120 protein-coding genes and 1 riboswitch (2 of these 121 cut by a window edge) are annotated in these 115,343 nt (G+C 47.7%); of the genes, 106 read left to right on the top strand and 14 right to left on the bottom strand.

What is annotated here, in order from left to right; all coding sequences use genetic code 11:
• The 7 genes from DFR62_RS09375 to DFR62_RS09345 all read left to right on the top strand — a co-directional run.
• Nucleotides 1–81, top strand: the end of a protein-coding gene (locus DFR62_RS09375) for a pyruvate, water dikinase regulatory protein (RefSeq protein ID WP_121300015.1). It extends 729 nt beyond the left edge of the window; 81 of the gene's 810 nt are visible here — the last part of the coding sequence; its start codon lies off the left edge, out of view; it ends in the stop codon at nucleotides 79–81.
• Nucleotides 82–305: 224 nt separating this feature from the next.
• Nucleotides 306–2,111: a DNA primase gene (gene dnaG, locus DFR62_RS09370; protein ID WP_121300013.1), complete on the top strand. Its 1,806-nt coding sequence runs from the start codon at nucleotides 306–308 to the stop codon at nucleotides 2,109–2,111.
• A 33-nt stretch (nucleotides 2,112–2,144) separates the two neighbouring features.
• Nucleotides 2,145–3,299 carry an RNA polymerase sigma factor RpoD gene (rpoD, locus tag DFR62_RS09365; protein WP_058380923.1) on the top strand — a complete coding sequence of 385 codons (1,155 nt, stop codon included), beginning with the start codon at nucleotides 2,145–2,147 and terminating at the stop codon, nucleotides 3,297–3,299.
• A gap of 211 nt (nucleotides 3,300–3,510) precedes the next feature.
• Nucleotides 3,511–4,650, top strand: a complete 1,140-nt coding sequence (locus DFR62_RS09360) for an acyl-CoA dehydrogenase (protein ID WP_121300011.1) — start codon at nucleotides 3,511–3,513, stop codon at nucleotides 4,648–4,650.
• A 193-nt stretch (nucleotides 4,651–4,843) separates the two neighbouring features.
• A complete protein-coding gene (cccA, locus tag DFR62_RS09355; protein ID WP_121300009.1) occupies nucleotides 4,844–5,233 on the top strand; it encodes a cytochrome c550 in 390 nt (129 codons plus the stop codon).
• Nucleotides 5,234–5,292: 59 nt separating this feature from the next.
• Nucleotides 5,293–6,006: a tRNA (adenine(22)-N(1))-methyltransferase gene (locus DFR62_RS09350; protein ID WP_121300007.1), complete on the top strand. Its 714-nt coding sequence runs from the start codon at nucleotides 5,293–5,295 to the stop codon at nucleotides 6,004–6,006.
• The gene (locus DFR62_RS09345; RefSeq protein WP_121300005.1) at nucleotides 5,993–7,105 is read left to right on the top strand and encodes a Nif3-like dinuclear metal center hexameric protein; all 1,113 of its coding nucleotides are present in this window, start codon (nucleotides 5,993–5,995) and stop codon (nucleotides 7,103–7,105) included. The genes DFR62_RS09350 and DFR62_RS09345 overlap by 14 nt, the downstream gene beginning before the upstream one ends.
• Nucleotides 7,106–7,150: 45 nt before the next feature.
• Here DFR62_RS09345 and DFR62_RS09340 read toward each other — a convergent pair whose 3' ends face one another.
• Complete coding sequence (locus DFR62_RS09340; protein ID WP_058380918.1) at nucleotides 7,151–8,131, bottom strand: 4-hydroxy-3-methylbut-2-enyl diphosphate reductase; 981 nt, start codon at nucleotides 8,129–8,131, stop codon at nucleotides 7,151–7,153.
• A 131-nt stretch (nucleotides 8,132–8,262) separates the two neighbouring features.
• Between DFR62_RS09340 and DFR62_RS09335 the strand changes: the two genes are divergently transcribed.
• The 5 genes from DFR62_RS09335 to DFR62_RS09315 all read left to right on the top strand — a co-directional run bounded on the left by DFR62_RS09335 (nucleotide 8,263) and on the right by DFR62_RS09315 (nucleotide 12,754).
• Nucleotides 8,263–9,558 carry a DEAD/DEAH box helicase gene (locus DFR62_RS09335; protein WP_121300003.1) on the top strand — a complete coding sequence of 432 codons (1,296 nt, stop codon included), beginning with the start codon at nucleotides 8,263–8,265 and terminating at the stop codon, nucleotides 9,556–9,558.
• A gap of 12 nt (nucleotides 9,559–9,570) precedes the next feature.
• Entirely contained in the window at nucleotides 9,571–10,473 is a 903-nt protein-coding gene (locus tag DFR62_RS09330; RefSeq protein WP_121300001.1) for a deoxyribonuclease IV, read from the top strand.
• A 253-nt stretch (nucleotides 10,474–10,726) separates the two neighbouring features.
• Nucleotides 10,727–11,500, top strand: coding sequence for a metal ABC transporter ATP-binding protein (locus tag DFR62_RS09325; RefSeq protein WP_121299999.1), 774 nt, complete (start codon nucleotides 10,727–10,729; stop codon nucleotides 11,498–11,500).
• Nucleotides 11,493–12,347, top strand: coding sequence for a metal ABC transporter permease (locus DFR62_RS09320; protein WP_058380914.1), 855 nt, complete (start codon nucleotides 11,493–11,495; stop codon nucleotides 12,345–12,347). Before DFR62_RS09325 ends, DFR62_RS09320 begins: the two co-directional genes overlap by 8 nt.
• Nucleotides 12,344–12,754, top strand: a complete 411-nt coding sequence (locus DFR62_RS09315; protein WP_121299997.1) for a Fur family transcriptional regulator — start codon at nucleotides 12,344–12,346, stop codon at nucleotides 12,752–12,754. Before DFR62_RS09320 ends, DFR62_RS09315 begins: the two co-directional genes overlap by 4 nt.
• Before the next feature lie 378 nt (nucleotides 12,755–13,132).
• Here DFR62_RS09315 and DFR62_RS09310 read toward each other — a convergent pair whose 3' ends face one another.
• The 3 genes from DFR62_RS09310 to DFR62_RS09300 all read right to left on the bottom strand — a co-directional run bounded on the left by DFR62_RS09310 (nucleotide 13,133) and on the right by DFR62_RS09300 (nucleotide 15,552).
• Nucleotides 13,133–13,720 (bottom strand): hypothetical protein, encoded by a 588-nt coding sequence (locus tag DFR62_RS09310; protein ID WP_121299995.1) that lies wholly within the window; start codon nucleotides 13,718–13,720, stop codon nucleotides 13,133–13,135.
• Nucleotides 13,721–13,732: 12 nt separating this feature from the next.
• The gene (ispG, locus tag DFR62_RS09305; protein ID WP_175578515.1) at nucleotides 13,733–14,851 is read right to left on the bottom strand and encodes a flavodoxin-dependent (E)-4-hydroxy-3-methylbut-2-enyl-diphosphate synthase; all 1,119 of its coding nucleotides are present in this window, start codon (nucleotides 14,849–14,851) and stop codon (nucleotides 13,733–13,735) included.
• 191 nt (nucleotides 14,852–15,042) lie between these two features.
• Nucleotides 15,043–15,552: a DUF1189 family protein gene (locus tag DFR62_RS09300; RefSeq protein WP_121299991.1), complete on the bottom strand. Its 510-nt coding sequence runs from the start codon at nucleotides 15,550–15,552 to the stop codon at nucleotides 15,043–15,045.
• A gap of 170 nt (nucleotides 15,553–15,722) precedes the next feature.
• Between DFR62_RS09300 and DFR62_RS09295 the strand changes: the two genes are divergently transcribed.
• The 13 genes from DFR62_RS09295 to DFR62_RS09235 all read left to right on the top strand — a co-directional run bounded on the left by DFR62_RS09295 (nucleotide 15,723) and on the right by DFR62_RS09235 (nucleotide 28,799).
• Nucleotides 15,723–17,354, top strand: a complete 1,632-nt coding sequence (locus DFR62_RS09295; RefSeq protein WP_121299989.1) for a Na/Pi cotransporter family protein — start codon at nucleotides 15,723–15,725, stop codon at nucleotides 17,352–17,354.
• 85 nt (nucleotides 17,355–17,439) lie between these two features.
• Nucleotides 17,440–17,922, top strand: a complete 483-nt coding sequence (locus DFR62_RS09290) for a DUF456 domain-containing protein (protein ID WP_121299987.1) — start codon at nucleotides 17,440–17,442, stop codon at nucleotides 17,920–17,922.
• A 117-nt stretch (nucleotides 17,923–18,039) separates the two neighbouring features.
• On the top strand, nucleotides 18,040–18,648 hold the full coding sequence (sodA, locus tag DFR62_RS09285; RefSeq protein ID WP_058380907.1) for a superoxide dismutase SodA: 609 nt from the start codon (nucleotides 18,040–18,042) through the stop codon (nucleotides 18,646–18,648).
• A gap of 112 nt (nucleotides 18,649–18,760) precedes the next feature.
• The gene (locus DFR62_RS09280) at nucleotides 18,761–20,929 is read left to right on the top strand and encodes a peptidoglycan D,D-transpeptidase FtsI family protein (protein WP_121299985.1); all 2,169 of its coding nucleotides are present in this window, start codon (nucleotides 18,761–18,763) and stop codon (nucleotides 20,927–20,929) included.
• A 192-nt stretch (nucleotides 20,930–21,121) separates the two neighbouring features.
• Complete coding sequence (locus tag DFR62_RS09275) at nucleotides 21,122–22,078, top strand: PstS family phosphate ABC transporter substrate-binding protein (RefSeq protein ID WP_121299983.1); 957 nt, start codon at nucleotides 21,122–21,124, stop codon at nucleotides 22,076–22,078.
• A 71-nt stretch (nucleotides 22,079–22,149) separates the two neighbouring features.
• Entirely contained in the window at nucleotides 22,150–23,076 is a 927-nt protein-coding gene (pstC, locus tag DFR62_RS09270) for a phosphate ABC transporter permease subunit PstC (RefSeq protein WP_121299981.1), read from the top strand.
• Nucleotide 23,077: 1 nt separating this feature from the next.
• Nucleotides 23,078–23,956 carry a phosphate ABC transporter permease PstA gene (gene pstA / locus DFR62_RS09265; protein ID WP_121299979.1) on the top strand — a complete coding sequence of 293 codons (879 nt, stop codon included), beginning with the start codon at nucleotides 23,078–23,080 and terminating at the stop codon, nucleotides 23,954–23,956.
• A 26-nt stretch (nucleotides 23,957–23,982) separates the two neighbouring features.
• Nucleotides 23,983–24,804 (top strand): phosphate ABC transporter ATP-binding protein PstB, encoded by an 822-nt coding sequence (gene pstB / locus DFR62_RS09260; RefSeq protein WP_121299978.1) that lies wholly within the window; start codon nucleotides 23,983–23,985, stop codon nucleotides 24,802–24,804.
• A gap of 71 nt (nucleotides 24,805–24,875) precedes the next feature.
• Complete coding sequence (gene phoU / locus DFR62_RS09255) at nucleotides 24,876–25,535, top strand: phosphate signaling complex protein PhoU (RefSeq protein ID WP_121299976.1); 660 nt, start codon at nucleotides 24,876–24,878, stop codon at nucleotides 25,533–25,535.
• A 160-nt stretch (nucleotides 25,536–25,695) separates the two neighbouring features.
• Nucleotides 25,696–25,845, top strand: a complete 150-nt coding sequence (gene rpmG / locus DFR62_RS09250; RefSeq protein WP_082799233.1) for a 50S ribosomal protein L33 — start codon at nucleotides 25,696–25,698, stop codon at nucleotides 25,843–25,845.
• 115 nt (nucleotides 25,846–25,960) lie between these two features.
• Complete coding sequence (locus tag DFR62_RS09245; protein ID WP_121299974.1) at nucleotides 25,961–26,536, top strand: 5-formyltetrahydrofolate cyclo-ligase; 576 nt, start codon at nucleotides 25,961–25,963, stop codon at nucleotides 26,534–26,536.
• Nucleotides 26,533–26,739, top strand: coding sequence for a YqgQ family protein (locus DFR62_RS09240; RefSeq protein WP_101190241.1), 207 nt, complete (start codon nucleotides 26,533–26,535; stop codon nucleotides 26,737–26,739). Before DFR62_RS09245 ends, DFR62_RS09240 begins: the two co-directional genes overlap by 4 nt.
• A gap of 155 nt (nucleotides 26,740–26,894) precedes the next feature.
• Nucleotides 26,895–28,799 (top strand): LTA synthase family protein, encoded by a 1,905-nt coding sequence (locus tag DFR62_RS09235; protein WP_121299972.1) that lies wholly within the window; start codon nucleotides 26,895–26,897, stop codon nucleotides 28,797–28,799.
• A 96-nt stretch (nucleotides 28,800–28,895) separates the two neighbouring features.
• On the opposite strand, the gene DFR62_RS09230 is transcribed toward DFR62_RS09235, so the two are convergent.
• The gene (locus DFR62_RS09230; RefSeq protein WP_068869055.1) at nucleotides 28,896–29,078 is read right to left on the bottom strand and encodes a DUF2759 domain-containing protein; all 183 of its coding nucleotides are present in this window, start codon (nucleotides 29,076–29,078) and stop codon (nucleotides 28,896–28,898) included.
• Nucleotides 29,079–29,231: 153 nt separating this feature from the next.
• Between DFR62_RS09230 and DFR62_RS09225 the strand changes: the two genes are divergently transcribed.
• A complete protein-coding gene (locus DFR62_RS09225) occupies nucleotides 29,232–29,867 on the top strand; it encodes an MBL fold metallo-hydrolase (RefSeq protein WP_121299970.1) in 636 nt (211 codons plus the stop codon).
• A 57-nt stretch (nucleotides 29,868–29,924) separates the two neighbouring features.
• Here the strand turns inward: DFR62_RS09225 and DFR62_RS09220 are convergent, their stop codons facing one another.
• Nucleotides 29,925–30,167 (bottom strand): DUF2626 domain-containing protein, encoded by a 243-nt coding sequence (locus DFR62_RS09220; protein ID WP_058380895.1) that lies wholly within the window; start codon nucleotides 30,165–30,167, stop codon nucleotides 29,925–29,927.
• Nucleotides 30,168–30,453: 286 nt separating this feature from the next.
• Between DFR62_RS09220 and comGA the strand changes: the two genes are divergently transcribed.
• The 10 genes from comGA (at nucleotide 30,454) to gcvPB (ending at nucleotide 39,020) form a co-directional block, all read left to right on the top strand.
• Nucleotides 30,454–31,479, top strand: a complete 1,026-nt coding sequence (gene comGA, locus DFR62_RS09215; RefSeq protein ID WP_121299968.1) for a competence type IV pilus ATPase ComGA — start codon at nucleotides 30,454–30,456, stop codon at nucleotides 31,477–31,479.
• The gene (gene comGB / locus DFR62_RS09210) at nucleotides 31,451–32,494 is read left to right on the top strand and encodes a competence type IV pilus assembly protein ComGB (protein WP_121299966.1); all 1,044 of its coding nucleotides are present in this window, start codon (nucleotides 31,451–31,453) and stop codon (nucleotides 32,492–32,494) included. Before comGA ends, comGB begins: the two co-directional genes overlap by 29 nt.
• 11 nt (nucleotides 32,495–32,505) lie before the next feature.
• On the top strand, nucleotides 32,506–32,823 hold the full coding sequence (comGC, locus tag DFR62_RS09205) for a competence type IV pilus major pilin ComGC (protein ID WP_058380892.1): 318 nt from the start codon (nucleotides 32,506–32,508) through the stop codon (nucleotides 32,821–32,823).
• On the top strand, nucleotides 32,808–33,251 hold the full coding sequence (gene comGD, locus DFR62_RS09200; protein WP_341867766.1) for a competence type IV pilus minor pilin ComGD: 444 nt from the start codon (nucleotides 32,808–32,810) through the stop codon (nucleotides 33,249–33,251). The genes comGC and comGD overlap by 16 nt, the downstream gene beginning before the upstream one ends.
• Nucleotides 33,252–33,264: 13 nt before the next feature.
• Nucleotides 33,265–33,537, top strand: a complete 273-nt coding sequence (locus tag DFR62_RS09195; protein WP_237150717.1) for a hypothetical protein — start codon at nucleotides 33,265–33,267, stop codon at nucleotides 33,535–33,537.
• The gene (locus DFR62_RS09190) at nucleotides 33,525–33,965 is read left to right on the top strand and encodes a ComGF family competence protein (protein ID WP_121299964.1); all 441 of its coding nucleotides are present in this window, start codon (nucleotides 33,525–33,527) and stop codon (nucleotides 33,963–33,965) included. The genes DFR62_RS09195 and DFR62_RS09190 overlap by 13 nt, the downstream gene beginning before the upstream one ends.
• Nucleotides 33,966–34,165: 200 nt before the next feature.
• On the top strand, nucleotides 34,166–34,690 hold the full coding sequence (locus tag DFR62_RS09180) for a shikimate kinase (protein ID WP_121299961.1): 525 nt from the start codon (nucleotides 34,166–34,168) through the stop codon (nucleotides 34,688–34,690).
• A 130-nt stretch (nucleotides 34,691–34,820) separates the two neighbouring features.
• A riboswitch (glycine riboswitch) is annotated at nucleotides 34,821–34,911 on the top strand.
• A gap of 148 nt (nucleotides 34,912–35,059) precedes the next feature.
• Nucleotides 35,060–36,160: a glycine cleavage system aminomethyltransferase GcvT gene (gene gcvT / locus DFR62_RS09175; protein WP_121299959.1), complete on the top strand. Its 1,101-nt coding sequence runs from the start codon at nucleotides 35,060–35,062 to the stop codon at nucleotides 36,158–36,160.
• A gap of 27 nt (nucleotides 36,161–36,187) precedes the next feature.
• Nucleotides 36,188–37,555, top strand: a complete 1,368-nt coding sequence (gcvPA, locus tag DFR62_RS09170) for an aminomethyl-transferring glycine dehydrogenase subunit GcvPA (protein WP_121299957.1) — start codon at nucleotides 36,188–36,190, stop codon at nucleotides 37,553–37,555.
• On the top strand, nucleotides 37,548–39,020 hold the full coding sequence (gene gcvPB / locus DFR62_RS09165) for an aminomethyl-transferring glycine dehydrogenase subunit GcvPB (protein WP_121299955.1): 1,473 nt from the start codon (nucleotides 37,548–37,550) through the stop codon (nucleotides 39,018–39,020). Before gcvPA ends, gcvPB begins: the two co-directional genes overlap by 8 nt.
• A 41-nt stretch (nucleotides 39,021–39,061) precedes the next feature.
• Here the strand turns inward: gcvPB and DFR62_RS09160 are convergent, their stop codons facing one another.
• On the bottom strand, nucleotides 39,062–39,442 hold the full coding sequence (locus tag DFR62_RS09160) for a rhodanese-like domain-containing protein (RefSeq protein ID WP_058380884.1): 381 nt from the start codon (nucleotides 39,440–39,442) through the stop codon (nucleotides 39,062–39,064).
• A gap of 388 nt (nucleotides 39,443–39,830) precedes the next feature.
• Here DFR62_RS09160 and DFR62_RS09155 point away from each other — a divergent pair, with 388 nt between their 5' ends.
• From DFR62_RS09155 to DFR62_RS09070, 18 genes are all read left to right on the top strand, one after another.
• Nucleotides 39,831–42,389 carry a vitamin B12-dependent ribonucleotide reductase gene (locus tag DFR62_RS09155; protein ID WP_121299953.1) on the top strand — a complete coding sequence of 853 codons (2,559 nt, stop codon included), beginning with the start codon at nucleotides 39,831–39,833 and terminating at the stop codon, nucleotides 42,387–42,389.
• A 163-nt stretch (nucleotides 42,390–42,552) separates the two neighbouring features.
• Nucleotides 42,553–42,993, top strand: a complete 441-nt coding sequence (gene aroQ, locus DFR62_RS09150) for a type II 3-dehydroquinate dehydratase (RefSeq protein ID WP_121299951.1) — start codon at nucleotides 42,553–42,555, stop codon at nucleotides 42,991–42,993.
• 5 nt (nucleotides 42,994–42,998) lie between these two features.
• Nucleotides 42,999–44,057, top strand: coding sequence for a M24 family metallopeptidase (locus tag DFR62_RS09145; protein WP_121299949.1), 1,059 nt, complete (start codon nucleotides 42,999–43,001; stop codon nucleotides 44,055–44,057).
• A 20-nt stretch (nucleotides 44,058–44,077) separates the two neighbouring features.
• Entirely contained in the window at nucleotides 44,078–44,638 is a 561-nt protein-coding gene (gene efp / locus DFR62_RS09140; RefSeq protein WP_121299947.1) for an elongation factor P, read from the top strand.
• Nucleotides 44,639–44,764: 126 nt separating this feature from the next.
• Entirely contained in the window at nucleotides 44,765–45,277 is a 513-nt protein-coding gene (gene accB / locus DFR62_RS09135; protein ID WP_121299945.1) for an acetyl-CoA carboxylase biotin carboxyl carrier protein, read from the top strand.
• A 12-nt stretch (nucleotides 45,278–45,289) separates the two neighbouring features.
• On the top strand, nucleotides 45,290–46,642 hold the full coding sequence (gene accC / locus DFR62_RS09130) for an acetyl-CoA carboxylase biotin carboxylase subunit (protein ID WP_058380878.1): 1,353 nt from the start codon (nucleotides 45,290–45,292) through the stop codon (nucleotides 46,640–46,642).
• A 14-nt stretch (nucleotides 46,643–46,656) separates the two neighbouring features.
• Nucleotides 46,657–47,052 (top strand): Asp23/Gls24 family envelope stress response protein, encoded by a 396-nt coding sequence (locus tag DFR62_RS09125; protein ID WP_058380877.1) that lies wholly within the window; start codon nucleotides 46,657–46,659, stop codon nucleotides 47,050–47,052.
• Nucleotides 47,053–47,217: 165 nt separating this feature from the next.
• Nucleotides 47,218–47,607 carry a transcription antitermination factor NusB gene (gene nusB, locus DFR62_RS09120; protein WP_121300285.1) on the top strand — a complete coding sequence of 130 codons (390 nt, stop codon included), beginning with the start codon at nucleotides 47,218–47,220 and terminating at the stop codon, nucleotides 47,605–47,607.
• A gap of 17 nt (nucleotides 47,608–47,624) precedes the next feature.
• The gene (folD, locus tag DFR62_RS09115; protein ID WP_121299943.1) at nucleotides 47,625–48,500 is read left to right on the top strand and encodes a bifunctional methylenetetrahydrofolate dehydrogenase/methenyltetrahydrofolate cyclohydrolase FolD; all 876 of its coding nucleotides are present in this window, start codon (nucleotides 47,625–47,627) and stop codon (nucleotides 48,498–48,500) included.
• Between the two features lie 72 nt (nucleotides 48,501–48,572).
• Nucleotides 48,573–49,925: an exodeoxyribonuclease VII large subunit gene (xseA, locus tag DFR62_RS09110; protein WP_121299941.1), complete on the top strand. Its 1,353-nt coding sequence runs from the start codon at nucleotides 48,573–48,575 to the stop codon at nucleotides 49,923–49,925.
• Nucleotides 49,926–50,162, top strand: coding sequence for an exodeoxyribonuclease VII small subunit (gene xseB, locus DFR62_RS09105; RefSeq protein WP_058380874.1), 237 nt, complete (start codon nucleotides 49,926–49,928; stop codon nucleotides 50,160–50,162).
• Nucleotides 50,159–51,037: a polyprenyl synthetase family protein gene (locus DFR62_RS09100; protein WP_121299939.1), complete on the top strand. Its 879-nt coding sequence runs from the start codon at nucleotides 50,159–50,161 to the stop codon at nucleotides 51,035–51,037. Before xseB ends, DFR62_RS09100 begins: the two co-directional genes overlap by 4 nt.
• A gap of 94 nt (nucleotides 51,038–51,131) precedes the next feature.
• A complete protein-coding gene (gene dxs / locus DFR62_RS09095; RefSeq protein ID WP_121299937.1) occupies nucleotides 51,132–53,042 on the top strand; it encodes a 1-deoxy-D-xylulose-5-phosphate synthase in 1,911 nt (636 codons plus the stop codon).
• Nucleotides 53,039–53,884, top strand: a complete 846-nt coding sequence (locus tag DFR62_RS09090; RefSeq protein ID WP_121299935.1) for a TlyA family RNA methyltransferase — start codon at nucleotides 53,039–53,041, stop codon at nucleotides 53,882–53,884. The genes dxs and DFR62_RS09090 overlap by 4 nt, the downstream gene beginning before the upstream one ends.
• 176 nt (nucleotides 53,885–54,060) lie before the next feature.
• Complete coding sequence (ahrC, locus tag DFR62_RS09085) at nucleotides 54,061–54,510, top strand: transcriptional regulator AhrC/ArgR (RefSeq protein WP_058380870.1); 450 nt, start codon at nucleotides 54,061–54,063, stop codon at nucleotides 54,508–54,510.
• Nucleotides 54,511–54,528: 18 nt separating this feature from the next.
• On the top strand, nucleotides 54,529–56,226 hold the full coding sequence (recN, locus tag DFR62_RS09080) for a DNA repair protein RecN (RefSeq protein WP_121299933.1): 1,698 nt from the start codon (nucleotides 54,529–54,531) through the stop codon (nucleotides 56,224–56,226).
• A gap of 33 nt (nucleotides 56,227–56,259) precedes the next feature.
• Nucleotides 56,260–57,009, top strand: a complete 750-nt coding sequence (gene spo0A, locus DFR62_RS09075; protein ID WP_121299931.1) for a sporulation transcription factor Spo0A — start codon at nucleotides 56,260–56,262, stop codon at nucleotides 57,007–57,009.
• Nucleotides 57,010–57,211: 202 nt separating this feature from the next.
• On the top strand, nucleotides 57,212–57,943 hold the full coding sequence (locus DFR62_RS09070) for a glycerophosphodiester phosphodiesterase (protein ID WP_121299929.1): 732 nt from the start codon (nucleotides 57,212–57,214) through the stop codon (nucleotides 57,941–57,943).
• A gap of 70 nt (nucleotides 57,944–58,013) precedes the next feature.
• On the opposite strand, the gene DFR62_RS09065 is transcribed toward DFR62_RS09070, so the two are convergent.
• Nucleotides 58,014–58,250 (bottom strand): DUF2627 domain-containing protein, encoded by a 237-nt coding sequence (locus DFR62_RS09065; RefSeq protein ID WP_101190263.1) that lies wholly within the window; start codon nucleotides 58,248–58,250, stop codon nucleotides 58,014–58,016.
• 128 nt (nucleotides 58,251–58,378) lie between these two features.
• Here DFR62_RS09065 and DFR62_RS09060 point away from each other — a divergent pair, with 128 nt between their 5' ends.
• The 13 genes from DFR62_RS09060 (at nucleotide 58,379) to DFR62_RS09000 (ending at nucleotide 75,500) form a co-directional block, all read left to right on the top strand.
• The gene (locus tag DFR62_RS09060) at nucleotides 58,379–60,421 is read left to right on the top strand and encodes a sigma-54 interaction domain-containing protein (RefSeq protein ID WP_121299928.1); all 2,043 of its coding nucleotides are present in this window, start codon (nucleotides 58,379–58,381) and stop codon (nucleotides 60,419–60,421) included.
• Between the two features lie 107 nt (nucleotides 60,422–60,528).
• Complete coding sequence (yqiS, locus tag DFR62_RS09055) at nucleotides 60,529–61,461, top strand: phosphate butyryltransferase (protein WP_277751597.1); 933 nt, start codon at nucleotides 60,529–60,531, stop codon at nucleotides 61,459–61,461.
• Nucleotides 61,462–61,555: 94 nt separating this feature from the next.
• Nucleotides 61,556–62,656 carry a Leu/Phe/Val dehydrogenase gene (locus DFR62_RS09050; protein WP_121299924.1) on the top strand — a complete coding sequence of 367 codons (1,101 nt, stop codon included), beginning with the start codon at nucleotides 61,556–61,558 and terminating at the stop codon, nucleotides 62,654–62,656.
• A gap of 28 nt (nucleotides 62,657–62,684) precedes the next feature.
• Nucleotides 62,685–63,770: a butyrate kinase gene (gene buk / locus DFR62_RS09045; RefSeq protein ID WP_121299922.1), complete on the top strand. Its 1,086-nt coding sequence runs from the start codon at nucleotides 62,685–62,687 to the stop codon at nucleotides 63,768–63,770.
• A gap of 22 nt (nucleotides 63,771–63,792) precedes the next feature.
• Nucleotides 63,793–65,220 (top strand): dihydrolipoyl dehydrogenase, encoded by a 1,428-nt coding sequence (gene lpdA, locus DFR62_RS09040; RefSeq protein WP_121299920.1) that lies wholly within the window; start codon nucleotides 63,793–63,795, stop codon nucleotides 65,218–65,220.
• A gap of 13 nt (nucleotides 65,221–65,233) precedes the next feature.
• Nucleotides 65,234–66,238, top strand: a complete 1,005-nt coding sequence (locus DFR62_RS09035; RefSeq protein ID WP_121299918.1) for a thiamine pyrophosphate-dependent dehydrogenase E1 component subunit alpha — start codon at nucleotides 65,234–65,236, stop codon at nucleotides 66,236–66,238.
• Nucleotides 66,238–67,221, top strand: coding sequence for an alpha-ketoacid dehydrogenase subunit beta (locus tag DFR62_RS09030; RefSeq protein WP_058380859.1), 984 nt, complete (start codon nucleotides 66,238–66,240; stop codon nucleotides 67,219–67,221). The genes DFR62_RS09035 and DFR62_RS09030 overlap by 1 nt, the downstream gene beginning before the upstream one ends.
• Before the next feature lie 359 nt (nucleotides 67,222–67,580).
• Nucleotides 67,581–68,927, top strand: a complete 1,347-nt coding sequence (locus DFR62_RS09025) for a dihydrolipoamide acetyltransferase family protein (protein ID WP_121299916.1) — start codon at nucleotides 67,581–67,583, stop codon at nucleotides 68,925–68,927.
• 99 nt (nucleotides 68,928–69,026) lie between these two features.
• Nucleotides 69,027–70,721, top strand: a complete 1,695-nt coding sequence (locus tag DFR62_RS09020; protein WP_121299914.1) for a methylmalonyl-CoA mutase family protein — start codon at nucleotides 69,027–69,029, stop codon at nucleotides 70,719–70,721.
• Nucleotides 70,722–72,869: a methylmalonyl-CoA mutase gene (scpA, locus tag DFR62_RS09015; RefSeq protein WP_121299913.1), complete on the top strand. Its 2,148-nt coding sequence runs from the start codon at nucleotides 70,722–70,724 to the stop codon at nucleotides 72,867–72,869.
• Complete coding sequence (gene meaB / locus DFR62_RS09010; RefSeq protein ID WP_121299911.1) at nucleotides 72,869–73,936, top strand: methylmalonyl Co-A mutase-associated GTPase MeaB; 1,068 nt, start codon at nucleotides 72,869–72,871, stop codon at nucleotides 73,934–73,936. The genes scpA and meaB overlap by 1 nt, the downstream gene beginning before the upstream one ends.
• 65 nt (nucleotides 73,937–74,001) lie before the next feature.
• On the top strand, nucleotides 74,002–74,442 hold the full coding sequence (locus DFR62_RS09005) for a BrxA/BrxB family bacilliredoxin (protein ID WP_058380854.1): 441 nt from the start codon (nucleotides 74,002–74,004) through the stop codon (nucleotides 74,440–74,442).
• A 65-nt stretch (nucleotides 74,443–74,507) separates the two neighbouring features.
• Entirely contained in the window at nucleotides 74,508–75,500 is a 993-nt protein-coding gene (locus DFR62_RS09000; protein WP_175578523.1) for an aromatic acid exporter family protein, read from the top strand.
• 111 nt (nucleotides 75,501–75,611) lie between these two features.
• Here DFR62_RS09000 and prli42 read toward each other — a convergent pair whose 3' ends face one another.
• On the bottom strand, nucleotides 75,612–75,707 hold the full coding sequence (gene prli42 / locus DFR62_RS17365) for a stressosome-associated protein Prli42 (protein WP_156889046.1): 96 nt from the start codon (nucleotides 75,705–75,707) through the stop codon (nucleotides 75,612–75,614).
• A gap of 165 nt (nucleotides 75,708–75,872) precedes the next feature.
• Here prli42 and mce point away from each other — a divergent pair, with 165 nt between their 5' ends.
• From mce to DFR62_RS08880, 24 genes are all read left to right on the top strand, one after another.
• Nucleotides 75,873–76,271 carry a methylmalonyl-CoA epimerase gene (gene mce, locus DFR62_RS08995; protein WP_121299909.1) on the top strand — a complete coding sequence of 133 codons (399 nt, stop codon included), beginning with the start codon at nucleotides 75,873–75,875 and terminating at the stop codon, nucleotides 76,269–76,271.
• A 15-nt stretch (nucleotides 76,272–76,286) separates the two neighbouring features.
• Complete coding sequence (locus tag DFR62_RS08990) at nucleotides 76,287–77,828, top strand: acyl-CoA carboxylase subunit beta (protein ID WP_121299907.1); 1,542 nt, start codon at nucleotides 76,287–76,289, stop codon at nucleotides 77,826–77,828.
• A 122-nt stretch (nucleotides 77,829–77,950) separates the two neighbouring features.
• Entirely contained in the window at nucleotides 77,951–79,069 is a 1,119-nt protein-coding gene (locus DFR62_RS08985; protein ID WP_121299905.1) for a M20/M25/M40 family metallo-hydrolase, read from the top strand.
• Between the two features lie 856 nt (nucleotides 79,070–79,925).
• Nucleotides 79,926–81,167: a DNA polymerase IV gene (locus DFR62_RS08980; protein ID WP_121299903.1), complete on the top strand. Its 1,242-nt coding sequence runs from the start codon at nucleotides 79,926–79,928 to the stop codon at nucleotides 81,165–81,167.
• Complete coding sequence (rnz, locus tag DFR62_RS08975) at nucleotides 81,167–82,120, top strand: ribonuclease Z (RefSeq protein WP_121299901.1); 954 nt, start codon at nucleotides 81,167–81,169, stop codon at nucleotides 82,118–82,120. Before DFR62_RS08980 ends, rnz begins: the two co-directional genes overlap by 1 nt.
• Nucleotides 82,121–82,207: 87 nt before the next feature.
• Nucleotides 82,208–82,915: a DNA alkylation repair protein gene (locus tag DFR62_RS08970; protein ID WP_121299899.1), complete on the top strand. Its 708-nt coding sequence runs from the start codon at nucleotides 82,208–82,210 to the stop codon at nucleotides 82,913–82,915.
• 90 nt (nucleotides 82,916–83,005) lie between these two features.
• Complete coding sequence (locus DFR62_RS08965) at nucleotides 83,006–83,227, top strand: hypothetical protein (RefSeq protein ID WP_058380847.1); 222 nt, start codon at nucleotides 83,006–83,008, stop codon at nucleotides 83,225–83,227.
• A gap of 276 nt (nucleotides 83,228–83,503) precedes the next feature.
• Nucleotides 83,504–83,827, top strand: coding sequence for a hypothetical protein (locus DFR62_RS08960; protein WP_121299897.1), 324 nt, complete (start codon nucleotides 83,504–83,506; stop codon nucleotides 83,825–83,827).
• A gap of 114 nt (nucleotides 83,828–83,941) precedes the next feature.
• The gene (locus DFR62_RS08955; protein WP_121299895.1) at nucleotides 83,942–84,406 is read left to right on the top strand and encodes a DUF2691 family protein; all 465 of its coding nucleotides are present in this window, start codon (nucleotides 83,942–83,944) and stop codon (nucleotides 84,404–84,406) included.
• 276 nt (nucleotides 84,407–84,682) lie between these two features.
• Nucleotides 84,683–85,258 (top strand): TetR family transcriptional regulator, encoded by a 576-nt coding sequence (locus DFR62_RS08950; protein WP_121299893.1) that lies wholly within the window; start codon nucleotides 84,683–84,685, stop codon nucleotides 85,256–85,258.
• Between the two features lie 39 nt (nucleotides 85,259–85,297).
• A complete protein-coding gene (locus DFR62_RS08945) occupies nucleotides 85,298–85,954 on the top strand; it encodes an NAD(P)H-binding protein (RefSeq protein WP_121299891.1) in 657 nt (218 codons plus the stop codon).
• A gap of 68 nt (nucleotides 85,955–86,022) precedes the next feature.
• The gene (locus DFR62_RS08940; RefSeq protein WP_121299889.1) at nucleotides 86,023–87,405 is read left to right on the top strand and encodes a M1 family metallopeptidase; all 1,383 of its coding nucleotides are present in this window, start codon (nucleotides 86,023–86,025) and stop codon (nucleotides 87,403–87,405) included.
• 136 nt (nucleotides 87,406–87,541) lie between these two features.
• Complete coding sequence (locus tag DFR62_RS08935; protein ID WP_121299887.1) at nucleotides 87,542–88,069, top strand: DUF421 domain-containing protein; 528 nt, start codon at nucleotides 87,542–87,544, stop codon at nucleotides 88,067–88,069.
• 115 nt (nucleotides 88,070–88,184) lie between these two features.
• Nucleotides 88,185–89,066 carry a LysR family transcriptional regulator gene (locus tag DFR62_RS08930; protein ID WP_135449481.1) on the top strand — a complete coding sequence of 294 codons (882 nt, stop codon included), beginning with the start codon at nucleotides 88,185–88,187 and terminating at the stop codon, nucleotides 89,064–89,066.
• A gap of 231 nt (nucleotides 89,067–89,297) precedes the next feature.
• Nucleotides 89,298–89,618 carry a hypothetical protein gene (locus DFR62_RS08925; RefSeq protein WP_121299884.1) on the top strand — a complete coding sequence of 107 codons (321 nt, stop codon included), beginning with the start codon at nucleotides 89,298–89,300 and terminating at the stop codon, nucleotides 89,616–89,618.
• A 62-nt stretch (nucleotides 89,619–89,680) separates the two neighbouring features.
• Complete coding sequence (locus DFR62_RS08920) at nucleotides 89,681–90,196, top strand: hypothetical protein (RefSeq protein ID WP_121299882.1); 516 nt, start codon at nucleotides 89,681–89,683, stop codon at nucleotides 90,194–90,196.
• A 309-nt stretch (nucleotides 90,197–90,505) separates the two neighbouring features.
• Complete coding sequence (locus DFR62_RS08915) at nucleotides 90,506–92,146, top strand: M4 family metallopeptidase (protein ID WP_121299880.1); 1,641 nt, start codon at nucleotides 90,506–90,508, stop codon at nucleotides 92,144–92,146.
• Nucleotides 92,147–92,402: 256 nt separating this feature from the next.
• Nucleotides 92,403–93,227, top strand: coding sequence for an undecaprenyl-diphosphate phosphatase (locus DFR62_RS08910; protein ID WP_121299878.1), 825 nt, complete (start codon nucleotides 92,403–92,405; stop codon nucleotides 93,225–93,227).
• 313 nt (nucleotides 93,228–93,540) lie between these two features.
• Complete coding sequence (locus DFR62_RS08905; protein ID WP_121299875.1) at nucleotides 93,541–94,365, top strand: MBL fold metallo-hydrolase; 825 nt, start codon at nucleotides 93,541–93,543, stop codon at nucleotides 94,363–94,365.
• Between the two features lie 72 nt (nucleotides 94,366–94,437).
• Entirely contained in the window at nucleotides 94,438–94,914 is a 477-nt protein-coding gene (locus DFR62_RS08900; RefSeq protein WP_121299873.1) for a hypothetical protein, read from the top strand.
• A gap of 87 nt (nucleotides 94,915–95,001) precedes the next feature.
• A complete protein-coding gene (locus DFR62_RS08895) occupies nucleotides 95,002–95,283 on the top strand; it encodes a hypothetical protein (RefSeq protein ID WP_135449320.1) in 282 nt (93 codons plus the stop codon).
• Nucleotides 95,284–96,117: 834 nt separating this feature from the next.
• Nucleotides 96,118–96,861 (top strand): hypothetical protein, encoded by a 744-nt coding sequence (locus DFR62_RS08890; RefSeq protein WP_121299870.1) that lies wholly within the window; start codon nucleotides 96,118–96,120, stop codon nucleotides 96,859–96,861.
• Between the two features lie 25 nt (nucleotides 96,862–96,886).
• Nucleotides 96,887–97,537, top strand: coding sequence for a hypothetical protein (locus DFR62_RS08885; protein ID WP_121299868.1), 651 nt, complete (start codon nucleotides 96,887–96,889; stop codon nucleotides 97,535–97,537).
• A 44-nt stretch (nucleotides 97,538–97,581) separates the two neighbouring features.
• A complete protein-coding gene (locus DFR62_RS08880; RefSeq protein WP_121299866.1) occupies nucleotides 97,582–98,130 on the top strand; it encodes a GNAT family N-acetyltransferase in 549 nt (182 codons plus the stop codon).
• A gap of 171 nt (nucleotides 98,131–98,301) precedes the next feature.
• Here the strand turns inward: DFR62_RS08880 and DFR62_RS08875 are convergent, their stop codons facing one another.
• Both DFR62_RS08875 and DFR62_RS08870 read right to left on the bottom strand, forming a co-directional pair.
• A complete protein-coding gene (locus DFR62_RS08875) occupies nucleotides 98,302–98,574 on the bottom strand; it encodes a hypothetical protein (protein ID WP_121299864.1) in 273 nt (90 codons plus the stop codon).
• A gap of 18 nt (nucleotides 98,575–98,592) precedes the next feature.
• Entirely contained in the window at nucleotides 98,593–99,237 is a 645-nt protein-coding gene (locus tag DFR62_RS08870) for a hypothetical protein (protein WP_121299863.1), read from the bottom strand.
• 153 nt (nucleotides 99,238–99,390) lie between these two features.
• On the opposite strand from DFR62_RS08870, the gene DFR62_RS08865 reads away from it, so the two are divergent.
• The 13 genes from DFR62_RS08865 to DFR62_RS08800 all read left to right on the top strand — a co-directional run bounded on the left by DFR62_RS08865 (nucleotide 99,391) and on the right by DFR62_RS08800 (nucleotide 110,679).
• The gene (locus DFR62_RS08865; protein ID WP_121299861.1) at nucleotides 99,391–99,831 is read left to right on the top strand and encodes a GNAT family N-acetyltransferase; all 441 of its coding nucleotides are present in this window, start codon (nucleotides 99,391–99,393) and stop codon (nucleotides 99,829–99,831) included.
• Between the two features lie 286 nt (nucleotides 99,832–100,117).
• On the top strand, nucleotides 100,118–100,705 hold the full coding sequence (locus DFR62_RS08860) for a GNAT family N-acetyltransferase (RefSeq protein WP_121299859.1): 588 nt from the start codon (nucleotides 100,118–100,120) through the stop codon (nucleotides 100,703–100,705).
• A gap of 58 nt (nucleotides 100,706–100,763) precedes the next feature.
• A complete protein-coding gene (locus DFR62_RS08855; RefSeq protein WP_121299857.1) occupies nucleotides 100,764–101,168 on the top strand; it encodes a hypothetical protein in 405 nt (134 codons plus the stop codon).
• Nucleotides 101,169–101,198: 30 nt separating this feature from the next.
• Complete coding sequence (locus tag DFR62_RS08850) at nucleotides 101,199–101,453, top strand: hypothetical protein (protein ID WP_121299855.1); 255 nt, start codon at nucleotides 101,199–101,201, stop codon at nucleotides 101,451–101,453.
• A gap of 580 nt (nucleotides 101,454–102,033) precedes the next feature.
• Nucleotides 102,034–102,444 (top strand): hypothetical protein, encoded by a 411-nt coding sequence (locus tag DFR62_RS08840; RefSeq protein ID WP_121299851.1) that lies wholly within the window; start codon nucleotides 102,034–102,036, stop codon nucleotides 102,442–102,444.
• Nucleotides 102,445–102,595: 151 nt separating this feature from the next.
• Entirely contained in the window at nucleotides 102,596–103,447 is an 852-nt protein-coding gene (locus tag DFR62_RS08835; protein ID WP_121299849.1) for an alpha/beta fold hydrolase, read from the top strand.
• Between the two features lie 35 nt (nucleotides 103,448–103,482).
• The gene (locus tag DFR62_RS08830) at nucleotides 103,483–104,028 is read left to right on the top strand and encodes an NUDIX hydrolase (RefSeq protein WP_121299847.1); all 546 of its coding nucleotides are present in this window, start codon (nucleotides 103,483–103,485) and stop codon (nucleotides 104,026–104,028) included.
• A gap of 252 nt (nucleotides 104,029–104,280) precedes the next feature.
• On the top strand, nucleotides 104,281–104,643 hold the full coding sequence (locus tag DFR62_RS08825; protein ID WP_121299845.1) for a hypothetical protein: 363 nt from the start codon (nucleotides 104,281–104,283) through the stop codon (nucleotides 104,641–104,643).
• A 33-nt stretch (nucleotides 104,644–104,676) separates the two neighbouring features.
• The gene (locus DFR62_RS08820; RefSeq protein ID WP_121299843.1) at nucleotides 104,677–105,180 is read left to right on the top strand and encodes a site-2 protease family protein; all 504 of its coding nucleotides are present in this window, start codon (nucleotides 104,677–104,679) and stop codon (nucleotides 105,178–105,180) included.
• Nucleotides 105,181–105,550: 370 nt separating this feature from the next.
• Complete coding sequence (gene merR, locus DFR62_RS08815) at nucleotides 105,551–105,952, top strand: Hg(II)-responsive transcriptional regulator (RefSeq protein ID WP_121299841.1); 402 nt, start codon at nucleotides 105,551–105,553, stop codon at nucleotides 105,950–105,952.
• Nucleotides 105,953–105,955: 3 nt separating this feature from the next.
• Nucleotides 105,956–107,596 carry a mercury(II) reductase gene (gene merA / locus DFR62_RS08810; RefSeq protein WP_121299839.1) on the top strand — a complete coding sequence of 547 codons (1,641 nt, stop codon included), beginning with the start codon at nucleotides 105,956–105,958 and terminating at the stop codon, nucleotides 107,594–107,596.
• 128 nt (nucleotides 107,597–107,724) lie between these two features.
• Nucleotides 107,725–109,074 carry a dihydrolipoyl dehydrogenase family protein gene (locus DFR62_RS08805; RefSeq protein ID WP_121299837.1) on the top strand — a complete coding sequence of 450 codons (1,350 nt, stop codon included), beginning with the start codon at nucleotides 107,725–107,727 and terminating at the stop codon, nucleotides 109,072–109,074.
• A 756-nt stretch (nucleotides 109,075–109,830) separates the two neighbouring features.
• Nucleotides 109,831–110,679: a cation diffusion facilitator family transporter gene (locus DFR62_RS08800; RefSeq protein WP_121299835.1), complete on the top strand. Its 849-nt coding sequence runs from the start codon at nucleotides 109,831–109,833 to the stop codon at nucleotides 110,677–110,679.
• A gap of 169 nt (nucleotides 110,680–110,848) precedes the next feature.
• Here the strand turns inward: DFR62_RS08800 and DFR62_RS08795 are convergent, their stop codons facing one another.
• The 3 genes from DFR62_RS08795 to DFR62_RS08785 all read right to left on the bottom strand — a co-directional run bounded on the left by DFR62_RS08795 (nucleotide 110,849) and on the right by DFR62_RS08785 (nucleotide 114,320).
• Complete coding sequence (locus DFR62_RS08795; protein ID WP_121299833.1) at nucleotides 110,849–113,269, bottom strand: heavy metal translocating P-type ATPase; 2,421 nt, start codon at nucleotides 113,267–113,269, stop codon at nucleotides 110,849–110,851.
• Nucleotides 113,262–113,627, bottom strand: coding sequence for an ArsR/SmtB family transcription factor (locus DFR62_RS08790; protein WP_121299831.1), 366 nt, complete (start codon nucleotides 113,625–113,627; stop codon nucleotides 113,262–113,264). The genes DFR62_RS08795 and DFR62_RS08790 overlap by 8 nt, the downstream gene beginning before the upstream one ends.
• 78 nt (nucleotides 113,628–113,705) lie before the next feature.
• Nucleotides 113,706–114,320, bottom strand: a complete 615-nt coding sequence (locus DFR62_RS08785) for a CadD family cadmium resistance transporter (protein ID WP_121300280.1) — start codon at nucleotides 114,318–114,320, stop codon at nucleotides 113,706–113,708.
• Nucleotides 114,321–114,637: 317 nt separating this feature from the next.
• Here DFR62_RS08785 and DFR62_RS08780 point away from each other — a divergent pair, with 317 nt between their 5' ends.
• Both DFR62_RS08780 and DFR62_RS08775 read left to right on the top strand, forming a co-directional pair.
• On the top strand, nucleotides 114,638–115,321 hold the full coding sequence (locus DFR62_RS08780) for a DsbA family protein (protein ID WP_121299829.1): 684 nt from the start codon (nucleotides 114,638–114,640) through the stop codon (nucleotides 115,319–115,321).
• Nucleotides 115,321–115,343: the 5' end (the start) of a disulfide oxidoreductase gene (locus DFR62_RS08775; RefSeq protein ID WP_121299827.1), read on the top strand. It continues 418 nt past the right edge of the window; 23 of the gene's 441 nt are visible here — the first part of the coding sequence; the start codon lies at nucleotides 115,321–115,323; its stop codon lies beyond the right edge, outside the window. The genes DFR62_RS08780 and DFR62_RS08775 overlap by 1 nt, the downstream gene beginning before the upstream one ends.

Raw genomic sequence — 115,343 nt, 5'->3', positions numbered from 1 at the left:
GGCTGTGAGACGCTAGACGTCACCAACCGCGCCGTTGAGGAAACTGCGAATTTAATTCTCGGTAAACTCCAGAAACAATAAGAGGATTCCGCCTATTAGGGCGGTTTTTCTTATGCTTGTATAATAGAAAGACCGTTTTTCTACGCCTTTCTATGGATTTTTACAAAAAAACGTTTTATAATGAAGAATTGTGGCTAAAGCTTAATAACAACATGATGAGCTTTCCCATCTTTTTGTCGAAATTTGAAGGATTTTAATGGATTTCAACGAATAAAGTAAAGTAAGCAAATAAAGATGGTGATAAGGTGTCCAATCGAATTCCTGAAGAAGTGATCGAAGAAATCCGTTCCAAAGCGGATATTGTGGACGTCGTGGGCGAATATGTCCAATTGACGAAAAGAGGCCGCAATTGGTTTGGCCTCTGTCCTTTCCACGGGGAAAGCACACCGTCCTTTTCAGTGACGGCCGATAAGCAGATTTTCCATTGCTTCGGCTGCGGGGCTGGCGGCAACGCCATCACTTTCTTGATGGATATCGAAAACATCAGCTTCCAGGAAGCGCTGGTCAAACTCGGTGAGCGCTCTGGAATCGAAATCGATGTCCAGCCAGGAGAAGGCAAAGGGGCAGCTCAGGCAAGAAATGACGACCCGCTCATTTTGATGCATGAATTCGCTGCAGATATGTACCATCACATTTTGCTGAACACAGAAGAAGGGCAAGCAGCTCTTGACTATTTGGAGAATCGGGGATTCACCCAGGAGATCATCGAAAAATACCGGATCGGCTGGGCGCTTCCTGAATGGAACTATATGGAAGTCGCGTTGCGCAGAAAAGGGTACGACGATGAACAATTGGAAGCGAGCGGGCTGGCCATCAAGCGTGAGAAATCCGATGGCTGGTTCGACCGTTTCCGTGGCAGGATCATGTTTCCGATCATGAACGAAAACGGCAAGGCCATTGCGTTTTCGGGAAGGGTGCTTGAGCAGTCGAAGCAGGAAGCGAAATACATGAACAGCCCAGAATCACCGATTTTCCAAAAAAGCCAAGTTCTCTATAATGTCCATCTGGCTCGAGGCGCCATCCGGAAAAACCGGAAAATCGTCCTGTTCGAAGGATTTATGGATGTCATTGCTGCTGGAAAAGCTGGCATCGACAATGCGCTTGCGACGATGGGGACATCGCTGACATCGCAGCATATCCGCCAAATGAAGCGTTTTGCGCAGGAAGTGGTCGTTTGCTTTGACGGTGATGATGCCGGATGGGAAGCGGCTAAACGGGCGGCGGTGCCGCTTGAGGAAGCGAATTTCAAAGTCGGGATTGCGGTGCTGCCGAATGGCATGGACCCCGATGACTATGTCCGCCAAAACGGCGCCGATGCTTTTCGGGAGAACGTCATCGAAAAGCCGCAAACCTTTATCGCTTTCGCGATGATGCATGCGCGCCGCCATAAGAACTTTCAATATGAAAACGATCTCCTTCAATATATCCAAGAGGTGCTCCAGCTATTGGCCGGTAAATCCTCACCTGTTGAAAGGGATTTGTATATTAAGCAGCTGTCGGCCGAAACAAAGCTTTCAGAAGAAGCCATATTGCAGCAGTACAGGCGCTTAGAAACACGCAGCATCGAACGCAGCCGGCCAAAAGCTGCTGAATCGGTCCAGGCAGCCCCCAAAAGGGAGCAAAAGAAAATCACGTCGCTGCACCGCGCAGAACGTTTGCTGTTCGCACACGCGCTCGCAGACCCGGCCGTGATGGAGAAGCTGGCCCGTGAAGTGGAAACCATTCCGTTCATCAGTGAAGAATACCAAGCGCTTTATGTCCAGCTGCTCGGTTTTTACGAGGAATGGGAAAAAGCGGATTTCCATAAGTTCTTGGAAACCCTAACGGATCAGGAACTCCGGAAGTTAGTGATGGAGACGGCCTTGGCCGAGAGAGATCCCGAACACCCGGAAGAAGAGATCGAAGATTGCCTGAAGCACTTGAACAAGCACCGTATCGAGCAACAAATCAATTTAAAAATCCAGCAATCAAAAGAAGCGGAAAAACAGCATGATTTGAAGCGCGCTTTGCTTCTAGCACAAGAAGTGATTGCTTTACGGAAATCATTGTAGATTATTCCGGTTTTTTCTAAAGGAGGAAGTTGTATGGCTGAGAAATCTGAACGCCAAACAGAAGTCGTAACAAACAGCATCCCGTTGCCTGCTGAAGGCCCGGAAGCAAGTGTAGAAGACGCGAAAAAGCAATTGATCGAACAAGGGAAAAAAACCGGAGAATTGAACTACGAACAGATTGCCGATAAATTGGCTATTTTTGAAATGGAATCGGACCAAGTAGAGGAATTCATTGATCAATTGGAAGGGCACGGCATCGAACTTGAACGCAAGAGCGATGATGAAGAACATTTGGACCGTCTCATGAAACCGACCGAAGAGAAGTTCGACTTGAACGACTTGAGCGTACCGCCAGGCGTCAAGATCAACGACCCGGTCCGCATGTACTTGAAAGAGATCGGGCGCGTCGACTTATTGAAGGCCGAAGAAGAAGTACGTCTTGCAAAACTCATCGAACAAGGCGACGAAGAAGCGAAAAAACGCCTTGCGGAAGCCAACTTGCGTCTCGTCGTCTCAATCGCGAAACGCTATGTAGGCCGCGGCATGCTGTTCCTGGATTTGATCCAGGAAGGGAATATGGGGCTTATCAAAGCAGTCGAGAAATTCGACTACTCGAAAGGCTTCAAATTCAGTACCTACGCAACGTGGTGGATCCGCCAAGCCATTACGCGCGCCATCGCCGACCAGGCGCGGACCATCCGCATCCCGGTCCATATGGTCGAAACGATCAACAAACTGATTCGCGTACAGCGCCAGCTATTGCAAGACCTTGGACGCGAACCTTCACCGGAAGAAATCGGCGAAGAGATGGATCTATTGCCTGAGAAAGTGCGTGAAATCCTGAAGATCGCCCAAGAACCGGTATCGCTTGAAACACCGATCGGTGAAGAAGACGATTCGCATTTGGGAGATTTCATCGAAGATTCCGATGCACAGTCGCCATCTGATCATGCAGCTTATGAATTGCTAAAAGAGCAGTTAGAAGATGTGCTCGACACATTGACCGACCGAGAAGAAAATGTCTTGCGCCTGCGTTTCGGCTTGGACGATGGCCGCACGCGGACGCTCGAAGAAGTCGGCAAAGTATTCGGCGTGACGCGCGAGCGCATTCGCCAAATCGAAGCAAAAGCTCTCCGCAAACTGCGCCATCCATCGCGCAGCAAGCGCTTGAAAGATTTCTTGGAGTAAAGTAAATGAATCCTTCTGGGCTAAAAGCCTGGAAGGATTTTTTTTGCGTTCAATGGCAATGCCGAGGCGGTGCAGCTGTCTAAGGAAAAGGCGAGCTTTCCGTCTGTGCAACAACATATTGGAATAACTTTCCGTTATGCCTTGCTTGTGTCGGAATTTTAGCTATATAATGAATATTGTAAGCGTATTCATAGCAAAGGGGATGTAAGATATGAATTTCGATTTGACACAAGAACAGCAAATGATCAAGAAGACGATGCGAGAATTCGCCGATAAAGTGGTGGCACCAGGTGCCGTTGACCGAGACCGCACGAAAGAATTTCCGAAAGAGGCTTTCAAGCAGCTGTCCGACATGGGGATGATGGGCTTGCCGTTTGATGAAGCTTATGGCGGGGCCGGTGCGGATACAACGAGTTTTGCGATCGTCACAGAAGAATTGAGCCGCGTCTGTGCTTCAACGGGCATCACATATTCTGCCCATATTTCGCTTGGCGGTGCTCCGCTCAGCTTGTTTGGGACAGAAGAGCAGAAACAGAAGTATTTGACGCCGATTTGTTCGGGAGAATCGTTCGGGGCGTTTGGGCTGACGGAGCCGAATGCCGGTTCGGATGCCGGAGGAACGGAAACCCGCGCAGTGGAAGACGGGGACGACTGGGTCATCAATGGATCGAAAGTATATATCACCAACGCAAGCCACGCGAAGCATTTGGCGATTACCGCCATCACCGGCATGAATGACGGCAAAAAAGAAATCAGCGCCATCATCGTGCCGACGGATGCTGAAGGCTTTACCATTATCGATAATTACGAAAAAATGGGCTTGAATGCTTCCAATACGACTGAATTGGTGCTCGAGAACGTCCGTGTCCCGAAAGAGAATTTGCTCGGCAAACGTGGCGAAGGCTTCAAGCAATTTCTCGTGACGCTGGACGGCGGGCGCATCGGCATTGCGGCGATGGCCGTCGGTATCGCGCAAGGCGCGTTCAATAAAGCGCTCGCTTATGCAAAAGAACGCAAGCAGTTTGGCAAGCCTTTATCGGAATTCCAAGTGACGCAGTTCAAACTCGCGGATATGGCGATGAAGATCGAACTTGCGCGCAATATGGTCTATAAAGCGGCATGGCTGAAAGACCAGGGGCGTCCGTTCACAAAAGAAGCGTCCATGGCCAAATTATATGCTTCCGAAATGGCGATGGAAGTGGCGGATGAAGCCATCCAGATCCATGGCGGCTACGGCTATATGAAAGAATATGAAGTCGAGCGTTATATGCGCGACGCCAAGCTCCTGGAGATCGGCGAAGGGACATCAGAAGTGCAGCGCATGGTCATCTCAAGGCTGGTCGGCTGCTGAGTGAGTTACAGGAAAACTGTGTCATCTTAACTGCTTGTTGAGTGCCGTCAACAGAATCCTTCGAATTTACCGATTTTGTCACAATACGGCAAATATTATCCGATATGGCTTTTCGTTTACTGGATAATACAGTACAATAATGAGTGATACTTATACTATCATCAAGCAGAACACAGTAGAAGGAGGGTTACGGATGCAAAAGAATGCAATTGTACCTTATATCTTAATCATGGCTTTCGGTATTGGCCTGATTTTCTTCCTGTCATTGGAAGGAGTCGGCAACGAAGCTGAAATTGCTGAAGAACATGCAGCAGAAGAAGGCGGCGGCGAAGCGGCTGAAGGCGAAGGCGGAGAAGAAGCGGCAAGCGGCGATTTCGATCCAGCAGCTACAGCGGAAGCAAGCTGTGTTTCCTGCCACGGTTCAAGCTATGAAGGCGGAGTTGGTCCATCATTGGTAGCTACAGAACTTGGCCAAGACGAAATCGAAGAAATTTTGATCAATGGTAAAGGCACAATGCCTCCAGGACTTGTTCCTGAAGAGAACGTAGCAGCAATGGCTGAGTGGGTACTTTCACTCGAATAGCATCAAAAACCCTTAGTTCTTCTGGAGCTAAGGGTTTTTTGTCAATTAGGAGGAACGTTATGAATGCGCAGCAATTATCAGTTCGATTAATGAAAGTGGCAGAATATGTGCAAGCAGGAGCGGTCGTGGCAGATATCGGCTCAGATCACGCCTATTTGCCATGCCATCTTCTACATAATGGCATTGCCAGCCGTGCGGTTGCCGGAGAAATCGTTAAAGGCCCTTATGAATCGGCGAAAAAGCAAGTACGCGCGGAAGGGCTGGAAGGCAAAATCACCGTCCGGCTCGCTCCTGGTCTCGAAGCGATCGAGCCATCAGACGGGATTACGGCGGTAACCATTGCCGGAATGGGCGGCACGCTGATCGCTTCCATCTTGGAAGAAGGAAAAGGGCGGCTTGAAGGGGTGAAGCGATTGATCCTTCAGCCGAATGTCCACGCCCAAGCAATACGGCAATGGGCAGTCCAAAACGGCTGGCAAGTTGTCGCTGAAGAGATCTTAAAAGAAAAAGACAAGATCTATGAGATTCTCGTGCTGGAGCCGACTGCTGAAGAAGTGCAGCTAGATGCGAAGCAATTATTATTCGGCCCGGAACTATTAAAACAGCAAACCGAAATTTTCAAGGAAAAGTGGCAGCGCGAAGCGACGCAATGGAGAGCAATCGCCGAACGCTTGGAGAACGCACAACAAACCGAAGACATTCGTACGAAAAGAGAGCAATTGCTCGAAAAAATCGCATTGATGGAAGAGGTGTTCGCGAATGAAAATTCCTAATGGGCAACAGATCATCGAACAGTTCGAGAAATGGTCGCCGAAATATTTGGCGATGGAGGGAGATCCAATCGGTCTGCATGTTGGTACCTTGAATAAAAAAATCGAACGCGTACTAGTGACGCTGGACGTCGATGATGCGGTGGTAGAAGAGGCGATTGAAAAAGGCGCTGGGCTTATCATTGCGCACCATCCGCCGATTTTCCGTCCTTTAAAAAATCTCCAGACGGATTTTCCTCAAGGCCAATTGATGGAAAAATTGATCAAAAATGATATAGCAGTATATGCTGCGCACACCAATCTCGATGTTGCGTGGGGCGGCGTCAATGACCTGTTGGCAGATGCGCTCGAATTGAGTGGCACGCAAGTATTGGTGAAAACTTACGAAGCAGAGCTCTTGAAGATTGCGGTATTCGTGCCTGAAAGCCATGAAGACCAAGTACGGAAAGCTTTTGGCGATGCGGGTGCCGGAGCAATTGGCGATTATGAGTATTGCAGCTATACCTTGTCCGGCACAGGACGCTTCCGCCCCAACGCTTCAGCCGATCCATATATCGGGGAATCGGGAAAAATGGAAGAAACAGCGGAATCGAAAATTGAAGTTGTCGTCAGGAAAGCCGAAAAAGATCGCGTGATCCGCGCAATGATGGCAGCTCATCCTTATGAGGAGCCGGCATATGACGTGTTCACCTTGGAAAACAAGGAACTGCCGATGGGGCTTGGCCGCATCGGGCGCTTGAAAGAAGAGATGAACTTGGATGCGTTTGCGGAGCATGTGAAAAAGAGTTTGGATGTGCCGTTTGTCCGTGTCGTCGGCGCTGGCAACGAAACCATCAAAAAAGTGGCCGTACTTGGCGGCGACGGCAACAAATACATCCAGCAGGCAAAACGCGCCGGAGCGGATGTCTACGTAACAGGCGACCTCTATTTCCACGTCGCACAAGATGCACAAGCAATCGGTTTGCCGGTGATCGACCCTGGACACCACGTCGAGAAAGTGATGATCCAGGGAGTCGTAGACCATATGACGGAGAAAGGCACAAACTGGCAATGTGAATTCCTGCCTTCTGAAGTAAATACAGAGCCGTTTCGCTTAAAGTGAAGACATAAAAAAAGAGGCCCCCGTTCAGGGCCTCTTTTTTAGGTTTTATTCATTCACCGGATACGGTTCGATGCGGTCCGATGGTTTCGGATGCTTGATTTTCGGCAAGATTTTATTGAGTGGGACGGAACGCTCGAGTGTGTGCGTTTCCGGATCTTCCGGATCGTATTGATCCAAGAACTTCATGACTTCTTTGACGATCGGTGTAGGCGTTGAGGCGCCAGCGGTCAAGGCGACCGTTTCAATGCCTTCAAGCCATTCCAATTTCAATTCAGACAAATCAGAGATGCGGTAAGCCGGTGTGCCGGCGATATCTTGTGACACTTGCGCCAGGCGGTTGGAGTTATTGCTCATCGGGTCACCGATGACCAATAGCAAATCGGTATCCCCGGCTTGTTCCGCGACAGCTTCCTGGCGAACTTGTGTAGCCAGGCAGATCTCTTTATGCACTTCAGCCTGTGGGAAACGTTCTTTCAAGCGTTCCATCAAATGGACGACATCCCATTGGCTCATCGTCGTTTGGTTGGTGATGATGATTTTGTCTTCATTCAACTCTAGGGCATTGACGTCTTCGAGCTTTTCAACCAAATGGACTAGGTCCGGAGCGACGCCGATTGCGCCTTCCGGTTCCGGGTGGCCGCTCTTGCCGATGTAGATGATATGGTAGCCTTCTGCCGTTTTCTCACGGATCAAGTCATGCGTCACGGTAACATCCGGGCAAGTGGCGTCGATCGAAACGAGCCCTTTTCTTCTGGCCAGTTCGCGCACTTGTGGGGATACGCCGTGTGCTGTAAAGATGACGGTACCAGTTTCAACCTTCTCCAAGATTTCCAGGCGGTTGGTGCCATCAAGGGTGATGATGCCATCTTGTTCAAATGCATCCGTCACATGTTTATTGTGGACAATCATGCCCAGTATATAAATCGGGCGCGGCAAGGTTTCATCCATGGCTGCATTTTTCGCGATGACCATGGCGTCCACTACCCCGTAGCAATAGCCTCTTGGCGATATCTTTTTTACTTTCATTATCAAACCGCACTCCTTTCAACATCATGACTTCATTATAACGGAGACGCCGTCTCTTTACAAAAGATGCATCGCTAAGGAGAGCCATTTTATGCTATAATAGCTAGAGCTTAAGGAGGGAACTATATCCCATGACAAAATTCAACGAATACCGTCTCAAGCCATTTTTGCTTGAAGCGGTCGAAAAACTCGGTTTCACAGAACCGACAGCAATCCAAAAGGAAATGATTCCACAGATCATGAGTGGAAACAGTGCCATTGGCCAGTCCCATACAGGTACAGGCAAGACCCATAGCTTTATCATCCCGATCGTCGAACGCATAGATGTGTCGAAACAGGAAGTGCAAGCGGTGATCGCTGCGCCGACACGTGAACTCGGAACTCAGATCTTTAACGAAATCCAGAAACTGATCGGCGATTCCGGTATCGAAGTGAAGTCGTTCATCGGCGGAACCGATAAACAGCGTTCAATCAATAAATTGAAAACGCAGCCGCATATCGTTATCGGGACACCAGGACGCTTGAAAGACCTCGTCAACGAAAATGCGTTGCTCGTCCATACCGCGAAGGTCCTAGTCGTCGATGAAGCCGACCTAGCATTCGACATGGGCTTTATCGAAGAAATCGACCAAGTCGCAGGGAAAATGCGAGACGACCTGGAAATGTACGTATTCTCTGCTACAATTCCTGAGAAACTAAAGCCGTTCTTGAAGAAATACATGGCCAACCCAGCGCATATCAAAATCGGCGACAAACGCCCAGCTGCTGAAGGATTGGACTTTTACTTGGTGCCGGTGCGCAGTAAAAAGAAAGTTGAACGCTTGCAAGAAGTGATGCAAATCATCAATCCGTATCTTGCGATCATCTTTGTCAATACACGCACGAATGCCGATTACATCGCTGAAGAATTATCGAAAAAAGGAATCCGCGTAGGGAAGATCCACGGAGATTTGGCACCGCGTGAGCGCGTCAAGATGATGAAGCAAGTACGCGATCTGGAGTATCAATACATCGTAGCGACAGACCTTGCCGCACGCGGAATCGATATCCAAGGCGTCAGCCATGTCATCAACTACGAATTGCCGGAAGACCTGGAATTCTTCATCCACCGGGTCGGGCGGACAGCGCGTGCGGGCCTTAAAGGCGTTGCGATTACTTTGTTCAGCCCGGAAGACGAGGATGCCATTGTCCGCGTCGAGAAGATGGGGATCCCGTTCCAGCAAAAAGACATCGTCAAAGGCGAATTTGTCGACATGAAAGAGCGCCACGGCCGTAAAAAACGTGTGCGCACGGAGAACGAAGCCGATACCAAGGCGAAATCGATGGTCCACAAACCGAAAAGTGTTAAACCGATGTACAAGAAGAAAATGAAATGGAAAATGGACGAAATCAAAAAAGCGGAACGACGCAAGAACCGCAAAAAGTAAGGGGTTTTGTAAATGCTATTAGGATCGCATGTCTCGATGAGCGGCAAGAAAATGCTTCTCGGCGCGAGTGAGGAAGCCGCTTCCTACGGCTCTACGACTTTCATGATCTATACGGGCGCACCGCAAAACACGCGCCGCAAACCGATCGAAGAACTGAATATCGAAGCGGGACGGGCGCATATGGCAGAGCACGGCCTGTCGAATATCATCGTTCACGCACCTTATATCATCAATATTGCCAACACGACCAAACCGGCAACATTCGAACTAGGTGTTGAGTTTTTACAATCGGAAATCGAACGCACGGCAGCACTAGGGGCGGAACAAATCGTCTTGCATCCCGGTGCACATGTCGGCGCGGGAGTGGAAGCCGGCACACAGAAAATCATCGAAGGCTTGAATGAAGTGCTGACGCAGGATTTCCCGGTCAACATCGCTCTTGAGACGATGGCCGGAAAAGGCAGTGAAATCGGGCGTAATTTCGAGGAACTGGCAGCAATTATCAACGGCGTAACGCATAACGAACGTTTGTCGGTCTGCTTCGATACATGCCACGTCCACGATGCGGGCTACAACATCAAAGAAGATTTCGACGGGGTGCTGGCTGAATTCGACCGCATCATCGGAATCGACCGCCTGCAGGTACTGCACATCAACGACAGCAAAAACGTGCGCGGAGCAGGGAAAGACCGCCACGAAAACATCGGCTTTGGGGAAATCGGCTTTGATGCACTCAATTCAATCGTCCACCATAAACAATTGATGCATGTACCGAAAATACTCGAGACTCCGTATGTCGGTTTGGATGCGAAAAAGAAAAAAGCGCCATATGCATATGAGATCGAGATGTTCAAAAACGGCAGCTTTGCGCCTGATGACATCGAGAAGATGAAATTGCCGATCGAATCGCAATAAATAAGGGAGGAGGCTGTTCCGAAAAGTCATGAAACATGGCATTTCAAACAGCCTCTTTTTATTTGAAGTTAAAGACAGCCCAAATCGGAAAAGGGCCGCGCAAGATAATGCAATGAGGCCTTTACGATTTGCGGTTTGCTGCTCGACTTCCAAAAGCGTTATTTTAAAGTCCAAACGGTTTACAGGAGCACACAACTGCTCTATACTTTTTATAGTAAATCGTAATCATTCTTATTGGAAAAGGGGCGTCCCTATGGCAGCGCCATTGATCAACATTAAAGAAGTCAGCTATGAATATGAACAAACGAAAGCATTGGACCACATTTCGATGACAGTGGAGGAAGGCGATTTCCTGGCGATACTCGGCCCGAATGGATCGGGGAAATCGACTTTATTGAAAATCATGCTCGGTCTCATCCGGCCTTCTGAAGGCAGCGTGGAATTGTTCGGCATTGATTCGAAACAGTTTAAACACCGCGAATGGATCGGCTATGTGTCGCAAAAATCGAATTCGTTCAACTCGGCGTTCCCAGCAACTGTCCAGGAAGTGGTGGCAGGGGGGCTAGCGAAAAAAGCTGGGCTGTTCCATAAAATGCCGAAAAATACAGCCCAGCAAGTCGAAGAAGCGCTCGATGCAGTGGGCATGAAATCCTTTAGTAACCGCAGCATCAGCGAACTTTCCGGCGGCCAGCAACAGCGCGTCTTTATCGCGCGCGCACTCGTCTCAAAGCCGAAAGTGCTGATACTCGATGAGCCGACTGTCGGCATCGATGTCCAGAACGTCCAGGCGTTCTATGATATGCTCGCTGCGCTCAACCGGGAGCGCAACATTACGCTGGTGCTCGTGACGCACGACGTCGATACGGTGACCGATCGCATCTCGCACGTTGCCTGCTTGAACCAGACCATCCATTTCCACGGCTTTAAAGACCAATTGCATATGATGAGCGATGAGAAGCGCGAAGCGTGGTATGGCCATTCCGTCCGGAAAATCCATCATACGGAAGGAAGCCATACGCATGCTTGACGCCATCCTGTCCTATGAATTTCTGCAAAACGCATTCGCATCCGGCTTGATCATCGGTGTCATTGCACCGCTTCTCGGCGTCTTCATCGTCGTCCGGCGGCTGTCGCTGATTGCAGATGCCTTGAGCCATGTGACGCTTGCCGGCATCGCCGGAAGCCTTTATCTAAGCCAAAGTGTCGGCGCGCTTGCGCTATTGAACCCGTTGTACCTCGGCATCGCGTCGTCAGTAATGGGCTCGATGCTCATCGAGCGGCTGCGCAGCGTCTATAAGCATTACGAAGAACTGGCCATCCCGATCATCCTTTCTGCGGGCATTGGCTTCGGCGCCATTTTCATTTCCCTGGCGGAAGGGTTTTCGAGCGATTTGTTCGGTTACCTCTTTGGCACGGTATCAGCCGTCAGCCGCCAGGATCTGTTTATCGTCGCAGGGATTGCCGTGATCGTGCTGGCGTTTATCCGCATCTTCTTCAAGGAATTGTTTGTCTTGTCGTTCGATGACGAATACGCACGGGCATCCGGCCTTCCTGCAAAATGGATCCACTTTCTGTTTATGATCGTCACGGCTTTGGTCATTGCGGGTTCGATGCGCATCGTCGGCATCCTGCTCGTGTCATCACTGATGACCATTCCGGTAGCGACAGCCATGCGCGTCGCCAAAAGCTTCAAGCAAACCATCTGGTTATCGATCTTATTTGGCGAAATATCCGTCCTGACTGGGCTAGTCGCTGCGTTTTATTTTGATTTGGCGCCAGGCGGCACGATTGTCGTCACATCCATTGCCATTTTACTGGTCATTCTGGCTTATCGAAAAATCTCGTTATCTAAGAAAAGGGGGGCAGCCGCATGAATTTAACTAAAGCGTGGGGCATCCTGAAAGAAAACGGTTTTAAAGAAACGACAAAACGCAATCAGATTCTGGAAATCTTCGAAGGGGACGAACGCTATCTGACCGCCCGTGATATTTTGGATGTCATGCAAAAAGACTACCCAAGCATGAGCTACGATACCGTTTATCGCAACTTGGCGACCTTTGTATCGCTCGATATTTTGGAGGCGACCGAGTTGTCCGGTGAAAAGCATTTCCGCATGCATTGCGAAAGCGACCATCACCACCATCATTTCATCTGCATGGATTGCGGCAAGATCAAGGAAATTCCGCTATGCCCGATGGACTTGTTGGGGGCGGCGTTACCGGCCTATGAAATCGACAATCATAAATTCGAAATCTACGGGAAATGCCCGGACTGTAAATAAACGCTAGTAGTGAAAAAGGCCTGACAGCTAATGCTGCCAGGCCCTTCGGTCGTCGAGAAAGTTAAAAAGTCGTATTTTCCGAAGCTTATCGCTCGCTTTCCGTGGGGCGGGAATCGAGCCTCCTCACCCGCTATCGCGGTCTGCGGGGTCTCTCAAACCCACTAATCCCACAGGAGTCGAGCGAACGCTTCTCCAAATACTGAGACAATTCGTTGATTTTTCATTGCGGAATAGTGTCACACTCTTTTCATTTATAGAGGATTATAGCCTTCGTCAACACTCTGAGGGCCTGACAGCTAATGCTGCCAGGCCTTTTTATCTACTCAAAATAGAAGCGGGCAAATAAAAAAGAGCGCAAGTTAGACTTGCGCTCTCTGTTTACCGCTTGAGCAATTCCTGTTGGACGCCGAATTCTTTTTTCACCCATTGTTCGGCTTCGAGCCAATCATAGACGCGGACCACTTTGTTCGGTACCGGCTCACGGTTGTAAGGGGTGTCGAATAAGATGACCGGGATGTCCAGTTCTTCGGAAATCTCTACCGCATTGTCGTGTTTGTCTTCGAAAAACAAATCGACATTATGCGCTTTGGCGGTGCTGATTTTTTTATGCGTGCCGATCAATTCGATATGGTCGTAAGCAATGGCATGCTGTTCGAACCAATCGAATGTAACGTTTCGCACGTTATCTCCGCGAGCGGAGATAAAATACAGTTCGTATTGGTCTTTCCAGTTATTGATGATTTGCTTGGCGTCTTTCGAAATAGGGGAAGAGGCGTAAATTTTCGGTTCGTGCTTTTTGAACCAGGAGTAGAACTCTTTTTTATCGAGCTGCGGCAAAGCCGCTGTCAGGTCGTATTCCCGGATATCTTCGATGGTCAATTCACTGCCAAACGCTTCATTGATATGCGGAATCAGCGAAGTGGGACAGGTGACGGTGCCATCGATATCGATGCCAAATCGGTACATATGATCACAACCTTATACTTGTTGTTGTTCCAATTCTTTTTGTTTTTTCTCTTCTGCTTGTTTGGCGAAATATTCTTCTGCCAATTTATCGATCTCGATCTTCAATTCCTCGACCATTGTTTCTTCAGGCACTTTACGGACTGTTTTTCCGTGCATGAAGAGCAAGCCTTCGCCGCGTGCGCCGGCAATGCCGATATCAGCTTCGCGTGCTTCACCTGGTCCGTTGACGGCACAGCCGAGAACGGCGACTTTAAGCGGCGCTTTGATGTGGGAGATGTATTCTTCCACTTCGTTCGCGATGGAAATCAAGTCGATTTCGATGCGTCCGCAAGTCGGGCATGAGATCAGTGTGGCAGCGTTGGATGACAAGCCGAAGACTTTCAACAGCTCACGCGCCACTTTGACTTCTTCGACAGGGTCTGCGCTCAATGAGACGCGGAGCGTGTTGCCGATGCCTTTAGCGAGCAATGCCCCAAGACCTGCAGAACTTTTCACGGTTCCAGAGAACAATGTGCCAGATTCCGTGATGCCGAGGTGGAGCGGGTAGTCGAATGCTTTCGATGCTTTTTCATATGCTTCGACGGCAAGACTCACGTCAGATGCTTTCAACGAGACGATGATGTCGTGGAAATCAAGGTCTTCTAGGATCTTGATATGATGCAATGCTGATTCCACCATGCCGTCCGCTGTCGGATAGCCGTATTTCTCGAGAATTTTGCGTTCGAGCGAACCGGCGTTGACGCCGATGCGGATCGGGATGCCTTTCGCTTTTGCAGCGTTGACGACCGCTTCGACTTTTTCGCGGCGGCCAATATTGCCTGGGTTGATACGGATTTTGTCAGCGCCTTGCTCGATGGCGATCAACGCTAATTTGTAGTCGAAATGGATATCGACGACCAAAGGGATATTGATTTGTTTCTTGATTTCGCCGATGGCATAAGCTGCCCGCTCATCGGGACAAGCAACACGGACGACTTGGCAACCGGCTTCTTCAAGGCGGAGAATCTCCGCGACCGTTGCTTCTACGTCGTGTGTTTTCGTTGTTGCCATACTTTGTATGAATAGTTCATTGCTGCCGCCAATCGTTATATCGCCGACTTTGACGGGGCGTGTTTTTGAACGGTGAGTCATTTCGCTCATGTTAAAAATCTCTCCTTTTTGTGAGTTTCCGGTAATCCGGACGGTTCACTCAGCTTTCTATGCACGGATTTCACGTGCGGGTCTATTTCTCTTGCCTATAGCCATTTTAGCAGTGTCTCGTTTGAAAAGACAAGAAAGACGGCTGTAAGCGCAGGATTCTTTACAGCGCTGCAATACAAGCACTATTTTTTGGCGGGTGGGGCTTTCGGATAGAAACGAGCTGCACTATATAGAAGAAACAGTGTCCAGATGGAAGTCGCGAGGGATATCCATAAGTTATTGGTCCAGAAGCTCGCAACGTACGCAACAATGGTTGGGACGGTGACAGCAAGTGCAGCTGTACGCCACATATGGCGGTATTCACCGCGACGCTTGAGCAAGGCAAGGAAGCCATAGCCGAATGCCGCAAAGACGCTGATTTTGATGAAATGATAGAGCGTCGTCGAGACGAATAAAAAAATGAGTGCAAACGGGTACAGCAGCCAATCGATTTCTTCTATGAATTGCAGCAGGCCTTCCAGTTCTGAGGAGCTCGAGCCGATGCCGAATGTGAATTCGGCGAATGAAATAAGCGACAGCAAAGCGATGAAAAGAAAAACGAATTTCAAAATGCGCCCGATCGGCATTATACGGACCGCTGCCCGTTTTTTCGGTTCCATAAAGCTTGCTTTGAATAGTTGATAGAGGTTCACGTCGATCTTCCTTTCCCTATGTATTGTAATATTATCACGTTAAATAGGGAATGCCGGGGTCTTATGTTACGGGTTTGTAAATTTTCAATAAAGGTATTTACATTTACTTAGCGAAGTCTTCATAATAGGTGAGGTGTCATTACGTTATATTTAGGAGTTGAATGTGAATCGTGGAAATGAATTGGCAGGAATTACTGTTTACCTTCTTTGGGGGACTCGGTATTTTCCTATTCTCAATCAAGTATATGGGTGACGCTTTGCAGAAAGCTGCGGGCGATAAACTACGGGACATTTTGGACCGTTTTACGACCAATCCGTTCATGGGTGTCTTGGTTGGTATCGTCGTAACGATCTTGATCCAATCGAGTTCAGGGACGACGGTTATTGTCGTCGGCCTCGTTAGTGCCGGTTTCATGACCTTGAGACAAGCGATCGGCGTCATCATGGGTGCGAATATCGGGACGACCGTAACGGCATTCATCATCGGCTTGGACGTCGGTGCATACGCCTTGCCAATCATGGCAGTCGGTGCATTCTTGATTTTCTTCATCAAGAAAAACCAAATCCAAAATATCGGTCAAGTCATTTTCGGTTTCGGTGGATTATTCTTCGGGATGGAAACGATGAGCGGGGCAATGAAGCCGCTGCGTGAATTGCCGGCATTCATCGACATGACCGTCAACTTGAGTGAATTCCCAATCCTTGGAGTTGCAGCAGGGACAATCTTCACTTTCATCGTCCAAAGTTCCAGCGGGACGATCGCCATCTTGCAAGGGCTCTATGCAGAGAACTTGGTTACGCTTGATGCTGCCTTGCCGGTTCTATTCGGTGACAACATCGGAACGACCGTGACAGCCGTGCTCGCAGCACTTGGTACATCCATTGCAGCGCGCCGGGCAGCAGCTGTCCACGTTCTGTTCAATGTTATCGGCTCCATTATCTTCCTGATCTTGCTTGTGCCGTTTACGGCGTATGTAGAGTGGATCACGGGCGTTTTGGATCTCGAAGCGAAAATGCAGATTGCATTCGCACACGGGACGTTCAACATTGCGAACACATTGATCCAATTCCCGTTGATCGGCGCTTGGGCATACCTCGTGACAAAAGTAATTCCTGGCGACGAAGTGCTTGTCGAATTCAAGCCGAAGCATCTGGACTTGAACTTCATCGAGCAATCGCCATCGATCGCTCTTGGCCAGGCCAAAGAAGAAGTGTTGCGCATGGGTAAATATTCCGTGCAAGGACTGGAAGAAACGTATGAGTATTTGAAAACGAAAAGCAAGAAGCATGCTGAAATGGGCTATCAATTGGAAGATGCCATCAATAACCTGGATGGTAAAATTACCGATTACCTGGTGCTCATTTCCGCAGAATCGATTTCGGCAGCGGATTCCACTCGCCACACGATGCTGATGGAAACGGTCCGTGATATCGAACGGATCGGCGACCATTTCGAGAACATCATCGAATTGATCGATTACCAGGAAGCCAATAAAGTGAAATTGACCGGCGAAGCGATGGAAGACTTGGACGAAATGTTCACATTGACCATTGCCACGGTTTCGAAATCACTTGATGCACTCGACACGACAAGCCACGAACTTGCTCGTGAAGTGGCAGAGCAGGAAGACCTGATCGACAAAATGGAACGCAAATTCCGTAAGAAACACATCCTTCGCCTGAACGAAGGCGCATGTTCCGCACAAGCGGGAATCGTCTTCGTCGATATCGTCAGCAACTTGGAGCGGATCGGCGACCACTCCGTCAATATCGCGGAAGCCATCCTCGGCAACCGCACTTGATCCATACTCCCTTTCATCCTTTACATTTCTTGAAATGTAGGGCACGATGAAAGGGAGTTTTTATATCGGAAAAGGAGGGCTCGTGATGCTCGAAATTGTCGGCTGGGTTTTTGTAATTGTGTTTTTTGCCATCGGTTTTATTGGACTTGTGTACCCGGTCATCCCGGCGTCGCTGTTCATTTTCGGCGGATTCATCATTTATGGCCTATTTTTCAGCTTTGCTGATTTGCCATGGTGGTTCTGGCTCATCGAAATTTTATTCGTCCTGTTATTGTTCGGTGCAGACTTTCTGGCCAATGCAGTCGGCGTGAAAAAATTCGGCGGTTCAAAAGCAGGTTTGGTGGGCAGTACTGTCGGATTGATTTTCGGCCCATTTATCATCCCGTTTGCCGGCATTCTCATCGGCCCGTTCCTCGGCGCCATCATTGCAGAGATGCTCGTCAACAAATCATCGATCAAAAAATCGATTCGCTCTGGAATCGGTTCGGTGGTCGGTTTTATTACTTCCGCACTGACAAAAGGCATCATTCAGGCCGTGATGGTCGGCTTGTTCTTCTGGGTGATTTGACTGCCGTCTCCGACTAAGGTCTGAAAAAGGCAGGTCCATATGCTTTATATTTGTGTCGGTTTGAAAATTTTGATACGCTAAGAAAGTAGAACAATAGACTCAAGGAGGAATTTAATCATGGCATACGAACTACCGGAACTACCTTACGCGTACGATGCGCTAGAACCGCACATCGACAAAGAGACAATGAACATTCACCACACGAAACACCACAACACGTACGTAACAAACGTAAATGCGGCCTTGGAAGGTCATGACGATCTTTCTTCAAAATCAATTGAAGAATTGGTTTCTGATTTGAACGCAGTACCGGAAGATATCCGCACAGCTGTCCGCAACAACGGCGGCGGCCATGCGAACCACTCGCTATTCTGGCAGCTTCTTTCCCCGAATGGTGGCGGACAGCCGACTGGCGCAGTAGCTGACGCGATCAACAGCAAATTCGGAAGCTTTGACGAGTTCAAAGAAAAATTCGAAGCTGCAGGCAAAACACGTTTCGGTTCTGGCTGGGCTTGGCTAGTCGTCTCTAACGGCGAGCTTGAAGTCACTTCAACGCCAAACCAGGATTCTCCACTATCTGAAGGCAAAACGCCGATTCTTGGAGTGGACGTTTGGGAGCATGCTTACTACTTGAAATACCAGAACCGCCGCCCTGACTATTTGGCAGCATTCTGGAATGTTGTTAACTGGGACGAAGTTTCCAAGCGCTACGAAGCTGCTAAATAATTGTTAAATATTGAAACCTGGACACACACTTTTTCGTCTGAAAAAGTGTGTGTTTTTTTATGTCCGTGCTATACTAACAACTGGATATTTTTTTGAAAGGAGCTACGTGCTCATGAAAACCCCTCAAAAACGTCGTGTGTCGCTGGCAAAGTCCAAACTCCAGTCCAATACGACCTTTCGGATGAACATTCTCTTTTTTGCTATTTTTCTGCTGTTTTCCATGCTCATCCTGCGGCTAGGGTATTTGCAGATCGTTAAAGGAGAAGATTATGCCCGGGCGATTGCGAGAACCGAGGAAGTTGCGGTCAATACAAGCGTGCCGCGTGGCCGGATTTTTGATTCTGCCGGGCGCCTGCAAGTCGATAACGAGCCCGTCAACAGCATTACTTATACGAAGATGCAGACGACCAAGAGCAGCGAGATGATGGAAGTGGCAAAAGAACTCGCCAAATTGATCGAAAAAGATACGAAGAAAGTGACTTTTCGCGATAAGCAAGACTTTTACATACAATTGAATACAGAGAGCGCCACGGAAAAAGTGACACCGGAAGAACGTGCTGCGATCGAGGCTGAGGATATTCCTCAGAAAGAGAAGCAGCAGAAGCTCGATGCTTTAGTCCGCGAGAAAATCACGGATGAAGAACTTAATAGCCTGACAGAGGAACAATTGGAAGTTCTCGCGATTTACCGGGAAATGTCATCAGGCTATGCTTTATCGCCGCAGATCATTAAAGGCGAAGGCGTGACCGATGAAGAATTCGCCGTGGTGTCAGAGCGCTTGACCGATCCGAAGCTGGAAGGAGTCAATACAATCACCGACTGGAAGCGTGTGAAAATGACCGATTTGACGATTCTCGGCAGCACGACGACACCTGACCAAGGGATTCCAGCCAACCGCCTCGATTATTATTTAAGCCGTGATTATTCCCGCAATGACCGCGTCGGCACGAGTTTTTTGGAGCAGCAGTATGAAGATGTGTTGCAAGGGCAGAAATCGAGCGTCAAAAACGTCACCGACGGGCGCGGGCGTGTTATCGAAACAGTGCCTGTAGATGAAGGCGAGCCCGGAAAAGACTTGGTGTTGACGATAGACAGCGAACTCCAGTATGAGCTGGAACAAATCGTCGAAGAGAAGTTGCTGGCTTTAAAAGCCGGTCCCAACTCACAGCTGGTCAAAGATGCTTACTTGGTCATGATGAATCCGAACACCGGTGATGTCTTGTCCATGGTCGGCAAACGTGTCGGCGAGGACGAAAATGGCAAACGCGTCGTTAATGATTATGCATTCGGCACATTTACGGCTGCCCATGAAATGGGTTCAACCGTCAAGGGGGCGACACTCTTGACTGGCTATGCACAGGATGCCGTGGAGATTGGGGAAGTGCAGATCGACGAACCATTGAAGTTCGCGGGCACTACCCAAAAGAATTCAATCTTCAATACGACAGCGTTCAACCGCATCCCGATGAATGATTTGATGGCGATTGAACGTTCCTCCAACGTCTATATGTTCAAAATCGCTTTGGACATCGCCAAAAGGCAATACCAATACAACCGGCCATTGAGCGTCGACCCAGAAAGCTTCTCATTGATGCGCAATTCATTCGCGCAGTTCGGCCTCGGAGTCGAAACCGGCATCGATTTGCCGAACGAAGGCACGGGTTATGCCGGTGGGGTCAGTCCAGGGACGAAACTTTTGGACCTTGCAATCGGCCAGTTCGATACGTATACGACGATGCAATTGGCACAGTATATTTCCACAATTGCCAATGACGGCTACCGCATGCAGCCGCATGTCGTCAAGGAAATCCGCAAATCCTCTTCTGACGGCGAGACGCTCGGGCCAATTGAGACGATTATGGAACCTAAGATCATGAACCGCATCAATAATACGCAAGAAGAAATCGACCGTGTTAAAGAAGGGATGCGCAATGTGTATATCGGAGGCTCCGGCTCGGCGCGCGGCCAGTTCAGCGATACGCCTTACACAGCAGCCGGCAAGACCGGGACTGCGGAAGCCTATTTCTACGAACGCGGCCATGCACTGCACGGCACGTTGAACGTCAACATTGCCCATGTCGGCTTCGCGCCATATGAGGACCCAGAGATCGCTTATGCGGTGGTCATTCCCTTTGTCACGACGAATCCCCGAGAAGTTCCGAGAACGAATAACGAAATCGCCCGCGCCGCAGCTGACAAGTATTTTGAATTGAAAGAACAGCGCAGCGAAGACGAAGCGAATAAAATCAAACAGCCGTTCAGCGGAACCCGAATCAAATAATGACGCTTTACGGTAAATTTAAAAATCGCCCGACCAAAGTCCTGAACTGGACATTGGCCGGGCGTTTTTTTGTGTTTTTCAATAAGGCTTTCGTCATTTACAATTTCTTAACAATGGCTTCATATGTCCTCAACAATAGAATCGTATAGTTGGTCTTGTAAACAACAAACCATATTAGGGGGAAACATTAAAATGAGAAACTGGAAGTTCGCTATGGCATCAACAATTCTTGGAACAGCATTTCTACTTGGCGCATGTGGCAGCACGGAAGAAACTGCAACAGGCAGCGAAACGGCTGATTCCGCTTCAGACGAAGCAGTACTAGAAGGTTCGGTCACTGGTGATGGATCATCTACAGTCGCGCCAATCCTCGAAGGCATTGTTGAAGAATACGCAGCAGTTCAACCTGAAGTCCAAGTAACGGTCGGTGTTTCCGGTACGGGCGGTGGATTCGAAAAATTCATCCAAGGTGAAACAGCTTTCTCGAATGCTTCTCGACCAATTAAAGAAGAAGAAGCAGATGCTCTAGAAGAAGCAGGCATCGAATACACAGAATTCCTTCTTGCTTATGACGGGCTATCAGTAGTCGTCAACCAGGAAAACGACTGGGTAGAGGATTTGACAGTTGAAGACCTGAAAAAACTGTGGGTAGAAGATGGCAGCACGAAAATGTGGTCAGACATCAACCCGGAATGGCCGGATGAAGAAGTCGTATTCTATGCGCCAGGAACAGCTTCTGGAACATACGATTATTTCAATGAAGTCATCCTAGAAGAAGAAGACATCGTCGAATCAGCGACATTGTCTGAAGATGACAACACGCTTGTTCAAGGAATCCAAGGAGATCCAAATGCAATCGGATTCTTCGGCTATGCATACTACATCGCGAACCAAGATACATTGAAAGTCGTAACTATTGATGGCGTCGAGCCAACTCCTGAAACAATCGAATCCGGTGATTATTCACCACTGTCACGTCCGCTCTTCACTTACGCCAACAATGCGAAAATTGCTGAAGATGAAGCGGCTTACGATTTCATGAAGTTCACTTTAGAGAACGCTGGTCAAATGGCTGAAGCTGTCGGCTACGTGCCATTGGCAGTAGAGGATTATGAACAAGGCTTGGCAGATCTTGAAGCGTTGAAATAAATCAAGTTGCAAGTTCAGTCTTAGGGTGAGCAGCTGCTGCTCGCCTTTTGCGGTTGAAAGGGGATTCTATTATGCGCACATCGGTTCAAGAACTGATCGCAAAGTCGAAAGATAAGAAAAGCAAAAAAATCATTGAGAAACTCATACCGGTTTTGTTGTTCCTGATCGCTTCTGTTTCGGTCTTGACAACCATCGGTATTGTCCTGACATTAATCATAGAAACGGTCACGTTCTTTACAAGAGTGCCACTGTCTGAATTCATCCTTGGCACGACGTGGCTACCGTTCGCCAATAGCGGAGCCCAGTTCGGCATTTGGCCGTTAATCGTCGGTACATTGAAAATTACCGGCATCGCGATTGTCGTAGCTGTGCCGATCGGCATTTCGGCTGCCATTTATTTGAGCGAATATGCTTCTGACAACGTAAGACGCGTCGTCAAACCAATTCTTGAGGTTTTGGCAGGAGTCCCAACTATCGTCTACGGCTTTTTCGCCTTGACGTTTGTGACGCCTGTATTGCAAAGCTTTTTCCCGGACATCAAGATTTTTAACGCGATTTCACCAGGGATCGTCGTCGGCATCATGATCATCCCGATGATCGCTTCGCTATCGGAAGACGCCATGTCGTCTGTCCCGAAAAGCATTCGCGATGGGGCGCTTGCCATGGGCTCGACAAAGTTTGAAGTCGCTTGGAAAATCACCGTTCCAGCCGCGTTGTCCGGCATTATTGCCTCGGTTGTGCTCGGCTTGTCCCGCGCGATCGGCGAGACGATGATCGTTTCGCTTGCGGCAGGTTCAACACCGAAGTTCGATGGCGATTTCACTGGTTCGATCCAGACGATGACTGCCTATATCGTGCAAGTATCCAAGGGCGACGCCGGTTATGGAACGACGATTTACTATTCCATCTATGCGGTCGGGTTTACATTATTCCTCTTCACGATGGCGATGAATATCCTGGCTGGGTATATGTCAAAACGTTTCCGGGAGGAATATTAAGATGAGGTACATTGAACAGGAAAAAGTTGTCCGTCGAATGAACGGCCGGATGGTCGTCAACCGTGTTTTCCAAGGGCTCTTCATGTTTGCGACGGCGCTCGCACTGCTGGCGCTGGTGATCTTGCTGTACCGGATCGTCAGTCAAGGAGCGGGACATCTATCCATTGATTTCTTAACCAACTTCGCTTCACGGTTCCCGGACCAAGCGGGTATTAAAGCAGCGCTTGTCGGCTCGATCTGGCTGATGGCAGTAGTCGCTCCGACATCCATTTTGCTGGGTGTGGGATCTGCGATTTATTTAGAAGAATACGCCAAAAAAGGGCGCATCACGACTTTTATCCAAATGAATATTTCCAATTTGGCGGGGGTTCCGTCAGTTGTCTTCGGACTTTTGGGGTTGACGATTTTTGTCCGCGCATTGGCGCTCGGCAACAGCATCCTTGCAGCAGGCTTTACGATGAGCTTGCTCATCCTGCCGGTCATTATCGTGGCGGCACAGGAAGCGATCCGTTCGGTTCCAGGCGAATTGCGTGATGCATCGTATGGAATGGGTGCAACCAAATGGCAGACCATCGTGCGCATCATCTTGCCGGCAGCAATTCCCGGCATCCTGACAGGCAGCATCTTGGCCTTGTCGCGTGCCATCGGCGAAACGGCGCCGCTGATCGTGGTGGGCATCCCGGTTATCATCCAATTCTTGCCGGAAGGCGTCATGGATACGTTCACGGCGTTGCCGATGCAGATTTACGATTGGTCAAGCCGCCCGCAAGCTGAGTTCCAAACGGTTGCAGCTGCCGGGATCATTGTCTTGATGGTCGTGTTGTTATTCATGAATTCAATAGCAGTCTTCATTCGGAACAAATTCGATAAATCCTATTAAAGTGTCATGCGGAAGGGGAGTTCATTATGAACACAGCAACAATTAAAACAAAAATCAATACAGCCCAGCCTACTTCAGTAGAACAAGCTGAAAAGGAAAGTGTTTATAGCACGCGTCAATTGAATTTATGGTATGGCAATAACCATGCTTTAAAAAATATTGACTTGGAAATCGGGGAAAACGAAGTCACAGCGATTATCGGGCCATCAGGGTGCGGGAAATCGACTTATTTGAAAACCTTGAACCGCATGGTGGAACTGGTGCCTTCTGTGAAAACTTCAGGAGAAATCCAATACCGTGGCCGCAATATCTTCGAATCGAGCTACGGAGTTGAAGAATTGCGCACACGCGTCGGCATGGTGTTCCAAAAGCCGAACCCGTTCCCGAAATCGATTTACGACAATATCGCTTACGGCCCGCGCATCCACGGCATCAAAAACAAGAAAATCCTGGATGAAATCGTCGAAAAAAGCTTGCGCGGCGCAGCCATCTGGGACGAAGTGAAAGACCGCCTGAACGAAAATGCATACGGCATCTCGGGCGGCCAACAGCAGCGGATCTGCATCGCGCGGACATTGGCGATTGAACCGGATGTCATCTTGATGGATGAGCCGACATCAGCACTTGACCCGATTTCGACTTTGAAAATTGAAGAATTGGTGCAGGAATTGAAAGAGCAATACAGCATCATCATCGTGACGCATAATATGCAGCAAGCTGCGCGGATTTCCGATAAAACTGCCTTCTTCCTGAATGGGGAAGTCATCGAATATGACCGCACGGATGCAATTTTCTCGAACCCTGCCGATAAACGGACAGAGGATTATATTTCAGGTCGATTCGGCTGACCCGCAACTCTAATCAGCAGGAACGAGCTTCCTGCTGGCCTTTAGAAATGGATGAATGGGAGGAACTTTAAATGGCAGTACGCGAAAAGTTTGAATATGAACTGCACTCAGCACAGGAACAATTGATTACATTAAGCACAATGGCTATCGATGCACTCGACAAATCGATGAAGGCGCTGATCGCCCACGACATCGACAAAGCGCTTCAAGTAATCGACAATGACGCCAATATCAATCGCCTCGAAGAAGAACTGAATGATCAGGTGATCTTGTTGATTGCCAAGCAATCACCGGTTGCGACCGATCTTCGGCGCTTGATCGTCACAATCAAAGTGGCCTCAGACATGGAGCGTGTCGGGGATTACGCCGTCAATATCGCTAAAGAAACGATCCGCATCGGGCAGCAAGACCTGCTTGAGCCAATCAACAAAATCCAGCGCATGCATGAACTCGCCACCTCCATGCTGCGCCAGGGCATTGATGCCCTTATAGAAGAAGATGTGGAAAAAGCCAAGGAAATCGCCGACCTTGACGATGAAGTCGATGATTTGTACGGTGAAGCGATCCGGCTGTTGTTCCAGCACAGCGCAAAAGAGCCGGAACAGCTCAGCCAAGTGACGCAATTGGCATTTGTTTGCCGCTATATGGAACGATCTGCGGATTATGCGACCAATATCGCGGAGCAATTATTCTACCTCGTCCGCGGCCGCCATTACGATCTGAACAAATGACAAAAAACCACAGCGCCGGCTGTGGTTTTTTATTTAGGGAAATGATGGGGAAGCATCATTTTTCAGTGGACAATCACTGAAGGTATGCTATAATAATTAAGTCGTATAGATCACGCTTATTAATGAAATGGATTTTTTGAAAGAATTGGGAGGGATATCGATGCGTGTAAACATTACACTAGCTTGCACAGACTGTGGCGAAAGAAACTACAGCACTGTTAAAAATAAGCGCAACAACCCTGAGCGTCTTGAATTGAAAAAATATTGCTCACGTGAAAAGAAAATGACAACACACCGTGAAACGAAGTAAGTAATTGACTGCCAAAACCTCTCGGGGTTTTGGCTTTTTCTTTTGTTATGCGCAGTTTACTATAGAAACTATACATAGAGACAATCTACAGTTCAGCAGAAGGGGCGTTTGCATAATGGAAAAAGCAGTGTTGAGGAAATCGGTCATCGGCCAAATGAGTGAACTTACAAAATCACAACATGCCCAAATGTCATCGGCCATTTTGGAGGAACTTCTGGTAGATCCCGATTTTCAAAAAGCTGAAACTATCGGGGTGACCATCTCGCGCTGGCCGGAAGTCGATACGATTCCGCTTATCGAAACGTGTTGGCGGCTGGGCAAAAGAGTCGCCGCCCCAAAATGTTTCGCAAAAGACCGGACGATGGATTTCCGGTTGTTCAACAGACTCGACCAATTGGAAGTGGTGTACATGGACCTCCAGGAACCGATCGAAGCCGAAACGGAAGCGGTCGGCCCCGAAAGCATCGATTTATTGATTGTGCCGGGTGTAGTCTTTACGCAAAGCGGCTATCGAATCGGCTTCGGTGGAGGCTATTATGACCGCTATTTAAGTGGCTTTAACGGCAATACGCGGTCGCTGGCATTCAACTTTCAGTTGGCTGGCGAATTGCCTATCGAAAGCCATGACATCCCAGTCGATGGCATCATCACGGAAAAACGAACAATTGATTCGAAGGCGGTGAGAGCATGAAAGACCTTTACGATGTAATGCAATTGCTGAAAAGGTACGGAACGATCGTCTATACGGCGGATTTTATTTCGGATCTCGATCTGATGGAATCCGATATCCGCGAGCTGTACGACCACGATTTCATCACGCCGCGTGAATACGCATCTGCCTTGATGATTTTGCGGCAGAAACGCACAGAATACGAGAAAAAAGGAAAATCATGAAACCGAAAGCGTTTTGGCGCGTCTATTAAGGGTAATTGCTTTCTCTCGAAGGTGATTTGTTCTATACTATAAGGTATTGAATTTCCGATTTACTTGAAACTGAAATTCGCGCGAACCGGACAAACGCTCCGGTAAGACGAGGAGGATGTGCGGCAATGAAAAACAAAGAATGGCCTAAGCATTCGGTCCTGGCCATCGCAGTCATCGCGACATGGCTGACGACATATGTCGTCTACAAAACGGCCTTTTCCATAACCATCGACAATGCATTGCAGGAATTCATCCTGTTCTTGAACCCATTAAGCTTACTATTATTCGCCTATGGAGGCGCGCTCTTCTTCAAGAGCAAGAAAGCACGAAACCGCTATATCGTCATAATCGCTGTCGTTACATCGATTATCTTGTACGGCAATGTGGCGTTTTACCGCTTCTTCACGGATTTCATCACACTGCCCGTATTGTTCCAGACGGATAATTTCGGCGACATCGGCAACAGTGCTGCCGCAAGCATCTATTGGAGCGATATTCTCTATTTTGCCGATATCATCATCATCTTATTGGCGATGCGTTTTGTGAAAGAAAAAGAATCGGTGCTGAAATCGGCAGCGACACACCGTAAAGCATACTTCGTCCTGTCGGCAGCTGTGCTGTTCTTTAACCTCGGCCTTGCCGAAGCAGAACGCCCACAACTATTGACGAGAAGCTTTGACCGCGAAATGCTCGTCAAGAACCTGGGGATGTACAATTACCATCTGTATGATGTCTATATCCAATCGAAATCACAAGCACAGCGAGCGCTTGCGGACGGCTCGGAATTGACGGAAGTGACCAACTACGTCCGTTCGAACCAGGCAGAACCATCTGAAGAAATGTTCGGGGCTGCGGAAGGGCGTAATTTGATCGTCGTCACACTCGAGTCATTGCAGACCTTTGTGTTGAACAATGAAATGAACGGCGAGACCATCACGCCTTTCATGAACGAATTGACACAAGACGAAGATACGATTTACTTCCCGAACTTTTACCACCAGACCGGGCTTGGAAAAACTTCCGACTCCGAGTTCCTGCTTGAGACTGGCATGTATCCGCTAAGCGGTGGCGCCGTATTCTTTACACACAGCGGCAATACCTTCAATTCCATGGCGGAAAAGATGGGCAACGAAGGGTATTCGACCAATGTCCAGCACGCCAATACGAAAAGCTTTTGGAACCGCGACATGATGTACGAATCGCTTGAGATCGACAAGTTCTATGATATCCAGAGCTATACAGTAGGCGAAGGGCAAGCTGTCAACTGGGGCATGAAGGACATTCCGTTCTTCGAGCAATCCGTCGGCCATATGTCTGAAATGCAGCAGCCGTTCTACACGCGCCTGTTGTCGCTTACGAATCACCACCCATTCACATTGGACGAAGAAGACAAGCTGATCGAGGAATTCGATTCCAATTCAGGTACCTTGAACCGCTATTTCCAGACGGTGCGCTATTTGGATGAAGCCGTCAAATCCTTGTTCGAAGATTTGAAGGAACAAGGATTGTACGAAAACTCCATCATCGTCATGTACGGCGACCATTACGGCATCTCCGACAACCACAACGAAGCGATGGCGCAGTATCTAGGCAAGGAAATTACGCCGTATGAATCGGCACAATTGCAAAAAGTGCCATTTTTCGTCCATATCCCAGGTTATGAAAAGGGCTATGTCGATGAAGAAATCGGCGGCCAAGTGGATATGCGTTCGACGATCCTTCATTTGATGGGCATGGAAACCGAAAAAGACATTCAATTCGGCGGAGATTTATTCTCTGAAGAACACGAGGAATTCGTCATTTTCCGTGACGGGCGCTTTGTGACTGATGAATATGTCTATGCAGCGAATGTCTGCTATGATATCGAAACGGGCGAACCGGTGGAAGACCAAAGCGTATGCGACCCATATGCTGAACGCGCCCTAGAGGAGCTCCAGTACTCCGAATCGATCATCAACGGCGACTTGCTGAGGTTCTACGAAGAGGAAAACGGCCAATTGAAAACATTGGGCGAACAAGAACAACCGTAATTCAAAAAGGGCTGCCACAACCGCATCGGTTTGGCAGCCCTTTTCTTTATGGCCAGTAAAAAAACCGGCGCAATGAATGCGCCGGTTTCTTCGTTCTTAATGAAGGCCAGGTGGGTAACCGTGTGTAATGAGAGTTGCAACGGTGAAACCGCCGAAAATAACAAAGGTCCCAAAATTAAATAAGAATCCTAAAACTTCTTTGTTTTTTAGGGTTTGAACTGTACCGATTGCAGCAAGAACTGCTGTGAGGCCGAAAATAACCATCAAAATCCAACTCATCTTATGACACTCCCTTCAACTTTAACAGCCAGTGCCGTCTTCTACTCTTTATATTGTAAAGAAATTCTGCAAGTTTGTCGAGGCGTAAAAATGTCATTCTATTGAACAAGCAAAAGAATGTGTTCATGATATACTGCTAATGAGGTGAAAGTCATGTTAAAAATCGATCGGCTGGAACTAGGCCCAGTGCAAACGAATTGCTACATCATATCAGGGGAAGGCAAACAATGCGTCATTTTCGACCCTGGCGAAGAAGCTGGTAAAATCCAGGACGTGCTGAAACGCAAGCAATTGACACCGCTCGCGATTCTTCTGACACACGCCCATTTTGACCATATCGGGGCGGTCGACGAATTGAGGGAGAAATATAAAATCCCTGTCTATCTTCATCATAAAGAACGCGATTTCCTTGGGCGGCCGAATTTGAACGGCTCGGGTAAATACGCGGCATTGCCGGATTACCGAGTAGCGGATGCAGACGAATTGATCACCGATGAACAATCGCTTGAAATCGGCCCGTTCAACATGGAGTTGTTCCATACGCCTGGGCATTCGCCAGGCAGCGTAAGCTTTTATTTTCCGCAAGACCGCTTCGCGATCGTCGGGGACACCTTATTTTCAGGAAGCATCGGGCGCACTGATTTGGCGGAAGGCTCAGAACAGCTGCTGCTAAAATCAATCCGTGAGTCTCTATTGACGCTGCCGGAAGAAACCTTCCTGTTCCCGGGGCACGGCCCGGAGACGACCCCAAAACAGGAACAACAGCATAATCCTTTCCTGCGTATGTAAAGGGCATAAAAAAAACGGCCGAGATGGCCGTTTTTTTGCGTTCACATTCAATTTCTATTAATGACCTGCTCCTGGGACGTGGATGAACGTAGAGTAGTAAGTAAAGCCAACGAAAAAGACTGTCAGATAGGCTCCAAAAATATACATGTACATGCGTTCAGAAATGTTTAAGTATCCAAGAAGAACGAAGAAGCCGGTATTGGCAACCATCAACAATGATACTTCTACCATATCGCCGACATAAAATAAAATTGCAAAGATTCCAGTCCACCATCCCATTAATTTAAACATATTATCCATGGGTAATCCCTCCTTTGCCACAATACAATAATCTCCTATTCATTATATAGGAAGACGAGTCTATGTGTAAACAAGGACTTCGGGCTAGTTTGTGACAAAGCGGTGTAGGTGTATCCATAAAGCGGTCTAAAGCTATAGGTGCCTGCCCTGAAAGCCTGGATTTCAGGGCTTTGAGGCGTTCAAATAATTATTTTGGTATTTTCGATATTCAAAGGCCATCTGTGTGCTTATACTAATGGGGAACGGAGAGGCAGCCTCCGCTCGCAGACCCGGACAGGAGGTGACTATGCAAGATATCATTGAACGGCGATGCTTCGACCTATTGCATTCCGCCGTAGAAGAAAAAACCACCGATATCCACATCAGGCCAGAACCCCGCGATTACAGCATCACCTACCGCACGTACAACCATTTCAAGCCGGTGGCGAAAATCCCCTTCGATTTAGGCGATCGCATGATTGCTTACTTCAAATACCTCTCCCTTTTGGACATGAGCGAAAAACGAAAACCCCAAACCGGCTCATTCCATCTTCAGATGAATGGCCATACCCACCATTTCCGAATTTCCACATTGCCGTCCGTGATGACGAAAGAAAGCATCGTCATCCGTGTCATTCCAGACAGCACAGCGTTATTTCTTGATGAATTGGCGGCGTTCCGCGATTCAGCCAGGCTGCTCGAGAAACTTGCCGGCGAACGGCAGGGCTTGATGCTGCTGACGGGACCGACCGGTTGCGGCAAATCCACCACTTTGTATTCTCTCTTGCGCCACTGTTCCGAACGGCTCAACCGAAATGTCATCACGCTCGAAGATCCGGTCGAGCGCCAAAACCCTGCCTTTCTTCAAATCCAAGTGAACGAAAAGTCGGGAATGAATTATGCGACTGGCTTGAAAGCGATTTTACGGCATGATCCCGATATTATCATGATTGGTGAAATCAGGGATGCCGAAACTGCTGAAATAGCCGTCAGGGCCGCCTTGACAGGGCATTTGGTGTTTTCGACGATCCATGCCAAGCATTCGGTCGGCTGTCTTCACAGGCTCCATGACCTGGGCATTCCATATGAAGACATGCTTCAGACGCTTATCGGCATCGCGGCCCAGAAAATTGTGCCGATGTACGAGGATTTGCAGCAGCTCGAGACGAAGCATCGTGCGTTATATGAAATTCTGTGCGATTCAAGTTTGGTGGATGCCATCCGTTCAGCGAGACAGCAACAAGAGTATCAACTGCCGGAGCATTTATCGTTCGGCGGGCAGATCCGGGAAGGGGTGAGGATCGGTGCGCTTCATTCCGGTTTCGAGTTCTAGGCGCTTGCCGTTTCGTGAGCGCGCCCAGTTTTTGACTAGGCTTTCGGTGTTGATGTCGGAAGGCTATTTGTTTCCCGTCGCCATGACGCTTCTTTTGCCGATGCACACAGAACGTGTAGATGAAGCACTTGCAGGCATGGACCGAATCTTGAAGGGCGGCGGCAATGCTGCTGAAGTCCTGAAATTTCTTGGGTTCCGTGAGCGCGTGTTGTTCCCGGTCGAGATTGCCGAGTTCCATGGCAAGCTCAGCGAAGCGATTCATGGCATCGCTGCCGGATTCAAGCGGACTGAAGAAGTGCAGAAGAAACTTCGCAATATCCTCGTCTATCCTGTCTCACTATTGATTCTTACCGCTGCTTTGTTCTTATTTTTCAGGACCAATTATGTGCCCAATCTGACTGCCCTGATATCTTCGCTGCAGCACGGCGAAGAAGGCGCCGGGGTTCCGGTTTATTTGCTGCGCATTCCGGACATAGCGATTGCTGTCTTCGCGGCTATTGCGTTATTGGTTCTTGGCTTTCGTGAATATCTAAAGCGGCAGCCTGCCGAGCGCCAAATGGCATTATTGATTAAGCTGCCGGTTATTGGGCCAGTTATGCGGCTTTATTGGTCGCAGCTCGCTTCTAGGGAGCTCGGCACGCTTTTGCATAGCGGAATTTCCTTGCAGGAAGCATTGATGCTTCTGCGCAAGCAGCGTCATCATCCCATCATCAGCCAAATCGCTGAATCGCTGCATGACGAAGTCAAGACCGGTATCGTGCTGTCATTTGCTGTAGACCGCCATGCCTTTGCGGCGAACGATATGGCGGCGTTCATCCGCCACGGGGAAGCGACCGGCATGCTCGGGAAAGAATTGATGCTCTATAGCGAAGTGTTGCTCGACAGAATTGAACTGCAAGCCCAGCGTTCATTGAAAATCATCCAGCCCAGTTTCTTTGTGCTGATTGCCGTTTGTATCGTCGCCGCCTATTTGGCGATTCTTTTGCCGATGTACAATCTCGTCCATACGATATAAGGAGGAATACGATGAAACGATTAAAAAACCAACGGGGCTTTACACTTATTGAAATGTTGATCGTCATGTTGATCATCACGGTATTGATTGCTATCGCCATCCCGAATGTCTCGAAACAGACATCGGCGGTCGATGAAAAAGGCTGTAAGGCATTTGTGCAGATGGTCCAGGGTCAAGTGGAATCCTACCGAATGGATAAAAAAGCCGTGCCGGTGATGGCGGATTTGGTATCCGAAGGCTATTTGAAAACAGGAGAGACGAGCTGCCCGAACGGGGAAGTGATCAATATTTCAGTTGACGGCGTGGTGAGCTCATCAAAAGCATCTTAAAAAGCAGTTCAGGCTTTACATTAATTGAAATGCTTCTCGTGTTGATTGCGGTCGGCATAAGCGCTTCGCTTGTTGTTGCATCTGTGGTGCCGCTCGAAAAAAAGCGCGAAGAAGACCGGTTTTTTGTGTTGCTGGAACAAGACATCCATTATGCCCAAAGCCAGAGTTATTTACTCGGGACATCGGTAGTCTTGACTTTCCGGGACCATAAGCCGGGCTATGAAATAATGTATGGCTTAAGCCATCCGGGATACATCAGGACCATGCCAAAGTCGATCAGCTTGAACGCATCCAGCAATCTTAGCGAAGTATACTTCATGCCGAATGGCTCGATCCGCCAGCCAGGCACCTTGCGCTTTTCGACCAGCAGCGGTGAAAGGACGGTGACGGTCCATCTTGGAAAAGGGCGCGTGGTGGTTTCAAAATGACAAGGGCATCTCCGTGGCGGAAACGATGCTCAGCCTGTTTATGGTATTTCTAGTCTTCGGTTCGCTCCTGCCGCTCGTCCATGATATGCAAGTGAGGCTCGAACTGAAAAAAGAGCGCCTCGCCGCTTATGAGACCTTGCACGAAGCGGCAAAAACCATTGCCGCTACCGGCAGTATTGAAGGCCAGCGCTCGGTGAACGGTACACTGTATTCCTGGCAAGCGGATGGCCATTGTGTTGACTACGTGGACTTTCAAGGAAAGCAGGTGCGCTTATGCATCGAGTGAACATCCGATCGTCAAACGGATTTACGTTTCTCGACAGCTTGCTGGAGTTATTGGCATTATCGATCATACTGCCGCTTGCCGCGATGTTCTATTTGTTCAGTTCGCATATGCTGGTGGATCTGGATTCCGGCGCAACGGAGTTCCGGCTGTTTGCGCTGGAGCTGCAGCAGTATCTGGATGGCAGCGAACAAATTTACATCATGCGCGATGGAAAAGGCGTTCGCATTGTTCGTGAAGGGGTTGTTTACGATATCGAATTGTATGGCAGCGTTGTGCGCAAGCGAAAAGACCAGTTTGGCCATGAAATCATGCTGACCGATGTGAAAAACAGCTTTTTTCAAATGGAAGGCAAGCGTTTAAACATCCAGCTGGAGTTCCAAAGCGGCGCAAAAGAGGAGGCCGATTATGCGCTCTCGCTTCCTGATTAGCCAATCCGGAGCAGTCTATCCGCTATCCCTCGTGTTCTTTCTGTCCGCAATGGCGCTGTTATCCCATATGGTGCTGCTTTATGCGATTGAATATCAAACTTATGATAGTTTGGAAAATGTTCATAGAAATGCTACTATACAACTACTGATGGAAATTGGGCAAAATAAAATCCCTGAGTAGGGTAGTGCGGGTGGGAACAATGAACAGAATATATTTGATCGGTTTTATGGGCTGCGGCAAAAGTGCGGTCGGCAGGAGGCTAAGTTTTTTATTGAAGATGCCCTATTATGACATGGACAAAGAAATCGTCCGTCAAATGGGCATGACGATACCGGAAATCTTCGAGCGTTTTGGCGAAGAATATTTCAGGAATCTCGAAACGGAATTTTTGCAAAATTTGCAACAGGATCATTGCATCATCTCTACCGGCGGTGGCGTCACAATGCGCAAAGTGAACCAGCGCCTCATGCGCCAGACGGGGCTCGTGTTATTCCTGGATGCACCGTTCAAGGAAATCTGGCGGCGTATCCATAAAGACCCGAACCGCCCGATCGTCAGGCGCTCGACGCGCGAGGAAATCGAAGCGCTCCACAAATCGCGTTACCGTGATTACAAACGGACGGCGCATATCACCATCCGGACCGAACACCGCACGCTGCGGCAGATTACCCAATATGCTGCATTTCAAGTTAAACGCCTGAAAACGAATGATTGGAACGCATAATAGTAAAACATTCGTGTTTGAGGCGTTAAGGTAAAAAAGATTGCGCTTTCGTCAATTCAATGTTAGGATGTAGTCGAAGTTATACTATTCTGTATAGCGGGATGGACCAATTCAACATTGATTTGGGCGGATGATTGTACGGGGAGAGAACGCATTGGCGTCGCCGAAGGAGCAAATGATTACATCATGAATCTCTCAGGCAAAAAGACTCGTACAGGACGCATCTCTGGAGAATGCTGACGATGTGCAGCTACCGATGAGGAAAGCCGTTACGGTAAACTTTCAGGTGCCAGGACAGAGAATTCCCTTTTAGTTTAAAGGGAATTCTCTGTCCTTTTTTGTGCGCTTTGAAAACAGGAGGGAAAAAGATTGGGACAATTGAAGCGAACACCTTTGTTTGACTCGTATGCCCGCTACGGCGGCAAAACGATCGATTTCGGCGGATGGGAATTGCCGGTGCAATTTTCTTCCATCAAGGACGAGCATGAAGCAGTACGCACTAAAGCAGGATTATTCGATGTTTCCCATATGGGCGAGATATTCGCCTCGGGCCCGGATAGCCTGGCTTATTTACAGAAATTGCTGACCAACGATGTATCAAAGCTTCAGGACGGCCAAGCGCAATACACGGCAATGTGTTATGAAGACGGTGGCACGATCGACGATCTGCTCGTCTACAAACTCGAAGATGAGCGCTATCTGCTGGTGGTCAATGCATCGAATATCGAAAAGGATTTTGAGTGGATGCAAAAACATCTTGAAGGCGAAGTCGAACTGGATAACGCTTCTGAACGCTTTGGCTTGCTGGCGTTGCAAGGGCCTCTAGCTGAGAACGTGCTGGCTGCGTTGACGGAGGAAGACTTGTCATCAATCCGCCCATTCCGCTTCAAGGACCAAGTAGAAGTTGCTGGACAGCGAGTGTTGGTGTCACGCACTGGCTACACGGGAGAAGATGGATTTGAAATCTACGGCAGCCCCGAAGCTGTCACTGCTCTATGGGACCGGATCTTGGAAACAGGTGAATCGGAAGGCGTCGTGCCAGCAGGACTCGGTGCACGCGATACGCTACGTTTTGAAGCGGGCCTTGCGCTTTACGGGCAAGAATTGTCGAAAGACATCACACCGCTTGAAGCCGGCATCGGATTTGCCGTCAAATTGAAAAAAGACTCCGACTTTATCGGAAAACAGGCTTTGGTGGATCAAAAAGAAGCCGGGGTACCCCGCAAATCCGTCGGCATCGAAATGATCGACAAGGGCATCCCGCGCCATGGCTATGTAGTTTACAAGGGCGATGAGAAAATCGGCGAAGTCACCACCGGTACACAGTCGCCGACATTGAAAAAGAACATCGGGCTGGCTTTGCTGGATGCTAAGCATAATGAGTTGGACACGGAAGTGGATGTCGAAATCCGCAATAAGCGGCTTAAAGCAAAAATTATCGCAGCGCCATTTTATAAACGCTCTAAATAATCCGAATAAAGAAGGGGACTGCACACGATGAAACATCGCTATCTACCAATGACTTCCCAAGATGAAAAAGACATGCTCGAGACGATTGGCGTCCAATCGATCGACGAATTGTTTTCGGACATTCCTGAAAAAGTACGCTTTAAAGGCGAATACAACATCAAGCCTGCAAAATCTGAATCGGCCTTGACGAAAGAATTGGCACAGCTCGCCGGCAAGAACGCGGATTCTGTCCGCTATGCCTCTTTCCTCGGCGCGGGTGTCTATGACCATTACAAACCGATCATTGTCGATCACGTCATCTCCCGTTCTGAATTTTACACAGCCTATACGCCTTACCAGCCAGAAATCTCCCAAGGGGAATTGCAGGCGATCTTTGAATTCCAGACAATGATCGCTGAACTCACCGGCATGGATATCGCGAACTCTTCCATGTACGATGGCGGAACAGCGCTCGCAGAAGCAGGCATGCTCGCAGCCGGCCAGACGCGCCGCAAGAAAATCCTCGTTTCCCGTGCTGTCCATCCGGAGTCGAGAGACGTTGTCCGCACTTATGCACTCGGGCAGTCAATCGATGTTGTGGAAATTCCGCTCAAAGACGGCCGCACGGATATCGACGCCTTGAAAGAAATGATCGATGAAAACACCGCGACCGTCATGGTCCAATACCCGAACTTTTTCGGTCAAGTCGAGAACTTAAAAGAAATCGAGCCGATCGTCCACGAAGCAGGCGCTTTGTTCACGGTATCGTCCAACCCTCTGGCACTCGGCGCACTTACGCCTCCTGGGAAATTCGGCGCAGATATTACCGTCGGCGATGCACAGCCGTTCGGCATTCCTGAAGCGTTCGGCGGTCCTCATTGCGGCTATTTCGCTGTAACGCAGAAATTGATGCGCGAAGTTCCAGGACGCCTTGTCGGCGAAACGACAGACGATGAAGGGCGACGCGGATTCGTCTTGACTTTGCAAGCGCGCGAACAGCATATCCGCCGCGACAAAGCGACGTCGAATATTTGCTCGAACCAAGCCTTGAATGCGTTGGCAGCTTCTGTTGCCATGACAGCGCTCGGCAAGGAAGGCACGAAGGAAATCGCCGTGCAGAACATTACCAAGACCCATTACATGAAGCAACAATTGAAGAAATCCGGATTCGAGATTGCATTTGATGGTGCCCATTTCAATGAAATTGCTGTCAAGCTCGGCTCATCGGTCAAGGAATTGAATGCGGCTTTGTTTGAGAAAGGCATGATCGGCGGCTATGATCTCGGCTTGAGCTATGACGAGTTGCAAGGGCATATGCTGATTGCGGTCACTGAGCAGCGTTCTAAAGAAGAAATCGACGCGTTTGTACAGGAAATCGATGCATTCGTGCGAGAAACGGAGGCTTCCCATGCATAAAGACAACCAGCCACTCATTTTTGAAATGACCAAACAAGGCCGTGTCGGCTACAGCCTGCCGGAACTTGATGTGCCGGAAGTGGATTTGACTGAATTGCTCGGCCAAGAACTAGTACGCGAAGAGTTTGCGGAATTGCCGGAAGTCTCGGAACTCGACATCATGCGCCATTACACAGCGCTTTCAAAACGCAACCATGGCGTTGATTCCGGATTCTATCCGCTCGGCTCGTGCACGATGAAATACAACCCGAAAATCAATGAATCCGTTGCCCGCTACTCCGGGTTCGCGAACATCCACCCGCTGCAGGAAGAATCGACTGTCCAAGGCGCGATGGAATTGATGTATGACCTTCAGGAACATTTGAAGGAAATTACAGGCATGGATGAAGTGACGCTTCAGCCGGCTGCCGGTGCACACGGTGAATGGACGGGTCTCATGATGATCCGTGCTTTCCACGAAGCAAATGGTGATTTCAACCGCACGAAAGTCATCGTGCCGGATTCTGCCCACGGAACGAACCCAGCTTCTGCAACAGTCGCCGGATTCGAGACAGTGACTGTTAAATCGAACGAGCACGGCCTTGTCGACCTGGAAGACTTGAAGCGTGTAGTCGGCGACGACACCGCGGCACTCATGCTGACAAACCCGAACACGCTCGGCCTTTTTGAAGAAGATATCCTTGAAATGGCATCGATCATCCACAAAGTCGGCGGCAAGCTGTACTACGACGGGGCGAACTTGAACGCCGTCATGTCAAAAGCACGCCCTGGCGACATGGGCTTTGACGTTGTCCATTTGAACTTGCACAAAACCTTCACAGGCCCGCACGGCGGCGGCGGCCCAGGATCTGGCCCGGTTGGTGTCCAAGCGGACCTGATCCCGTATTTGCCGAAGCCGATCCTCGTCAAGACCGATGAAGGCTATACATTCGATTACGACCGCCCTGAATCCATCGGACGCGTTAAGCCATTCTATGGCAACTTCGGCATCAATGTCCGTGCCTATACGTATATCCGCACAATGGGGCCGGACGGCTTGAAGAAAGTCACTGAATATGCCGTATTGAACGCCAACTACATGATGAGAAGGCTCGCACCTCATTTCGATTTGCCGTACGACCGCCATTGCAAGCATGAATTTGTGTTGAGCGGGCGCCGCCAGAAAAAACTCGGTGTCAGAACGCTCGACATGGCGAAGCGCCTGCTCGACTTCGGTTACCATCCGCCGACGATCTACTTCCCGCTCAATGTGGAAGAAGGCATGATGATCGAGCCGACCGAGACGGAATCGAAAGAAACGCTGGATGACTTTATCGATGCAATGATTCAGATTGCGCGTGAAGTGGAAGAAAATCCGGAGATCGTCCAAAATGCGCCGCATACGACGGTCATTAACCGGCTGGATGAAACGAAAGCAGCCCGCAAGCCGGTTCTTCGTTACCAGAAACCGACAGACAGCGAATGACATAAAAAAACCCCGGAAGCATTTGCTTCCGGGGTTTTTGATTATTTGGATTTGATTTTGCCTGTCCATTTTTTGAAGCCGCCCTGCAATTGGAACAATTGCTCATAGCCTTTTTTCTTCAGGAACAATGCGACGCGTCCGCTTCTTGCCCCGTTCTGGTCGTACAGATAGACCGGTTTGTCGGCGCGGATTTCCTTGTAGCGCTGGCGCAATTGCGATTGCGGGATGTTGCGCGCCCCGAGGATATGGCCGGCTGCGAAATCTTTTGGTTCCCGGACATCGATGAGCTGCGCTTTTCGGTAGCCTTGGATAAATTCTTCCTGGTTGAGATCGGTGACCGCTTTGCGGATGCGGAGGAACGAGACGACCGCAAAAATGAGGATGGCGATGACGACACCCAATGTGATATACAATAATTCCACTGTTCTTGCCCCTTTCTATACTTACTCATTATAAGAGATAAGGTGACGGATATTCAATGGCTATGTTACAGTAATCGGGGCAAATCAGAGGCAATCCTGTGAAGCCTGCGGGCAGGAAGCGCGCTGTAGCTGGACTTTCAGTTGTCAAGTGCTTTCAACAGGAAATTAAATCGATTTTTGCGCTGATTTATGCGAACATACGTGTCTTTCGTCTCATTTTAACAAAAGCCAAATCGCGAAACCCTTGTCATTGCTCGGTTATCTGCCGAGTCGAATTTTCCATCAGAAAAATGTCATTGCGAGTGAGTTTCAATATATAGTATCATGGGAATTGTAATAATACTATATATAGTGTTAACTCCATATAATATAAAGGAGGATTTGTCAAATGGTTTCCGCCACACAATCCGAATATACATTAAACGTCGAGTCCCTGAACAAAGACATTGAAGCTTTCCCGCAAGTCCACGCGGTAACGAAGGACATGAAGAAAACCCATAAAGGCGTATCCCGCCTGGTCATGATCGACCGCTATTCCTTCAAGGACACCAGCAAAAGCACATTGAAGCCGGGCGATTTCGTCGTGTTGACGGTCAAAGAAGACCCGAAATTCCCAGCACGCGGCCTCGGATATATCGTCTCGATCGACCAAGATGCGAACAAAGCACGCGTCTGGATCGAAGAAGATTACCGCAGTGCCATCGATAACCCTGAAGAAGTAGAACAAGGCATAGTCAACCGGCCGATCGATGTTATCGAAAAGCCGCTCGAAGTATTTTACGAGCAAATCGCCAAACGCAATGCCACTGGCCTTTCTGCAGTCGAGAAAACCCCAGAAAAGCAAAGTGAATGGTTCACGAAATTCTATGAGCAGCTCGTCAACTTGAATTTCGTCCCGGCTGGCCGTGTGCTGTACGGGGCAGGCGCTGACACCGATGTCACGTATTTCAACTGCTACGTCATGCCATTTGTCGCCGATTCGCGTGAAGGCATCTCAGACCACCGCAAGCAAGTGATGGAAATCATGAGCCGCGGAGGCGGTGTCGGGACGAACGGCTCGACTCTTCGCCCGCGCAATACACTCGCTCGTGGCGTCAACGGCAAATCATCCGGTTCTGTTTCGTGGCTTGACGATATCGCGAAACTGACGCATCTGGTCGAACAGGGCGGTTCACGCCGCGGCGCCCAGATGATCATGCTTGCTGACTGGCATCCGGATATCGCGGAATTCATCATTTCCAAAATGCAAAACCCGCGTATTTTGCGTTATTTGATCGAAAACACAGAAGACGAAACGATCAAACGCCTGGCGAACGATAAATTGAAATTCAAACCTTTAACTGAGCAGGAAGAAGCGATGTACCAAGGCTTGCTTAATTACCGGACCATTCCGGGCATGGGTGGATTCAACGAAAAAATCATGCGCGATGCAGAAACGAAACTGCGCGACGGCGGCACGTTCTCCGTTCATAACGAAGAATTCCTAACTGGTGCCAATATTTCCGTCACCTTGACGAAAGACTTCATGGAAGCAGTCGAAAAAGACGAAGATTTCGAATTGCGCTTCCCGGCAGTTGAATCGTATTCGAAAGAAGAGATGGCGGTCTATAACGAAGAATGGCATAAGATCGGTGATGTCCGCGATTGGGAAAAAATGGGCCATAAAGTCCGCACATACCGCGTGATCAAAGCGCGCGAACTATGGAATTTGATCAATGTATGCGCAACTTATTCCGCAGAACCCGGCATCTTCTTTATCGATAATGCCAATGAAAAAACAAATGCGACGGCATACGGCCAAAAAGTCGTGGCGACAAACCCATGTGGCGAACAGCCACTTGCGCCTTATTCCGTATGCAACTTGGCAGCCGTCAACTTAGCACGCTTCGCAGATCCGAAAACGAAGCAAGTTGATTTTGAAGCACTGAAAGAAACGGTGCGCGTCGGTGTCCGCATGCAAGACAACGTCATAGATGCAACTCCTTATTTCCTGGAAGAAAACCGCATCCAGGCACTCGGCGAACGCCGTGTAGGCCTTGGCGTCATGGGCCTTGCCGATTTGCTCATCTATTCGGACCGTGAATACGGCTCGCCGGAAGGTAACGAGCTGGTCGATGAGATCTTCAAGACGATTGCAGTCGCAGCTTATGAAGCTTCTACAGAGCTCGCTGAAGAACGCGGCAGCTTCCCATTCCTCGTCGGCGAAACAGATGCAGAAACGGAGAACTTGCGCCGTGCATTTACCGAAACCGGCTTTATGCAAGGGATGCCGGAAGAAATTCGCCAAGCGGTGCTCGACAAAGGGATCCGCAACTCCCATCTATTGACGGTTGCGCCGACAGGCTCGACTGGCACGATGGTTGGCGTATCGACAGGCTTGGAACCATATTATTCATTTACTTATTACCGAAGCGGGCGCCTCGGGAAATTCATCGAAGTAAAAGCGGATATCGTCCGTGAATACTTGAAGAACAACCCGGACGCAGATGAAGAGAATTTGCCGCAGGCGTTCATCACGTCAATGGACCTCGCACCTGAAGCACATGCCGATGTCCAGTGCATCATCCAGCGCTGGATCGATTCCTCAATCTCAAAAACGGTCAACGCACCGAAAGGTTATACCGTCGAACAGGTTGAAGGCGTTTATGAGCGTCTCTACAAAGGCGGTGCCAAAGGCGGCACAGTCTACGTCGACGGCAGCCGTGATTCACAAGTGCTGACATTAAAAGCTGAAGACAATACTTTCGAAGAAGACCACAAGGAAGAAGACACTGGCAAGCGCCCAGTAGTCTTGATCGACACGATCCAAGACTTGCGCTCGACCAATGTCACGATCGGATCGGAAGTAGGCAATACTTGCCCTGTCTGCCGTAAAGGGACAGTGGAAGAAATGGGCGGATGCAATACATGCACGAACTGTGCAGCCCAATTGAAATGCGGACTGTAACAAAAAACTTCAAATAGCCGGAGCCATATTCTCCAGTGACAAAAGCGGAAGCCAAAATAGGCTTCCGCTTTTTTGTTTGCATAAGCGTCTTCGTCTTCTGGCTTGCCGCTAATTGATCGTATGATAAAATGGAAAAGGAAAGCCAAGAAAGGGGTGCAAGGGCATGAGAGTCCTGGTGTTGAACGGTCCCAATTTAAACCGTCTCGGCAAACGCGAAAAACAAGCGTACGGAAGCTTTACATTGCAGGAGCTGGAGCAGGAACTGGCGGATTTTGCTGACAGTGAAGGCTTTGAGTTGGTCTGCCGGCAGTCCAATCATGAAGGGGAACTGATCGACTGGATCCACGGTGCGGACGATGATGCCATTTCCGGCATCGTCTTGAACGCCGGTGCCTATACGCATACGAGCATCGCGATACGCGACGCCATCGCATCGGTCCAAGTGCCGGTCGTTGAAGTACATATTTCCAATATCCACGCACGTGAAGAGTTCCGCCACTATTCCCATATCGCGCCGGTAGCCATCGGGCAAATCGCCGGCTTCGGCAAGGACGTCTATCGGCTGGGGCTCCAGTCGCTCTTGCTTCGACAACAGAAAGGATGAAACTGATGAAATTGATGAAACTGCGCGAACAAATGCAAAAGCGGGAACTGGATTCCCTGCTGGTGACAAATCCGTATAATCTTCGTTTTATTACAGGCTTCACCGGAACGGCTGGGCTTGCGCTCATCACGCCGAATGATGCTTGGTTCATTACCGATTTCCGCTACACTGAACAAGCAGGAGAGCAAGTCAAAGAATTCAAAGTGGTCCAAGCGCAAAAAGGCTTGATTGACGAAGTGGCGCGCATTGCTAAGGAAGCGGCAGTCGAACGGCTGGCATTCGAACAGGATTATATGACCTTTGCCACATATTCGCAGTATCAGGAAAAATTATCTGCAACGCTCGAACCGGTTAGCGGTCTGATTGAAAAGTTGCGCATGGTGAAATCTCCTGAAGAACTAGAAGTGCTGAAAGCGGCAGCCAAGATTGCTGACGATGCGTTCGAACATATCTGCTCTTACATCAAGGCGGGAATGACAGAATTGGAAGTTTCGAATGAACTGGAATTCTTCATGCGTTCACAAGGCGCAACTTCTTCTTCGTTCGACATCATCGTCGCATCGGGCTTGCGCTCGGCATTGCCTCATGGCGTTGCATCCAATAAGAAAATCGAACAAGGCGACTTGATCACGCTCGATTTCGGCGCCTTGTACAATGGCTATGTATCGGACATCACGCGCACGGTGGCAGTCGGCGAACCGTCTGACAAGCTTAAGGAAATATATCAAGTGGTCTTGGATTCACAAGTGCTGGCGCTGGAGAAAATCAAGCCGGGCATGACGGGAATCGAAGCGGATGCCATCGCACGCGATTACATCAAGTCAAAAGGCTACGGGGAAGCGTTCGGGCATTCAACCGGCCACGGCATCGGTCTCGAGGTCCACGAAGGGCCGGGGCTGTCGTTCCGTTCGGAAACTGTCCTTGAACCCGGAATGGCTGTCACGGTCGAACCGGGCATCTATTTGCCGGGAATTGGCGGAGTGCGCATAGAAGATGATATACTGATTACCGAAACGGGGAATGAGCGCTTGACGCATTCTTCAAAAGAGCTTCGCATTTTATAACAAACGGAGGAACTATTATTATGATTTCAGTAAACGATTTTAAAACAGGATTGACCATCGAAGTGGATAACGATATTTGGCGCGTGATGGAATTCCAGCACGTCAAACCGGGCAAAGGTGCGGCATTCGTCCGTTCGAAGCTCCGTAACTTGCGCACTGGAGCGGTCAATGAAAAAACATTCCGCGCCGGTGAAAAAGTCGCGAAGGCGCAAATCGATAACCGTAAAATGCAGTATTTGTATTCGAATGGCGATATGCACGCATTCATGGATACAGAAACTTACGACCAGATCGAATTGCCGGAAAAGAGCATCGCCTATGAGTTGAAATTCCTGCAGGAAAACATGGATGTACAAGTTATCCAATACCACGGCGAAGTACTGGGCGTCGAATTGCCGAACACAGTTGTCTTGGAAGTGGCTGAAACAGACCCAGGCATCAAAGGAGACACAGCAAGCGGCGGATCGAAACCGGCGATTCTTACAACAGGGCTTTCTGTCCAGGTGCCATTCTTCATCAACCAAGGGGATAAACTAATCATCAATACGACCGATTCTTCATACGTCTCGCGTGCCCAATAAGTAGGAAAGGCCTCTTTTAAGGGGCCTTTTTTTAAAATGTCGGCCTTGCTATTTCAAAATGATTCAAAAAAGTCTAAAATGGTGGAGTAGCTAAAATTAAATACATAACAGGGGAGTAGGTATTATATGAAAATCCAAGAAATTCGCGAAATCATCAAATTGGTGGATCAGTCATCCATCGACGAGTTCAGCTATGAATTCGAAGGCGTCAAAGTGAAGATGAAGAAAAATTCATCCAACCCTTCACAATCAGCAGCCGTAAAGTCAAAAGCTGTTGAAGAGCCTGCACAGGCACCTGCACCAGCAGCTCCAAAACAAGTTGAAGCAGCTGAAGCTGCACCAACAGAACAGCCGGTGCAAACGGAAGCGCCTGAAACTGGCAACGCGTCAAACGAAGATTTGCACAAAATCCTGTCTCCGATGGTCGGCACGTTCTACCAATCGCCATCACCAGAAGAAGATGCTTATGTAGCTGTCGGAACGAAAGTTTCTGCAGACCAAGTCGTTTGCATCGTTGAAGCGATGAAGCTTTTTAACGAAATCGAAGCAGAAGTGGATGGGGAAATCGCTGAGATCCTAGTCAAAGATGGCCAATTGGTCGAATACGGTCAGCCTTTGTTCCTCGTAAAAGCAAACTAAGGGGGGCTGACGATGATGAAAAAAGTATTGATTGCCAACCGCGGGGAAATCGCCGTTCGGATTATTCGCGCCTGCAAAGAGCTCGATATCCAAACCGTAGCGGTTTATTCAGAAGCGGATAAAGAAGCGCTCCACGTTGAACTGGCCGATGAAGCTTATTGCATCGGGCCGAAACTATCAAAAGACAGCTATTTGAACTTTTCCAATATTATTAGCGTCGCTAAACTGACGAATTGCGATGGCATCCACCCAGGATATGGTTTCCTCGCTGAAAACTCGAGCTTTGCCGAATTATGCGAAGCTTGCGACATCATGTTCATCGGTCCGACAGCAGCAGCGATTTCGAAAATGGGCACAAAAGATGTAGCCCGTGAAACGATGCGCCAAGCAAACGTACCGGTCGTTCCAGGCTCTACAGGAATTGTCGGAAGTGAAGAGGAAGGCTTGGAAATCGCAGAGAAGATCGGTTTCCCGGTCATCATCAAAGCGACGGCAGGCGGTGGCGGCAAAGGGATTCGCGTGGCGAGAACACGCGAAGATTTCGTCAAAGGCTTGAATATGACGCAAAAAGAAGCAGCGGCAGCATTCGGCAACCCAGGCGTCTACATCGAAAAATTCATTGAAGATTTCCGCCATATCGAAATCCAGGTGCTTGCTGATTCGCATGGCAATGCCATCCATCTAGGCGAACGTGATTGCTCAATCCAGCGCCGCATGCAAAAGCTTGTCGAAGAAGCGCCGTCTCCTGCTTTATCAGCCGAACTGAGAGCGGAAATGGGCGAAGCGGCTGTCAAAGCGGCGCAAGCGGTCAATTACCGTGGCGCTGGTACGGTCGAGTTCATCTTTGATGTAGAAAACCAGAAATTCTACTTTATGGAAATGAACACGCGCATCCAAGTGGAACATCCGGTCACTGAAATGATCACGGGCATCGATTTGATCCAGCAGCAGTTGAAAGTCGCTTCCGGCGAGACCCTCGCCTACAAACAGGAAGACGTGACGTTCAAAGGTTGGTCCATCGAATGCCGCATCAACGCCGAAAATCCGCTGAAGAACTTCATGCCTTCTGCAGGGCGTGTGGATATGTACTTGCCGCCAGGCGGCATGGGCGTACGCGTCGATTCAGCGATGTATTCAGGTTATACGATCCCGCCTTATTATGATTCAATGGTGGCTAAGCTCATCACATTCGCCGATACACGCGAAGAGGCCGTGGCCAAGATGAAGCGCGCGCTGGATGAATTCGTGGTGGAAGGCGTCTTCACGACCATTCCATTCCATCTTCGCCTTATGGACCATGAGGTGTTCAAATCCGGGGACTTCAATACGAAATTCCTGGAAAAATACGATGTAATGGGCTCCTGAGGAGGAACATTCAAATGGCAGAAAAAGTAATCCCATATGTAAAAATGAAATCACCCGGTGCTCAGGATCTCGGGAATATCGAAGTTGCATCGGAAGTGCTGGAAATCATCGCCAGCATCGCTGCGACCGATATCGAAGGCGTTGCCAGCATGCGCGGCAATTTTGCTTCAGGCGTCGTTGAACGTTTGGGCAAAAAAGTCCATGGCAAAGGCATCAAAACCGAACTATCGGATGAAGGCCTGGCGATCGACGTATATTGCGTTATCGATTATGGCGTATCGATCCCGAATACCGCCAAGAAAATTCAGGAACAAGTCCGCCAGACCTTGGAGACCATGACTTCGCTGCAGACGCAGGAAGTGAATGTGCACATTACCGGTATACATTTCGACAATCCCCAAGTGGACTGATAAGCAGGCTGCCCGGACATGCTGATGCATGTTTCGGCCAGCCTTCTTTTTTATGGATGCGCTGCGCCAGCGGTGATTTGTTGGAACATTTCAAACTTGGAAGTTCCGCGCGATTACCTGTATAATGGGGGGATAATCAGCTTGAAAAAGGAGACCGGAATTATGATGAAACGACACGAAGCACGGGAAAAAGCGCTTCAGACGCTATTCCAGCTCGATGGAACCGAATTGACGATTGAAGAAGCGATGGAACATGTCATGGACGGGGAAACCGACCAGTTCTATAAACTGCTAGTAGAAGGCACCAACAGCAAGCAACAGGAAATCGACGAAAAACTGAAAGGCCATTTGGAAAATTGGTCGCTTGAGCGCTTGCCGAAGGTAGAACGCACCATTTTGCGCATGGCTGTTTTCGAACTTGAATATATGGACGATGCGCCAAGCCGCGTCGTCATGAACGAAGCGATCGAATTGAGCAAGACCTTCGGGGACGATAAATCAAGCCGTTTCGTCAACGGCGTTCTTTCGAAATTCACTGACCAAACTGCGAACTAATCATTGGAGGAATCTACGTGACTGCTGAATTGATTGATGGAAAAGCCGTAAGCCTGAAAATTAAAGAGCGAGTGCAACAACGTGTAGAGAAACTGAAAACAAACGGAATCACCCCTGGCCTGTCGGTCGTTTTAGTGGGCGATGATTCCGCTTCGCAAACTTATGTCAAAAACAAAAAGAAAACATGTGAATCATTGGGCATGCGTTCGGATCTTCACTTATACCCTGCTTCACTGACCGAGCAAGAACTGCTCGAGAAAATCGATGAATTGAATAACGACCCGGACATACACGGCATTTTGGTGCAATTGCCGCTTCCTGCCCAGATCGATGAATTCAAGATCATCACGGCAATCGATCCCGAAAAGGACGTCGATGGCTTCCACCCGATTTCCGTCGGCAATTTGATGATCGGCAAGGACACCTTTTTGCCATGTACGCCCCACGGGGTGATGGTGCTCCTTGAGCATTACGGCATCGATCCTGCAGGCAAGCATGCCGTCGTCATTGGCCGAAGCAATATCGTCGGAAAGCCGGTCGGCCAATTGCTGCTGCAAAAAGATGCGACCGTGACCTATTGCCATTCGAAAACACCGGATTTGAAAGCGATGACCCAGCAGGCGGACATCATCATTGCGGCAATCGGCCGTGCGAAGTTCATCGGGGCAGACCATATCAAAGAAGGCGCAGTCGTCATCGATGTCGGCATGAACCGTGACGAAAACGGCAAGCTGTGCGGCGACGTCGATTTCGAGGCGGTGCGCGAACGAGCCAGCTTCATCACGCCTGTACCGGGCGGCGTTGGGCCGATGACCATCGCCATGCTGATGGAAAATACATTGCTGTCGGCTGAAAAAGGATTATCGAAAGACAAAGCTGCCGAAAGCGTGTAAAATGAATAGCAAATAGAGCTGTTTTTCGAAAGAAAGACAGCTTTTTACTTTCTATAGACAGGGGTTGACATTTTGGCGACCGACCCGTACTTAAGTGTTGCAGCGTTAACGAAATACATAAAAAAGAAATTCGACGCCGACCCCCATTTGCGTGATGTCTACGTAAAAGGGGAGCTGTCAAACGTAAAAATCCATACAAGCGGGCATATCTATTTCACGTTGAAAGACCAGAAAGCACGCATGCCGGCTGTCATGTTCTCGGCGAAGGCGAAATCGATGAAATTCCGTCCGGAAAGCGGCATGACCGTCTTGATCCGTGGGGATATCTCTGTGTATGAAGCATCGGGACAATACCAATTATATGCCCAGTCGATGCAGCCTGACGGCATCGGCGATTATTATTTGGCATTTGAACAGTTGAAAGAAAAGCTCAGCAAAGAAGGCTTATTCAATGCTGCGCATAAACAGCAGTTGCCTGAATTCCCTGAAAAAGTCGCAGTCATTACGGCACAGACCGGGGCAGCGGTGCGCGACATCATCACGACGCTCAGGCGCCGTTACCCGCTTGCTCGAATCGTGCTATTTCCGACACTGGTGCAAGGCCAGGGAGCCGTCCAATCGATTGTCCAATCCATCCAGCAAGCGAACCGTACAGATAGCGATGTCTTGATTGTCGGGCGCGGCGGCGGATCGATCGAAGACTTGTGGGCATTTAACGAAGAGGCAGTGGCTCGGTCGATTTATGATTCGCGCATTCCGGTCATCTCGGCGGTGGGCCACGAAACCGATACGACAATCGCTGATTTTGTGGCCGATTTGCGCGCAGCCACCCCGACAGCCGCGGCAGAGCTCGCAGTGCCGAGCCGCATTGAACTGCTCGAACGGGTCATGGGACAGCGCCAAGTGATGTTCCGGTTCCTATCGAATGATTTGGAACAACGGCGCATTCGCCTGACGCAACTGCAAAATTCCTATCCGATGGCATACCCGGACCGGCTCTACCGCCCTTTCATCGAACGCATCGAGCGGGCAACGGATGCGCTGCAGCGTGAGACCGTGTTGACGGCCAGGCGTTCAAGCGACCGGTTGGCCATGCTTTCACGCCAATTGGAAAATCGCAACCCGTCTGACCGCATCCGCCAGGCTGAACGCGATTTAGCCAGTCTCGGAGACCGGCTCGACCAGCACATTACCCAAGTTTTCCGGCAGCGGGACCAGCAATTAAAGTCTGCGATCCGGACACTGGATGCGCTTAGTCCTCTGAAGATCATGGACAGGGGCTATGCGATTCCGTTCAAAGAAGGCGAAGTGGTGAAATCAGTGGAGCAGTTGAAGCTTGGCGACCGGCTGAGCCTTTCATTGAAAGACGGGGAAGTCGAAACCGTCATCGAAGCGATCAACCCAAAAGATAAGGAGCGCGACTAAATGGCAGAAAATAACATGATGTTCAACGATGCAATGGAGCAGTTGGAGGAAATCGTCAAGCTGCTCGAACAAGGCGATGTGCCGCTCGAAGAAGCGCTGACGCTTTACCAAAAAGGCATGGAGTTATCGAAGTTGTGCCACGATAAATTGAAGAATGCCGAAACCCAGCTGGTGACGATGATGAAAGATGGAAAAGAAGTGCCTGCTGAAATCGAAGGGGAAGGAAATGCGCAATGAACTTAAAACAATTCAGAACCCATTATGAACCGGTCATCCAGCAGGAGATGGCGGAGTTGATCAGAGCATTGGCCATTCCGGAATCCTTGAAAGAATCGATGCATTATTCATTGCAAGCAGGAGGTAAGCGCATCCGTCCGATGCTTGTGCTCGCCACCATGCATGAACAAGGGGCAGCCCATCCGGATGCCCTGAAAGTGGCAGCTGCAATTGAAATGATCCATACATATTCCTTGATCCACGATGATTTGCCGAGCATGGACAATGACGATTTGCGGCGCGGCATGCCGACCAACCACAAAGTGTTCGGGGAAGCAGTCGCCATCTTGGCGGGAGATGCCTTGTTGACGTTCAGCTTCGGCATCTTGGCACGGCTCGAAGATGTGTCCGCTGAAGACAAAGTACGGCTCATCGACTTATTGTCGACAGCGGCTGGTGCAGAAGGCATGGTCGGCGGCCAGGTTCTCGATATCGAAGGGGAAGAAAAGCAGCTGGGCTTGGAACAATTGGAGCAAGTGCATTTATTGAAGACAGGCGCTCTATTGACCTATAGCATCATTTCAGGAGCCATCCTGTCAGGAGCCAGTTCCGAGCAATTGGTGGCGCTTTCAACATTTGGCCGCCATCTTGGATTGGCCTTCCAGATCCAGGACGATATCTTGGATGTCACAGGCACTTCTGAGGAGCTCGGAAAAACAGCCGGTAAGGATGAAACGAGCGATAAAAGTACGTATCCCGGCATTTTGACCTTGCCGAAAGCGAAAGAAAAACTGGATTATCACGCACAACAAGCGCTTAATGCGCTTGCGGAACTGCCTGGTGAACAGCAGCTATTGAAAGAATTGACCGAGCTGATCGTCCAACGAAAAAGCTGAAAATAGGGCTCTTGTTTGTACATTTGCCCTGTCTTGCTATAATATGGGGAGACAACAATACAGGAAAATATAGAAAAAAGGTGTGTGATGGCAAATGGATCTTCATTCGATAACTGGTCCATCTTTCCTAAAAGAGCTGAATCCTGAGCAATTGGAGCTCTTAAGTGAAGATATCCGTCGATTTCTCATAGAAAATCTTTCGAAAACCGGTGGCCATATCGGCCCGAACCTCGGCGTGGTGGAATTGACGATTGCGCTTCACCGTGTCTTTGATAGCCCAGACGACAAACTGATCTGGGACGTCGGGCATCAGTCCTATGTCCATAAAATTTTGACTGGGCGTGCAGATCAATTCGACACGCTGCGTAAATTCAAAGGCCTGTGCGGATTCCCGAAACGCAACGAAAGCGATCACGATGTCTGGGAGACCGGCCACAGTTCCACTTCCTTGTCTGCGGCAATGGGCATGGCGGCAGCGCGCGATATCAAAAAAGACAATAATTACGTCATTCCGATCATCGGCGACGGCGCATTGACCGGCGGCATGGCATTTGAGGCACTAAACCATATCGGGCACGCACAAACCGATATGACTGTTATCCTCAACGATAATGAAATGTCGATCGCACCGAATGTCGGGGCGCTCCATAGCGTACTTGGGCGCATGCGGACGGCCGGAAAATACAATAAAGTCAAAGACGATCTCGAATACTTGCTGAAAAAAGTGCCGGCAGTCGGCGGCAAGCTCGCTTCTACGGCTGAGCGCGTCAAAGATAGCCTGAAATATTTGGTCGTTTCCGGTATGTTCTTCGAAGAACTCGGATTCACATACCTCGGCCCGATCGATGGGCATGACCTCGAGGAACTTGAAGACAACCTGGAATATGCGAAAAAAACAAAAGGCCCTGTCCTACTTCACGTCATCACGAAAAAAGGCAAAGGCTATTTGCCGGCTGAACAGGATAAAATCGGCACGTGGCACGGAATTGGGCCCTATAAAATGGAAACGGGCGATTTAGTGAAATCTTCATCCACTGCTCCTTCGTGGAGCGGCTTGATCGCTGAAACTACACGCAAGCTTGCCCGTACCGATGAGCGCATCGTCGCCATTACGCCGGCAATGCCTGTCGGCTCCAAATTGGAAGGCTTTGCCTCTGAATTTCCTGAGCGCATGTTTGACGTGGGCATCGCCGAGCAGCATGCGACCACGATGGCTGCGGGACTTGCGACGCAAGGAATGAAGCCATTCCTGGCCATTTATTCGACATTCCTGCAGCGTGCGTATGACCAAGTCGTCCACGATATTTGCCGCCAGAACTTGAATGTCTTTATCGGTATCGACCGTTCGGGCCTTGTCGGGGCGGATGGCGAAACGCATCAAGGTGTCTTCGATATCGCCTTCTTGCGCCATCTCCCGAACATGGTCTTGATGATGCCAAAAGACGAAAACGAAGGGCAGCATATGGTGAAAACGGCAATCGATTACAATGGCGGACCGATTGCGTTACGCTATCCGCGTGGCAACGGCCTCGGAGTACCGATGGACGATGAACTGAAAGCCATCCCAATTGGCAGCTGGGAAGTGTTGGAAAAAGGAACGGATGCCGTCATCTTGGCATTCGGCACGACGATTCCGATGGCGCTGCATGCTGCTGAGCAATTGCGCGAAGAAGGAATCCAAGTGGAAGTCGTCAACTCACGCTTCATCAAGCCGCTCGACGAAGAAATGCTCGCATCGATTTTCGGCCGCAAAGTGCCGGTTCTGACAATCGAGGAAGCGGTCTTGCAAGGCGGTTTCGGGAGCGCGGTACTCGAATACGCGCATGACAACGGCCACGAAGGAGCTGTCATCGACCGCATGGGCATTCCGGATCTCTTTGTTGAACACGGTGATGTGGCCGAGTTGATGGACGAAATCCATCTCAACAGCGACGAAGTGGTCAAAAAGGTGAAAACACGCGTGAAGCAAAATTCACAACAGCAGGAGCGGTCGAACGCTCTATGAATAAAGTGAAAAAAGAACGGGTGGATGTCCTGCTAGTCGAGCGGGGCATTTGCGAAACACGTGAAAAAGCCAAGCGCGCCATTATGGCCGGGGTGATTTTCTCAGGAACTGAACGCCTTGAGAAACCCGGCGAAAAAATCCCTGAAGATGCGCCGCTTGAAAAAAAGGGCAACGATCTGCGTTATGTCAGCCGCGGAGGCTTGAAACTGGAAAAAGCGCTCGCTGAATTCGATGTTGCGGTGGAAGGCAAAATGATGCTCGATATCGGTTCATCGACGGGGGGATTCACCGATTGTGCATTGCAAAACGGTGCCCGCCATGGCTATGCGCTCGATGTCGGCTACAACCAGCTGGCTTGGAAAATCCGGCAAGACCCACGCGTCACCGTCATGGAACGCACCAACTTCCGCCATTCGAAACCTGAAGATTTTCAGGAAGGCTTGCCGGAAGTGGCGACCATTGACGTTTCCTTCATTTCTTTGCGAATTATCCTGCCGGTACTGAAGACCATTTTGGTCCCGGGCGGCGATTGCATCGCACTCGTTAAGCCGCAGTTTGAGGCAGGGCGTGAGAAAGTCGGCAAAAAAGGCATCGTCCGCGATCCGAAGGTGCATCAGGAAGTGCTGCAAAAAGTGGCTGCTTATGCGGTCGATTGCGGTTTTGAAGTCAAGGCCATGACCCATTCACCGATTACCGGCGGTGAAGGCAATATCGAGTTTTTATTCCATCTTGTTTCCAATGAACAGGCAACAAAAAGTGAATTGCCGGATGCGCATTCGTTCGCTCAAACGGTGGAGCGTGCCCATTTAGCATTCAAGGAAAAAAACACACAATCCGATTAACCGGGCAGGGGAATTCATTCCCTGCCCTTTTTTTCTGTCTTGCCGTTGAAAATGAGTGAAGCTAGCCTATAAGGGGTAAATAGTTCTAGTGGGGCAGGAAGTTTCCTTGTTTTCAAAGTGGTTTAGATGTACGATATAAAGTATATGGAATAATTATTCACTCAAGGGGGAGCACCATGAATAAAGGACAACGTCATATCAAAATCCGCGACTTGATTTCAAATCGCGAAATCGAAACGCAAGATGATTTGGTCGACTTATTGAAAGCTGCGGGCTATGAAGTGACGCAAGCGACCGTTTCTCGCGATATCAAGGAACTGCATTTGGTGAAAGTCCCATTGCAGGATGGGCGCTATAAATACAGCTTGCCGGCGGACCAGCGCTTTAACCCAATGCAGAAACTGCACCGTGCGCTCACCGATGCGTTCGTCAGCATCGATGGGGCCAGCCATTTTTTGGTCATGAAAACCTTGCCGGGCAATGCCCATGCGATCGGTTCATTGATTGACCATTTGGATTGGGAAGAAATTTTAGGGACCATTTGCGGCGATGATACGTGTTTAATCATTTGCCGTGACGTGGAACACCGCGAAGTGCTGAAACAGCGTTTGATTGAAATGCTTTAATTAAAGAGGTGGATGTATATGCTGCGAGAATTGGATATCCGCAATTTTGCGATTATCGATACATTATCGGTCAGTTTTACAGAAGGCATGACAGTTCTGACAGGGGAAACCGGTGCCGGGAAATCGATCATCATCGATGCCGTGCACTTACTAGCCGGAGGGCGAGGAAGCCAGGAATTCATTCGCCACGGGGCCCAAAAAGCTGAAATTGAAGGCTTGTTCCACATCGAAAGCGAAAAGCATCCGGTGCATAAAAAACTGGACGATTTCGGGATCCAGGCGAGCGACGGCGATGTTTTGCTGCGCCGCGAGCTGAACGGCAAAGGCAAGAACGTTTGCCGCATCAATGGCAAACTCGTGACCATTTCCATTTTGCGGGAAGTGGGGGCTGCGTTGATCGACATCCACGGCCAGCACGAGACGCAGGAATTGATGGATGAAAAGCAGCATCTTCATCTATTGGATCAATTTGCCGGGAAATTATTGACCAAAGCCAAGGAAGGCTATAGCCATACATTTGATAAATACACGAAATTGAAACGTGAATTTGCCAGCTATAATGAAAACGAGCAGCAAATCGCACAGCGCATCGACTTATTGACATTCCAATTGCGTGAAATCGAAGAAGCCCAGCTCGTGCCGGGGGAAGAAGAAACTTTGCTGGAAGAACGCAAACGATTGCAGAATTTCACCAAAATCTTCGAATCGATTTCACAAGCCCATGAAGCGATTCAAGGGGAGTCGAAAGGGCTGGATTGGGTCGGCAATGCGATGAGCGAACTAGAACACGCAGCCGCGGTCGATGAACAGTTCCAGGAAGCGTCGGAATCGGTTGCAGGGGCGTTTTATCAGCTTCAAGACACGTCGACGGAAATCAAGCGCATTCTGGACCAGCTGGAGTTCGACCCGGAGCGGCTCAACGAAATCGAACAGCGCCTGGCATTATTGCAATCCTTGAAGCGCAAATACGGCGCGTCGGTTGAGGACATGCTATTGTATCAGGAAGAGCAAGCGGACGAGCTTGATAAATTGCTTAACCGCGACCAGCGTCTGCGCCTCGATCAGGAGAAACTAAAGGAATTGACCGAGGATTTGCGCATCGAAGCGGAAGAACTGACGATGCTGAGAAAACAAGCGGCAGCCAAATTATCGAAAGCGATCATGGAGCAGCTAAAAGAGCTCCATATGGGAAAAGCCTCTTTTTCGGTGCAATTCAACTTGCTGCCAAAAGGCAAATTCGACCGTTTCGGCCAGGACAGCATCGCATTCCATATCTCAACGAATGTCGGGGAACCTTTGAAACCGTTGACGAAAGTCGCATCAGGCGGTGAATTGTCGCGCATGATGCTCGCGCTGAAGACAATTTTTTCCAAACACCAAGGTATCACATCGATCATTTTCGATGAAGTCGATACAGGAGTCAGCGGGCGCGTGGCGCAGGCAATTGCCGAGAAAATCGCTGCCATCGCCCGTCATTCCCAAGTGCTGTGCATTTCCCATTTGCCGCAAGTCGCCGCCATGGCAGACCAGCATTTATTTATCGAGAAAAAAGTATCGAAAGACCGCACGACCACATCAGTGAAAGAACTGGCAGGGCGCAAACGCACTGAAGAAATGAGCCGTATGCTGTCAGGGGCGGAAATCACCGAATTGACCTTGCAGCATGCTGATGAATTGCTGACTTTGGCGAGGGACCGGAAGCTGTTGATGAAATAAGGGACCGGAGCCTGTATTTTAGGAGAGAAAATTATGGAGAAAATAAAAATCGCCATTGCCGATGACAACCGTGAACTCGTGGAGTTGATGACTGAGTTTCTTGAATCGCAGCCAAATATGGAAGTGGTGGGCGTTGCGTACGATGGCAGGGAATGCATCGGCATCCTGGAACAGACCGAAGCGGATATTTTGCTTCTCGACATCATCATGCCGTATCTCGATGGGATTGCCGTGCTTGATGTCCTGCGTTCCGATGAGCGCATGAGCAAGATCCACGTCATCATGCTTTCGGCATTCGGCCAGGAGTCGATCATGAGCCAAGCGGCTGACTACGGGGCTTCCTATTTTATCATGAAGCCGTTCGAAACCGAGCGACTGGTCGTCCAGATTAACCATATCATGAAAAATGGCGACCAAACAGCGAAGAGCGGCATGGTGACAAAAGACGAGCTCATTACCTTGAGATTGAAAGACATCGGCGTGCCGCCGCATTTGAAAGGCTATATGTATTTGAAAGCGGCCGTGTCAATCGTCGTGGATGAACCTTCCGCCCTTGGCAAAGTGACAAAAGAGCTGTACCCGAAAATCGCCTTGAAATTCGATACGACGGCGGCGCGAGTGGAAAGATCGATCCGCCATGCCATCGGGCAAGTGTGGGTGCGCAGCGAGTCAATCGCGCATATTGCTAGCGTGTTCGGCTATAGTGAATCGCACCTCCAGTCGAAGCCGTCCAATTCCGAATTCATCGCCATGATCGTCGACAGCCTTGGCACAAACGAATAATCATAGTTACCGACCGTCGCCTGTGAAGGGCTTCGGTTTTTTTTTGCGCGACAGCGCATCAGTAATAAATGTATTAAACTACATAAGGAAATATAGAAAAATCAAAAAACGCCCACAAGAAAGCCCCACACTTGCAGCTAGTTCATGAGATGATAAAATAAATGATTAAAGTTAGGTCCTATCCAGAAAAGGGGAGGAAGCTATGTCTGAAATTGAAATTTATGCGCATCGCGGGGCCTCGGGGCATGCGCTTGAAAATACATGGCAAGCATTTGAATTGGCGCATCAATTGCAAGTCGGCATCGAACTTGATATCCAGATGACACGGGATGGCATCGCGATCGTTTACCATGACGATCAATTAAAGCGATTGGCGGGGACGCAAGCGGATATTCATAAAATGCCGTACGAATCGCTGAAGTCGCTGTCGATCCGCAAAAGGTTCAAGCGTTTTGGGCGCCATTCGATTCCACTGGCCTATGAAGTGATCGACTGGGCGAAAAAGAAAGGCATTCCGCTAAATGTCGAGTTGAAATCATCGGTTTCCAGGCATCCCGAGGGCGCTGAGATTGTCTGCGCGTTGTTGGAAGGGGCAGAAGGTGTGCATCTCTCTTCTTTTGATGCGGAACTTCTTAAAAAGATGAAAAGTTTGATGCCGCATATTGAGATAGCGTGGATCTTGAAACGCGCCGTGCAGTGGAACGAGCTGGAGAATTGCCAGTGGCTCGACAGCTTCCACTTCCATAAGAGGTTTCATAAGCCAAAATGGATTGAACCAATTGCCGAAATGGGTAAACCGGTACGGCTATATGGCATATCGGGGCATGAACGCATTCTGCGTAAGCTTCACCCTTCGGTCAAAGGGATCATCACAGACTATCCTGCGTGCGTAAAAGCAGTATGGGCGCAGGAAACCACCAAATTACAACCGTAACAACGAAAAAGAACGCCAGGAACTAAGGTTCCTGGCGTTCTTTTTAATTTGTTCAAATGCCTGCATTCATTTATCGCTTCTGGAACCGTTCAGACACATTGCCTTTTTTACGGTCGCGGTTCAACAGGAATCCGGCGAAGAAACCGATGCCAATTACTGTAAAAAGCGTCCCGAGCGTGAATTGCATCCAAAGAGCCGGATACGGTTCAAGCAATTTATTAAAAAGGGTATCCCGCATTAATTTGATGCCGTAAGCGGCCATGACGCCGGGAATGAGCAAAATGATAAATGCAATCAATCGTCCCATCTATTCCACATCCTTCATGTTCCATTGTTTCCAATCCACTCAAAGTTGTCAAGAATTGTCCCCTGCGGTACGCTAGAAATATGTGTGCAGCTCATTGCACGAATCGGGACAGAAAGGTTTGAAGAGAATTGCAAAAAGTGATCATTATTGGTGGAGGGATTGGTGGGTCCGCGATACTAAAGTTGCTCGTCGAATCTGGATGGTTTCACGTCGAAGGTGTAGTAGATATTCACGAGGATGCGCCAGCGTTAAAACAAGCTGAAAAATTCCGCATTGCCATCGGCACAGATTATCGGGAATTGCCGAAAACGGTCGACATTGTTTTTAATGTAACCGGCGACGACGACTTGACGCAGCGGCTGCGCCGCTATTATCCCCCTCGGACGGTCATTATCCCTGGCAGCGTCGCGAACATCTTCGTCCGCCTGATGGATGAGAAAGAGCATTACATTAATCGACTGAGCAACGAAAGCCATAAAGGGTCGATCATTTTCAATTCAATCGATGAAGGCATGGTTGGCATTGATCTGGACAACCATATTAACTTCATCAACCGCAGTGCCGCACGCATGCTTTCGGTCAAGCAAGGCGAAGCCATCGGGCGCCATATCCATGAATTGATTTCGATGAGCGAATTGCCGAGGATCATCGAGACGGGCAGGACGGAATTGAACCGGGAGCTTGAACTGAAAGACGGATCGAAAATCGTCACGAGCCGTTTCCCGATGATCGATGAAACCGGCGAATTGATCGGTGCCTTCGCGGTGTTCAAGGGCATCACGGAAGTGGTTTCGCTTGCAGAGGAAATTACTGACCTGAAAGAAATTCAGACGATGCTGCAAGCGATCATCCAATCCAGCGACGATGCCATTTCGGTGGTGGACGAAAAAGGTAACGGCTTGCTTGTCAATCCGGCCTATACAAGAATCACGGGTCTTGAGATGGAGCAAGTGATTGGCCGCCCGGCATCTGCAGACATTTCGGAAGGCGAAAGCATGCACTTCAAAGCCTTGCAAACCCGAAAGCCCGTGCGTGGCGTTAATTTGAAAGTCGGACCGGCCAAACGGGAAGTCATCGTCAATGTGGCACCGATTATCGTCGATAACCAATTAAAGGGAAGTGTCGGGGTCATCCATGACACGACAGAAATTCGCTCTCTCATGAAAGAGCTGGACCGGGCGAGGAGCATCATCCGGACGCTTGAGTCGAAATATACATTCGATGACATCATCGGCTTGTCCCCTGAAATGCAATTATCGTTGCAGCAAGCGAAACTAGCTGCACAGACGCTTGTGACGGTGCTGCTGCGCGGGGAGTCTGGAACGGGCAAGGAATTATTCGCCCATGCGATCCACAGCGCCAGCGAGCGCCAATTCAATAAATTTGTTCGCGTCAATTGCGCGGCGGTATCGAGTGAGCAGCTCGATGCCGAATTGTTCGGCTACGAAGAAGGTGCGACGATTGAACACCGGACCGGAGCGAAGCGTGGATTATTGGAAGAGGCGAACAACGGCAGCATCTTTCTCGATGAGATCGGGGAGTTGTCACCGCAGATCCAAAGCAAATTGCTGCGCGTATTGCAAGAACACGAAACGATGCGGATTGGCGGGACCAAACCGATTCCCGTCAATGTCCGTGTCATCGCTTCGACCAACGCCAATATGGAAAAAGCGCTGCTTGACGGCACGTTCCGTGAAGATTTGTATTACAGGCTGAACCGCATGCCGATCTTGATTCCTCCGCTGCGCAGCAGGAAACAAGACATTCCGCGCATCGTCGACCGGCTGCTGTTGAAGCTTAACCAGGAATACGGGCGTAACGTCGAAAATGTTTCGGAGAAAGCTTTGCAATTTTTGAAAATGTACGATTGGCCAGGCAATGTGAGGGAACTGGAGAACATTTTGAGCCGCTCGATGATCTTCATGCAAATGAACGACAAAACGATGACAGAAGAGCATATCCCCCTGAATATGCTGAAGGCAAAAGAAGCGAAAAACGAAGTGGTCATTCCGGCGTCTGCGCCATTGCAGGAGCAGTTGGAAACGGTTGAACGCGGCATCCTTCATCGTGCACTAGAAGAGGCAAAAGGGAACAAATCAAAAACCGCCAAGCAGCTTCAGATTTCCTTGCGCACTTTATACTATAAATTGGAAAAATTCGGACTACTATAAGGTTTTGCAACTCTTTGCAAGGTTTTGCAAGAATTTGCAAAGAGAACTGCCGTATTTTGCAAATAAAACGCTTACATCCCTTATATCTCAAGCTTTCTTCTGTTTTAATTAAAAAGAATGAGGTGATAGATATGACCACTTTGCAGAACATCGTCGATGAAATCGACTTGCAGGACGAGCATGCAGTCGCAGTTGCAGCAGCAGCTGACCACGCAGTAATGGAAGCCATTTCATTAGCGCTCGACCAAAACCTCGCAAGCTTTCATCTATACGATGACGAAGCAACATTGAAGCAATTAATCGCAGCTGATTTCCCGCATTTGAAAGGGCATCCAAAACTGGCGCTCCATCATGTGAATGGCCCTCAGCAAGCGGCTAAAGAAGCGGTAAGGGCTGTCTTCATGAATGACGCCAGCGTCTTGATGAAAGGGCATATCCCGACCGCTACTTTGATGAAAGCAGCACTTAACGCGGATTACGGACTTCGCACAGGTTCGGTACTGTCCCATGTGGCAGCTTTTGAAGTCGAAGGCTATGACCGGCTCATTTTCGTCGCTGACGCCGGCATGAACCTCGAACCGTCACTTCAGGAAAAAGCCCAGATCATCCGCAATGCCGTCCAGGTGGCGCGGGCAACTGGGGTCGAATTGCCGGTCGTGGCGGCGCTGGCGGCGGTGGAAGTCGTCAATCCTGCAATGCAGGCGACCTTGGATGCTGCAGCACTGACCGCCATGAACAAGCGCGGCCAGATCACCGATTGCGTCGTTGACGGGCCGCTTGCCTTGGACAATGCAATCTCCGTCGAAGCGGCAAAGCATAAACGCATTGAAGGGGATACGGCGGGACACGCAGACATTTTGCTAGTGCCGAATATCGAAGCCGGCAACATCCTCTATAAATCGCTCGTCTATTTTTCCAAAGCCAAGGTCGGTGGCATCATCGCGGGTGCTAAAGCACCGATCGTGTTGACATCGCGCGCCGACAGTTCAGAAAGTAAATTATTTTCCCTCGCTCTAGCCTTGCGCTCAGCGACTTTATAAAAGCAGCATGTATCCAAGGGGAACCTTGCCATTTGACTGCTACTAACCGGATCTATAAAAACTATAAAGCTTAAACTATTAGGAGGAATTTACGATGGAAATTTTCAAAAAGATGGAAGAACACGATTACGAGCAATTGGTATTTTGCCAAGATAAAAACTCTGGCCTTAAAGCCATCATCTGTATCCATGATACAACGCTTGGACCAGCACTTGGCGGCACGCGCATGTGGAACTATGAAACAGAAGAAGAAGCGATTGAAGATGCCATCCGCCTTGGCCGCGGCATGACATACAAAAACGCAGCAGCCGGACTCAACCTTGGCGGCGGCAAAACCGTTATTATCGGCGACCCATTGAAAGACAAAAACGAAGAAATGTTCCGTGCTTTCGGCCGTTTCATCCAAGGCTTGAACGGACGCTACATCACAGCTGAAGATGTTGGAACGACTGTTGCTGACATGGACATGATCCATGAAGAAACAGATTTCGTCACAGGTATCTCACCGGCATTCGGTTCATCAGGCAACCCATCCCCAGTGACTGCTTACGGCGCATACATCGGCATGAAAGCGGCCGCTATGGAAGCTTACGGCGACGATTCACTAGAAGGCAAAACAGTAGCCGTACAAGGCGTCGGAAATGTCGCTTACCCGCTATGCGAATACTTGCACAAAGAAGGCGCGAAATTGATTGTCACTGACATCAACAAAGAAGCGGTTCAACGTGCTGTTGAAGCATTCGGCGCTACGGCTGTCGAGCCAAACGAAATCTATTCGGTAGAGGCGGATATCTTCGCGCCATGTGCTATGGGCGCCATCATCAACGATGAGACGATTCCACAATTGAAAGTGAAAGTGGTCGCAGGATCTGCCAATAACCAATTGAAAGAACAGCGCCACGGCGATGAGCTCGAAGCGCGCGGCATCGTTTACGCACCGGACTTCGTTATCAACTCAGGCGGCGTCATCAACGTAGCGGATGAGCTTTACGGCTACAATAACGAACGTGCGATGAAACGCGTTGAAACGATCTACGACAGCATTACACGCATTTTTGAAATTGCCAAACGCGACGGAATTCCAAGCTATATCGCAGCTGACCGTATGGCGGAAGAGCGCATTGAGCGCGTACGCAACTCAAGAAGCCAATTCTTGCGCAACGGCCACGGCCATGACATTTTAAGCAGACGCTAAGTTTGAAGGAAGAAACGGAGGAATCGATGTGCAAAAACAGCTGAATCGAATTCTGGTCATTAACCCCGGCTCAACTTCGACAAAGATCGGCGTTTTTGACAACGATGTCCAGATCCTTGAAAAGACTATCCGCCACTCGACAGAAGAGCTGGCGGATTTCCCTGCCATTATTGACCAGTTTCAATTTCGGAAACAAAATATATTAGAAGCGCTTGATGAGGAAGGCATGAACGTCTCGAAACTTTCGGCGGTATGCGGAAGAGGCGGATTGCTGCGCCCGATCGAAGGCGGTACCTACGCTGTCAACGAGGCGATGCTAGAAGACTTGCGTGAAGGCTATTCCGGCCAGCACGCTTCCAATCTCGGCGGCATTATCGCCCATGAAATTGCCGAAGGGCTCAACATCCCGGCATTTATCGTCGATCCTGTCGTTGTCGATGAATTGTCGCCAATCGCACGCATTTCCGGCTTTTCATTGATTGAACGAAAGTCGATTTTTCATGCCTTGAACCAAAAGGCCGTTGCCAGACGCTACGCCAAAGAAGCAGGTCGTGCTTATAAAGACTTGCGCCTTATCGTTACACATATGGGCGGCGGCATAACGGTTGGGGTCCATGAAGATGGCAAAGTCGTCGACGTTAATAACGGCTTGCATGGCGACGGCCCTTTCAGCCCCGAGCGGGCAGGAACCGTTCCGGCGGGCGATTTGGTTGAATTGTGCTTTTCCGGGCAATATTACCGCCACGAAATCATGAAAAAACTAGTCGGGCAAGGCGGATTAGTTGGCTATCTTGGCACGAATGATGCCGTGACGGTTGAAAAACGCATCCAAAAAGGCGATAAAGAAGCAGCGTTGGTTTACGATGCGATGGCTTATCAAGTCGCGCGGGAAATCGGTTCTGCAAGCGCCGTATTAAAAGGGCAAGTAGATGCCATCATCTTAACGGGTGGCCTTGCTTATGGAAAAGACTTCGTTAAAGCGATTTCAGACCGGATTTCCTGGATCGCCGATGTCGTGGTCCATCCCGGAGAAAACGAACTGCAAGCGCTCGCAGAAGGCGCTAGCCGGGTTCTCGACGGCGAAGAACAAACGCGAATCTATCCAAACGGTTAACATTCCAAAGGAGGAATACCCAATGGCTCAAAATTACGATGTCGTCATTCTAGGCGGCGGTACGGGCGGCTATGTAGCGGCAATCCGTTCAGCCCAGCTCGGCCTTAAAACTGCGATTGTCGAAAAGGGCAAACTGGGCGGTACATGCCTGCACCAAGGCTGCATCCCGAGTAAAGCATTGCTCCGCAGTGCAGAAGTATATGCAACGACAAAAAACCATGCTGCCGATTTTGGCGTCAACACCGGTGAAGTATCGCTCGATTTCTCACGCGTGCAACAGCGTAAACAAGGAATCGTCGACCAGCTTCATGCAGGGGTACAAGGCTTGATGAAAAAAGGCAAAATCGATGTTTACGAAGGCATCGGCCGCATTCTCGGCCCATCGATCTTCTCGCCAAACCCAGGGACCATTTCAGTTGAAATGAACAACGGGGAAGAGAACGAAATGCTCATCCCGAATAACGTCATCATCGCGACCGGTTCACGCCCGCGGACATTGCCGGGCCTTGATATCGATGGAGAGTTGGTCATGAGTTCTGAAGAAGCACTTGCGATGACCGAACTGCCAAAATCCATTTTGATCGTCGGAGGAGGCGTCATCGGAATCGAATGGGCTTCAATGCTCAACGATTTCGGCGTCGAAGTGACGGTTCTCGAATACGCAGACCGCATCGTGCCGACTGAAGACAAAGACATTTCCAAAGAAATGCAGAAGTTATTGAAGAAAAAAGGCGTAAAATTCGCAACTAGTGCGAAAGTCTTGCCGGAAACCGTTGAAAAAGGTGAAGGCCAAGTGTCGATCCAAGCCGAAATCAACGGCAGCAACGAAACCTTCACTGCTGAAAAAATGCTGGTATCGGTCGGGCGCCAAGCCAATGTCGAAAATATCGGGATTGAAAACACGGATATTCTCGTTGAAAAAGGCTTTATCCAAGTGAAGAACACGTTCCAGACGAAAGAATCCCATATTTACGCAATCGGTGATGTCATTGGCGGCATGCAACTTGCTCACGTGGCTTCTCACGAAGGCATTACTGCGGTTGAGCATATTAAAGGCAATGCGCCACATGCCATCAACTACGACCTTGTGTCACGCTGCATCTACTCGAATCCGGAAGCTGCAAGTGTGGGCATTACGGAAGACCAAGCAAAAGAGCAAGGCTATGAGGTGAAAACCGGAAAATTCTCATTCAAGGCGATCGGTAAAGCGTTGGTCTATGGAGAGTCGGATGGTTTTGTGAAAATCATTGCAGACAAAGAAACAAACGATATCCTTGGCGTCCATATGATCGGGCCGCATGTGACGGACATGATCTCAGAAGCCGGGCTTGCCATGGTACTTGACGCAACGCCTTGGGAAATTGCAGACACAATCCACCCGCACCCGACGCTTTCAGAGGTCATGGGCGAAGCGGCATTAGCGGTAGACGGCAAAGCGATCCATAGTTAAAGGAGGAAATTCAATGGCTACGAAACACGAAGAAGTAGGTTTGACGAACGAAGATGTCTTGAAAATATATGAAACGATGTTGACGGCACGCCGCGTTGATGAGCGCATGTGGCTCCTGAACCGTGCAGGGAAAATTCCTTTCGTCATTTCTTGCCAAGGGCAGGAAGCAGCGCAGGTCGGAGCGGCTTACGCACTCGACAATACGAAAGATTATGTCGCACCGTATTACCGCGACCTCGGCGTGGTCCTTCACTTCGGCATGACGCCGAAAGATTTGATGCTATCGGCATTTGCCAAAGCAGAAGACCCGAACTCCGGCGGCCGCCAGATGCCTGGGCATTTCGGGCAAAAGAAAAACCGCATCCTGACAGGTTCTTCACCTGTAACGACTCAGCTTCCGCATGCAGTAGGTGTTGCGCTTGCTGGGAAAATGAAGAAAAAGGATTTCATCACATTCAACACGCTTGGTGAAGGTTCTTCCAACCAAGGTGATTTCCATGAAGGCTTGAACTTTGCCGGTGTACATAAATTGCCGGTCATCACAATGGTTGAAAATAACCGCTACGCGATTTCCGTGCCGTTTGAGCGCCAAGTGGCGAGCAAAAACGTTTCGGATCGTGCAGCAAGCTACGGAATGCCTGGCGTGACAATCGACGGAAACGACCCGATCGAGGTATATAAACACGTGAAACAAGCAGCAGACCGCGCACGCAACGGCGAAGGCCCGAGCTTGATCGAGACGGTTTCAGAGCGCATGACAGCCCACTCATCTGATGATGACCATCGCCAATACCGTTCAGCGGATGAACTCGCTGCACAAAAAGAAAAAGACCCAATTCTATTGTTTGGTGCTTATTTGAAAGAAAACGGCATCATGGACGACGAACTTGAAAAAGAAATCAACGACCGCATCATGGCGCTTGTTAACGAAGCGACAGATTATGCAGAAAACGCAGCATACGCACCAGCAGAAAGTGCAATGAAACACGTCTATGCTGAAGAAGGAGGAAACGAATAATGGCAGTTATGAGTTATATCGATGCCATCACGCTTGCCATGAAAGAAGAAATGGCACGTGACGAAAACGTTTTCGTACTCGGGGAAGATGTCGGCAAAAAAGGCGGCGTTTTCAAAGCGACACAAGGGCTCTACGATGAATTTGGCGAAGACCGCGTAGTCGATACGCCGCTTGCAGAATCAGCCATCGCTGGAGTCGGAATCGGAGCGGCGATGTATGGCCTGCGCCCAATCGCTGAGTTCCAGTTCGCGGATTTCATCATGCCGGCAGTCAACCAAATCATTTCAGAAGCTTCACGCATTCGCTACCGTTCAAACAATGACTGGTCTTGCCCGATCGTCTTCCGTGCCCCATTTGGCGGCGGCGTCCACGGCGCACTTTACCATTCGCAATCCGTCGAAGCGGTATTCGCCAACCAACCGGGACTTAAAATCGTCATCCCATCCACACCGTATGACGCGAAAGGCTTGTTGAAAGCAGCGATCCGCGATGAAGATCCGGTCATGTTCTTCGAGCACAAACGCGCATATCGCCTAATCAAAGGCGAAGTGCCGGAAGATGATTACACAATCGAAATCGGCAAAGCCGACGTCAAGCGCGAAGGCGAAGACATCACTGTTATCACCTACGGATTGGCTGTCCATTTCGCATTGCAAGCTGCAGAACGCCTGGCTGAAGATGGCTACTCCGTCCACATCCTGGATTTGCGCACGATCTATCCATTGGATAAAGAAGGCATCATCGAAGCAGCGAAAAAGACCGGTAAAGTCCTGCTTGTCACTGAAGACAATAAAGAAGGAAGCATCATCGGCGAAGTGGCAGCAATCATCGCTGAAAACTGCCTATTCGACCTTGACGCACCAATCAAACGCCTTGCAGGACCGGACATTCCGGCAATGCCATACGCACCGACCATGGAGAAATTCTTCATGATCAACCCGGACAAAGTAGAAAAAGCCATGAGAGAACTAGCCGAGTTTTAAGAAGAAAAGCGGAAATGGCCGTCTAGCTTCGACAGGCATAAAGCAGGCTGGCGAAGCGGCGCTTTTTGCCGCACAGCCGGAATGGTTTATGACCCGAGAAGCTGGCCATTGCAGCTAGACAGAAGAAAAGCGGAGTTGCCCATCTAGCCCCGACAAGCGCTGGAGGTCATGTCAGCACTGGCGCTTTTTGCCAGTGCAGGCGGGACCGAAGCGACCTCGAGGGACTGGGCAACGGAGCTGGACAGAAGAAAAGCGGAAATGGCCGTTTAGCTTCGACAGGCATAAGCCCGAGAAGCTGGCCGTTAACGCATAAACCTTATAAATGAATATGCATCACAGATTGAAAAGGAGGAATCCCTTTGGCTATTGAAAAAATCACGATGCCCCAACTTGGCGAAAGTGTAACAGAAGGCACGATCGAAAAATGGCTCGTCCAGCCAGGCGACCATGTAAACAAGTATGATCCGTTGGCGGAAGTCAATACCGATAAAGTAACGGCAGAAGTTCCTTCATCGTTTACAGGGACAATCAAGGAATTGATCGCTTCTGAAGGCGATACATTGGAAGTCGGCGAAGTGGTCTGCACGATCGAAACTGAAGGCGGAGATTCTGCCCCAGTGGAAGAAGCAAAACCAGCTGAAGGCGAAAAAGCCAATGAAATGCCAGCTGCAGGAGCCGCACCGACCAAAAAACTCGAAGGTGAAAAAGGCTCGTCAAAACCAGCTAAACCACAGGGCGGCAAAGCACGTTATTCACCAGCCGTTCTTCGTCTCGCGCAAGATCACGACATCGACTTGAACCAAGTCGAAGGATCTGGAAACGAAGGCCGCATCACCCGCAAGGATTTGATGCAATTGATCGACAGCGGTAACATTCCTCAAGCTGGCAGCGAGACTGCACATGCGCCACAAGCGGCTGAAACAGCAGAACCTGTTCAGCAAGCTGCGCCGCAACAAGCACCGAAAGCGCCAGCTGCTAAGGAAGAATCCATCGAATCGGCTCCTGGCGATATCGAAATCCCAGTCACCGGCGTGCGCAAAGCGATTGCAGCAAATATGCTCAAGAGCAAGCACGAAGCTCCGCATGCTTGGATGATGATCGAAGTCGACGTGACGGATCTTGCGCAATTCCGCGATTCCATCAAAGGCGACTTCAAGAAAAAAGAAGGATTCAACATCACGTATTTTGCATTCTTCGTCAAAGCGATCTCCCAGGCATTGAAAGAGTTCCCAATGATGAACTCGATGTGGGCAGGGGACAAGATCATCCAGAAAAAAGACATCAACATCTCGATTGCGGTCGCTTCAGACAACGCCTTGTTCGTTCCGGTCATCAAAAATGCTGACGAGAAATCCGTCAAAGGCATCGGCCGCGAAATCAACGAACTGGCGCAAAAAGCGCGCACAGGCAAGTTGAAGTCGGCAGATATGCAAGGCGGCACGTTCACCGTCAATAACACCGGGTCGTTCGGTTCTGTCCAATCGATGGGCATCATCAACCACCCGCAAGCTGCGATCATCCAAGTCGAGTCGATCGTCAAGCGCCCAGTCATCATGCAGGGTGGAATGATCGCTGCACGTGATATGGTGAACTTATGCCTATCGCTCGACCACCGTGTTCTTGATGGCCTCGTTTGCGGACAGTTCTTGGCACGCGTTAAAGAAATCCTTGAAAAAATGAACAAGGACAATACATCAGTTTATTGATGAAAAGTTTGGAGTCTTCGGACTTCAAGCTTTTTTTTCCTTTCAGTAACTTGCAACGTCAGGTAAAATGGAGACAGAAAGCTTTGAGGAGGGAATAGTTTGACGATTGAATCGATGAAGAACATTCAGTTTCCTGAGCGTACATACGAAGAATGGAAACAAGCGGCAGAAGCTGCACTGAAAGGAAAAGATTTTGAAAAGGTGATGAAAACCAGCACCATTGAAGACATCACCCTCGAACCCCTCTATACGAAAGACATGCTTGAGCGATCCGTATCCGATGTGGAAGCACAAGTAGCCGCTGTCCAGAGCGGCAAGTTCGGTCCTTCCTGGATCGTGGCGCAGGAAATCACAGCACATGATGCCGAGGAATTTTTGGCTGTGACAGAAGATGATCTGTCACGAGGAAATGAAGCGGTCGTCTATTCCGGTGCACAGCCATTCGACTGGACCGAAGCGCAGCTCGAACAGCTTGCGGATTTGATCGTCCGCTATCCGATTTATTTCAAGGTAACTGAAGACAACGATCCCATTTTAAAGGTGTTCGATATGCTTCCAGCTGAACAGCAGGCAAAAGTACAAGGTGTCATTTTCACGGAAGAGCCAATTCAGGCACCGGAAAATGTTCGGACAGGCTTGATTGATACTTTGCCGACGCATAACGCCGGCGGGACGATCATCCATGAACTTGGTGTGGCCCTTAGCATGATGGCCGAAGCGCTGGACCAACAGGATTTCGAATCAGCAGCGAAGAGCTTCTGGGTGCGTTTTGCAGTCGACACTCATTTCTTCCAGGAAATTTCCAAAATACGGGCATTCCGCGTATTGTGGCAGGCATTTTGCTCCGCTTACGGAAAACAAGCGCCACGCATCCCGATATTTACGGAAACGTCGGTGCGCTCGTATTCCAAACTGGATTCTTATGTCAATTTGCTGCGGGCAGGCAATGCCACTTTTTCCGCCGTGCTAGCGGGAACGGACGGGCATACTGTGCATCCGCATGATTTCCTGACAGTTCCGACTGGTTCCAGCCGGCGCATCGCACGCAATGTACAATTGGTCATCAAAGAAGAATCCCATGTTTCGCACGTCACCGATGTTGCAGCTGGATCTTATTACATCGAAAGCCTAACGCGCGAATACGTCGATGCCGCATGGAACTATTTCTTGGAAATCCAGGAAGCAGGAGGCTATTCCGAAGTGAAGCGGACTGGCTGGCTAACAGATGACATTCAAGCCAAATGGCTCGATCGCGAACAGCAAGTGGCCAACCGCAAAGCTTCCTTGATCGGCACGAATATCTATGCCAACCCGCAGGAGCCGGTGAAAGACGCCAAAATCGATACCGCCCATTTGGAGTATATGACAGCCAAACGCTTGGCGACGCCGTTTGAGAAATTGCGTGCGAAAAGCCGCGAAACGAGCGTCAAATCGGCCGTTATCTTGTTGGAGCCGTTAAAAGCCGTGAAACCGCAGGCGGATTTTGTGCAAGGCTTCTTATCCGTCGCAGGAATCGAGCCCGAAATCAGCCCGTATCTTTCCTCCGCTGACGAAGTAAACCGTTATATCCGTTCTGAAGAGCTCGACTACGCCGTTTTATGCGGAAGCCGTGAAACACTTGAAAAAACGATTCCGCAACTCGATGCGAAAGCGGCAATTGATGTTGCCGGGAAAATCGATAAGGAAACGTTAAAAAGTTGGGAAGCAAACGGGATCCGCGATTCTCTCTATGCGGGCAAGCCGTTGATCGATAAATTAGAAGCTGTTTTGTCACTTGGAAAGGAGGCGCTGTAAATGACGACACCTGATTTTACGAAAATTGACGTCACAAAACTCGATACGGCTAAATTGGGCGACCGGGATGAGAGCGCTTTTATGACCAACGAAGGCATTGCCGTGAAACCGTTTTATTCTTCGAAAGACTTGAATGAAGAACAAACGAGCTATCCTGGATTTGCGCCGAACGTCCGCGGGCCATACCCGACAATGTATGTATCACGGCCTTGGACAGTGCGCCAGTATGCCGGTTTTTCGACCGCTGAAGAAAGCAACGCCTTCTATCGCCGCAATTTGGCAATGGGCCAAAAAGGCTTGTCCGTGGCATTCGACCTCGCGACGCACCGTGGCTATGATTCCGACCACCCGCGCGTTGTCGGCGATGTCGGTAAAGCCGGGGTAGCCATCGATAGCGTCGAAGACATGAAAATTTTATTTGACGGCATCCCGCTTGACCAAATGTCGGTATCGATGACAATGAATGGCGCAGTTGTGCCGATCATGGCATTTTTCATCGTCGCTGCAGAAGAACAGGGCGTCTCGCCAGAGCAATTGGCGGGCACGATCCAAAACGATATCCTCAAAGAATATATGGTGCGCAACACCTATATCTATCCTCCGGCGATGTCGATGCAGATCATTGCGGATATCTTTAAATACACATCCGATCATATGCCGAAATTCAACTCGATTTCCATTTCGGGCTACCATATCCAAGAAGCGGGCGCTACGGCGGATATCGAGCTTGCCTATACGCTTGCAGACGGCTTGGAATATGTCCGTACCGGTTTGGATGCAGGAATCGACATCGACCAGTTCGCGCCGCGCTTGTCATTTTTCTGGGGCATCGGCATGAACTATTTCATGGAAGTCGCAAAAATGCGGGCTGGGCGCGAAATCTGGGCGAAGATGATGAAGAGCTTCGACCCGCAAAACGCTAAATCCTTGGCGCTCCGCACACACTCCCAAACTTCGGGATGGAGCTTGACGGAGCAGGACCCATTCAATAACGTGACACGTACACTGCTCGAGGCGAATGCCGCGGCGATGGGCCATACGCAATCCTTGCACACCAATGCGCTTGATGAAGCGATTGCCTTACCGACTGATTTCTCCGCTCGCATTGCACGCAATACGCAATTATTCCTTCAAGAAGAGACTTTGATGAACAATACGATCGATCCATGGGGTGGTTCGTATTACGTTGAAAAGCTGACGGAAGAATTGATGGAAAAAGCGTGGACATTGATCGAAGAAGTCGAGGAACTCGGCGGCATGGCAAAAGCCATTGAAACGGGCCTTCCGAAAATGCGCATCGAAGAAGCGGCTGCGAAAAAACAAGCGCAAATCGATTCGAATGAAGAAACAATCATCGGCGTCAACCGCTACCGTCTCGATGAGGAAGACCCGATCGATATTTTGAACATCGACAACACGATGGTGCGTAAAAAGCAGATTGAGCGACTCGATCGGATGCGCGACACGCGCGACCAGAAAAAAGTAGAGAAAGCGTTGCTGGAGCTGACAAAAGCGGCAGAAAGCGGCGAAGACAATATTCTCGCCTGTGCAATTGAAGCGGCTCGACACCGGGCATCACTCGGCGAAATTTCGGATGCCATCGAAAAAGCTTCCGGCAGGCATAAGGCGGTGATCCGTTCCGTGAGCGGTGTATACAGTTCTAACTTCTCCAACCAGGAAGAAATGCAGATCGTCAAACAAATGACGGAGGAATTCATTGAAAACGAAGGCCGCCGCCCGCGTATCCTGATCGCCAAGATGGGCCAGGACGGACACGATCGCGGCGCGAAAGTCATCTCGACCGCATTTGCTGATCTCGGCTTTGATGTAGACATCGGGCCATTGTTCCAAACGCCTGCAGAAACAGCCCAGCAGGCCGCGGAAAACGACGTCCATGTCATCGGCGTCAGCTCGCTTGCAGCTGGCCATATGACACTTGTGCCGGATCTTGCGGCAGAGTTGAAAAAAGTGGGGCGTGAAGACATTTTAATCGTCGTCGGCGGCGTCATCCCGGCACAGGATTACGAATTCCTGCGCAATAACGGCGCAAGCGCGATCTTCGGGCCAGGGACAGTCATCCCGGTTGCCGCCCAAAAAGTCATCGAAGAAATTTACGCGCGCCTCGGGTACGAGGAAGAGGCAGACTGATGGATCGCGAGAAGCAGTCCAGACAAGTCATGTCGGGTGTTTCGGACAAGCATGATGGCATGAAAGCATTGCCAAGGAAAAAATTTAAAAAGCCGGCTGCCAACCAATTTGATTTGGGCGAGCTCGCACACGGCGTGGAAAGCGGATCGCGCTTGCATTTAGGCAAGGCGATCACCTTGCTTGAAAGTACTAACCCCGATCACAAAAAGCGCGGCCAGGAATTATTGAATGCGCTGCTGCCAAAAACGGGCAATAGCATACGCATCGGCATCACCGGCGTTCCAGGAGCCGGCAAAAGCACATTCATCGAAACCTTCGGGACGATGCTGACAGAGCTCGGCCACCGGGTAGCGGTGCTTGCGATCGACCCCAGTTCCTCGCGAACGGGCGGCAGCATACTCGGCGACAAAACGCGCATGGAAGAACTGGCGCGAAACACTAAAGCGTTCATCCGGCCGTCGCCCACTGCAGGAACGCTCGGCGGCGTCCATAAAAAGACGCGTGAGACGATGCTCTTATGCGAAGCGGCAGGCTACGATGTAATCTTGGTCGAAACGGTCGGTGTCGGGCAGAGCGAGACGCTCGTGCGCGGCATGGTTGATATGTTCCTGTTGCTTGTGTTGACGGGTGCTGGAGATGAGTTGCAAGGCATGAAAAAGGGCATCTTGGAATTGGCGGATGCGATGATTGTCCATAAAGCCGACCAAGACAATTTGCCGCTCGCCAAGAAAACCGTGCGGGAATACAAACAGATGCTGCATTTTTTGCAACCGGCGACCGAAGGATGGACGACACGCCCTTTGGCGGTTTCGTCCATTGAAGGAACCGGCATGCAAGAGATCTGGGATATGGTCAAGGATTTTGAACAAACGGTGAAAGAAAGCAGCTATTGGGACACGAGGCGTCAGGAACAGACGCGCGATTGGTTCCATTCGATGATCACCGATGAATTGCTTGGCCGTTTTTACGGCGATCCTGAGCGCAAACAGCAGGTTAAAGACATGGAACAGCGCATTCTCAATGACCGATTGACGGTCTCACAGGCGGTCACAGAACTGTTCAAGTAAGCTTTTTTGCAACTGTGCCGCTGTCCTGATATGATAAGAACAGCAATAATGAAGGAGTGGTACAGATGAGCATGGATTTTAATTTCCTGATGAATGATATTGTTACACAAGCCCGCCAAGAACTAACTGACGGTGGCTATACACAACTTGAAACGGCTGAAGACGTGCAAGAGGCATTCGCAAAACCCGGCACGAGCCTTGTCATGATCAACTCGGTTTGCGGATGTGCAGGCGGCATCGCACGCCCGGCTGCTCTTCACTCGGTCCATTACGACAAACGCCCGGACCACTTGTACACAGTGTTTGCCGGCCAGGATAAAGAAGCAACAGCGCAAGCGCGCGACTTGTTCGGCGATGACCATTTGCCATCGTCACCATCATTTGCTTTCCTGAAAGACGGTAAATTAGTGGATGAAATCGGCCGCCACGAAATCGAAGGGCACGATCCGATGTCGGTCATTACGCATATCCAGTCAATTTTCGAAGAGCATTGCGAAGAAATGTAAGAAAAAATGTAAGAAAAAATGCCCCCGGCAGCGGGGGCATTTTTGTATTTTGAGGGGAGACGCCTATGAAACTGAAACCATACCGCATCGGTTACCGGACCATGAAAACAGCACTCGGCGCCGCCATCGCCATTTATTTGGCCCAGTTGATCGGACTCGAATATTATGTATCTGCCGGCATCTTGACGATCTTGTGCATCCAGCCGACAAAAAAGAAGTCGGTCCGTGCCGCGTTCTCCCGCTTTGTCGCCAGCATGATCGCCATCGTCTTCGCATTCATCTTTTTTGAACTGGGCATGTATAATCCCATCACGCTCGGCATTCTAATCTTGCTGTTCATCCCGGTGCTCGTCAGCCTTGGGTTTTCGGATGGCTTCGTCTCCAGTGCGGTCATTTTGCTTCATTTATACGACGCCAAAAATTTGACCGGCGCATTGTTCCTGAACGAAGTGATGTTGATGATGATTGGTTTCGGTACAGCGTTGATCGTCAACATGTATATGCCGAGCATCGAGAAAAAACTCGAACGCTACCGGGAAGAAGTCGAACGGCTGTATTCGACGATTTTTCGTGAAACGACTATTTACTTGCGCCACGGGGAATCGGGTTGGACCGGTAAGGAATTGATGGAATCGGAAAAGCTGATCGATAAAGCCAAAGCGCTCGCTTATCAGGATGTTGAGAATCACTTGCTGCGACATGAAAACAAGTATTACCATTATTTCGATATGCGCGAGCAGCAGCTTCAAATTATCGAACGCATCTTGCCGAAAATCACGGCGCTCCCGGTGATCGTCGGACAGACCCAGCTTGTTGCGGATTTTTTGGAAGACTTGTCCGAACATGTGCATTCCGGCAATACCGCCGACCAATACATCACCAAATTGGATCGGCTGAAAGCGAATTTCGCAGAGATGCCGCTGCCGGATACGCACGAAAAATTCCTTGCTATGGCGGATCTGAATGCCATCATTCAGGAAATGGAAACTTATCTCGAGATCAAGCAAAGCTATAAAGGCTTCCACAATAAAAAAGGGCTCAACCCAAGCCTAGCCTAAAAAACCGGCCAGAGAAATCACGCTCTGGCCGGTTTTTGTGTGCGCACGAAAAAAAGGGCCCTCTCAGCGCGTAGTTCATGCGCGGAAAGAAGCCCTTCAGCAGATTTCAAATTAAATGACGAAGCTTAAGCCCATCATCAGGCTCGATAGCAGCATCAATCCGACCATTGCGTAGACAATGACTTTACGGAAAGCTTGGTTTCTCATGGATAGCATAGCTCCTTTATTCCTGTACTTTGAAAGAATCATACCACATATGGGCTGATTTTTAAACTGGCAGCGTCGCCATTTTCTTAATATTCGATAACAACTAGAGTTTTTGGCTTTGAATGGGTACAATAAAGAGGAAGCCAAAAAAGGAAGTGAATAAGGATGAAGAAAGTAGATCATATCGGAATCGCTGTAAAAGATTTAGAGCAGGTCCTGCCTTATTACACAGAGACACTTGGGTGTCCGTTGATGAAAATCGAAGAAGTGGAAGGGCAGAAAGTGAAAGTGGCCTTTATCGATGCAGGCAACATCAAGCTGGAACTACTTGAGCCGATGAGCGAAGACAGCCCGATCCACAAATTTATCGAGAAAAAAGGCGAAGGCATCCATCACATCGCGTTCGGTGTCGACGGTATCGAAGAACGGATGTCGGAACTTCGTGAAAACGGTGTCAAATTATTAAGTGACGAACCGAAACCGGGAGCAGGCGGGGCAATGGTTGCCTTTTTACACCCGAAATCGTCAAATGGCGTTTTGTATGAACTGTGCGAAAAGAAGTGATGGAGGAGTGGGGAAATGGACATTTATGAACGCATCAATGAGTTGTATGACAGAAAAAGAGAAATCGAACTAGGCGGTGGTGAAGCCCGCATTGATAAGCAGCACGAAAAAGGCAAACTGACCGCCCGCGAGCGCATCGACTTGTTGCTCGATGAAGGCAGCTTTGTCGAGCTGAGCCCGTTCGTTGAACACCGCACAACCGACTTCGGCATGGGCAAAGGCCCAGGGGAAGGCGTTGTCACTGGCTACGGCAAAGTGAACGGCCGCCCAATCTACCTGTTTTCTCAGGATTTCACCGTTTTCGGCGGTGCGTTGGGTGAAATGCATGCGAAAAAAATCGCTAACGTGATGGATATGGCAGCGAAAAACGGCGCTCCGTTTATCGGCTTGAACGATTCCGGTGGCGCCCGCATCCAGGAAGGCGTGTTATCGCTTGATGGCTATGGCCATATTTTCTACCGCAATTCAATTTATTCAGGAGTCATCCCGCAAATTTCCGTCATTATGGGACCATCTGCAGGCGGAGCGGTCTATTCGCCGGCCATTACCGATTTTGTCTTCATGGTCGACAAAACGAGCCAAATGTTCATCACCGGTCCGAAAGTCATCGAGACGGTCACGGGAGAAAAAATCTCCTCTGAGGATCTCGGAGGATCACGTGTACATACCGCCATCAGCGGAAACGCCCACTTCCGTTCAGGTTCAGAGCAGGAAGTACTCGAAATGGTGCGCCAATTGGTCAGCTATTTGCCGCAGAACAACCAGGAAATGCCGCCGCGCCTTGAAGTCGACAACGAAGACGATTACCGCCCGGATCTGGCTGATATCGTCCCTTACGAAGCGATTCGCCCATACGACGTCCGGAAAGTCGTTGAACAAGTCGTCGACAAGGACAGCTTCATGGAAGTGCAACCGGAATTCGCCCGCAATATCGTGATCGGCCTTGCTCGCATTAAAGGCGAAACGGTCGGGCTTGTGTGCAACCAGCCGAAAGTAATGGTAGGCGGCCTCGATATCGATTCTTCTGATAAAGCAGCGCGGTTCATCCGCTTCTGCGATAGCTTCAATATTCCGCTCATTACCTTTGAAGATGTTACTGGGTTCTTCCCGGGCATTAAACAAGAACACGGCGGCATCATCCGCCACGGGGCGAAAATCCTTTATGCTTATTCGGAAGCGACGGTGCCGAAAATGACCGTCATTTTGCGGAAAGCTTACGGGGGCGCCTATGTGGCACTCAACTCGAAATCAATCGGCGCGGATTTGGTGTTCTCTTGGCCGAATGCCGAAATCGCGGTCATGGGCCCGAACGGCGCAGCGAATATCATCTTCGCCCGTGAAATCGACGCAAGCGACGATCCCGAAGCGACACGTGCAGCGAAAATCGAAGAATACCGCGAGAAATTTGCGAATCCTTACGTCGCAGCGGCACGCGGTATGGTCGATGACGTCATCGACCCGCGTGAAACACGCATCAAACTCATCCAGGCTCTCGAGATGATGCGCCACAAGAAAGACGAACGGCCGAAGAAAAAACACGGCAATATGCCGCTATAAAAGACTTTTTGACCAATCTCTTCCTGTCACAGGGAAGAGATTGATGCGTTTTGCATGAAGTCGACAGGGGCTAAGGCTATAATAGGAACTGGACTAAATGGAATAGAAGAGGAGTTTTTGGAATGAAAACCGATCGCTTATTGGAAGAATTTTTGGAGCTTGTGCAAATTGACTCCGAAACAAAAGAAGAAGCCGCCATTGCGAAAGTATTGACGGAAAAGCTGGAAGCTCTCGGCTTTAGCGTCGTCGAAGACGATTCAAAACAACGCACAGGACATGGTGCAGGAAACCTGGTGGCGACACTTGAAGGCACGAAAAAAGATGCGCCGCCGATTTATTTCACCGTACATATGGATACAGTTGTTCCCGGTAAAGGCATCAAGCCGGAAGTCCGCGACGGCTATGTGTATTCAGACGGCACGACGATTCTGGGCGCTGATGACAAAGCTGGTGTTGCGGCATTATTGGAACTTGCACGCCATTTGTCAGAAGAAAATGTTGAACACGGGGATATCCAATTCCTGATTACAGCTGGTGAAGAAAGCGGTTTGGTCGGGGCGAAAGAATTCGATGCATCCCTATTGAAGGCAAAATTCGGCTATGCAGTCGATAGCGACGGCCAAGTCGGCGGTATTGTGACATCTGCGCCGAACCAAGCGAAATTGTGGACAACGATCTACGGCAAGACGGCGCATGCCGGCGTTGCGCCGGAAAAAGGCGTATCTGCGATCACCATCGCATCAAAAGCGATCGCGCGCATGAAACTCGGGCGCATCGATGAAGAGACGACCGCAAACATCGGCCGTTTCGAAGGCGGTAAAGCGACCAATATCGTTTGCGACGAAGTCCATATCTTGTCTGAAGCCCGCTCGATTAGCGAAGACAAATTGGCAGACCAAACGGCTCACATGGAATCCGTTTTCGAAGAAGTTGCCAAGGAAATGGGCGGACGTGCGGAAACAGACGTCCAGCTCATGTACCCAGGATTCCGTTTTGATGAAATGGACCCTGTCGTAGATATCGCGAAAGCTGCCGCTGAGCGCATCGGCCGCCCATCGCCTGTCCTCACAAGCGGAGGCGGAAGCGATGCCAATATCATCAACGGCCACGGCGTTCCGACGGTCAACCTATGTGTCGGCTATGAAGAAATCCACACAACGAACGAACGCATGCCGGTCCTAGAGCTTGAGAAACTGACCGAGCTCTTGGTCGAAATTGTCAAAGAAGCAGCCACGCGTTAATCAAACCATATCAACTGCCTCGACAGGCCATTACACAGGGCTTATCGGGGCAGTTTTTTAGTACTGGAGAGACGCTTTAAGGGGACACTTTAGGCCTGCAGGATGCGAGTTATGCAGCCGATGCGACAGGTCGTCACTATTTTAAAGATGGATAGTAGAGAGGTGAGTGGAAAAGATTGCGCTGCAAGGGGCACGCTTGGGGCTCGCAGGATGCGAGTCATGCAGCTGATGCGACAGGACGTCGCGCTTTCAGCTGCCCGGGGATGGGGCAGGTGTTGAGACGCTTCTCTCACTGATATGGAAAGCGTTGCTCCCACATCTGCAAGCAGATGCGTCGCAAATGAATGGACTTGGCTTCCCCTCGCCATCCATTCGCCCCTTTCCGCTTCATCTCTAGTTTTAGAAAGTAAGTCAAATGCATCTGACAATGGAATTAATTTGAATAGTTTTGTTCAGCTTTGTAAGTTCAAATTGAATAGTCACGGCAACTTCATAACCATCAAGTCTAGCTAAGCGTCCCCACCAGTGGATGAATTCAAACGAAAAGACACATCATCGCATGCAATATCCAATGAAATATTAAAGCCGAACCGCGCACACGGGCGAGCCGAAGCAATAAGACAAGTGTTCTTCTTGGCTTATTGTGAGAGGCCAGCCCAAAGCGGGAGGCGGCTATTCAAAGATGAAAAAAACAACGGTCAGCACACCACGCTTACAAGTCCAACTAAGCACTAATTTTATTTAGCAAAGTTTAATAAATCTAGCACAAATCCATTGGAACTGGAAAGGGTGAACAGGATGCCTGTTCGCCTTTTTTTTGATACACTGAAAGAAAAAGGAAAGCGAAGCGATTGTTATGGCGGGGCGAGTTATTTTCCACATTGATATGAATAGCTTTTATGCATCCGTCGAGCAGGCGCACGATCCGTCGCTGAAAGGAAAAGCTCTGGCGATTGCGGGAAATCCGAAAGAGCGCAAGGGCATTATCGTCACCTGTTCTTACGAGGCGCGGGCGCATGGCATTTATACGACGATGCAAGTGCATGAGGCGAAGAAGAAATACCCCGGGCTCTTGCTGATGCCGCCGAACTTCGATCGCTACCGGGAAGCATCGCGGCAAATGTTCGAGATCTTGCGCACCTATACCGATGCCGTCGAGCCAGTGTCGATCGATGAAGCCTATATCGACGTGACGGAACTCTCGGCTGACCAGCATCCGGTGGACATTGCAGAAGAGTTGCAGCAGCGCATCCTGAAAGAACTCGACTTGCCGTGTTCCATCGGCATCGCGCCGAATAAATTCCTGGCCAAAACGGCGTCCGATATGAAAAAGCCGCTTGGCATCACTATCCTCAGAAAGCGCGATATCCAGCGCATCCTATGGCCAAGAGAAGTTATTGAAATGCACGGCATCGGTGAAAGTACCGCGAAAAAGCTCAATAGCTTGAAGCTTTATACAATCGGCGATTTGGCGAATGCGCCGGAGGGCTTGATTAAGGAGAAGATGGGGAAAAACGGCGTGCGGCTGCAGGCGCGTGCCAGAGGAGAAGATAGCCGCGAAGTCGACCCGGATTCAATCTATGACCGCAAAAGTGTCGGCACGTCGACAACTTTGCCGTTCGATGAAACCGACTTGGAAAGCTTACAGAAAATCTTCAAGACTTTAAGCTCGAAAGTCGCCGCCAGGCTGCATGCGAAAAACTTGGCAGGCCCAACCGTCAGCATTCAAACGCGCAGCGCCGACTGGAAAAACCGCACCCGCAGCGTCACCTTGAACAATACCGTGTGGAAAGAGCAAGACATCATGGTACAGGCGTGGCAATTATTTGAGACGCATTGGAACGGCGAACCGCTACGGCTTGTTGGCGTGACCGTCTCAAATGTCGTCGATAAGGGCGACATGACCGAGCAATTATCACTCTTTAATTTCGAGGAGCATGCGAAAGATGAACCGATTCTGGATTTGGTTGCCAAACTCGAAAGCCGTTTTGGCAAAGGCTCTGTCTCTAGAGGAATTCCGTATCATCAGTCGAAGCATGACGCACAAACCAGCTTAAGCAAAGATTTTTTGAGTGACCATGAGAGGAAGAAACGCTAATGCAAGTATTATTTTTAGGAACAGGGGCGGGCATGCCGTCGAAACAGCGCAATACTTCGGCGCTCGCCTTGAAATTACATGAAGAGCGAGGAGCTGTCTGGCTGTTTGATTGCGGGGAAGCGGTCCAGCACCAGATCCTCGAAACGAGCCTCAAGCCGAGAAAAATCGAAAAGATTTTCATTACCCATATGCACGGTGACCATATTTTCGGCTTGCCGGGGCTATTGGGCTCGCGATCGTTCCAAGGCGGCGATGAGCCGCTCGACCTATACGGCCCAAAAGAGCTGAAGGAATACGTGGAAATGACCTTGCGCTTGAGCCGGACACATTTGACTTACCCGATTCGTTTCCATGAAGTAAAAGAAGGTATCATCTTTGAAGACGACACGATGACCGTCGAAGCGGGCCTCCTGGCGCACGTCATTCCGACTTACGGCTATCGCATCAAGCAAAAACCGCTATTGCCGAAGCTCGATATGGACAAAGCAAAACAGCTCGGTGTACCGAAGGGCCCGCTGCTTGCCAAGTTAAAGGCGGGCGAAACCGTAGAACTTGAGGATGGCCGAAAAGTGGAATCCAAAGAAGTGACCGACCCGGCAGAACCCGGCTTTACGGTCGCGATTCTCGGTGATACCCAGTACTGCCTAAAGTCGGAACAATTATCGCAAGATGCCGACCTAGTCGTCCATGAAGCGACGTTCGACGGCGAAACGGAAAAACTCGCTAAGGAATACGGCCATTCGACGACTTTGGATGCGGCCAATGTGGCAAGACGAGCCCGAGCTCAAAAACTCATCGTCAATCATATGAGTGCGAGGTTTATGCCAGAACATGAAAAAGAGTTATTGAAAAGCATGCGGCAAGTCCACGAGGACAGCGAAATCGCCCACGACTTTGATGAATTTGGATGGAATAAAAAAGAGCGTAAAATGATGAAAATTCTAGATAACTGACATAATACGCGTTTTCCGGTTGTTTTCGATAAGATCGAATAAAGCAGCAAGGAAGACGTCTTTTATTAGCGAAAGGAAGTGCGGAATATGGATTTCCATACAGTGATGCAAGAACTGGAAGCCCTTGGGAAAGAACGGACGAAGAATATGTACCTGTCGAGCGGGGCAAAAGAACCGGTATTCGGCGTAGCCACAGGCGCGATGAAGCCGATCGCCAAGCAAATCAAAATTGACCAGCCTTTAGCAGAAGAGTTGTATGCGACTGGCAATTACGACGCCATGTATTTTGCGGGCATTATCGCTGACCCGAAAGCGATGACAGAAACTGACTTCGACCGCTGGATGGACGGGGCTTACTTCTATATGCTGTCGGATTATGTCGTGGCGGTTACCTTGTCGGAATCCGATATCGCGCAGCAAGTTGCTGATAAATGGATTGCAAGCGGCGATGAGCTGAGAATGTCTGCTGGCTGGAGCTGTTATTGTTGGCTTCTCGGCAACCGCAAGGACAGTGAATTCTCGGAAGACAAAATTTCCGCCATGCTCGATACGGTGAAAGAAACGATCCACGAATCCCCTGAACGGACGAAAGCATCGATGAATAATTTTCTCTACACCGTCGGCATTTCCTATAAGCCCTTGAGCAAAAAGGCTGCCGAAACCGCAAAAGCTGTCGGCAGAGTCGAGCTCAAACGGGAAAATAAGAAACCGACTCAGCTATATGCCTATGACAGCATCCAGCAAGGCTTGGAGAAGGGGCGTCTTGGATTTAAGCGCAAATTTGTTAGGTGTTGATTGCAGCGTTTAGGGTTGAATAAACAATAAAACTGCAAGTTGTTTGTGGTACAATATGATTTAAATGGTAATTTAAAGGAGAATGTAATCATGGCAAATGAAACCAAAACACTGGCAGGACTCAATTTGAACTTCTGGAAACAGGATGAACATACGATTCATATGTCTATCAAAAACCCGCATGCCGGAAAAGATTCATGGCTTACGAGCATTGAACATACCGATAAGCATGAAGGGACGCAAATGGCTCGTACACATAATAATTTGTTCAGAGACTTAAAATCAATTCTTGAAGAAAACGGCAAGTGGTAAGAAAACCTTCGTGATGAGTAAGCGAAAAACCTAGATGGCTGGCATGATAAATGCCGCATTTGGGTTTTTTTCTTTGCTCTCAATTCTCTCTGTCATTTGCCGACCATAAGCGCTGTGGGGCCATCTCTTTTTTCATCACTTTGATTTCCAGAATGTGTTATATGGTAAAATAAGTTGACATAAAATTCTTACATATCAATAGACCATTCAGAAAGCAGGAAAATCGATGGAACTGCGCCCGCGATTTTCAATATATATACAAAAGGGGAAATAGTGTTGGCGGATTTGGTTTTTGCGTCGCTTGGCGCTTTATTGTGCAGTTCAACGGTTGTTTACTATATAAAAAGAAAAGCCGAGGATTTTTATTTAGTGGTCATTACCACTGCACTATTTGGTTTGCTCTGCCTAATGCTTATATTTTGGACCGTACAAGACATGATTGCGATTAAGAACGGTGATTTCGAAACTGAAAGTGGCAATTGTAGCATTACAAAATTTGAAACGAGCGGAAGAACTCATATAGAAGAAATCCATATTGAATTAAATGGGAAAGTGATTTTTTGGAGACATTTCAGAATTCGACTCTGTCAGACTTGGTGATTACCCCTGTAAGGTTGAATACATTGAACAAACGATGACTTTATACTCTATTGAAGAACTGTCCGCAGATGACTAAAAAACCCATTAAGACTTGGTGGTAAGGAGTGACATGCTTTGAAGAGGGGAATCAGTTTTGAATTGCCGAATGACTATGGAAGTTTTTTTAAAGACATCCTTCATCCAATAAACATTAAAGCCTTTAAGTGGCACATAGACAATGTAGAAGCTTTTGCAAGCAGGAATGGAAGTCATACGAACGATCTGTTTCCACATAATACAGAGCAACTGACAGGTTCAGAGCTGAAGGAAGTAATCGAAACCGAACGAGCTTACGTGATCTTTGCAGAACTTCGCGCTTTTCAGGGGCCTGTTACTTCACATCCAGAAACTTACGAGGAGTTTGCTGCAAGCGACTGTCAATTGGTCCTGCTAATTGTCGATACAATCTATACGACGATCTATTGCAAAGATCAGCAAATGCTCCATGCGCTCTATGAGAACGCACACAGTTTTGGTTTTCGGGATTTGGAATATTTAAATGAACAAAACGATGCGCGTACAAGACTTTCAGTGTGGTGAGTGAGGAGGGTATCGATGGCTGAGCGAATTGAGGAACAAGTTCTATATACCATAGAGAAAAAAGAAACTGGGTCTGTGCAGATAGTTGATGCAGATTAGACAGAAGATGATGGGTTAGCTATTATTTTTGAGAAGAACAAACAATCATGGATTCAGTTAAATGGCGTAGATGTAAAGCTAGGCATTCAAAGAAACTTCCACAGTATTCGATGGATTGATTCAGCAAATTTAATCGTGAGTGCGCTTTCTGACTTCCCCATCAAAGAAAGCAGCAGATTGGAACAATTGATTATAAATAGAGAAGGCAAGATTATAGAAACCCTTTACGCAGGGGAATATGTGGCAGATCAAATTGCCTGCAAAGAAGGCATCTGGTTCAGTTATTATGATGAAGGAATATTTGGCGGTGGGATTGATAAAGAAGTCTTGATATTGAAGGATTTATCGGGTAAGACTGTTTTCAGGTATCATAGCGATTTACTTGATCGGCCGGATATAGATGACTGTTATGCAATCTGTAAAGGGAAGGGCAGGGAACTTTGGTTGTTCCCATATCCGACTTTTCAATTAGTTGCCGTTGACCCACATAAGCGGGGCTTGTGGTTGTTTAATGTTCCGGAAATGCTCCACGGTTCAGCTGGACTTTGTGTTCGCGGGGCTTATGCGTACTTTTATAATCCTTACGATAGCAACGGGAAATTGTATCAGCTGAAAATAGGAACTAGTCAATTAGAGTTGCTAGGGACATTTTCAGGGCGTCTTAGAGGAATGCCTCCTTCAGAACAGGCCCACTTTATTTCAATTGAAGAGAGCGCCGTGAAATTATACGAAATACAAAACGAGGATGAATAAATATATTCATAAAAACTTCATCATAAAAGGAGGACCATTATGAACGCATTAGTGATCGGTGCAACAGGAGCGACAGGAAAAGACCTTGTAGAGCAATTGAAGAAAGATGATTCATTTGAAAGAGTCGATGTATTCGTAAGGCGTCCACTGGATATTCAGCATGATAAATTAACGGTCCATGTCATCGATTTTGACCGGACGGATGCGTGGCACAACTTGGTGAAAGGGGATGTGCTGTTTTCCTGTTTGGGCACGACAATTAAAGCGGCAGGAAGCAAAGAGGAGCAATGGAAAGTAGATTATGGCTATCAATATGAATTTGCAAAAGCCGCAAAAGAAAATGGAGTCGACCGGTATGTATTGGTATCAGCTGAGTTTGCTTCGCCAAAAGCCCGCAGCTTTTACTCAAAGATGAAGGGGCAGTTGGAGGAAGCGGTCAAAGAGCTAGGCTTTCCCAAGTTAACCATCATCAAGCCGCCGATCTTAATGAGGAAGGGAAGCGACCGCACCTTCGAAGTGCTGGGCTTAAAAGCTATTCAATTCATGAATAAAGCAGGATTATTCCGCTCCCAACAGCCACTTCCCACTGAAGAATTGGCTATGGCGATGATCAACTCTGCGAAACGAACACAAGGTGATAATGAACCATTGATAGGGACAGCCATACGCGAACGCGCGTCTTTAAAATTCGATTGAATATAACCACTTAAAAACGGAAATGAATATCTTTATTCAATTTCTCATTGAGTGAAGGAGGTGTGCTAGTGAAAAGGAAAATCGGGTTTCTGGCTTTTCTGGTTTTTATTGCAGTTTCCATTTATTTGGTTATTCAATATTATTCAGATGAACCAAGTGAGCAAACGGGAAATGCTAGCATTCCACAAAGCAACACTAGCTACGACATTGAGCTCGATATGAGAGAAGCAGGAATTTTCCAGGTTTCTGCAGACATCCTAATTACAAATAACTCACAGGAAAGTTGGGCAGACATCGCGTTCCACTTTGTCCCCAACGCTATGAATACAGAAATGACTAATGGTTATTCAGGAGAACCAGCGGATGTAGAAGTGAATTCAATCACTTCGAGTGAAGATGAATTGCGATATGAATTGGATAGTGATGGTTTATTCATCGAACTGGAATCGGATTTAACACCAGGCGAGCAACAAGCTGTCACGATTGAATACACACTCACCTTACCTGAAAACGGCATGCGCTTGGCGCGGGTGGAAAACAATTATTACTTAGCTCATTGGTATCCGATGCTTGCTGAATATGACGGGGGCTGGCAAATCAATGACTATGATCCCAAAGGAGAATCCTATGAAACGGGGTACGACGATTATACGGTCACTTATCAATTGCCGGGCGATTACTTAATTGCCACTTCTGCACCAGACGGTAAGGCAGAGGCCAGTTCATCTGGAACCTTAACTGGAGAAGCCATCAAGGATTTTTATACGGCGTTTTTGGATCCAGCCGATTGGCAAGTCGCAGAACGCACGTCTGGAAATACCGAGTTGCGTGTGTTTGTGCCGGCTGAGTCGGAAATCCTGGAGAAGACGGCTGAACTGTCAGTCGAAGCATTTGCTTATTTTGAAGAAAACATTGGCGATTATCCGTTTGCTGAACTGGATTTGATTGCGAATGACGGCTATATGGAATACCCAAATATTGTGGAAGTACCGATGGACGAAGACTTGCTTGATTCGATCTTGGTACACGAAATAGCCCATCAATGGTTTTACTATTTGGTCGCCAATGACCCATACGAAAACGCTTGGCTCGATGAGAGTTTGACCGAGTTTAGCACCGGTTTGTTTCTTAGCGACTATTACGGTGATGAGGATAGCGGTTTTCAAAATGCAAAGGCTTATGAAGAATCTTACGAAACGGAAACCTATGCTGATTTGGCGCTTGATGAATTTGACACTCCGGCCTATTATGCGACCGTCTATGGCAAAGTTCCTTTATTGCTGAAAGGCTTTTTCGACGAGCGCGGCGGAAACGGGGCTGCACTGGAGTTTCTAGCGGATTATTACGAAGAGTTTCAATTTCAACGGGTGACAAAACAACAATTCAGGGAGTTCTTTGAAACTTATTTTGAAGGGGACCAGCAGGCATTTTTGGATAGTTGGCTTCAATAAGATAATCATGCTTTTGAAGACGGGGAACTTAGCTGAAATCGGGCGGGTTCTCCGTTTGTCGTTTATGGAACGTCCGTTTAATGAAGCAAAGGCCGGGTATTTGGAGAATACATGAAGCATCCGGAGGGGATTTAAAATGCTGGATACGATTTTATTCGATGGCTGGAAAAGCGTGCTGCGCATCGCGATCATGTGTATGCTGGCGTATCCTTTTCTCATCGTCCTGTTGAGGTTTTTTGGAAAACGCAGCTTAAGCAATGTGAACATCTTTGATTTCGTTATCACCGTCACCTACGGGGCCACACTTGGCAGCATCATCACCAGTGACAAAATGTCTTTTGCAGACGGCGTGGTTGTCTTGTTTATGCTCACATTGCTGCAGTATATCGTTTCAAAACTGTCGGTGAATTCCAAAGGGTTCGCTGATTTGATCAAGGCCAATCCGAGTTTCATTTATCATGACGGTAAGTTTTACGAGAAAAGCATGCACAAGCACCGCATTCGAAAAGACGATTTGCGCGGCAAAGTCCGCCAGCAGGGCTTGAGCTCCTTTGAACAAGTGGAAGCGATCGTGTTAGAAGGAGATGGTTCATTGTCGATTATCAAAAAGGGGGATACTCAGTCAAAAGATGCCCTCGAAGGCGTTGAACGTTCCGATGCTTGAAACTATCTCTATATAAATGGAGCTATTGCTCATCATCCCGCTTTTGGACACGAGAGCGGGATTTTTTATGGTATGATGAATTGAGAATTATTATCAATTAAAAGAGGTGAATGCTGTGCTGGGGAAATTACATACCTTTCAAGTGCTGGCTGAATGCGGGTCCTATACCGAGGCGGCGAAACAGTTGTATTGCTCGCAGCCTTCCGTCAGCCAGCACATCCGCTATTTGGAAGAATACTACGGCGTGAAACTTATCGTCCGCAAAAAGCAGCGCATTGAGCTGACAGAGCGCGGCATTCTCTTGCAAAAACAAGCCAGGCAGCTGCTCGACTTGTTTGAGGCGACGCAACAACTCATGGTTACACCTGCCGCCCAAAAGCCAGTTGCCATTTATATGAGCAACCACATTGCCGAAAATTATTACGAAGAATTGTTCGATGTCCACGCGGCTTGCTGCAAGGCTTGCCCTTTTGAAATCAACGGCCGTTGCTATACGGAATTGCGTGGACAGTTAATGGCCAAGAAAGCCAAGTTCGCTGTCATGCCGATTTATCCTGCAGATGAGAAATTACACCAATCGTATGACATCCAAGGCTTGTTTGAGGAAGAATTCCAGTTGGTCTTCTCCGCGAGCCATCCTTTGGCGACCCGAAAAGTGATCTATGCCAAAGACCTCGAATATGCAGCCGTATTGCAGACGCAAAGCAGGCATATGCAAACACTCATCCAGCAGGCGCTCGAAGCGAAAGGCGTCGAGGCTTTCTATATGCAGATGACCGATTTCAAGATCATCAAAAAAGCGCTGAGGCAAAGTGATTCGGTTTCCTTTCTTCCGCTAAAAGCGCTCGATTCAACTGACTCTTCCTTGGTTTACCGTTCCGTCAAAGGGCTGCGCATTGTCCGGCAAAACGGGCTCGTCATTGACCCGGAACAACAATTAACTGAAGCAGAACAAGCCTATTGCGATCACATTTCGGAAAAGCTCTCTTCATTTTAATGAGGGGAGTTTTTCTATTATAAGAAATGTTTATGGCGCCATCACGAACAATAATGCAACTGGCCGCAGCGTATAGTGGAAAAGGAATAAATCAGTTATGGCTATCAATCACCTAGTTGATAACGGTTCTCAGTGGTGGTAGATTGAAGTGGCACAGCGATAGAGAAATCTCGGTTTATGCCAGGTTCTTTTAAAAGGCGCTGAGTTCCACTGGAGAAATGGGGCGAGCAGATGAAAAAATTCCTCTTCTTGTTGATCATCGGCCTGTCGCTTTCCGGCACAGCCGCTGCCGCAATGCTGCAGGATACAAGGATTGAAATTGGAAGCCGTGAAACTGCGCAGAACCCTGGCGAAGCGACGGACCGACTGGAATGGTTCTTTACTTCAAGTGATTTGAAGTCTGCGAATACCGGGCAAGAGGCGAACGTTCTTATTAAAGAAGAAATTGATGGACAAGCAGGACAGGTAAATAAGACGACGCTTGTCGTTATGGCCGCCGCAGTTGTATTCGCTTATTGGCTGAACAAAAAGAAAAAGCAGGAATTTGATTGAGCTAGAATAGGGAATTCGGAAAAGTCTTATATACACATCATTCATTGCAGGAGGTATTGGAAATGACAGCTATTCAAATTTACGATGAACAGGAATTGGTCCACATCGCTTTTGACGATATCCGCAAATACCACGGAGCCAAGGAAATGGCGTCGGTCGGCGTCGCTTACCGTATGGCTGAAGCCGCATTCGAGGCGCTTTACGGAATGGATGTGCCCGAGCGGCAAGAACTATCCATCCAAGCAGGACAGGGGGGCGCGGGATTCCGAGATGCCTTCGAATTCATCACAAGAGCCGAAACGCGCGGAAAATACTTCGTAGATCCAGACTATCCCGCTGCCAGGTTCGATCCTTACACGAAAAGTTCCTATGCATTCATTTTTTCGCGGGACACAGGAGAAGAAGTGGAAGTCAGCTTGAAAAAAGATTTCCTGCCTGCTGTGTTTTACGACTTGGTGAAAAAAGAAAGGGACTGCCTGCTCACACTGGAGGAAGCAGAAACCTTGGAAACGCTCAAGAAAGACTTATGCCTTCGCGCTTTGGAACTGCCTTTAGACGAAGTCGTGGAAGTGCGTTGAAGAATTGAGTTCGCTATAAAATAGTACTTATGAAACGAGGATGGCAAATGAAACTCTCAATAAGTCCACACAAATAAGAGGAAATGCTGATACATTCAGCGTTTCCTTTTTTCCATTTATACATATGCCTTTCATCCTGCCTGGTGCTGTTTTTAGTGAATCCAATATTTCCCTTTATGTAAAAGGATAGAGGCACTCCAAAAATTGCTAGGTATTATTTTTCAAATATACCAAATAATCTGTAATCTTATTGCTTGTCTAAATTTACTTCGGTATACTAAATTTTATCAAAGTCAAGGAGGAAAAAATTTGAAGAAAAAATATATTATACCTGTCATTTTATCATCGGCTCTCGTCGCAAGTTCGTTCACAGCCAGCACCACATTGGCAAATGGTCAACAAGGAAATGGTGCGCCAGATAAAACGTGGAATGAAAATGCCAATGTCCCTGTATTCGTCAAAGAGAAAATCGCTGAGAAGCGGGCTTCAAGCAATGCGTCAAATGCGCTTGATTACCTAGCGGAAAACGAGAACAAGACCGGACTGAAAAACCCCAAGAAAAACTTAAAGCAAAAAGAGATTGAAAAGGATTCACTCGGCATGACGCACGTCCGCTTTAGCCAGGCAGTCAACGGCGTCCCAGTGGAGGGAGCGGAAGTGGTTGTTCATTACAACGAACAGGACGAATTGGTTTCCGTTAACGGCGGTCATTTCCCTGAAGCGTCCGCCAGCAGTGTCGACACGACGCCGACTGTGAGCGTCGTCAAAGCCGTTCAAACAGCGAAAGGCGCAGTTGATGCTCCAGAAGAGCTCGAGTATGCTCCAGAATCAGAAGTCGTCGTCTATCCGTTTGACGGTGAAAATCATCTAGCTTATAAGGTAAACGTCAACTTTCTCGGGGACAAGCCCGGCAACTGGTTTGTCTTTGTGGATGCGAAAAGCGGTGGGGTAATTGACCAGTATAATGCGATCATGCATGCTGAAGACATCCATCAGTCTGTCGGAACCGGCGTACTCGGCGAGCAGCGCAAAATTCACACAACGAAGAGTAAAGAAGCCAAAGAAGGCACGACTTTTAGCCTGTCGGATGAGTCCCATAAAGACTTGGAAGGCATCTATACGTTTGATGCCAACGACGGGGAAATTGTCACGAACCACAGCGCTTCGTGGAAAGATGAATATTTACGCCCAGCTGTAGACGCGCATTATAACTCGGAGCAAGTCTATGAATATTTCCATGATGAACACGACCGCAACTCGCTCGACGACAACGGCATGGCGATTATTTCCTATGTGCATTACGGCGAAAACTATAATAACGCATTCTGGAATGGCCGCCATATGACTTACGGCGACGGCGATGGCTCGTTCATGGTGCCATTATCAGCCGGCTTGGACGTCGCAGCGCATGAAATGACGCACGGCGTGATCTCCAATTCGGCGAATCTCCAGTACCGTTTTGAATCCGGCGCGTTGAATGAATCCTTTGCGGACATTTTCGGGGCCCTGGTTGATGAGGACGATTGGGAAGTCGGGGAAGACATCATGGGCCCTGATGCTAAAGCGGACGGCAGGGCCTCATTGCGCAGCTTAAGCGACCCAAGCAAATACCCAGTTAATGCGGCTTACGTGGAGTACGGCGACGGTGAAGGAAACTACCCTTCCCATATGGATGAATTCTATGACTTGCCGAGAAGTTTGGATAACGGCGGCGTCCATATCAATTCATCCATTACCAACCACGCAGCTTACTTGATCGGCGAAGAAATCGGCAAGGAAAAACTCGGCCAGATTTTCTACCGCGCCTTGACGGTCTATTTGACGCCAACTTCCAACTTCAGCGAAGCCCGCAAACTCATTGTCCAGTCAGCGGCTGATATCTACGGAGAAGGCAGCGCAGAAGAAAAAGCGACGGCTAAAGGATTTGACGATGTAGGTATCTACGAATAAGCATTTTAAAACTTGCTAGCCGTTTGTCTACCTGGACAGGCGGCTAGTGCTTTTTAGTTTGGAGTGGAAGATGGCACTGGCACTCGAGCGATTGATTGTGTACGGAATACCGGGTTTAGTTAAGGATGATGCGATCGGTAACGGGACTTTATTAGATTGAAGAAAAATAAATTCAGGCTTGGAACTTTGGGCGGAACCCATATTTAAAAAATAGCGTCTTCATATTGTCAGTCTACTACGTTTAAAAGGAGCAATTATGGAGACCCTCGAAATATTGAAAGCGTTGGTGCTCGGGATAGTGGAAGGCCTAACCGAATTTGCGCCCATCTCATCAACAGGGCATATGATCATTTTTGATGATTTATGGCTTAATACGGAAGGCTTTTTAGGAGGGCCGTCAGCCAATACCTTCAAAATCGTCATTCAGCTCGGATCCATTCTCGCGGTCGTCTTCATCTTTTGGAAACGCATGCTGAGCCTTGTTGGTTTATACAAACTAGAGCAAGACACGCCCATGACATTCAATATCCTGCACGTCTTGATGGGCATTATTCCAGCTGGGGTTTTTGGCTTGCTGTTTGAAGACTTTATCGATGAGCATTTATTCAGCATTGAAACCGTGCTGATCGGATTGGTCATTGGGGCATTCTTCATGATCATCGCCGATAAATTCGGCCCCAAAAACCCGTCGATCAATTCACTGGATGAAATCAGTTACCTTAAAGCCTTAACCGTGGGCACCGTTCAATGTTTTTCCTTGTGGCCAGGCTTCTCTCGCTCAGGCTCGACCATTTCAGGCGGCGTATTGCTGGGGCTGGATCATAGAACCGCAGCTGATTTCACTTTCATCATGGCCGTCCCGATCATGCTCGGAGCATCAATCGTCTCGCTGGTGAAAAATTGGGAAGCCATTTCGTTCGATCATCTCAGCTTCTATGCCGTAGGGTTTGTCACGGCATTTATCTTTGCGCTGATTTCCATCAAGTTTTTCCTGAAATTGATTTCACACATCAAGCTGGTGCCCTTTGCCATTTACCGTCTCTTGTTAGCCAGCGTTTTGGCATTTATTGTGTTTCTTTGATCATTAATGCAAGGGCAGTGGAATAAAACGATGTCCATGAATATAGATAGGACCAGTAAAGAAAAAGAATTTCTTGTGAGATTCTTTTTTTTGTTGAAGTATGCTGCTACCGTGTTTTAGCAAAAACAAGTTCCCCAGACAAACCTGCTTTGTCACACGGCAATTCAAAAGATTACAGCTAGTATTTTCTATTTTGATTCGAAGTCGAAGTTGCAAATAATATAGAAAAACCAGACCTATGAATGAATTTAACTTGAAAATCTTAGGATATACTAATTTTAATAGAAACTTATAAATCGGAAGGATGAAGGAAATGAACAAGTTCATTTGCAACACATGTGGCGTACAAACCGAAAGTGCTGGGACAGTACCTGAGCATTGTTGGATCTGTACCGAGGAGCGGCAATACGTCAATCCAAAAGGGCAAAGTTGGACGACATTGGAAGAGATGGTCGCATCCAATACCTATAGCAATGAGATTTTGTCAGAAGAGGAAGGGCTTTCAAGCATAACGACTGTACCGAGTTTTGGAATTGGGCAAACTGCGTATTTGGTTCAAGGGGAAAACTTCAATATCTTGTGGGACTGTATAAGCTATCTTGATACCGCGACAATCGAAACGGTTAAGGAGCTAGGGGGAATCGATGCTATCGCCTTGTCCCATCCGCATTATTATTCGACTCAAGTGGAATGGGCTGAAACTTTTGATGCGGTAATCTATATTCACGAAGATGACAAGCAATGGGTGACGAGACCAAGCGATCGCATTATCTTTTGGTCAGGCGAAACGCTCGAAGTTGCAGAAGGGTTCACACTGCACCGGATCGGGGGCCACTTCAAAGGCGCAGCAATCCTGGAATGGAAAGATGGAAGTGCCGGCAAAGGCGTGTTATTAACGGGCGATATTGTCCGCGTCGTCGCAGACCGCCAGTGGGTCAGTTTTATGTATAGCTACCCGAACTTCATTCCGTTGCCTGCGCCCACTGTTGAAAGAATGGCGGTCCAGTTAAATGAAATCCGCTTCGACCGAGTGTATGATGCCTTTCACCGGATCGTAATGAACGAGGCGCGGGAAGCCGTACAAAACTCGGCGAAAAGATATGTAGATGCATTAAATGGAGTGCTGTTCAAGACCTGATATCCCGACTTGCGTTATATCTAATTTAATAAACCGGACATTAGAATAAACCAAATATAAAAGGAGCAAAAAATGCATCAATCATTCTATCTTAAGAAACCGAGTACTTTTACATTCGATAAGAACTATAAAGTGTTTATTAAAGAAGGGAAGCTTTTCTTCTTTAAAATTGACTATAAATTCGATAAAGACAATGACGTTTGGTTTTCCTATTCGGGTTTGATTTACATGTTGCGTGATATGATTTACAAAAAATCAGCTAAGCGCAGCGAAAACAAGATTGACCAAGCAGTTCAAAACGATCAACTAGAACTACTAAAGCATAAAAATAATTTTCAACTCAATATAGTTGATATCAAGAGCGTCGAAGTAAATGAAAAACCCACTTCTCATTCATTTTTGCAGGACAACGGGACATTGTTGTTTATTTTAGATGACAATAAGCGTTATCGGTTTATTATGCCTTCGAGTATATCGAGAGAACTTATCATGAATTTACTGGAAGAGGCAGGGGTTTCACTCGAAATTCAACAATTTAATAAGTATTAACGTAAATTTTTAAAAGGTATGGCTAAATTGCCATCACCGCAAAATTTACTTGATTTCTGTATGGATTTGCTTAAAAGGAGGGATTCTGTGCCAAGAACGAACATGGGCAAAATCTCTTTTGCCATGCTTTTGATTCTCATCATTCAAATCATCTCGATCGTAAACATGTTGTTCATCAATGGCTTAGGGGCTTTAACGATTATTTTGTATTCATTTGTTACCGCACCTCTCGGACTGCTTTTTGGAATAGGCGGCATAGTAAAAGAAACCGGCAGCAGCCTCATCGTACCTTGGTTGACCACAACCGTTAGCGCCATTATGCTTGCGCTATTTTTGATTACTTTATTTGGATTTTCTTTTGGAGGGTAGATGCTCAAGGTCATTAGTGAAACTTTTCTATATCAATCGATGTGAAGATAGAAACAAGTCATTTAGACTCAATTTAGGCTTTCCATGAAGATCATTGTAACTAGTAATGAAATATTTACTAATAAATATTTACTTTCCAAATACTAGTGGTATTCTATTAATAGCTAAAATAGTAAACGAATTCCTCTAACAAGTTCAATTTTAGTTGCAGTCTATTTAGGGAGAAAAGGCCGGGTGTCTCGAGAAAGCGTGAAGTTGATTTTATCCGTTGTTGTCATCATTTTAGTTGTAGGGCTTGGCATGTACCTTCAGAAAGTGGGTGCTCCTATGTATGGCATTCCGGGTCTTCTAGAGTCTGTCATCAAGAACTGAAGCATTAAGCTGCAAACTCATTTCATTAGATTTTCATGACTGATGAAATGAGTTTTTTTATTGCAGCTTACCTATATCGTACTCAGTTTCAGTGAACTGAAATTGTCTCAGGAAGAACTGCAGAACCTAATTGATCCCGCGGCCCCGCTCCAGCTTATTAACGAAGGAGAAGATAGTGCTTATGTTGTTTATTAGTTTGAAGCGGTCGTGACTGCCGATATTGAAGAAGATGGGGAAACGATAGAAGTGAATTTGAATGTGGCTGAAGAAGGGGAGATCTGATCTGAGCAAACCATCTACAAATTAACCCTCGATGAAGATCACGAAATCATTGAGGTTTTTGTAAATGATGAAGCTACACCGATTGATGTGGCCTCAGGGATTTAACACAATTCACGCCATCATGTTATCGCAGAAGTGGAACTGTTTTGGAAGCCATATTGGGGGAGGCTAAAAACGCAAATGATGAAACCATTCGTACCTGTTATGTCGATAATGATGAGCATCTTCCTATGCAGTGGCTGTTCTAGTGCTCCGGACGGATTAGAAAAAGTAGAGGGGACAGGACTGACTTTCAGCGAAAATTTCAACGTTTATGACGGGTTGAATGAGAGAGAGCATGTGGAGTTTTATAAACCTGCAGAAGCACAACCATTGCCTCCTTCGATTTTAGGTGAACATCACCTGCTCGAAAAGGGGATCGATTCTGATTTGCTCCCTTTTGAAGTAGATGAGGAAAATGCGTATGTAGTCACTTCCGAAGACCGAACCGGAAAAGTTACTCATCAAGTCCAGTTGAGCTATCTTGGGAAATCGGAAGAGGGCAATCTAGATGAGTTTTTCATCGTCTCGGTAACTGAAATGGACGAAAATCCGGTCGAGAATTATGAAGTTGCAGAAGCAACTGACTCGGTTGGAAATCGATTTGAAAAACAAGAGCTGAGCGGAGATGATTTTATTTTCCAGCAAGTGCTGACAACAAATAGTGCTTTATTGTACCGATACTATGAATATGATGCAGAGGAAGAAAAATTGAATGTGGTCGGTACCGCCGCTAACGAATTTTATTCCTATCACGATGGATTCGTTTACCACGTTGGTTATTTAATTGATCGACAAAAGAATACTGAGAAGGTACAAGACAATATGCTCAACTTGACGCGTACTATTATTTTGGGGAAAGATCTCGTACATCAAGGAAGATGACCATGACTAAAAGAGAGGAAAAACCATGATTAAAAATAAAGCGGCATTCGTTGGTTCGTTTATTATATTCGCTATTTGCATGTACTTATTTTTTCCATTTTCAAATACAGCGATAAAAGAGGCTCAATTTGTCTTTATGTCGTTTCCCATTCAAGATCAAGAAGGATATAATTTGTTGGGAATCATAGGGTCTATCATGTTTATTGGCGCTATCATTTTGTTGTTCAATAGCCTGGAAAAATATCGATTTCGGATAGTGGTCGCAGTCGTTATTGTCTATATGTTTTTACCGAATCTATTGATTGCGACATACCAGGAAACTCTAGCAAACGGCATTGCAGCCATCTCTTATGACGGAAATGGCCAGTGCGACTTTGTCACGATGGATGATTCCATGGACGCCGAATGCAATCTGGTATTACATAATCGCAGTGATGAGGCTGTGACAGTGGAATTGGAATTTATCGATTCGTTGTTTATGGAAGAAGACATGCGGATGGAGTCGCTTATGAACTTGGCGGGTCCTTATACAGTTACACTAGCAGCCAATAGCAAAAAGCACATTCATTTAAAAGAGTTAATCGACTTATCAGGTGTTCCCGCTCATATCGACTCTGGAACCTCATTTGGTATAAATCTAAAAATTAAAGCCGGGAATAAAACGAGAATTTTATAGAATTTACATAATGAACCGGTAGGATCTATCGAGAGGAGTTACGTATGGAACATAACGAGAAGGTTTCAATAAAGCAGTTACAGAAGGAATTAATCCCTGTGGTAAACCAAGCAAATGAGCCTTTTTCTATTATCGGCAACATTCTCCCGAGCTTTTCGAATGGAAAATGGTCATACAAAGAACAATTATACGACAATCCATCGGAAACGCGTTTTCCTGATGACCAGCTCAATTGGGAAGAATATATCGACAGTGAGAAGAAAGTGGTGTTCCTGGCGATGAAGGGGAAGGAATGCGTCGGGCAAATTCGCTTGGTGAAAGACTGGAACCGCTTTGCATACATCGAGAATATCGCCGTCCGCAAAAGTTTTCGAAAAAAAGGGGTTAGTCAGCTCCTGTTAGAAGCTGCACAAAAATGGGCAAAGGGACAATCATTGATTGGCCTATCTCTTGAAGCACAGAACGATAATGTAATCGCATGTCGTTTCTATGCCAATCAAGGGTTCGTATTGGGTGGTGCTGATACCTTAAAGCAAAAAGCGAATCCCAATATCGATATTACTTTGTACTGGTACAAGGTGTTTGAGCTTTAGGAAGCATTATAAAGAAAAGTATCCTGGCTAACAATCTAAGCTCATAAAATCCAGGATTTAATTGAAATGCTTCAGCGAAGTGAACAGTACGGTTTATTCATAAAAAAGGGGAGAAGCTGCGCTAAAATAAATGCGCATCTTCTCCCTCTTCATTTCCGTAAAAGACTGTTTTCACGAATGCTTCGGTTTTGCCGTGTACCCAATGTACAAAAAGACGAACCCAGTGATACACGTAGCGGCTCCAAATAATAATCCTGCAGCAGCGGAACCCATTCCAGCTCCTGTTAAAGTGCCTAGAATGTTAAGAAGGAGAAAGAAGACGACCAAGGGCAGGACAAAAGCGGTAAGAAACCCGGCATTGATCCACTTCTCCCTGTTTTTTCCTGCGAACTTTCGGACAGCAAAACTTAAAATGGCGATATAGGCAGCTAAAATCAAGATCATGTAATTCCTCCTTCTTCCTCAAGGTTCCTGTATCAGTGAGCTCATCTTCTCAAGCCTTTCATAGGCTTCTGCATAGACCTTGGCTCTTTCTTGTTCGGTTTCGATATCATCGAATTTCACAAGGCTGTTTTCCGTCTCGATTACCCATTGTTCCAAGGGTTCGAAGTCATTCAGTTCTTTGATCTGCTGGAGTCTGTTAAGGATAGGATCGACTTGACCTGCCGCATTACCTTTTGTCCGATTCTCAGGCGTCGGTATTGCCGATGCATCTTGAAGCCAGCCCATAATGACACCCGTGTTTTGGCCTTCAGTTGGTTCAGCGGGACCGGATTCCAAATGAATACGGGCAACCATGGCTTTAGTGTCTTGATCAAAGGTATAGCCATTTTCGTATTCAACCGCATTTATAAATTCACTGTCTGCCAAGCGACCTTCCTCAGGTAGTTCGTAACTGTCGAAATGATCCTTGATCTCTTGATAAGGAGATTCCAGCTGCGCATCTTCTTGTTCATTAGTCTCTTTCTCAGCTGTGACCTCAGATGTGGATTCCTCAGGCTTTGTTTCACTTTCACTAACACCAATGTCAGCAGTTTCTTCAGAATCACTGCATCCTGCCATCAGCAAAGCGGATGAGATTCCTAATCCTATGGCAAATTTCTTCATTGTATCTCCTCCAATTAATCGCTAATGTATAGTATATAGAACATTCTTTTTTTATCCATATAAACCATTTTACGCCATATGAACTTCAGTCAAAATCAGAATGACTATAATCGCGTAACAAGTATAGCCCCACTAAAGGAGATGGCACCAAAAATGAACATCCGAAAAGCGGATCACAGCGACTTGAACGCCATTGTATCCTTATCACCACAAGCTATTTACGACGGAACATTAGGTGAAGTGATGCCTTCAAACGAAAAAGTCGAAAGTTTGGTTCAGTCTATATTGGATAAAGGCGGCTTTTATTTTATCGCAGAAGAGAAAGGTGAAATCCTGGGTTGGGTTCTGGCAGGCACCACAAAAGATCAGTTTACCGAGGAGCCGATCGGGTTTATCTACGAACTGTATATCCGGCAACCATACCGCGGCAAAGGACATTCAAAACGATTGATGAATGCGGCCATTGAGCATTTTCAAGAGGACGGATTTACAGAAGTCCGGTTAAGCGCAAAAGCTGAAAATCCAGCCGTGCGTATGTATGAGAATATGGGTTTTACAACAAGGACGGTCAGCATGAGCTTGAGTATAAAATGAAAAAAGTGTGAAAGAAATGCTGATCCTCCCACACTCTATCAATCCTACTGAAATTAAGATCGGCTTCTTTTTTTAACGAAAAATCGGATTACAATGAGCAATACCATAAAAAATACAAAGGTGAAAATCATATCTCCCCAGCTAAGAAATTCAAAAGACTCCATAAGTATTCGCTCCTCAATATATTTATATCTATATGGTTATACTGACAAAATAAGGAATGGTTTCACATTTCCTAACTAAACACATAAAATTTTTCAAAGTATGTAACGAAAGGAGGTTCACCATGAAAATTGAAAACCGCTTAAAAGACATGCCATCATTCGAAACGGATCGTCTTCTATTAAGAAAAGTGACACGATACGATTTAGATGATGTGTTCGAATTCTCTTCCGACCCCGAAGTGGCGCATCGCATGACCTGGGAGAAGAACGATTCCAAAGAAGAAACCTTATCCAACTTCCTGCAGCCGACTATGGACGGATATAAAGATGGCCAAAGCGGTGTATGGGCGATTGTTTATAAAGAAAGCGAGAAAGTCATCGGAACCTGTTCACTGGTCGGGTGGTCAAATGAACATCAAAAAGCAGAAATAGGTTATGTGTTAAATCGTGAATTTTGGGGAGCGGGAATCGCCACAGAAGCGTTAAAGGAAGTCCTAAGCTACGGTTTTGGCGTGCTTCAGTTGAACCGGATCGAAGGCGGCTGCGATGTAGACAATATTGGATCTGAAAAAGTTATGCTAAAATCCGGCATGGCCTTCGAAGGTGTTTTGAGAAAGAATGAACGCATCAAAGGAGAATTTAGGGACACAAAAATCTTTTCGATCTTAAAAAGTGAATTCGATTCTGTGTCTATACATAGTTCAAAATAAATTCGCTGTTTCTTCTACAGACTTCAATTAAAAAAACATTGTAGCAAGGCGTGATGTGATGAAAGATTTTACAACAAGATTTGTCAGTGTACTGCTTGCGATTCCAAGCATGCTGCTGATCAATTTGGCCATTGAATATTTAAGTGGGGGCCTTGCTCCTTATTCAGGAGAGGGAGTGGACTACAGTGGCGCAGTTTGGTTGGGATTGCTTGTAGTGGGCTTGTATTCTTTCCCTGTCTACCTCATTCTGGGTATTCCAGTTTCGTATCTAGTGGATTTTCTTTCCGTTAACACGCGCGGGTACAGCTATTTAGATAAGTTAATTATGTATATGCTGGTCTGTATCATCTTAATTTATTTACTAGATGATATGGAAAATATATTCAGCTTAGCGCCGGTAATGCTGGTTATTGTGCCCGTCATGAGTTATTTCCATGTTCTTTATTTTTTGAAAAATAGATAAATTATTTTTAATAAAAGGGAGATAAAAATAATGAACTCAGGAACAATCTCGGTCGCAACGTTTTTGATTTCTTTGGCTGTTTATACAATTTGGTTCTTTAATGAAAATCTATTCTCTAATTCAGCTATGATTGTAGCTGTTGCTCTGCCGCTAATCGGAATCGTGGCAGCACTCTTTGCCAAGAACAGATCGCTCAGAGCGGTGGGCTTAGTTGGAAATTCTTTGGTTCTTCTTTTAGCTGTCATTATTCCATTTATCTCCACATTATTTTGGAGTACACCTTAAACTAACAAGATTTTTATTCATAAGAAAAGACTGCTTTATCAGCAGTCTCTTTAGCGAATTTTACGAATGCTACATTCGGTATTCTTTCCGCACCATAAACAGAACGTGAAATCCAATTAACGCAGGGACTAGGCTCGTGTTTACCAATTCAACATCAGAAAGTATAAAGACCCGGAACATCACGAAGAATACGAGGCTTGTAAACAAAACATATAAGACAAGCTTGCAGCAATAGGTGATGATCCAATTACTGGAAGGTACGAACCGCGTCAGGAAGTCCACTAAATACGACATCGGAATGCCCAGCACAAAAAATGCCGGGAAAATAAATACGTAAGTTGACCATAACACTTTAAATAATGTGGTGTCAGACAACAGCTCCTGTTCATTCATAATGAGGAACTGCCATATGAACATCAACATTACGTAAAGCGGGGCAGAAATAACCGCACTGAAAAATCGTTCGAGAAATCTTTTTATCATATCATAGCTCCTAGCATCAAGTAATCTGCTACTGATTTAATCTAATTATAACAACCCGGAGTGAAGAATCGTAATAATAATTAAGAGGCGAACTTGGATGAGGAAGTTTCTAGTATTGCTCGTTGCATGTCTTCTAGTGATGATGGTAATAGGGTGTTCTGAAGAGGAAATAGTTCGTGTAGGCATTCCTTTTAACGATGAAGGCACGACGGGAGCGGAGTTTAATACAGGTTTCACAGACGCAGAAACAATATCTGAGTTGCGGAAGATTATTGAAATGGAAGAGAAAGTAGAACCGCCAAAGGAGTTAACTCCAGTAGCGGATCTTGTTCTTACCTTGGATAAACCCGAAGAAAACGTTTCTGAACTTTGGCGGTACATATGGTATATGGATGATGGCAGTGCCGTTTTGTCCAATAGAGAAAGCGCAGTGGTACGAGAAGACGAGCAAGAGTTCTATACTCTAGATGAAGAACAAACAATAGAGTTAAAAAGCATAATAGAATAAATGGAATATAGGGGACGTAAAAGAAGCTTATGATGAGAAGCTTCTTTTTTTATGTGCTCATTAATAGTAGGAGTTGTTTAATAATTGTGATTTTAGTACTGTATTTAAAAACATTAAATGGTAAAATAAGTATGTATAAAAGGAGCGTCTTATGAAAAAGGAAATTATTAAATTTGAAGATGGATTACAGGTAAGCATGCGTTCATGGGGAAACATGAACCACACAACGCTTCTTTTTCTTCACGGCCTTGGAAGTTCGGCAGCCAGCTTTACTGAACTGGCTAACTTACTTTCCCAAAAGTACAGAATCTTCGCATTAGATTTGCCAGGTCATGGTTCATCTACAGCTGAACAAACAGAAGAATCCTTTTCAGTAGCATCGGTGGCTAGGTGGGCAAAGGAAGCAATGGAACAACTTGATATTAAAGATCTTCATGTAATTGGACATTCTATAGGCGGAAATATAGCATTGGCATTTGCTGAAATTTTCTCGGTTCAATCGGTCGTTCTCTTAGATGGCGGTTATATACGCTCAAGCAGTATTCCTGGTAGTTCAATCACTGAAGAAGTTCGTTTCGCAAAAGAGCATTGTGATAATTATGCCTTTGCATCCTGGACGCTGTTCGAAGCAAAGATGGCAACAGAAGGCTTGACAGAACGATTGATTGAAATCGCGAAACCGAGCATGAAAGTAAAACGTGATGCCATTAAGTTGATTTTAACGAGTGAACATGCCGGATATTATGTGAAGCAACATTTCAATGAGCCGAGTATAGATACTTTAAGTGAGGTCGATGTACCGGTCTTGCTGCTTAGAAGCACTTTGCCGAAGGCGTTTAATTCCCATCGTGAAAGCGAAACTGCGAGACTTAAACAGTACTTGGCTCTCTCTGTAGAGGAAGTGAAAGATGCTTCCCACGATATCTATTGGGAGAACCCGAAAATGGTGAGCAAAAAAATATCCCAGTGGATTAGCAGTAAAAAAATAGACCTGATAGCTTAATAGTATCTCAACCATAATAAGCGGGGGATTCAAAGATGAAAGCATGGGAAACGCTCTCCACAGAATATTTATACAAAAATTCGTTCGGAAATTTGAGGAAAGAGCAATGTAGGCTGCCAAACGGAATTATCATTGATAACTTTTACGTAAATGAGTATTCGGATTGGGTGAATGCAGTAGTCCTTACAGAGAGCATGCAACTCGTACTTGTAAAGCAATACAGGCATGGGACAAGAGGTTTTTATTTAGAAATTCCTGCTGGAAAGCTTGAAGAAAACGAAACAAGTAAGCAAGGAATTCTAAGGGAAGTTCTTGAGGAGACCGGATTCACTTCAAACAAAAATCCGATATTGCTAGGAGAACATATGGTGAATCCGGCCGTTCAAAACAATAAAATTTCTACATACCTAATCACTGATGCATTCAAAACAAGCGATCAGCAATTGGATGATACGGAAGAGATCGATGTTAAACTGATCGATTTCGAAGAGTTTGATGACTTGATACTGAATCGGACTATCGAAACACAGTTGTTTACAGCGAGCGCTTATTATATGGCAAAGTCGTTTCTAAACAAATAAGAGTGCAAGTGAAATTTGAAAGGGGACTATTTAAATGAACAAGCAGAAAAAGAAGAACACGAATAAGAGTGATTTTTTCGACGTAATTTTATTTTGGATCCCGGAACTGCTATTTCTACCCTTCAGAATCCTGTTTATGGCGGTAAGGGGAATCGTTAGGTTAATTGGGGGCTTTTTTAATGTCGTCTAATTGCCGGCTTACATGGATCTGATAAGTTCTTTACGTATTTAGTAAAGTCGGGAAGTGATGCGATGAACCGGTTGTGGAAAGTATTGCATAAGTGGATTTTCGAGAAATACGACCAGTTTGCCAATGAATTAGGCTACGCAGACTGGAAGATTACTTTAGAAAACACCTTTGGCATTTTTCAAATGGAGGGAGATGCGTTTTATCATGCCACACAGCTGCCTAATAGCGAATGGGCAGTATGGAATGATAGCTGGGGAGACCCGCCATATGCCTTCCAAGTATTTCCGACATGGGTTGAAGCGATCCACCATCTCCGAACATTGTTTGAGGAAAGCCAATTGCCTGAAAGCCATTGGCGTCCTGAAGGATTTGATGTGGGAGAAGATGTTTTTTCAAAAGAGCCAGATCGAGAAAAAATGCTGTGAAAGCATAAATATAGAAACGGGGAATATAATTTGATGTTGTTTGAAATAATTATCGTCTTACTCATTGTGAGCTGCTCTTTATTTATACATGAAATGGGACATGCTGTAGCAACAGTCACAGTGAGCAAAAATTCCAAAGCTGAAGTATTTATGGGTTCATCCAGCAAAGCGAACAAGCTAAGGCTGTCTTTTGGAAGAATTACCTGTTATCTGACTATCGCAATATCTGGATATTGTGAGTATTCCATCCCGAAAGAGTATCCAGTGTTTACATACAAACAAAAATTCTTCTTCTACCTTAGCGGGCCAATTGCATCATTGCTTTGTTCTGTGGCATTATTCATTGCTTCTCATTTTGTTTCCGGCGTAGCGGGGAATATCATCATGAATAGCGCAGGAGTAAACTTTCTTCTCTTTATCACGTCATTAATTCCGTGGACTTATCCTCGCTTTTTAGGCGGCGGTCCAAGTGATGGCTTACAGATTTTGAATTTAGTGAAAGCGAATAGAGACGAGCGAAAGTTTAGTACTCAATAAATTGGATGCTCATGAATTCTTAATATCATATTTTTTTAATGATCCAGCAAGTGGAAGCGAATATATTCGCTAACTAGTCTTTAAAACGATACTTCTTCCTAGATAGGATTGAAATAGTTCGCAATAGTGGCTGCAAGTTGCCGAACGTTCGTAAAGTGTTTCAGCACATTTGCGAACGTTATTTTTGTTTATTTCTTGCTGTATTGATGTGTTCGCGAAGGTGTACTTTTACGAACGGTTTCTTTTAGTGAACAATTATTTTAAATTTGGTTTTAGTAAATTGAAATTTTCTATAGAGAAAGAATTGAAGTGTCGATGATTGACCATGTACCTAAGTACATGGTTTATACTTTTTCTGAGGTGAAGAAAATTGAGCTATCGAATCAGTGAACTTGCAACCCTATGTAAAGTGAATAAGGAAACCATACGATATTATGAACGAAAAGAGCTATTGCAGGAACCGATCAGGAATAATTCGGGATATCGGATTTATTCAGAGAAAACGGTCAAACGGGTAGGATTTATCCGACGGCTGCAGGAACTGGGATTTTCATTGAATGAGATTTACAAGTTGTTAGGAGTGGTCGATAAAGACGATGTGCGCTGTGAAGATATGTTCGAGTTTGTTTGCAGAAAAGAAGTGGAAGTCCGAAAGCAGATTGAGGATTTAAAGCGGGCGGAACGGATGCTGAGCGAATTGAAAGACCGGTGTCCAAATGAAAAAGAACTGCATGCATGCCCGATTATTGATGTTTTGATGGAGGAGGAGTAGCACATGAAAAAATATCGAGTGGATGTCCAAGGGATGACCTGTACAGGATGCGAAGAACACATTGCAGTCGCGCTTGAAGCAATTGGCGCAAAAGAGATCCAAGCAGATTTCCGACAAGGTGAAGCTGTATTTGAACTGTCGGAAGACATGGAGGTTGAAAAGGCAAAAAAAGCAATCGCTGATGCTAAGTATCAGCCGGGGAGAGCGGAAGAAATCCAAGCCCAAGAAGCACTCCGTCCGGATGAAAAAGGTGAGTATGACTACATCATCATCGGTTCTGGGGGCGCTGCCTTTTCTTCCGCCATCGAAGCCGTGAAATATGGAGCTAAAGTGGCGATGATTGAACGGGGAACGGTAGGCGGTACCTGTGTGAACGTTGGCTGTATTCCTTCCAAAACCTTGTTACGGGCGGGAGAAATCAATCACTTGGCCAGGAACAACCCATTTATCGGACTGCATACTTCTGCGAATGAAGTGGATTTAGCTCCGCTAATTAAACAGAAAGAGGAACTGGTGACGGAACTTCGGAATAAGAAATATGTCGATTTGATTGAAGACTACGGTTTTGAGTTGATCAAAGGGGAAGCCAGGTTTTTAGATGACCATACTATTGAAGTGGGTGAAAGGAAGCTATCTGCCAAACGGTTTCTGATTGCGACGGGGGCAACTCCTGCTGTGCCAGCTATTTCCGGTCTGGAAGAAATGGATTACTTGACCAGCACTACCTTATTGGAGCTGAAGGAAGTGCCGAAACGCCTGACGGTCATCGGTTCCGGGTATATTGGTGTGGAGTTGGGCCAGCTATTTCACCACCTCGGTTCAGAAGTTACACTGATACAAAGAAGTTCGCGATTGTTTAAGGACTATGATCCGGAAATCTCGGAAGCCCTCACAAAAGCTTTGACCGAGCAAGGCATTCGGTTAGTGACCGGTGCCACGTACGGGCGAGTTGAACAAGTCGGAGAGGTGAAAAAAGTTTATGTCGAGGTGGATGGTCAGAAACGGATTATTGAATCCGAACAACTGCTGATTGCAGCCGGTCGGACACCCAATACGGAAAGCCTGAATCTGCAGGCTGCCGGGGTTGATACAGGATCTCTTGGGGAAATTCGGATTGATGATTATGCAAAAACCACCAATACACGAATCTACGCAGCAGGCGACGTTACGCTCGGTCCTCAGTTTGTTTACGTAGCGGCATATCAAGGGCGAGTGGCGGCAGGAAATGCTATCGGCGGGCAGAATGAAAAATTGGATTTGGCCATTGTGCCGGGTGTTACGTTTACAGCGCCGGCGATTGCCACAGTCGGCTTGACCGAACAACAGGCAATAGAAAACGGCTATGACATTATTACTTCCATTCTGCCTTTGGAGGCTGTTCCGCGGGCGCAGGTGAACCGGGAAACGACCGGGGTGTTCAAACTGGTGGCGGATGCGAAAACTCGAAAGCTATTGGGTGGACATATCGTAGCGGAAAATGCAGGAGATGTCATTTATGCAGTGACACTTGCTGTGAAATTCGGTTTGACCATCGAAAATCTCAGCGACACGCTGGCGCCGTATTTAACCATTGCGGAAGGTGTGAAATTGGCTGCATTAACATTTAACAAAGATGTTTCCCAACTGTCTTGTTGTGCAGGATAAAAAAGGGGTAGAGAATTTAGTTTGAAGTCTGTAAACGTAATGAGCGAACCAGAATCATCTATTCGGCATTTTAATTGTTGGGAAACGGATACTTTCTATAACAATATTTACAGAAGGAGATGCATAAGATGGAGCAGAAATTTGATTTGATTGTTATTGGAACAGGTTCAGGCGGTTCGACAGCAGCTGCGAAGTGCAGCAAGGCCGGGTGGAAAGTAGCTGTGATTGATTCGAGGCCATTTGGCGGAACATGTGCCCTACGTGGCTGTGATCCCAAAAAAGTACTGGTCGGCGCGGTAGACATGATTGAAGGCATGGAACGAATGAAAGGAAAAGGGATTACTTCCGATGCCTCAATCAACTGGCCGGAGTTGATGGCATTCAAACGTACATTTACAGAACCAGTGCCAGACAGCAGAGCAAAAGGATTACAAAAGGCTGGAATTGATACATTCCATGGTCGTGCTTCCTTTATCAGTGAAGAGAAAATTCAAGTAGGGGAAGAAGTCCTTGAAGGAAAACACATCTTAATTGCAAACGGCGCAAAACCGGTTTCTCTGCCAATCGAAGGATCGGAACACCTCACCTTCAGCGACGAATTTCTGGAGTTGGATGAATTGCCTGCTAGATTAATCTTTGTAGGCGGGGGTTATATTTCTTTTGAATTTGCCCACATTGCGGCACGGGCAGGAGCTGAAGTACACATTATTCACCGGGGGAAACGCCCGCTTGAACATTTCGAGCCCGAGCTGGTGGACTTGCTGATGGAAAAATCGAAAGAGATTGGCATTCACCTTCATCTTAATACGGAAGTGAAGTCCATTGAAAAGAAGGATTCTACCTTTATTGTTACCGGAACCAACGGCAGCGAATCGCTTCAGCTTGAAGGCGATCTGGTGCTTCACGGGGCAGGACGCGTACCGGAGATTGACGATATGCAACTCGATAAGGGAAATGTAACGCGGGAAAAAAGAGGCGTTTCCGTCAATAAATATCTTCAAAGCACCAGTAATCCCCGGGTATATGCAGCCGGTGACGCTGCAGCAACCGAAGGTCTTCCGCTGACACCAATCGCTTCGATGGAATCGCACGTAGTGGCAGCCAATTTGCTTAACGGAAATCACCGAACACCGAATTACAAAGTGATGCCAACGGTAGTATTTACCCTTCCCAAACTGGCATCAGTGGGACTATCGGAAGAACAGGCACGGCAAAAAGGATATAAGGTAAAGGTCAATCAAATTGACACGTCCGATTGGTACACCTATAAGCGGACAAATGAACAGCATGCCATGGTAAAGGTGATTATTGATGAAGATTCCAGCCGTCTGTTGGGCGCTCACTTGATTAGCCAGGAAGCAGATGAATTAATCAATCACTTTGCCACGGCCATTCAATTCAATTTGACCGTGAACGACCTTAAACAGATGATTTATGCCTATCCGACTGCAGCATCAGACTTGGGTTATATGCTTTGAGACAAAAAAAGCAACGAGGAGAAGCTTGTTCTATTTGCTTCTCCTCGTTGCTTTTGTAGCTGAAACCGTACTTTAACATACGATTTACAAGCTGAGTTAGTTTTTTCAGTAGAACTGGCTAGCTCAAGTAATGTGAAAGGATAGGCTGTACTCCTTACCTAAGATTGCGGAGGAAATATCAACCTGAAAATCAAAAGAGTACCGACTTGTCGACAGAATCAGCATAAGGACATAAGAAGCAATATTAACCCAGGCCAATCTTTTAAGTATGATAAATTGAATAGAAAAAATCATGATGAACTAAGACAGACATCAGTTTTTTCATGTTTTGAATCAGCTGTTTTTTCTTTTAGTTTACATATCAGCGGTTATCGGAAGGGAAAAAGCTTAGATGTAGCTTCTTCCCTTCTTTTTGTTCATGTAAGTGTCCTTTTGCGAACGCTTTTTTTCAAAAATTAACTAGTTATCTTTTAAATAGCTGAGTATATTAAAGCAGCAAGAGAAAAGAATAGCAGATGAAGTTATATCAGGCGCTTTTGCAATAATTCCTACGTGATAATAAATTCCTCATCATTCTGCATGACCGCTTAGCGAGGTACTAAAGCCCCTTTACCTAGCATATTTTATTATTTCTCGGGAATAGAATACTAACCATACAAAGAGTTAGTAAAGGATAAGGCACAAGAAACAATTCTTTTATTAATTTTGATCTTAGAATAGAGAAGATAAAAAGTACCTAAAGAAAGGAGAACTATAATGGCAAAAGCTCATAAATCCACTAAGAATATTAAGTTGGCTTTCGCGATTAACCTTCTATTTTCGATAGGAGAACTCATTGGCGGCTTTTTGATTAACAGTGTCGCCATCATGTCGGATGCCATTCATGATTTAGGGGATGCCATTGCTTTAGGGATTTCCTGGTTTCTCCAAAACTTTTCAAATAAAGAAGGGGATGAAAAGTTTTCGTTCGGCTATAAACGTTTTTCCCTTTTGAGCGCATTAATTAATGCAGCTGTTTTGATTGCTGGCTCTATTTATATCTTTACTCAAGCCATCCCTTTGCTGTTTAATCCCGAACACTCCAATGCCCAAGGCATGATTTGGTTTGCTATTGTAGGCGTTCTTTTAAATGGTTATGCAGCTTTCAAGTTACACAAAGGGAAATCTGTAAATGAAGGAATCTTGTCCTGGCATATGCTCGAAGATGTTTTGGGATGGGTGGCAGTGCTGATTGTCGGTATTGTTCTGCTTTTCAAGGATATCCATATTCTAGACCCAATCTTATCTCTTGCAATTGCCTTGTTTATTTTGGTAAACGTTGTACGCAATCTGACTAAAACTATGAAAATTTTGTTGGAAGGCGTACCCGAGGGAATTAATATAGAAGAAATACAGGTGAAAATCGAAAAAATTCCCGGAGTATTAGCGGTTCAGGAGTTAAACATTTGGTCAATCGACGGAGAAGATAATGCCCTGAATCTACATCTTTCTGTTAAAGGAAATAGCCTTGCAGATTCAACCGCTATAAAAGAAAACGTAAGAAAGGCCACTTCCAACCTGAAAATTGCTCACTCAGCCATTGAATTGGAATGGAAAGACCACTAATACCCCTTCTTTTAATTCATGAGATTTCTATGTAAACCTTGATGGAATTTAATACAGACCTATCAATTGATTATCAGCTGTTTTAACAGACTTTTAAAAAGGAGGAGGCGCATCTTCTAATAGAAATGCAAAAACAGCGTGCATCTTTTCAGGTGCACGCTGTTTCTTTTTATTCTTTTACGCGCATCAGCCGTAAACTGTTGAGGGCAACTAGGAGGGTAGCGCCCATATCGGACATAATCGCGATCCACAGGGTCAACCAACCTGGAATGACCAACAGCAGCGCAATCGCTTTGATGCCAATAGCAAACGCAATGTTCGCTTTAATGATGTTCAATGATTTCCGGCTCAACTTCACCGTGAACGGCAGTTTGCTCAAATCATCTCCCATCAAGACCACATCAGCGGTCTCCATCGCGGTATCAGTTCCGGCACCGCCCATGGCAATTCCGACAGTAGAAGCAGCGAGTGCCGGCGCGTCGTTCACGCCGTCTCCAATCATCGCCACATTGCCGTACTCGGCCCGTAAGCGTTTGATAACATTCAATTTGTCTTCGGGCATCAGTTCGGCTTGGATTTCGGTGACACCGACCTCTCGGCCGATGGCCTGACCGGTCGCTTTGTTGTCGCCCGTCAGCATGATTGTCTTCTTGATGCCCATTTGATGCAGCTTCTGGATGACTTCCTTGCTGGATTCACGAACTTCATCCGCCACAGCGATGACCGCCAGGATACTTTGTTCCGTGCCGATGATCATCGCCGTCTTGCCTTGATTTTGAAGAGCTGTGACATTTTGTTCCAAGTTCTTATCCGCACTTGCGGCGCCCAACTCGATAAAGAGAGTCGGGCTGCCGATGTAGTACGTGATGCCATCTACTGTCCCTTTAATCCCTTTGCCGGTAATGGAAGAGAAGTCCTCGACCAGTACTGAAGAATAAGCAATGTTCTCGGCATCCGCTTTTTTCATGATGGCCGAAGCAAGGGGATGCTGCGAGCGATACTCCAGCGCAGTGACAATGGAAAGCAGTTCTTTTTCATCGATGCCCTTGTTCAAGATCTCAAAGTTCGTGACAACAGGAACCCCTTTGGTTAGGGTGCCGGTCTTATCAAGGGCAATGGCTTTCAGTGCGCCCATTTCTTCCAAGTACACGCCGCCTTTTACCAATACACCTTTTTTCGCTGCGTTCCCAATAGCGGATACAATCGAAATTGGTGTAGAAATGACCAACGCACATGGACAGCCCACTACTAGTACTGCTAATCCTTGATAGACCCACGTTTCCCAGCTGGCATCAAACACGAGTGGAGGGACGATGGCCACGAGTGCGGCAACCATCATGATGATTGGTGTGTAATACTTTGCAAACTTATCAACAAATGCTTGCGATGGGGCCCGTTCGCCTTGTGCTTCCTCAACAAGGTGGATAATTTTCGCAATAGTTGTGTCTTCAACCAACTTGGTGACTTTAACTTCAAGCAAGCCCTCTTCGTTCAGTGTACCGGCGAAGACATCATCGGTCACCGTTTTAGCGACCGGCACGGATTCGCCGGTGATTGCCGCCTGATTGACTGCCGAATAACCGTTGGTTACCGTGCCGTCCATCGCAATCTTCTGTCCGGGTCTGACAATCATGGTATCGCCCACGACAATGTCGTCCACCGAAATCAGAAGTTCCTGGCCATTCCGTCGGACGAGTGCCTCTTTCGGGGCGATGTCCATTAACGAACGGATGGATTGCCGGGCCCGGTCCATCGAAAAGCGTTCCAAGGCCTCGCTAATCGCAAACAAGATAACTACGATAGATGCTTCTGCCCATTCGCCGATAAAGGCTGCCCCGATAACCGCAACGGTCATGAGCGTCTTCATGTCGAAATCCAGGCGAATCAGGTTCTGGAAGCCGACTTTGAAGAGCGAGTATCCGCCAATGACAATGGCTGCCACAAACAAAAGAGATGTCATCAAGTTTTCTTCGCCGTTCACGAATTGGGAAATGTAGCCGAAGACAATCAACAGCGTGGAATAGAGCAAGACGCTGTGCTTTTGGTAAAACGGCACTTTCTTCTCTTTTATAGTTGGCGTTTTATCGGTTTCCGTTTTCGGACCAGCTTGCCGACCTGTGATTTCAGGAACGACCTTCAGGTTTTCAAAAGCACCTGCTTTTTCCAATTCCTCGACGGTGGTCGCACCGTAAACGGAAATTTTGGAAGCCCCGAAGTTCACTTTGGCATCTTGGACACCCGGAATCTGCTTGACGTTGTTCTCGAATTTTCCGGCGCAGTTCGCGCACGTAAAGCCTTCGACCCGGTAAACATTTTTGTCTTCGACCGCTGCGTTTACTCCGGGAACCGGTTGGCGCTTCGGTTTTTCCGGTGCCACTTTCAAGTTTTCGAAGGCACCGGCTTTTTCCAGTTCTTCGACCGTTGCCTCGCCGTAAACGGAAATTTTCGAAGCCCCAAAATTCACTTTCGCATCCTGGACACCGGAGATTTGCTTGACGTTCTTCTCGAATTTTCCGGCACAATTCGCACAGGAGAAGCCTTCAACCCGGTAGACCGTTTTGTCTTCTGTTTCCTTCGTTTTTTCAACCAATGGAAACAACCTCCTTCTGATGGATGAAGGCCACTTGCACCAAGTGTTTCACATGAGCGTCATCCAGCGAGTAGTAGACCAATTTGCCTTCTTTGCTGTATTTCGCCAATCCCATATTTTTCAACAGACGCAGATGGTAGGAGGCCGTTGCGGTGGAAGAGCCGATGATATTCGCAACGTCGCACACACAAAGTTTGTCCTCCAGCGATAAAGCATAGGCGATCTTGATTCGCGTATCGTCCGACAACGCCTTGAAGATTTTCGCCACTTCCAATGGATTTTGATCTGCCAGCTGCCGCTGAACGCGTTCCACCTTTTCCTCATCTACACAGACCACATCACAAATCTCTTTTGCCATTTTCGTTCACTCCTTTTCCTCATTCGTTTTTTAAAGAAGTTGATTTTCTTCTATTGAAGTTTAAGGTGCGAAATTAATTCAATTCACCAAACCCCAAAGGAAACGGAAGGTCCCATTCTCCACCATAATCAAGATACCGAGTCCAATAAAGACGACCGGCACAATCCATCGTTCCCATTTCTCGATCGTTTCAGAGACCGATTTGACGGATGCCAAACGGTAACTGAGGTAACACAAAATGGCTATCATAACGGCAAATACAATCAACATCGCAATGGTTTCATTCGGACTCAAGGTTGAGAAGTAGGGTATGTAGACACCGATGTTATCACCGCCGGCCGCCAATGTAATAACCGTGACGGTGACAAACAGGCGATTGGACTTTCCGGAAGACAAGCGAGACAAGAGATCCTCTTCGTTGTTCTCCTCTTCTTCCCTTTTCCAGACTTTGATTCCCAGGTAAATCGGAATGAGACCCAGCAGGCCCACCCAATGAGTCGGTACAAGCGTCAAGCCATAAGCAGCTAATAGACTGACGCCTACTAATATGGCTGTCCCCAGATACTGGCCGATCACAATGGATTTTAACTGACCTTTTTTCATCGTCTGCGAAAATAAAATCACCAAAATGATGACATAGTCAATGCTGGTCGCAACGTAAGCTGCAACAGCGGAAAAAACCGTGGTTAACAGCGCCCTCATCTCCTTTGCGGATATACGAGTATGGATTGATATCCTCTGATAGTTAAACATTCAAATGAACGTTTGATTAAGGCAAGTGTACAAAGATTTCGATGGATTGTCAATTATACATTCAAATGATTGTTTTAATATTTGAACATGCTTGTTAGAATGAACAGAGAGTGACAAGTGGCAAGGTAAATTGAAATTTAGTATGGTCAATTCAGGCATGTCTTGTTAAGCATTCTATTTTTATAAATGCTAGAAATGGTATCGAAGTACGACGTAGAGCCGTTGATTGATAAATCACGATAGGAAAGAGGGATAGTATGGATAAAAACAATAAGAAGAAACAGTCCGGAATGAAGTTCGCAGTTCTCCTGACGCTGTTGGCAGTCGGCATTTTAGCGGCAATTGTGGTACTGACAAACCAGCAAACTGCCTCGACAGTGGAAACAGGGGCAGTGGATATAGCGGGCCAGCCGATGCTTGGGGAAAGTGATGCACCGGTCACAGTCGTGGAATTTGGGGATTTCAAATGCCCGTCCTGTAAAGCGTGGGGAGAAATGGTGTATCCGCAGCTGGTGGCGGACTATGTCGAAACAGGCGATGTGAAATTCTCCTACATCAACGTTCTTTTCCACGGAAATGAATCGGTCGGAGGCTCGTTGGCTGCCGAAGCCGTCTACGAACAAAGTCCGGAATCCTATTGGAACTTCCACAAAGCCTTATTTGTGGCACAACCAACTGAAAATCATGATGCAGCATGGCTGACACCAGAGAAAACACTGGAAGTAGCCGCTGAATTTTCAGCCATTGACCAAGTCCAGATGAAAGAGGACATGGAAAAACAAGAGACGATGGACAAAGTGAAAGCAGATGAAGCCTTGGTAGAAGAGCATGAGGTAGCGATGACCCCAACAATTGTCGTCAATGGACAAACATTGGAAGATCCATTTGATTACGATGCCATCAAAGCGTTGATCGATCAAGAATTAGCGGAGGAAAACTAATGGACGAAACCCATAAAGTATC

Origin of the sequence: Planococcus citreus (assembly GCF_003664125.1) — a bacterium.
Taxonomy (GTDB): Bacteria; Bacillota; Bacilli; order Bacillales_A; family Planococcaceae; genus Planococcus; species Planococcus citreus.
The sequence above is the reverse complement of the archived record's forward strand: the minus strand, read 5'-3'. Positions and strand labels throughout refer to the sequence as shown.

Excerpts from the sequence above, each read along its gene's own strand:
- rpoD (WP_058380923.1), top strand. The coding sequence starts at position 2,145 with ATGGCTGAGAAATCTGAACGCCAAACAGAAGTCGTAACAAACAGCATC.
- DFR62_RS09360 (WP_121300011.1), top strand. The coding sequence starts at position 3,511 with ATGAATTTCGATTTGACACAAGAACAGCAAATGATCAAGAAGACGATG.
- cccA (WP_121300009.1), top strand. The coding sequence starts at position 4,844 with ATGCAAAAGAATGCAATTGTACCTTATATCTTAATCATGGCTTTCGGT.
- DFR62_RS09350 (WP_121300007.1), top strand. The coding sequence starts at position 5,293 with ATGAATGCGCAGCAATTATCAGTTCGATTAATGAAAGTGGCAGAATAT.
- DFR62_RS09345 (WP_121300005.1), top strand. The coding sequence starts at position 5,993 with ATGAAAATTCCTAATGGGCAACAGATCATCGAACAGTTCGAGAAATGG.
- DFR62_RS09340 (WP_058380918.1), bottom strand. The coding sequence starts at position 8,131 with ATGAAAGTAAAAAAGATATCGCCAAGAGGCTATTGCTACGGGGTAGTG.
- DFR62_RS09335 (WP_121300003.1), top strand. The coding sequence starts at position 8,263 with ATGACAAAATTCAACGAATACCGTCTCAAGCCATTTTTGCTTGAAGCG.
- DFR62_RS09330 (WP_121300001.1), top strand. The coding sequence starts at position 9,571 with ATGCTATTAGGATCGCATGTCTCGATGAGCGGCAAGAAAATGCTTCTC.
- DFR62_RS09325 (WP_121299999.1), top strand. The coding sequence starts at position 10,727 with ATGGCAGCGCCATTGATCAACATTAAAGAAGTCAGCTATGAATATGAA.
- DFR62_RS09320 (WP_058380914.1), top strand. The coding sequence starts at position 11,493 with ATGCTTGACGCCATCCTGTCCTATGAATTTCTGCAAAACGCATTCGCA.
- DFR62_RS09315 (WP_121299997.1), top strand. The coding sequence starts at position 12,344 with ATGAATTTAACTAAAGCGTGGGGCATCCTGAAAGAAAACGGTTTTAAA.
- DFR62_RS09310 (WP_121299995.1), bottom strand. The coding sequence starts at position 13,720 with ATGTACCGATTTGGCATCGATATCGATGGCACCGTCACCTGTCCCACT.
- ispG (WP_175578515.1), bottom strand. The coding sequence starts at position 14,851 with ATGACTCACCGTTCAAAAACACGCCCCGTCAAAGTCGGCGATATAACG.
- DFR62_RS09290 (WP_121299987.1), top strand. The coding sequence starts at position 17,440 with ATGCTCGAAATTGTCGGCTGGGTTTTTGTAATTGTGTTTTTTGCCATC.
- sodA (WP_058380907.1), top strand. The coding sequence starts at position 18,040 with ATGGCATACGAACTACCGGAACTACCTTACGCGTACGATGCGCTAGAA.
- DFR62_RS09280 (WP_121299985.1), top strand. The coding sequence starts at position 18,761 with ATGAAAACCCCTCAAAAACGTCGTGTGTCGCTGGCAAAGTCCAAACTC.
- DFR62_RS09275 (WP_121299983.1), top strand. The coding sequence starts at position 21,122 with ATGAGAAACTGGAAGTTCGCTATGGCATCAACAATTCTTGGAACAGCA.
- pstC (WP_121299981.1), top strand. The coding sequence starts at position 22,150 with ATGCGCACATCGGTTCAAGAACTGATCGCAAAGTCGAAAGATAAGAAA.
- pstA (WP_121299979.1), top strand. The coding sequence starts at position 23,078 with ATGAGGTACATTGAACAGGAAAAAGTTGTCCGTCGAATGAACGGCCGG.
- pstB (WP_121299978.1), top strand. The coding sequence starts at position 23,983 with ATGAACACAGCAACAATTAAAACAAAAATCAATACAGCCCAGCCTACT.
- phoU (WP_121299976.1), top strand. The coding sequence starts at position 24,876 with ATGGCAGTACGCGAAAAGTTTGAATATGAACTGCACTCAGCACAGGAA.
- rpmG (WP_082799233.1), top strand. The coding sequence starts at position 25,696 with ATGCGTGTAAACATTACACTAGCTTGCACAGACTGTGGCGAAAGAAAC.
- DFR62_RS09245 (WP_121299974.1), top strand. The coding sequence starts at position 25,961 with ATGGAAAAAGCAGTGTTGAGGAAATCGGTCATCGGCCAAATGAGTGAA.
- DFR62_RS09240 (WP_101190241.1), top strand. The coding sequence starts at position 26,533 with ATGAAAGACCTTTACGATGTAATGCAATTGCTGAAAAGGTACGGAACG.
- DFR62_RS09235 (WP_121299972.1), top strand. The coding sequence starts at position 26,895 with ATGAAAAACAAAGAATGGCCTAAGCATTCGGTCCTGGCCATCGCAGTC.
- DFR62_RS09230 (WP_068869055.1), bottom strand. The coding sequence starts at position 29,078 with ATGAGTTGGATTTTGATGGTTATTTTCGGCCTCACAGCAGTTCTTGCT.
- DFR62_RS09225 (WP_121299970.1), top strand. The coding sequence starts at position 29,232 with ATGTTAAAAATCGATCGGCTGGAACTAGGCCCAGTGCAAACGAATTGC.
- DFR62_RS09220 (WP_058380895.1), bottom strand. The coding sequence starts at position 30,167 with ATGGATAATATGTTTAAATTAATGGGATGGTGGACTGGAATCTTTGCA.
- comGA (WP_121299968.1), top strand. The coding sequence starts at position 30,454 with ATGCAAGATATCATTGAACGGCGATGCTTCGACCTATTGCATTCCGCC.
- comGC (WP_058380892.1), top strand. The coding sequence starts at position 32,506 with ATGAAACGATTAAAAAACCAACGGGGCTTTACACTTATTGAAATGTTG.
- DFR62_RS09190 (WP_121299964.1), top strand. The coding sequence starts at position 33,525 with ATGCATCGAGTGAACATCCGATCGTCAAACGGATTTACGTTTCTCGAC.
- DFR62_RS09180 (WP_121299961.1), top strand. The coding sequence starts at position 34,166 with ATGAACAGAATATATTTGATCGGTTTTATGGGCTGCGGCAAAAGTGCG.
- gcvPA (WP_121299957.1), top strand. The coding sequence starts at position 36,188 with ATGAAACATCGCTATCTACCAATGACTTCCCAAGATGAAAAAGACATG.
- gcvPB (WP_121299955.1), top strand. The coding sequence starts at position 37,548 with ATGCATAAAGACAACCAGCCACTCATTTTTGAAATGACCAAACAAGGC.
- DFR62_RS09155 (WP_121299953.1), top strand. The coding sequence starts at position 39,831 with ATGGTTTCCGCCACACAATCCGAATATACATTAAACGTCGAGTCCCTG.
- aroQ (WP_121299951.1), top strand. The coding sequence starts at position 42,553 with ATGAGAGTCCTGGTGTTGAACGGTCCCAATTTAAACCGTCTCGGCAAA.
- DFR62_RS09145 (WP_121299949.1), top strand. The coding sequence starts at position 42,999 with ATGAAATTGATGAAACTGCGCGAACAAATGCAAAAGCGGGAACTGGAT.
- efp (WP_121299947.1), top strand. The coding sequence starts at position 44,078 with ATGATTTCAGTAAACGATTTTAAAACAGGATTGACCATCGAAGTGGAT.
- accB (WP_121299945.1), top strand. The coding sequence starts at position 44,765 with ATGAAAATCCAAGAAATTCGCGAAATCATCAAATTGGTGGATCAGTCA.
- accC (WP_058380878.1), top strand. The coding sequence starts at position 45,290 with ATGATGAAAAAAGTATTGATTGCCAACCGCGGGGAAATCGCCGTTCGG.
- DFR62_RS09125 (WP_058380877.1), top strand. The coding sequence starts at position 46,657 with ATGGCAGAAAAAGTAATCCCATATGTAAAAATGAAATCACCCGGTGCT.
- nusB (WP_121300285.1), top strand. The coding sequence starts at position 47,218 with ATGAAACGACACGAAGCACGGGAAAAAGCGCTTCAGACGCTATTCCAG.
- xseB (WP_058380874.1), top strand. The coding sequence starts at position 49,926 with ATGGCAGAAAATAACATGATGTTCAACGATGCAATGGAGCAGTTGGAG.
- DFR62_RS09100 (WP_121299939.1), top strand. The coding sequence starts at position 50,159 with ATGAACTTAAAACAATTCAGAACCCATTATGAACCGGTCATCCAGCAG.
- dxs (WP_121299937.1), top strand. The coding sequence starts at position 51,132 with ATGGATCTTCATTCGATAACTGGTCCATCTTTCCTAAAAGAGCTGAAT.
- DFR62_RS09090 (WP_121299935.1), top strand. The coding sequence starts at position 53,039 with ATGAATAAAGTGAAAAAAGAACGGGTGGATGTCCTGCTAGTCGAGCGG.
- ahrC (WP_058380870.1), top strand. The coding sequence starts at position 54,061 with ATGAATAAAGGACAACGTCATATCAAAATCCGCGACTTGATTTCAAAT.
- recN (WP_121299933.1), top strand. The coding sequence starts at position 54,529 with ATGCTGCGAGAATTGGATATCCGCAATTTTGCGATTATCGATACATTA.
- spo0A (WP_121299931.1), top strand. The coding sequence starts at position 56,260 with ATGGAGAAAATAAAAATCGCCATTGCCGATGACAACCGTGAACTCGTG.
- DFR62_RS09070 (WP_121299929.1), top strand. The coding sequence starts at position 57,212 with ATGTCTGAAATTGAAATTTATGCGCATCGCGGGGCCTCGGGGCATGCG.
- DFR62_RS09065 (WP_101190263.1), bottom strand. The coding sequence starts at position 58,250 with ATGGGACGATTGATTGCATTTATCATTTTGCTCATTCCCGGCGTCATG.
- DFR62_RS09050 (WP_121299924.1), top strand. The coding sequence starts at position 61,556 with ATGGAAATTTTCAAAAAGATGGAAGAACACGATTACGAGCAATTGGTA.
- lpdA (WP_121299920.1), top strand. The coding sequence starts at position 63,793 with ATGGCTCAAAATTACGATGTCGTCATTCTAGGCGGCGGTACGGGCGGC.
- DFR62_RS09035 (WP_121299918.1), top strand. The coding sequence starts at position 65,234 with ATGGCTACGAAACACGAAGAAGTAGGTTTGACGAACGAAGATGTCTTG.
- DFR62_RS09030 (WP_058380859.1), top strand. The coding sequence starts at position 66,238 with ATGGCAGTTATGAGTTATATCGATGCCATCACGCTTGCCATGAAAGAA.
- scpA (WP_121299913.1), top strand. The coding sequence starts at position 70,722 with ATGACGACACCTGATTTTACGAAAATTGACGTCACAAAACTCGATACG.
- meaB (WP_121299911.1), top strand. The coding sequence starts at position 72,869 with ATGGATCGCGAGAAGCAGTCCAGACAAGTCATGTCGGGTGTTTCGGAC.
- DFR62_RS09005 (WP_058380854.1), top strand. The coding sequence starts at position 74,002 with ATGAGCATGGATTTTAATTTCCTGATGAATGATATTGTTACACAAGCC.
- DFR62_RS09000 (WP_175578523.1), top strand. The coding sequence starts at position 74,508 with ATGAAACTGAAACCATACCGCATCGGTTACCGGACCATGAAAACAGCA.
- prli42 (WP_156889046.1), bottom strand. The coding sequence starts at position 75,707 with ATGAGAAACCAAGCTTTCCGTAAAGTCATTGTCTACGCAATGGTCGGA.
- mce (WP_121299909.1), top strand. The coding sequence starts at position 75,873 with ATGAAGAAAGTAGATCATATCGGAATCGCTGTAAAAGATTTAGAGCAG.
- DFR62_RS08990 (WP_121299907.1), top strand. The coding sequence starts at position 76,287 with ATGGACATTTATGAACGCATCAATGAGTTGTATGACAGAAAAAGAGAA.
- DFR62_RS08985 (WP_121299905.1), top strand. The coding sequence starts at position 77,951 with ATGAAAACCGATCGCTTATTGGAAGAATTTTTGGAGCTTGTGCAAATT.
- DFR62_RS08980 (WP_121299903.1), top strand. The coding sequence starts at position 79,926 with ATGGCGGGGCGAGTTATTTTCCACATTGATATGAATAGCTTTTATGCA.
- rnz (WP_121299901.1), top strand. The coding sequence starts at position 81,167 with ATGCAAGTATTATTTTTAGGAACAGGGGCGGGCATGCCGTCGAAACAG.
- DFR62_RS08970 (WP_121299899.1), top strand. The coding sequence starts at position 82,208 with ATGGATTTCCATACAGTGATGCAAGAACTGGAAGCCCTTGGGAAAGAA.
- DFR62_RS08965 (WP_058380847.1), top strand. The coding sequence starts at position 83,006 with ATGGCAAATGAAACCAAAACACTGGCAGGACTCAATTTGAACTTCTGG.
- DFR62_RS08945 (WP_121299891.1), top strand. The coding sequence starts at position 85,298 with ATGAACGCATTAGTGATCGGTGCAACAGGAGCGACAGGAAAAGACCTT.
- DFR62_RS08935 (WP_121299887.1), top strand. The coding sequence starts at position 87,542 with ATGCTGGATACGATTTTATTCGATGGCTGGAAAAGCGTGCTGCGCATC.
- DFR62_RS08925 (WP_121299884.1), top strand. The coding sequence starts at position 89,298 with ATGAAAAAATTCCTCTTCTTGTTGATCATCGGCCTGTCGCTTTCCGGC.
- DFR62_RS08920 (WP_121299882.1), top strand. The coding sequence starts at position 89,681 with ATGACAGCTATTCAAATTTACGATGAACAGGAATTGGTCCACATCGCT.
- DFR62_RS08910 (WP_121299878.1), top strand. The coding sequence starts at position 92,403 with ATGGAGACCCTCGAAATATTGAAAGCGTTGGTGCTCGGGATAGTGGAA.
- DFR62_RS08905 (WP_121299875.1), top strand. The coding sequence starts at position 93,541 with ATGAACAAGTTCATTTGCAACACATGTGGCGTACAAACCGAAAGTGCT.
- DFR62_RS08900 (WP_121299873.1), top strand. The coding sequence starts at position 94,438 with ATGCATCAATCATTCTATCTTAAGAAACCGAGTACTTTTACATTCGAT.
- DFR62_RS08890 (WP_121299870.1), top strand. The coding sequence starts at position 96,118 with ATGATGAAACCATTCGTACCTGTTATGTCGATAATGATGAGCATCTTC.
- DFR62_RS08885 (WP_121299868.1), top strand. The coding sequence starts at position 96,887 with ATGATTAAAAATAAAGCGGCATTCGTTGGTTCGTTTATTATATTCGCT.
- DFR62_RS08880 (WP_121299866.1), top strand. The coding sequence starts at position 97,582 with ATGGAACATAACGAGAAGGTTTCAATAAAGCAGTTACAGAAGGAATTA.
- DFR62_RS08875 (WP_121299864.1), bottom strand. The coding sequence starts at position 98,574 with ATGATCTTGATTTTAGCTGCCTATATCGCCATTTTAAGTTTTGCTGTC.
- DFR62_RS08870 (WP_121299863.1), bottom strand. The coding sequence starts at position 99,237 with ATGAAGAAATTTGCCATAGGATTAGGAATCTCATCCGCTTTGCTGATG.
- DFR62_RS08865 (WP_121299861.1), top strand. The coding sequence starts at position 99,391 with ATGAACATCCGAAAAGCGGATCACAGCGACTTGAACGCCATTGTATCC.
- DFR62_RS08860 (WP_121299859.1), top strand. The coding sequence starts at position 100,118 with ATGAAAATTGAAAACCGCTTAAAAGACATGCCATCATTCGAAACGGAT.
- DFR62_RS08855 (WP_121299857.1), top strand. The coding sequence starts at position 100,764 with ATGAAAGATTTTACAACAAGATTTGTCAGTGTACTGCTTGCGATTCCA.
- DFR62_RS08850 (WP_121299855.1), top strand. The coding sequence starts at position 101,199 with ATGAACTCAGGAACAATCTCGGTCGCAACGTTTTTGATTTCTTTGGCT.
- DFR62_RS08840 (WP_121299851.1), top strand. The coding sequence starts at position 102,034 with ATGAGGAAGTTTCTAGTATTGCTCGTTGCATGTCTTCTAGTGATGATG.
- DFR62_RS08835 (WP_121299849.1), top strand. The coding sequence starts at position 102,596 with ATGAAAAAGGAAATTATTAAATTTGAAGATGGATTACAGGTAAGCATG.
- DFR62_RS08830 (WP_121299847.1), top strand. The coding sequence starts at position 103,483 with ATGAAAGCATGGGAAACGCTCTCCACAGAATATTTATACAAAAATTCG.
- DFR62_RS08825 (WP_121299845.1), top strand. The coding sequence starts at position 104,281 with ATGAACCGGTTGTGGAAAGTATTGCATAAGTGGATTTTCGAGAAATAC.
- DFR62_RS08820 (WP_121299843.1), top strand. The coding sequence starts at position 104,677 with ATGTTGTTTGAAATAATTATCGTCTTACTCATTGTGAGCTGCTCTTTA.
- merA (WP_121299839.1), top strand. The coding sequence starts at position 105,956 with ATGAAAAAATATCGAGTGGATGTCCAAGGGATGACCTGTACAGGATGC.
- DFR62_RS08805 (WP_121299837.1), top strand. The coding sequence starts at position 107,725 with ATGGAGCAGAAATTTGATTTGATTGTTATTGGAACAGGTTCAGGCGGT.
- DFR62_RS08800 (WP_121299835.1), top strand. The coding sequence starts at position 109,831 with ATGGCAAAAGCTCATAAATCCACTAAGAATATTAAGTTGGCTTTCGCG.
- DFR62_RS08790 (WP_121299831.1), bottom strand. The coding sequence starts at position 113,627 with ATGGCAAAAGAGATTTGTGATGTGGTCTGTGTAGATGAGGAAAAGGTG.
- DFR62_RS08780 (WP_121299829.1), top strand. The coding sequence starts at position 114,638 with ATGGATAAAAACAATAAGAAGAAACAGTCCGGAATGAAGTTCGCAGTT.